The 115,024-nt window shown below is 72.7% G+C and carries 83 protein-coding genes and 1 pseudogene; 52 read left to right on the top strand and 32 right to left on the bottom strand.

Features of this window, described 5'->3' with window-relative positions; all coding sequences use genetic code 11:
* Positions 1 to 10: 10 nt before the first annotated feature.
* Both ABGB16_RS10680 and ABGB16_RS10675 read right to left on the bottom strand, forming a co-directional pair.
* Positions 11 to 739 (bottom strand): hypothetical protein, encoded by a 729-nt coding sequence (locus tag ABGB16_RS10680; RefSeq protein ID WP_347667834.1) that lies wholly within the window; start codon positions 737 to 739, stop codon positions 11 to 13.
* A gap of 85 nt (positions 740 to 824) precedes the next feature.
* Positions 825 to 1,388 carry a DUF4352 domain-containing protein gene (locus ABGB16_RS10675; RefSeq protein ID WP_347667833.1) on the bottom strand — a complete coding sequence of 188 codons (564 nt, stop codon included), beginning with the start codon at positions 1,386 to 1,388 and terminating at the stop codon, positions 825 to 827.
* 99 nt (positions 1,389 to 1,487) lie between these two features.
* On the opposite strand from ABGB16_RS10675, the gene ABGB16_RS10670 reads away from it, so the two are divergent.
* The 5 genes from ABGB16_RS10670 to ABGB16_RS10650 all read left to right on the top strand — a co-directional run bounded on the left by ABGB16_RS10670 (position 1,488) and on the right by ABGB16_RS10650 (position 12,884).
* Entirely contained in the window at positions 1,488 to 3,407 is a 1,920-nt protein-coding gene (locus ABGB16_RS10670; RefSeq protein ID WP_347667832.1) for an N-6 DNA methylase, read from the top strand.
* 145 nt (positions 3,408 to 3,552) lie between these two features.
* Positions 3,553 to 4,617, top strand: a complete 1,065-nt coding sequence (locus tag ABGB16_RS10665; protein ID WP_347667831.1) for a serine/threonine-protein kinase — start codon at positions 3,553 to 3,555, stop codon at positions 4,615 to 4,617.
* Positions 4,618 to 4,631: 14 nt separating this feature from the next.
* On the top strand, positions 4,632 to 7,433 hold the full coding sequence (locus ABGB16_RS10660) for a DEAD/DEAH box helicase (protein WP_347667830.1): 2,802 nt from the start codon (positions 4,632 to 4,634) through the stop codon (positions 7,431 to 7,433).
* On the top strand, positions 7,430 to 12,349 hold the full coding sequence (locus ABGB16_RS10655) for a class I SAM-dependent DNA methyltransferase (RefSeq protein WP_347667829.1): 4,920 nt from the start codon (positions 7,430 to 7,432) through the stop codon (positions 12,347 to 12,349). Before ABGB16_RS10660 ends, ABGB16_RS10655 begins: the two co-directional genes overlap by 4 nt.
* A 34-nt stretch (positions 12,350 to 12,383) precedes the next feature.
* Positions 12,384 to 12,884, top strand: coding sequence for a hypothetical protein (locus ABGB16_RS10650; protein WP_347667828.1), 501 nt, complete (start codon positions 12,384 to 12,386; stop codon positions 12,882 to 12,884).
* A gap of 4 nt (positions 12,885 to 12,888) precedes the next feature.
* On the opposite strand, the gene ABGB16_RS10645 is transcribed toward ABGB16_RS10650, so the two are convergent.
* Together ABGB16_RS10645 and ABGB16_RS10640 are read right to left on the bottom strand one after the other, a co-directional pair.
* On the bottom strand, positions 12,889 to 13,083 hold the full coding sequence (locus ABGB16_RS10645; protein WP_347667827.1) for a DUF397 domain-containing protein: 195 nt from the start codon (positions 13,081 to 13,083) through the stop codon (positions 12,889 to 12,891).
* Positions 13,076 to 13,957, bottom strand: coding sequence for a helix-turn-helix transcriptional regulator (locus ABGB16_RS10640; protein WP_347667826.1), 882 nt, complete (start codon positions 13,955 to 13,957; stop codon positions 13,076 to 13,078). Before ABGB16_RS10640 ends, ABGB16_RS10645 begins: the two co-directional genes overlap by 8 nt.
* Before the next feature lie 314 nt (positions 13,958 to 14,271).
* Between ABGB16_RS10640 and ABGB16_RS10635 the strand changes: the two genes are divergently transcribed.
* Entirely contained in the window at positions 14,272 to 14,604 is a 333-nt protein-coding gene (locus ABGB16_RS10635) for a hypothetical protein (RefSeq protein ID WP_347667825.1), read from the top strand.
* A gap of 258 nt (positions 14,605 to 14,862) precedes the next feature.
* Here the strand turns inward: ABGB16_RS10635 and ABGB16_RS10630 are convergent, their stop codons facing one another.
* The 4 genes from ABGB16_RS10630 to ABGB16_RS10615 form a co-directional block, all read right to left on the bottom strand.
* Positions 14,863 to 16,302, bottom strand: a complete 1,440-nt coding sequence (locus ABGB16_RS10630; RefSeq protein ID WP_347667824.1) for a hypothetical protein — start codon at positions 16,300 to 16,302, stop codon at positions 14,863 to 14,865.
* 69 nt (positions 16,303 to 16,371) lie between these two features.
* Entirely contained in the window at positions 16,372 to 18,765 is a 2,394-nt protein-coding gene (locus tag ABGB16_RS10625) for a tetratricopeptide repeat protein (protein WP_347667823.1), read from the bottom strand.
* A gap of 3 nt (positions 18,766 to 18,768) precedes the next feature.
* Complete coding sequence (locus tag ABGB16_RS10620) at positions 18,769 to 19,380, bottom strand: DUF6879 family protein (RefSeq protein ID WP_347667822.1); 612 nt, start codon at positions 19,378 to 19,380, stop codon at positions 18,769 to 18,771.
* Positions 19,373 to 19,645, bottom strand: coding sequence for a hypothetical protein (locus tag ABGB16_RS10615; RefSeq protein ID WP_347667821.1), 273 nt, complete (start codon positions 19,643 to 19,645; stop codon positions 19,373 to 19,375). The genes ABGB16_RS10620 and ABGB16_RS10615 overlap by 8 nt, the downstream gene beginning before the upstream one ends.
* A 119-nt stretch (positions 19,646 to 19,764) precedes the next feature.
* On the opposite strand from ABGB16_RS10615, the gene ABGB16_RS10610 reads away from it, so the two are divergent.
* A complete protein-coding gene (locus ABGB16_RS10610) occupies positions 19,765 to 20,163 on the top strand; it encodes a hypothetical protein (RefSeq protein ID WP_347667820.1) in 399 nt (132 codons plus the stop codon).
* A gap of 23 nt (positions 20,164 to 20,186) precedes the next feature.
* Here the strand turns inward: ABGB16_RS10610 and ABGB16_RS10605 are convergent, their stop codons facing one another.
* Together ABGB16_RS10605 and ABGB16_RS10600 are read right to left on the bottom strand one after the other, a co-directional pair.
* Positions 20,187 to 21,113: a hypothetical protein gene (locus ABGB16_RS10605; protein ID WP_347667819.1), complete on the bottom strand. Its 927-nt coding sequence runs from the start codon at positions 21,111 to 21,113 to the stop codon at positions 20,187 to 20,189.
* 40 nt (positions 21,114 to 21,153) lie between these two features.
* Positions 21,154 to 22,251, bottom strand: coding sequence for a hypothetical protein (locus ABGB16_RS10600; protein ID WP_347667818.1), 1,098 nt, complete (start codon positions 22,249 to 22,251; stop codon positions 21,154 to 21,156).
* A 180-nt stretch (positions 22,252 to 22,431) separates the two neighbouring features.
* Between ABGB16_RS10600 and ABGB16_RS10595 the strand changes: the two genes are divergently transcribed.
* On the top strand, positions 22,432 to 23,160 hold the full coding sequence (locus ABGB16_RS10595) for a hypothetical protein (protein ID WP_347667817.1): 729 nt from the start codon (positions 22,432 to 22,434) through the stop codon (positions 23,158 to 23,160).
* Between the two features lie 47 nt (positions 23,161 to 23,207).
* Here the strand turns inward: ABGB16_RS10595 and ABGB16_RS10590 are convergent, their stop codons facing one another.
* On the bottom strand, positions 23,208 to 23,762 hold the full coding sequence (locus tag ABGB16_RS10590) for a Uma2 family endonuclease (protein WP_347667816.1): 555 nt from the start codon (positions 23,760 to 23,762) through the stop codon (positions 23,208 to 23,210).
* A 165-nt stretch (positions 23,763 to 23,927) separates the two neighbouring features.
* Between ABGB16_RS10590 and ABGB16_RS10585 the strand changes: the two genes are divergently transcribed.
* From ABGB16_RS10585 to ABGB16_RS10575, 3 genes are read left to right on the top strand one after another with little or no spacing between them, the layout of a single operon-like run.
* Complete coding sequence (locus ABGB16_RS10585) at positions 23,928 to 30,350, top strand: DEAD/DEAH box helicase (protein ID WP_347667815.1); 6,423 nt, start codon at positions 23,928 to 23,930, stop codon at positions 30,348 to 30,350.
* Positions 30,350 to 32,533 (top strand): UvrD-helicase domain-containing protein, encoded by a 2,184-nt coding sequence (locus ABGB16_RS10580; protein WP_347667814.1) that lies wholly within the window; start codon positions 30,350 to 30,352, stop codon positions 32,531 to 32,533. The genes ABGB16_RS10585 and ABGB16_RS10580 overlap by 1 nt, the downstream gene beginning before the upstream one ends.
* Before the next feature lie 51 nt (positions 32,534 to 32,584).
* Complete coding sequence (locus ABGB16_RS10575) at positions 32,585 to 33,823, top strand: serine/threonine-protein kinase (protein WP_347667813.1); 1,239 nt, start codon at positions 32,585 to 32,587, stop codon at positions 33,821 to 33,823.
* Between the two features lie 91 nt (positions 33,824 to 33,914).
* Here the strand turns inward: ABGB16_RS10575 and ABGB16_RS10570 are convergent, their stop codons facing one another.
* Positions 33,915 to 34,115: an AlpA family phage regulatory protein gene (locus ABGB16_RS10570; protein WP_347667812.1), complete on the bottom strand. Its 201-nt coding sequence runs from the start codon at positions 34,113 to 34,115 to the stop codon at positions 33,915 to 33,917.
* 133 nt (positions 34,116 to 34,248) lie between these two features.
* Positions 34,249 to 34,485, bottom strand: coding sequence for a GntR family transcriptional regulator (locus tag ABGB16_RS10565; RefSeq protein ID WP_347667811.1), 237 nt, complete (start codon positions 34,483 to 34,485; stop codon positions 34,249 to 34,251).
* Positions 34,486 to 34,606: 121 nt separating this feature from the next.
* Here ABGB16_RS10565 and ABGB16_RS10560 point away from each other — a divergent pair, with 121 nt between their 5' ends.
* The 5 genes from ABGB16_RS10560 to ABGB16_RS10540 all read left to right on the top strand — a co-directional run bounded on the left by ABGB16_RS10560 (position 34,607) and on the right by ABGB16_RS10540 (position 37,158).
* Positions 34,607 to 34,903 carry a hypothetical protein gene (locus tag ABGB16_RS10560; protein WP_347667810.1) on the top strand — a complete coding sequence of 99 codons (297 nt, stop codon included), beginning with the start codon at positions 34,607 to 34,609 and terminating at the stop codon, positions 34,901 to 34,903.
* On the top strand, positions 34,896 to 35,777 hold the full coding sequence (locus tag ABGB16_RS10555; protein ID WP_347667809.1) for a helix-turn-helix transcriptional regulator: 882 nt from the start codon (positions 34,896 to 34,898) through the stop codon (positions 35,775 to 35,777). Before ABGB16_RS10560 ends, ABGB16_RS10555 begins: the two co-directional genes overlap by 8 nt.
* Entirely contained in the window at positions 35,770 to 35,964 is a 195-nt protein-coding gene (locus tag ABGB16_RS10550) for a DUF397 domain-containing protein (RefSeq protein ID WP_347667808.1), read from the top strand. The genes ABGB16_RS10555 and ABGB16_RS10550 overlap by 8 nt, the downstream gene beginning before the upstream one ends.
* A gap of 154 nt (positions 35,965 to 36,118) precedes the next feature.
* A complete protein-coding gene (locus ABGB16_RS10545; protein ID WP_347667807.1) occupies positions 36,119 to 36,997 on the top strand; it encodes a DUF262 domain-containing protein in 879 nt (292 codons plus the stop codon).
* The gene (locus ABGB16_RS10540; protein WP_347667806.1) at positions 36,961 to 37,158 is read left to right on the top strand and encodes a DUF1524 domain-containing protein; all 198 of its coding nucleotides are present in this window, start codon (positions 36,961 to 36,963) and stop codon (positions 37,156 to 37,158) included. The genes ABGB16_RS10545 and ABGB16_RS10540 overlap by 37 nt, the downstream gene beginning before the upstream one ends.
* 193 nt (positions 37,159 to 37,351) lie before the next feature.
* Here the strand turns inward: ABGB16_RS10540 and ABGB16_RS10535 are convergent, their stop codons facing one another.
* A complete protein-coding gene (locus ABGB16_RS10535) occupies positions 37,352 to 38,980 on the bottom strand; it encodes a Scr1 family TA system antitoxin-like transcriptional regulator (protein ID WP_347667835.1) in 1,629 nt (542 codons plus the stop codon).
* A gap of 267 nt (positions 38,981 to 39,247) precedes the next feature.
* Between ABGB16_RS10535 and ABGB16_RS10530 the strand changes: the two genes are divergently transcribed.
* The 12 genes from ABGB16_RS10530 (at position 39,248) to ABGB16_RS10475 (ending at position 53,056) form a co-directional block, all read left to right on the top strand.
* Positions 39,248 to 39,547, top strand: a complete 300-nt coding sequence (locus tag ABGB16_RS10530) for a DivIVA domain-containing protein (RefSeq protein ID WP_347667805.1) — start codon at positions 39,248 to 39,250, stop codon at positions 39,545 to 39,547.
* The gene (locus ABGB16_RS10525; protein ID WP_347667804.1) at positions 39,544 to 39,795 is read left to right on the top strand and encodes a hypothetical protein; all 252 of its coding nucleotides are present in this window, start codon (positions 39,544 to 39,546) and stop codon (positions 39,793 to 39,795) included. The genes ABGB16_RS10530 and ABGB16_RS10525 overlap by 4 nt, the downstream gene beginning before the upstream one ends.
* A gap of 246 nt (positions 39,796 to 40,041) precedes the next feature.
* Positions 40,042 to 40,662: a dihydrofolate reductase family protein gene (locus ABGB16_RS10520; protein ID WP_347667803.1), complete on the top strand. Its 621-nt coding sequence runs from the start codon at positions 40,042 to 40,044 to the stop codon at positions 40,660 to 40,662.
* 138 nt (positions 40,663 to 40,800) lie between these two features.
* Positions 40,801 to 41,916 carry an exo-alpha-sialidase gene (locus ABGB16_RS10515; protein ID WP_347667802.1) on the top strand — a complete coding sequence of 372 codons (1,116 nt, stop codon included), beginning with the start codon at positions 40,801 to 40,803 and terminating at the stop codon, positions 41,914 to 41,916.
* Positions 41,913 to 42,209 (top strand): MoaD/ThiS family protein, encoded by a 297-nt coding sequence (locus tag ABGB16_RS10510; RefSeq protein WP_347667801.1) that lies wholly within the window; start codon positions 41,913 to 41,915, stop codon positions 42,207 to 42,209. The genes ABGB16_RS10515 and ABGB16_RS10510 overlap by 4 nt, the downstream gene beginning before the upstream one ends.
* Before the next feature lie 307 nt (positions 42,210 to 42,516).
* Positions 42,517 to 43,893: a diaminobutyrate--2-oxoglutarate transaminase family protein gene (locus tag ABGB16_RS10505; RefSeq protein WP_347667800.1), complete on the top strand. Its 1,377-nt coding sequence runs from the start codon at positions 42,517 to 42,519 to the stop codon at positions 43,891 to 43,893.
* Positions 43,890 to 45,410 (top strand): pyridoxal-dependent decarboxylase, encoded by a 1,521-nt coding sequence (locus ABGB16_RS10500; protein WP_347667799.1) that lies wholly within the window; start codon positions 43,890 to 43,892, stop codon positions 45,408 to 45,410. The genes ABGB16_RS10505 and ABGB16_RS10500 overlap by 4 nt, the downstream gene beginning before the upstream one ends.
* The gene (locus ABGB16_RS10495; RefSeq protein WP_347667798.1) at positions 45,407 to 46,699 is read left to right on the top strand and encodes a lysine N(6)-hydroxylase/L-ornithine N(5)-oxygenase family protein; all 1,293 of its coding nucleotides are present in this window, start codon (positions 45,407 to 45,409) and stop codon (positions 46,697 to 46,699) included. The genes ABGB16_RS10500 and ABGB16_RS10495 overlap by 4 nt, the downstream gene beginning before the upstream one ends.
* A 49-nt stretch (positions 46,700 to 46,748) precedes the next feature.
* Complete coding sequence (locus ABGB16_RS10490) at positions 46,749 to 48,092, top strand: MFS transporter (protein ID WP_347667797.1); 1,344 nt, start codon at positions 46,749 to 46,751, stop codon at positions 48,090 to 48,092.
* Entirely contained in the window at positions 48,073 to 49,884 is a 1,812-nt protein-coding gene (locus ABGB16_RS10485; RefSeq protein ID WP_347667796.1) for an IucA/IucC family protein, read from the top strand. Before ABGB16_RS10490 ends, ABGB16_RS10485 begins: the two co-directional genes overlap by 20 nt.
* A gap of 11 nt (positions 49,885 to 49,895) precedes the next feature.
* On the top strand, positions 49,896 to 51,677 hold the full coding sequence (locus tag ABGB16_RS10480; RefSeq protein WP_347667795.1) for an IucA/IucC family protein: 1,782 nt from the start codon (positions 49,896 to 49,898) through the stop codon (positions 51,675 to 51,677).
* Entirely contained in the window at positions 51,674 to 53,056 is a 1,383-nt protein-coding gene (locus ABGB16_RS10475) for a glutamine synthetase family protein (RefSeq protein WP_347667794.1), read from the top strand. The genes ABGB16_RS10480 and ABGB16_RS10475 overlap by 4 nt, the downstream gene beginning before the upstream one ends.
* Here ABGB16_RS10475 and ABGB16_RS10470 read toward each other — a convergent pair.
* Complete coding sequence (locus tag ABGB16_RS10470) at positions 53,016 to 54,305, bottom strand: alanine racemase (protein WP_347667793.1); 1,290 nt, start codon at positions 54,303 to 54,305, stop codon at positions 53,016 to 53,018. The genes ABGB16_RS10475 and ABGB16_RS10470 overlap by 41 nt on opposite strands.
* 83 nt (positions 54,306 to 54,388) lie before the next feature.
* Here ABGB16_RS10470 and ABGB16_RS10465 point away from each other — a divergent pair, with 83 nt between their 5' ends.
* From ABGB16_RS10465 to ABGB16_RS10445, 5 genes are all read left to right on the top strand, one after another.
* Positions 54,389 to 55,408 (top strand): iron ABC transporter permease, encoded by a 1,020-nt coding sequence (locus ABGB16_RS10465; protein WP_347667792.1) that lies wholly within the window; start codon positions 54,389 to 54,391, stop codon positions 55,406 to 55,408.
* On the top strand, positions 55,405 to 56,469 hold the full coding sequence (locus ABGB16_RS10460) for an iron ABC transporter permease (protein WP_347667791.1): 1,065 nt from the start codon (positions 55,405 to 55,407) through the stop codon (positions 56,467 to 56,469). Before ABGB16_RS10465 ends, ABGB16_RS10460 begins: the two co-directional genes overlap by 4 nt.
* Complete coding sequence (locus ABGB16_RS10455; RefSeq protein WP_347667790.1) at positions 56,466 to 57,302, top strand: ABC transporter ATP-binding protein; 837 nt, start codon at positions 56,466 to 56,468, stop codon at positions 57,300 to 57,302. The genes ABGB16_RS10460 and ABGB16_RS10455 overlap by 4 nt, the downstream gene beginning before the upstream one ends.
* A 19-nt stretch (positions 57,303 to 57,321) precedes the next feature.
* Entirely contained in the window at positions 57,322 to 58,317 is a 996-nt protein-coding gene (locus ABGB16_RS10450; protein WP_347667789.1) for an iron-siderophore ABC transporter substrate-binding protein, read from the top strand.
* A gap of 144 nt (positions 58,318 to 58,461) precedes the next feature.
* On the top strand, positions 58,462 to 59,367 hold the full coding sequence (locus ABGB16_RS10445) for a siderophore-interacting protein (protein ID WP_347667788.1): 906 nt from the start codon (positions 58,462 to 58,464) through the stop codon (positions 59,365 to 59,367).
* Here ABGB16_RS10445 and ABGB16_RS10440 read toward each other — a convergent pair.
* The 3 genes from ABGB16_RS10440 to ABGB16_RS10430 all read right to left on the bottom strand — a co-directional run bounded on the left by ABGB16_RS10440 (position 59,327) and on the right by ABGB16_RS10430 (position 61,208).
* The gene (locus ABGB16_RS10440) at positions 59,327 to 60,331 is read right to left on the bottom strand and encodes a kinase (protein WP_347667787.1); all 1,005 of its coding nucleotides are present in this window, start codon (positions 60,329 to 60,331) and stop codon (positions 59,327 to 59,329) included. The genes ABGB16_RS10445 and ABGB16_RS10440 overlap by 41 nt on opposite strands.
* The gene (locus tag ABGB16_RS10435; protein WP_347667786.1) at positions 60,324 to 60,476 is read right to left on the bottom strand and encodes a hypothetical protein; all 153 of its coding nucleotides are present in this window, start codon (positions 60,474 to 60,476) and stop codon (positions 60,324 to 60,326) included. Before ABGB16_RS10435 ends, ABGB16_RS10440 begins: the two co-directional genes overlap by 8 nt.
* Before the next feature lie 99 nt (positions 60,477 to 60,575).
* Positions 60,576 to 61,208, bottom strand: coding sequence for a hypothetical protein (locus ABGB16_RS10430; RefSeq protein ID WP_347667785.1), 633 nt, complete (start codon positions 61,206 to 61,208; stop codon positions 60,576 to 60,578).
* Between the two features lie 242 nt (positions 61,209 to 61,450).
* Between ABGB16_RS10430 and ABGB16_RS10425 the strand changes: the two genes are divergently transcribed.
* From ABGB16_RS10425 to ABGB16_RS10400, 6 genes are all read left to right on the top strand, one after another.
* On the top strand, positions 61,451 to 62,983 hold the full coding sequence (locus tag ABGB16_RS10425) for a glycosyltransferase family 39 protein (protein ID WP_347667784.1): 1,533 nt from the start codon (positions 61,451 to 61,453) through the stop codon (positions 62,981 to 62,983).
* 142 nt (positions 62,984 to 63,125) lie between these two features.
* The gene (locus tag ABGB16_RS10420) at positions 63,126 to 65,039 is read left to right on the top strand and encodes a glycosyltransferase family 2 protein (RefSeq protein WP_347667783.1); all 1,914 of its coding nucleotides are present in this window, start codon (positions 63,126 to 63,128) and stop codon (positions 65,037 to 65,039) included.
* Positions 65,027 to 66,136 (top strand): glycosyl hydrolase, encoded by a 1,110-nt coding sequence (locus tag ABGB16_RS10415; RefSeq protein ID WP_347667782.1) that lies wholly within the window; start codon positions 65,027 to 65,029, stop codon positions 66,134 to 66,136. The genes ABGB16_RS10420 and ABGB16_RS10415 overlap by 13 nt, the downstream gene beginning before the upstream one ends.
* A 160-nt stretch (positions 66,137 to 66,296) precedes the next feature.
* A complete protein-coding gene (locus tag ABGB16_RS10410) occupies positions 66,297 to 66,953 on the top strand; it encodes a condensation domain-containing protein (protein ID WP_347667781.1) in 657 nt (218 codons plus the stop codon).
* Positions 66,954 to 67,358: 405 nt separating this feature from the next.
* The gene (locus tag ABGB16_RS10405; RefSeq protein ID WP_347667780.1) at positions 67,359 to 68,579 is read left to right on the top strand and encodes a transposase; all 1,221 of its coding nucleotides are present in this window, start codon (positions 67,359 to 67,361) and stop codon (positions 68,577 to 68,579) included.
* 24 nt (positions 68,580 to 68,603) lie between these two features.
* Positions 68,604 to 69,086, top strand: a complete 483-nt coding sequence (locus ABGB16_RS10400; protein ID WP_347667779.1) for a hypothetical protein — start codon at positions 68,604 to 68,606, stop codon at positions 69,084 to 69,086.
* Between the two features lie 99 nt (positions 69,087 to 69,185).
* Here the strand turns inward: ABGB16_RS10400 and ABGB16_RS10395 are convergent, their stop codons facing one another.
* Positions 69,186 to 70,142 carry an NADP-dependent oxidoreductase gene (locus tag ABGB16_RS10395; protein WP_347667778.1) on the bottom strand — a complete coding sequence of 319 codons (957 nt, stop codon included), beginning with the start codon at positions 70,140 to 70,142 and terminating at the stop codon, positions 69,186 to 69,188.
* A gap of 324 nt (positions 70,143 to 70,466) precedes the next feature.
* Between ABGB16_RS10395 and ABGB16_RS10390 the strand changes: the two genes are divergently transcribed.
* Positions 70,467 to 71,039, top strand: a complete 573-nt coding sequence (locus ABGB16_RS10390) for an NUDIX domain-containing protein (RefSeq protein WP_347667777.1) — start codon at positions 70,467 to 70,469, stop codon at positions 71,037 to 71,039.
* Between the two features lie 3 nt (positions 71,040 to 71,042).
* Here the strand turns inward: ABGB16_RS10390 and ABGB16_RS10385 are convergent, their stop codons facing one another.
* The 6 genes from ABGB16_RS10385 to ABGB16_RS10360 form a co-directional block, all read right to left on the bottom strand.
* On the bottom strand, positions 71,043 to 71,330 hold the full coding sequence (locus ABGB16_RS10385; protein WP_347667776.1) for a PRC-barrel domain-containing protein: 288 nt from the start codon (positions 71,328 to 71,330) through the stop codon (positions 71,043 to 71,045).
* Positions 71,320 to 71,691, bottom strand: coding sequence for a hypothetical protein (locus ABGB16_RS10380; RefSeq protein WP_347667775.1), 372 nt, complete (start codon positions 71,689 to 71,691; stop codon positions 71,320 to 71,322). The genes ABGB16_RS10385 and ABGB16_RS10380 overlap by 11 nt, the downstream gene beginning before the upstream one ends.
* A 1-nt stretch (position 71,692) precedes the next feature.
* Entirely contained in the window at positions 71,693 to 72,925 is a 1,233-nt protein-coding gene (locus tag ABGB16_RS10375) for a divalent metal cation transporter (protein WP_347667774.1), read from the bottom strand.
* A 22-nt stretch (positions 72,926 to 72,947) separates the two neighbouring features.
* Positions 72,948 to 73,397, bottom strand: coding sequence for a hypothetical protein (locus tag ABGB16_RS10370; protein WP_347667773.1), 450 nt, complete (start codon positions 73,395 to 73,397; stop codon positions 72,948 to 72,950).
* Between the two features lie 103 nt (positions 73,398 to 73,500).
* The gene (locus tag ABGB16_RS10365) at positions 73,501 to 74,607 is read right to left on the bottom strand and encodes a hypothetical protein (protein WP_347667772.1); all 1,107 of its coding nucleotides are present in this window, start codon (positions 74,605 to 74,607) and stop codon (positions 73,501 to 73,503) included.
* Between the two features lie 20 nt (positions 74,608 to 74,627).
* A complete protein-coding gene (locus ABGB16_RS10360; RefSeq protein ID WP_347667771.1) occupies positions 74,628 to 75,401 on the bottom strand; it encodes an FkbM family methyltransferase in 774 nt (257 codons plus the stop codon).
* Positions 75,402 to 75,652: 251 nt separating this feature from the next.
* Here ABGB16_RS10360 and ABGB16_RS10355 point away from each other — a divergent pair, with 251 nt between their 5' ends.
* The 3 genes from ABGB16_RS10355 (at position 75,653) to ABGB16_RS10345 (ending at position 79,443) form a co-directional block, all read left to right on the top strand.
* Complete coding sequence (locus tag ABGB16_RS10355) at positions 75,653 to 76,378, top strand: class I SAM-dependent methyltransferase (RefSeq protein WP_347667770.1); 726 nt, start codon at positions 75,653 to 75,655, stop codon at positions 76,376 to 76,378.
* A 146-nt stretch (positions 76,379 to 76,524) separates the two neighbouring features.
* Positions 76,525 to 78,087, top strand: a complete 1,563-nt coding sequence (locus ABGB16_RS10350; RefSeq protein ID WP_347667769.1) for an LLM class flavin-dependent oxidoreductase — start codon at positions 76,525 to 76,527, stop codon at positions 78,085 to 78,087.
* A 39-nt stretch (positions 78,088 to 78,126) separates the two neighbouring features.
* Positions 78,127 to 79,443 carry a family 43 glycosylhydrolase gene (locus ABGB16_RS10345; RefSeq protein ID WP_347667768.1) on the top strand — a complete coding sequence of 439 codons (1,317 nt, stop codon included), beginning with the start codon at positions 78,127 to 78,129 and terminating at the stop codon, positions 79,441 to 79,443.
* 54 nt (positions 79,444 to 79,497) lie between these two features.
* On the opposite strand, the gene ABGB16_RS10340 is transcribed toward ABGB16_RS10345, so the two are convergent.
* Both ABGB16_RS10340 and ABGB16_RS10335 read right to left on the bottom strand, forming a co-directional pair.
* Complete coding sequence (locus ABGB16_RS10340) at positions 79,498 to 81,012, bottom strand: M28 family peptidase (protein ID WP_347667767.1); 1,515 nt, start codon at positions 81,010 to 81,012, stop codon at positions 79,498 to 79,500.
* 99 nt (positions 81,013 to 81,111) lie between these two features.
* Entirely contained in the window at positions 81,112 to 82,311 is a 1,200-nt protein-coding gene (locus ABGB16_RS10335) for a cytochrome P450 (RefSeq protein ID WP_347667766.1), read from the bottom strand.
* A gap of 319 nt (positions 82,312 to 82,630) precedes the next feature.
* On the opposite strand from ABGB16_RS10335, the pseudogene ABGB16_RS10330 reads away from it, so the two are divergent.
* The 7 genes and pseudogenes from ABGB16_RS10330 to ABGB16_RS10300 form a co-directional block, all read left to right on the top strand.
* Positions 82,631 to 88,606, top strand: a pseudogene (locus ABGB16_RS10330) (type I polyketide synthase); the annotation flags it as partial.
* Positions 88,607 to 88,775: 169 nt separating this feature from the next.
* The gene (locus ABGB16_RS10325) at positions 88,776 to 95,372 is read left to right on the top strand and encodes a type I polyketide synthase (protein ID WP_347667765.1); all 6,597 of its coding nucleotides are present in this window, start codon (positions 88,776 to 88,778) and stop codon (positions 95,370 to 95,372) included.
* Positions 95,365 to 100,428: a beta-ketoacyl synthase N-terminal-like domain-containing protein gene (locus ABGB16_RS10320; RefSeq protein ID WP_347667764.1), complete on the top strand. Its 5,064-nt coding sequence runs from the start codon at positions 95,365 to 95,367 to the stop codon at positions 100,426 to 100,428. Before ABGB16_RS10325 ends, ABGB16_RS10320 begins: the two co-directional genes overlap by 8 nt.
* A 37-nt stretch (positions 100,429 to 100,465) precedes the next feature.
* Complete coding sequence (locus tag ABGB16_RS10315) at positions 100,466 to 101,593, top strand: 3-oxoacyl-[acyl-carrier-protein] synthase III C-terminal domain-containing protein (RefSeq protein WP_347667763.1); 1,128 nt, start codon at positions 100,466 to 100,468, stop codon at positions 101,591 to 101,593.
* A gap of 61 nt (positions 101,594 to 101,654) precedes the next feature.
* Positions 101,655 to 103,052, top strand: coding sequence for a cytochrome P450 (locus ABGB16_RS10310; RefSeq protein ID WP_347667762.1), 1,398 nt, complete (start codon positions 101,655 to 101,657; stop codon positions 103,050 to 103,052).
* Between the two features lie 22 nt (positions 103,053 to 103,074).
* Positions 103,075 to 103,860, top strand: a complete 786-nt coding sequence (locus tag ABGB16_RS10305) for a DUF4386 family protein (RefSeq protein ID WP_347667761.1) — start codon at positions 103,075 to 103,077, stop codon at positions 103,858 to 103,860.
* Positions 103,853 to 105,199, top strand: a complete 1,347-nt coding sequence (locus ABGB16_RS10300; protein ID WP_347667760.1) for a cytochrome P450 — start codon at positions 103,853 to 103,855, stop codon at positions 105,197 to 105,199. Before ABGB16_RS10305 ends, ABGB16_RS10300 begins: the two co-directional genes overlap by 8 nt.
* Positions 105,200 to 105,362: 163 nt before the next feature.
* Here the strand turns inward: ABGB16_RS10300 and ABGB16_RS10295 are convergent, their stop codons facing one another.
* A complete protein-coding gene (locus tag ABGB16_RS10295) occupies positions 105,363 to 106,076 on the bottom strand; it encodes a hypothetical protein (RefSeq protein ID WP_347667759.1) in 714 nt (237 codons plus the stop codon).
* A gap of 184 nt (positions 106,077 to 106,260) precedes the next feature.
* Entirely contained in the window at positions 106,261 to 107,376 is a 1,116-nt protein-coding gene (locus ABGB16_RS10290) for a hypothetical protein (RefSeq protein WP_347667758.1), read from the bottom strand.
* Between the two features lie 167 nt (positions 107,377 to 107,543).
* Between ABGB16_RS10290 and ABGB16_RS10285 the strand changes: the two genes are divergently transcribed.
* Positions 107,544 to 108,584: a nitronate monooxygenase gene (locus tag ABGB16_RS10285; RefSeq protein ID WP_347667757.1), complete on the top strand. Its 1,041-nt coding sequence runs from the start codon at positions 107,544 to 107,546 to the stop codon at positions 108,582 to 108,584.
* A gap of 10 nt (positions 108,585 to 108,594) precedes the next feature.
* Here the strand turns inward: ABGB16_RS10285 and ABGB16_RS10280 are convergent, their stop codons facing one another.
* The 3 genes from ABGB16_RS10280 to ABGB16_RS10270 all read right to left on the bottom strand — a co-directional run bounded on the left by ABGB16_RS10280 (position 108,595) and on the right by ABGB16_RS10270 (position 112,553).
* Positions 108,595 to 110,325 carry an ABC transporter ATP-binding protein gene (locus ABGB16_RS10280; protein WP_347667756.1) on the bottom strand — a complete coding sequence of 577 codons (1,731 nt, stop codon included), beginning with the start codon at positions 110,323 to 110,325 and terminating at the stop codon, positions 108,595 to 108,597.
* Entirely contained in the window at positions 110,322 to 112,091 is a 1,770-nt protein-coding gene (locus ABGB16_RS10275) for an ABC transporter ATP-binding protein (protein ID WP_347667755.1), read from the bottom strand. Before ABGB16_RS10275 ends, ABGB16_RS10280 begins: the two co-directional genes overlap by 4 nt.
* Positions 112,092 to 112,226: 135 nt before the next feature.
* The gene (locus ABGB16_RS10270) at positions 112,227 to 112,553 is read right to left on the bottom strand and encodes a hypothetical protein (RefSeq protein WP_347667754.1); all 327 of its coding nucleotides are present in this window, start codon (positions 112,551 to 112,553) and stop codon (positions 112,227 to 112,229) included.
* Between the two features lie 769 nt (positions 112,554 to 113,322).
* Between ABGB16_RS10270 and ABGB16_RS10265 the strand changes: the two genes are divergently transcribed.
* Positions 113,323 to 115,024 (top strand): hypothetical protein (locus ABGB16_RS10265; RefSeq protein ID WP_347667753.1); only part of this gene is annotated, 1,702 nt, incomplete at its 3' end.

Below are 115,024 nucleotides of genomic sequence, written 5' to 3'. Positions count from 1 at the left end.
GGGCGGGGAATCAAAGGACCGTGATCGAGTCGACCTGGAGAAGCGGCACGGTCGTCTGGCCGCCGATCTGGGTGTCGTAGCTGTACGAGCCGAGCACGGTGACCTTGGCGCGGAAGGTGTCGTCCTCGACCAGGTCCTCCAGGTCGGAGTCCGACCCGGTGAGCATGGTGTTCGTCTCGTAGTCCCACTCGTCGGCCATGCGCCGGTGCGCCACGTCGGCCCGGAAGCTGTCCGTGCCGGTTGCCGCGTCGAACTGGGTGACCCGGCCGTACACCACGTAGGTCTTGCCGAGGTACGCGTCGGGGTTCTTGGCGACGAGCTTCCACCGCCGCTCGCTCAACGTCTGGTAGGACGGCGGCTTCGGCTTCGCTGGGGGAGTGGTCTTCGTGAGCGACGGCGCGGCGCTGGTCGGCGCGGCTGTCGTGGGGGCGGCGGTCGTCGGCGCGGCCGAGGTGTGCGCGGCGCTGCTCGCGGTGGCAGAGGGCGAGCCGTCCACGGCGCTGACGGCCGGGTCGCCGTTGCCGGCCGTGACCGCGCCGATCACCACTCCGGTGCCGAGCGCGACGGCGAGGGCGAGGCCGCCGACGAGCCAGGTCCGGGTGGTGGAGCGTGGGGACAAGGTGGAGGACTCCAGGTTGGGGCCGGCCGGCGGTGCCTCCTGCGAGGTGTACGGCTCGTCCACCGGCTGCGGCTGGTCGGCCGGCTCGTCGGCCGGGTTGTGGGAGGTCGGATCGGTCATGACGGTCTCTCCGTGAACTGACGTGATGTGGCGGGTGGGGGAGGAGCGGGGCGGGGCATCGCGCCCGCCCCGGCCGAGTGGTGGATCAGGTGAGGGAGACCGTCACGCCGCCGGAGAACATCGAGTCGTGCAGCTCGAGCTTGGTGAGCTTCACGTTCTTCGGGATGTCGAAGACGAACACGCCGGTCACCTGGTTGCCGGGGTTGATCTCCTCGAAGAAGGTGCTCTGCTCCTCGTTGGCGTAGAGGCCGGCCTCGGTGTCCGACGAGTACTCGGTGCCGTCGGCCGCGTACGCCTTCTGGCTGCCACCGTCGAGGGTCTGCGGCTCCTTGCCGATGTTCTTGACCTTGATGGTGATCAGGCAGAACTGGCCCTGCGCCTTGTCGCCGAGCATCGACGTGCCGACCTTGCTGACGCCGCACTTCGACGACTTCACCGTGAACTCGAACTTTCCGTCCCGGGCCGGCTGGCCGATCTTGGCGGTCTTCGCCGCCTTCTCCGTCTTCTCCTCGCCCTTCGCGCCGCCCGCCTCGACCTTGCTGGTGCCGCCCTCGTTCTTGCTGGTGGCGCCTTCGTCGGTGCTGCCGGCGCCGCAGCCCAGCGCGACGAGGGCCGTGGCGATCAGGGCGAGGGTCGTGGTCTTGCGCATCGTTTTCCTCCTGCTGTGAACGTGGCGGCGTCAATGAGAGCATCGCCCGTGAACATTGTCAACAGACATGATGCTTGACGGGTGTGACACACTGCGGAGGTGCAGGAGACACCGACCATCACGGCGGCGGAGATCGCCCGGCTCGCCGGGGTCGGCCGCGCCGCGGTCAGCAACTGGCGCAAGCGCCACGCCGACTTCCCCGCCCCGGTGGGCGGCACCCCGGCCAGCCCCGAGTTCGACCTCGCCCAGGTCGAGCAGTGGCTGCGCGCCCAGGGCAAGCTCCCCGAGCTCGCCACCGCCGACCGCCTCTGGCGGCACCTCGCCGCGGCCAGCGACACCCCGGCCGCCGGTCTCGCCACCGTCGGCGCCCTGCTGCTGGCCCGGCAACGCGGCCAGCGCCCCCGCCGATCCGCCGACCCGCACCTGAAGCCGCTGCTGCCCGACGTCGACGCGCTCGCCGACGAACTCGGCCCGCAGGGCGCCTTCGACGAGCTGTGGCAGCGGTTCTCCGCCCCCGGCCCCGGCCGCCCGTTCGCCACCCCCGACGACCTCGCCGACCTCATGATCGAACTCGCCGGCGTCGGCGGCGGCTCCGTCCTCGACCCCGCCGCCGGCTCCGGCGCCACCCTCCGGGCCGCCGTCCGCGCCGGCTGCACCTCCGCGTACGGGCAGGAACTCGACCCGGACCTCGCCCGGCTCGCCGGCCTGTGGCTGGCCCTGCGCGACGTGCCCGGGGAGGTCAGCACCGGCGACTCGCTGCGCGCCGACGCGTACGCCGGCCGCACCTTCGACGCCGTCGCCTGCCACCCGCCGTTCGGCGTCAGCAACTGGGGCGACGAGGAACTCGGCCACGACCCGCGCTGGATCGTCGGCACCACCCCGCGTACCGAACCGGAGCTGGCCTGGGCCCAGCACGCCCTGGCCCACCTGCGGGCCGGCGGGCACGCCGTGCTGCTCATGCCGCCCACCGTGGCCGGCCGCCGCGCCGGCCGACGCATCCGCGCCGAACTGCTGCGCCGCGGCGTCCTGCGCGCCGTCATCGCACTTCCGCCCCGGGCGGCCGCGCCGCACGGCGTACCACTGCACCTGTGGGTGCTGCGGCGGCCCGCGCCCGACGCTCCCCCACCGGCGCGGACGCTGCTCGTCGACGCCGCCGGCGGCGACCTGACCGAGACCGGCCCACGGATCCTCGCCGCCTGGCGCGCCTTCACCGCCGCCCCCGACGCCGAGATCGAGGAGGCCGGGTTCGCCCGCGCGGTCCCGGTGATCGAACTGCTCGACGAGGAGGTCGACCTCACCCCCGCGCGCCGGCAACCCGCCGTCGCGGGGGCGGCCACCGGAGAGCATCTGGTACGCACCAGAGAGCGGCTGGCCGCCGTCGTCGGCGACCTGCCGGCGCTGATGCCGCAGGTCACGCCGGTGCCCGAGGGCCCGGAGGGGGAGTTCCTGACGGTGGGGGAGCTGGCCCGCGCCGGCGCGCTGCACCTGCTCGGCCCGATCCGCGCCGCGTCCGCCGAGAGCGGCGAGCCGTCAGCCGGCGGTCCACCGGTGCTGACTGTGCAGGACGTGCTGAACGGCGAGGGCCCCTCCGGCAGCGACGACGGCCGGCTCGGGCAGCAGATCCGGCTCGCGGCCGGGGACGTCGTGGTGCCGATGATCGCCCGGCAGCTCACCGCCCGGGTGGTCACCGTGGAGGGGGCGCTGCTGGGGCGCAACCTCTACCTGCTGCGGCCCAACCCGGCGGCGCTGGACCCGTGGTTCCTCGCCGGGCAGCTGCGGACGTCGGCGAACGAGAAGCAGGCGTCGAGCCTGTCGGGGACGCTGCGGTTCGACATCCGGCGGGCGCAGGTGCGGCGGCTGTCGCTGGACGAGCAGCGGGCGCACGGCGAGGCGTTCCGGCGCCTGGACGCCTTCGAGTCGGCAATCCGACAGGCGGCGTCGCTGGGTGCCGAACTGGTCCAGCTCACCGCCGACGGCCTGGCCAGCGGCGCAATTCGCCCCGAAGGCGGCTCATCGTGACACATGGCCGCCCGTTCGCGGGATGGGACACCCCGATCGGATGGTGTCTCGCTGTGTACTCAACGTTGTACGGTCGTGCGTCCGTCGGGCGCTCGTGGACGGCGACGGACGCGACGACGTGCGCGGGCATCATGAGGGAGAACGGGTGACGCTGGGCAACATCGGCGGCTACCAACTGGTCAGGCCCCTCGGTTCAGGCGGCATGGGCGAGGTCTTCTTCGCGGTCTCGCCGACCGCCGACCGGGTCGCCATCAAGGTGATCAGGCAGCACCTGCTGCAGGACGAGACCATGCGCGAACGGTTCGCCACCGAGGTGGAGAGCCTGAAGCTGGTCTACGGCTCCCGGGTCGCCCGCCTGGAGGACGCCGACCCGTACGCCGACCCGGCCTGGTTGGCCGTCGAGTACGTTCCCGGAGCCACCCTGCGTCAGTACGTGGACGCCCACGGCCCGCTGCCGTTGCCGCTGGCCGCCATGGCCGGCGCCATGCTCGCCGACGGCCTGGCCAAGGTGCACCAGGTGGGGCTCCTGCACCGGGACATGAAGCCGCAGAACATCATCCTCGGACCCGACGGGCCGAAGGTTATCGACTTCGGCCTGGCGGTCCTCGTGGAGCGGGACAACTACCTCACCGAGCCCGGCGCCCTGGTCGGCACGCCCGCCTACATGTCGCCGGAGCAGGTGCGCGGCGAGCGGGATCTCACGCCGGCCGTCGACGTCTACGGGCTGGCCGCGACGCTGGTGTTCGCGCTCACCGGGCGGGGCCTGTACCCACCGACGAACTCCTGGAATCTCCTGCTTCGGATCAGCAAGCCCGACGACCTGCCCGACCTGTCCAACGTGCCGGACGAGCTCGTCGGCCTGCTCGGGATGATGCTCGCCTTCGATTCGAGTGCTCGACCCGGTCTCGACGACGTGCGCGCCCGCCTGCTGGCGGTGGCCACCGCCGCCAGCGGCAAACCGGTCGTGGACCTGCGGCGGGAGGTCGCCGACCGCACCTACGACCGGGACGTCGAGCTGTTCGTCCCACCGGGCCTGGACGATCCGCAACTCGATCCGGAGGACCCGGCGGTCATCGACGAGGACCCCGAGCCCACGCCGGACATCAAACGGGACGACGTCGATACCGAGCGGCCCCCGGCCCCACGGGCCGACGTGACATGGCTGGTCGACAAGATCCGTCGCCAGTACGCCCGCCGTTCGACGCTGTAGGAGAGGTTCCACCGATGACCACCCCCCAGGACGCGACCTTCGCCCCGGGCTCCCGCATCGTCGTACGGGACGAGGAGTGGCTGGTGCGCGGCGTCAAGACGGGCACCGCCGACGGCACCATGATCAAGGCGGTCGGCGTCTCCGAGTTCGTGCAGGACGTCGAGGCGACGTTCTTCACGAAGCTGGAGCCGATCACGCCGCTGGTGCCCGAGGAGACGGAACTCGTCCAGGACACGTCGACCCGGTTCCGGCAGAGCCGGCTCTTCCTGGAAGCCGTCCTCCGGCGTACGCCGCTGCCGCGCACCGAGCGCGGCCTGGCCCTGGCCGACCGCTTCCTGCTCGACCCGCTGACCTACCAGCAGCGCCCGGTCGAGCTGGCCCTGTCCGGCCTGCGCCCGCGGATCCTGCTCGCCGACGTGGTCGGCCTCGGCAAGACCCTGGAGATCGGCCTGATCCTCGCCGAGCTGATCCGCCGGGGCCGGGGCGACCGCATCCTCGTCGTCTCGCCGCAGCAGGTGCTGGAGCAGTTCCAGCGGGAACTCTGGACGCGCTTCGCGATCCCGCTGGTGCGGCTCGACTCGACCGGCATCCAGCGCATCCAGCAGGAGATTCCCGCCGGGCGGAACCCGTTCACCTACTTCAAGCGGGCCATCATCTCGGTCGACACCCTCAAGGACGCCGGCCAGTTCGGCCACCACCTCGACGCGACGACCTGGGACGTGGTCGTCATCGACGAGTCGCACAACCTCATCAACAAGGGCACCCAGCGCAACGAGCTGGCCCGCCGGCTCGCCGCGAAGACCGACGCGCTGCTGCTGGCCAGCGCCACCCCGCACAACGGCGACCGGGAGTCCTTCGCCCAGTTGATCTCGCTGCTCGACCCGGCGGCCATCGCCAACGAGAAGGAGTACGAGGCCAAGGACATCGCCCACCTCTACCTCCGCCGCACCAAGATCAGCCCGGAGGTACGCGACCAGATCGGCGACCGCTGGGCCGACCGGGGCCCGTCCCAGGCGGTGCCCTGCGCGGCCAGCGACCGCGAGGAGCAGATCTTCGACGAGCTGACCGACGTGTGGCTCGCCGGCAAGTGGAGCGACGAGGCGATCACCGGGCAGCACCGGCTCTTCCCGTACACGCTGTTGAAGTCCTTCCTCTCCTCCCACCGCGCCCTGCACGAGACGGTGACCAACCGGCGCAAGAAGGCCACCGGCACCGAGCGGGCGGCCCTGGATCGGCTCGCGGAGCTGACCTCTGCGATGACCGACCGCGACTCCAGCAAGCTCCAGGCGCTGGTCGACGAGCTGACGGAGATCGGCGTCGGTAGGGGCAGCGACACCCGGGCGGTCGTGTTCTCCGAGCGGGTGCCCACCATCAAGTGGCTCGCCCAGGTCGTCCCCGGCATGCTGGGCCTCAAGCCCGGCGCAGTCCGGGTGCTGCACGGCGGCGTGCCCGACCTCGAAGAGCAGAAGATCCTGCAGGAGTTCGAGCTGGCCGGCAGCGAGGTGCGCCTGCTGTTCACCGGCGACGTCGCCTCCGAGGGCGTCAACCTGCACCAGCAGTGCCACCACCTGATCCACTACGACGTACCGTGGAGCCTGATCCGCATCGAGCAGCGCAACGGCCGCATCGACCGGTACGGGCAGAAGCACCAGCCGCAGTTCCGCGCACTCCTCCTGACCTCCCGCCGCGAGGACGCCAAGGACGACCGGACCGTCTCCCAGAAGCTCCTCCAGCGCGAGGAGGCCGCCCACCGCAGCCTCGGCAGCGTCGAGGCCGCGACCGGCCAGTTCGACGCCAAGGCCGAGGAGGACCGGCTGGTCCGCGACCTGCTGGCCGGCAAGACCGTCGACGAGTCGTACGAGGCCGCGTACGCCGAGGTCGACGTGATGGCCGACCTGTTCGGCGACGTCGGCACCGCGCCCGTGTCGGCGGACGTCCCCCGGGCCCGGGTGCCGAGGCTCTTCGACTCCACCCGTGATTTCGTCGACGCCGCCCTCCACGAGATCTACGACGACCGGCCCGAGGACCACATCGACCTGCGCCGCGAGGACGAACTGCTGACCTTCCTCGCCCCCGACGACCTCGTGCACCGGCTCACCGACCTGCCCCGCTCCTACCTGCGCGCCCACCGCGAGGGCGACGACCTGCGGCTCAAGGTCACCTTCGACCGCCGGCTCGCCCAGCGGAAGCTCGACCAGGCCCGGCAGAGCAAAACGCCGATGTGGCCCGAGATCGCCTTCCTCAGCGACGTCCACCCCATGGTCGACTGGCTGGTCGACAAGGTGCTGATCCGCCTCGGCCGCCAGCAGGCCCCGGTGCTCACCGCCGACGTGCCGGCCCCGGTCTTCCTGATCCAGGGCGTCTACGCCAACCGCCTCGGCCAGCCCACCGTGGTCCAGTGGATGGCCGTGTCCGGCCTGCCCACGTCGCCGGAGATCCGACCCATGGACGACGTCCTCCGCGAGGCCAACGTCGGCCCGACGATGGTCAACCGCGCGGAGGCCGTCCCGCTCGAACCGCTCACCCGGCTCCTGCCGCAGGCCGTCGGCGTTGCCCGGCAGCACCTGGAGGGCAAGCGCGACGAGTGGGCCGAGGCCAACGCCGAGCCGCTGGAGACGTACCGCCAGCGGCTGACCCACTTCCGGCAGGCCAGCATCCTCGACGAGCTGCCCGCACCGCACCGCGAGAAGCGCCGCCAGCGCGTCGACGCCACCGTCCAGGAGCAGCACGACCTGCTCGACCGTTTGGAAACCGCCGGCGACCCGCTGCTGCGGGTGCTCGCCGTCCTCGTACCGTCCCCGGAGAGCGCAGCATGAGTTTCGAGTCGCTGACCAACCGCGGCGAATACCTCTCCGCGCACTACCTCGCCGAGGTGCTGCCCACCACCCTCAAGGGCGGCCTGCTCAAGCAGTGGGCGGAGACGGAGAAGTCCGGCACGCAGACGCCGCGCACCCGCCTGCGCGGCATGCGCCGGCCCTACTTCGACGCCAAGACCGAGCTGACCGACGTCGAGTTCTTCGACCCGGAGCGGCTGCGCAAGCTGCACCAGGAGCTGTTGACGGCGCTCGGCTTCGAGCCGCGGCCGCAGACCATCACCGTCGAGCGGGCCGGCCACGAGCACGAGATCACCGTCGCCCACGCCGAGCTGACCACCGCGCACGGCATCGTCGCGCTGGACTGCGGCTGGGCCGTCGACACCGAGGCCGCCCAGGACCCGGACGGCGCCGGCCGGCTGCTCGACCCGGTCACCCTGCCCGGCAACGAGACCATCGACACCGGCGTCAAGCTCGCCTCCTGGCTGTTCGCCGCCGAGCAGCCGCCCCGCTACGTGCTCATCCTCAGCGGTGGTGTCGCCACCCTCGCCGACCGCAGCGCGTGGGGCGAGGGCCGCTACCTGGCCGTCAGCCTCGACACCCTGTACGGCCGCAACGACGACAAGGAGTACGACGTCGTCGCCGCCCTCTTCGGCGCCGACTCGCTGCGCCCGCCCGCCGAGGGCGGCACCGAACCCCTCGCCGACCTGGTCGCCGGCTCCCGCCAGCACGCCGTCGGCGTCTCCAGCGAACTGCGCGAGGGCCTGAAGGTCTCCGTCGAGCTCATCGCCAACGAGGTCCTCGACCGGATCCGGCAGGCCGGCTACCGGCCCGAGCAGGTGATGGACCTCGACGAGTTGGCCAAGGAACTCGGCCGCGAGGCCCTGCGCTACCTCTACCGCATCCTCTTCCTGCTCTACGCCGAGGCCCGCCCCGAACTGGGCGTGCTCCCGGTCAACGACCGCGAGTACGTCGAGGGCTACAGCCTCGCCCGCGTCGGCGACCTCGTTTCCCGCCGGCTCGCGCCGTCGGCCGAGGGCGGCTTCCACCTGTACGAGTCGCTGGACCTGCTCTTCCGCATGGTCAACGGCGGCCACCGGCCGCGCGGCGGCGCGGAGGTCGACGAGAAGGCCAGCGAGGGCGAGGGCCTGCGCTTCGAACCGATGAAGTCCGAACTGTTCCTGCCCGAGCGGACCAAGCTCATCGGCCGGCTCATCCCCGAGCCCGGCAGCGACCCCGACGACCCGGACGGCCCGAAGATCGACACCCGGCTGCGCAACAAGGTCCTCTACGAGGTGCTGCGCCGGCTGATGCTCACCAGGGGCGGCAGGAAGCGGCGCGGCGGTTTCATCTCGTACGCCCAGCTCGGCATCAACCAGCTCGGCGCGGTGTACGAGGGCCTGATGTCGTACACCGGATTCGTCGCCACCGAGCAGCTCTACGAGGTCGCCAAGGGCGGCGACCCCAAGGACGGCTCGTGGATGATCCCGGCCTCGAAGGTCGACGACTACGAGGACGGCGTCTTCGTCTACAAGGAGGACCCGTACACCGGCGTCCGCAGCCGGGTCAGCTACCAGCCGGGCCAGTTCGTCTATCGGCTCGCCGGCCGCGACCGGCAGACCAGCGCCTCCTATTACACCCCGCAGTCGCTGACCGAGGTCACCGTCCAGCTCGCCCTGAAGTACCGCCTCGACCAGGACGACACCGTCACGCCCGCCCGCGAGCTGCTGGACTGGACGATCTGCGAGCCGGCGCTCGGCTCCGGCGCGTTCCTCAACGAGGCGATCAACCAGGTCGCCGCCGAATACCTGCGCCGCCGCCAGAAGGAACTGGATACCACCCTCGACCCCGAGGACTACCACCTCGAACTCCAGCGGGTGAAGGCGTACATCGCCCTGCACAACTGCTACGGCGTCGACCTCAACCGCACCGCCGTCGAGCTGGCCGAGGTGTCGCTGTGGCTCAACGTCATGCACGCCGGCCTCCAGGCGCCCTGGTTCGGCCTGCACCTCCAGCGCGGCAACTCCCTCATCGGCTGCGGGCGCAAGCTCTACGCCCCGGAACAGCTCGCCGACAAGTCGTGGCTCACCACCGCCCCGGGCGAGAAGCCGTTCCGGGACGGGCCGATCGACGAGGGCACCATCCACCACTTCCTGCTCCCCGCCGACGGGTGGGGCGCGGTCGCGGGGGAGAAGGAGGCCCGCGAGCTGGCACCGGAGGAGACCGCCAAGCTCAAGGCATGGCGTACGGCGATGAAGCGCACGCCGTCCGCCAAGGGGAAGAACTCGCAGGTGAAACGGTTGCAGGCGCTGGCCCGGCGGGTCGAGTTCCTGTGGGGCCTGGTGCAGCAGCGGCTCGCCATCTCGGAGCAGGAGATCCGCCGCGACATCAAGGTCTGGGGCGCCGATGACCTGCCGCCGGTGAAGGGAGCGGTGGAGCGGGACAAGATCCTTGCCGACCTGACCGCGCCCGGCACGCCGTACTGGCGGCTCAAGACGCTGATGGACGTGTGGTGCGCGCTGTGGTTCTGGCCGCTCGACAAGGTCGGCCTGCTCGACGGCTCCGATCCGGCGTACCCGGCCGCGCCCGTCCAGGTGTCGCACGTCAGCGAGGTGCCGGCGTACGAGGAACCGGTGGTCTACGAGGCCCCGGACATCTTCGGCAACGTGCAGCCGCAGCAGATGAAGCTGCCGGCCAAGGCGACCGGCACGCGGCGGATGACCGTGGCGGAGCAGCTCCGCCAGCAGGTGCCCCTGACCAACCTGGACGACTGGCTCACCTTCGCCGAAGCTCTCGTCGGCCGGCGCGACGCGGACGAGGACACCGAGCGCTTCCTTGGCCGGAAGCTCACGAGCCTGGGCGAGATGAGCGAATTCGAGCAGAAGCTCGACGGCGTCATCGGCGTTGACGCACCCTGGACCCTCTCCGACCGTTTTCCCTGGCTTCTTGCCGCCGAACAGATCGCCGACCAGCAGGGCTTCTTCCACTGGGAGCTCACCTTTTCGCACGCCTTTGCCAAGGGCGGATTTGATCTCCAGATTGGCAATCCGCCGTGGGTCCGCCTGGACTGGGACGAACCAGCCGTCCTTGCCGAATGGCAGCCGTGGTTCAAGCTCGCTGATAAGCCATCCGAAGACTATTTGCAGATTAACAGATCTTCCTTGCTTGCTGTGCCTAACACGGCTTGCCGATTTCTTGCATCCATGGCGGAGAACGCGGCTGCGGTCGCCTATCTCGGGGGTGGGGCTACATATCCTCTGCTCTCTGGCACGCGACCAAATCTCTATCGAGCCTTCGCTGTCAGGTCTTGGAGTAACCTTTCAAGCGCGGGGATTTCTGGTATGGTGCATCCAGATTCTCATTTCACGGGCTCTAAGGAAGGTAAGCTTCGTGCCGCTTGCTATCGGCGCTTGAGATTCCATGCCCACTTCGTGAATCAGAGAAAGCAGCACCTGTTTGCGGATGTTGACAATCATGTAGAGTTTGGTGTCCATGTTTACGGACATGCTAGAACGATTAGCTTTAGGCAGTCTGCTTACCTGTATGACCCGACTACCCTCGTTGGCTCTCTCCGCCACGATGGCAAAGGGGACCCTCCTGGATTGAAGCATGAAGGCGATTGGGATCTGCGCCCTCACGCTGCCAGAGTCGTCAAGGTGGACGCCGAGGTGCTATCCGAATGGCGCTTGATGTCAGGTGATACTGAGACGCCTGTAGAGGAGACGAAGCTCCTCTATCCGGTTACCGTAGCGGAGCAAGGGGCTATTGATGCTCTTGCTCGCTTTGAGCATCGACTCGGCGGCCATGACTACCATGTAAGCGGTGGGATTAACGAGACGAACGGCAAGCGAGACGGTCTTATCCGTTGGGATACCTATCAGCCCGTGAGTTGGGCAGATGTAGTAATCCAAGGGCCGCACATTGGTGTTAGCGCTCCGCTTTCAAAGCAGCCGAACATTCCGTGTCGGAGCAACAAGGACTACGAAAGCTTGGATTTAACGACTGCATCTCCTGGTTGTGTGCCGAGGACCAATCTTCGCCGTAACTGTGAAGTCGATCGTTACCGCTCAGTGCAGGACCGGTGGGGCGACCGCCCTTGCACTGACTTTTACCGCCTTATGTGGCGGGAAATGATTTCATTAACTGGTGAACGAAGCCTCTACGGCGCCCTGCTGCCTCCCGGGCCAACGCATATCCATGCCGTCCGCAGTCTGGCGTTCGATGATCCTCGCATGACCGCACTGCAGGCTGGTTTCTGGGCAGCCCTTCCCCTTGACTATGTGTTGCGGGTGGCGGGGAGACAGCATCTTGATTCTGGTGAGGTCAGAGGCATTCCGATTGCCGCTATGGGCCATCCGCTGGCATCGGCACTTCTGCTACGTGTGCTACGACTGAACTGTTTGACGACCTCGTATGCTCCGCTTTGGGAAGAGTTGTTTGACCACGGCTGGCAGATTTCTGAAAATTGGGCCGCCGAGTGGCGGGACCTGAACCAGCTCAACGCTGGCTTGAGTCGAAAGTGGAGTCAAGGTAACGCGTTACGGGATGAGCGTTCCCGAAGGGCTGCCCTCGTCGAGATCGACGCTTTGGTTTCGGTGTGGCTAGGCATCGACGTCGATGGGCTTGTAGCAATTTACCGGGCACGTTATGCCGTTCTCAACAGCTATGAACAGCACATGTGGTTCGACGCGGCTGGCCGCAAAATTGCTCGGGACTTTCACGCCCAGGGTGTCAAGCAGTCCAAGGAGGTTTTTAGGCAGCTTATGGCGTATATGGATGACCCTGAGCAGAATCCGATGCCGGAGGGGTATGTGGCGCCATTCTACAAGGCGGATCGAGAGAACGAGTACCGGTTAGCGCACGCTGTGTTCAGCAAGCGGCTTCAGGATGCAATCGACGCGGGCTGGCAGCCGTCGTAGCCCGCTACCCCTTCTGCCATGCCAAGGAGAGCAAATGGCTCCGAGTAACCACCAGAAGCACCAGGCTGGGCGGCACCTCGCGGTGGCCGAGGCCCTGTTGCAGGGCTATTCGGCGAGCCTGGACGGGCCGCAGACGTTCGTGAAGATCAACGGCAGGACGGCGGCTGTTCAGGTCGCCGCGCAGGGCGGGTGGATGATCGCCGACATCGACAAGATGACGGCGATGTCGACGGACCTCTACGTCCTGGTGGATGTGACCGACGGACGGCGGGCCTTCTACGTCGTACCTGGAGACGACCTGCGTAGCGGGGGGGGCGCGAGCGGCACGACGAGTTCATGGCGAGCGTCGGCGGCGTTCGCCCGCGCAACCCGAACAGCCGGCACACGGCGATCTACCCGGAGCACGTTGAGGCATGGCGGAATCAGTGGTCACTGTTTGACCAGGCGGCCCAGCCGGCGAGTGGAGACGCGGCATTCTGAGCGGCTGCCCGACGGGAGCGCGTCCGGCAGGTCTGCCGGCTGCGCTCCCGTCTGAGGGCTCAGTGCGCAGTCTTGGTCGCCCGGACGAAGCTGGTCCAGGCGACGGGGGAGAAGGTGAGGGCAGGCCCGGCCGGGTCCTTGCTGTCGCGTACGGCGACAAGACCGGGCAGGTTGTCGGCGACCTCCACGCAGTCGCCCCCGTTGCTGCCACTGCGGGTGCTCTTGCGCCATTGGGCGCCTGCGAGCTCAGCCATGGTGAACCTCCCCGACGATCTTGTTGATGAGCTGCCTCGATTGTGCCTCATCGAGCGCCAGGTCATTAAGGCTTGCCCACACCTGCTGGTAGGCGGCGTACTCTTCCGGGCGATCGAGGTAGAGCGCCCCGGTCCACGACTCGCAGTAGATGACCGAGGGCTCCGGTGTAGTCCTCTTGCCCCACGGAAAGTCGAGGATTACGAAGGTCCCTGCTTCCGCGCCCCTGTGGAGCCCAGCGGTGAGGGGAAGGACTCTGATCGACGCGTTGGGCAACTGGCCGATGGTCAACAAGTGGCGGAGCTGACCTGCCATCGTCTGCGCATTCCCGACAGTGCGCAGTAGCGCAGCCTCCGCAAGGACCACGTCGAGCTTTGGCGCCAGCGGCAGCCGCCGACGCAGCAGAGTCTGTCGCTGCAGCCGCACTTCAACTAGGCGCTCTCGTTCCTCTTCGGTGACCTCGGCTCGGTGCTGGTACACCGCGTGGGCGTAAGCACGTGACTGAAGCATGCCCGGGATCAGGGATTCGTCAAATCGCCGAATGCGGGAGGCGGCGGATTCCAGGCCGACGTACAGCTCGAACCAGTCGGGGATGGCGTCGCCGTACGAGTGCCACCAGCCCTTGGCCTTGGTCTCGTTGGCCAGGGCGGTGAGCGCGGCGGTCAGCTCGGGCGTCGCGCCGTACAGCTCGCACATGGCCCTGACGTCGAGGGCGCGGACCGGGCCGAGGCCGGTCTCGATGCGCCACATCTTCTGCCGGCTGCACTGCAACGCCTCCGCCGCCCCGTCGAGCGTCATCCGCGCCTCGGTGCGCAGCTCACGCAGCGCCCGCCCGAGCTGCCGTCGCGGGACTGTCGACCCCATGTCATCGGCCATCCGCTCTCCGCCCCTCTCCGCGTTGCATTTTGTTACATCCGTTTTGGTGTCGGTGGAACATAGGAATGTTGCCCGAAACTTGCTGGGGGAGTGGGCAATCATTCGCTGCGACTGCGCCTATGACCATACAAGACAGTGCGGGGTCGAGCCATCATGGCGCGATTTGCGCGAATGTTGTTGGTCGACGAATGGAGTGGAGATTGCCGAGCCTGTCGGACAGGACCGCCGCAGCCGGCCGGGAGGTCGGTAGCAGCGCATTCGAAGTGGACGTACGGCCGAGATGGCTGGGATCGGGGACCGATAGTTTCCTCGGCATGGCATATCGGAACTACACGGCCGACGGCAGCTATTGGACGGTACGCAAGCAGGGGTCGGTGTACTGGGTCGTCCGCATGCGTCGGGTCAACGGCTCGTACGAGTATCTGGACACCTGGGGCGGCTACGAGCGCGCGGGTGCCGCCGCGGGAGCGGCAGCGCAACTGGCCTACCACCAGGCGCGTGAGGACGTGCTTAAGGAACTGGTCGGGAACCTGCACAACGCGTTGGACCGCGCCGGCCTCGGTGCTCCCCCCGCGCCGGCCCCGGTCCGGCCACCCGACAGGTCGAAGCTGCCGCTGACGGACGAGCCCGACGACTTCGAGGACTGACCGGCGCCGCGTGGAGTCGTGCCTCCCCAGCGCCGACGGGACCACCCCGTACGCGAGACACGTGTCCGGATGAGGAGCCCGCGCGGCCGGACGACTAACCGACTTTGGCGAACGGCGACCCCGTACAGCGGGCCGTGGTTGCTTGAGAGCCGCTTCCATCTGCTTCGCGGTCGCCATTGGCCAGCCGCCCCCTTGCACCTGCTTGGTCAGCTACTTGGCACCTCGCTGCGGATTCTTTGTCCGTGTGGCCGACAGCGGTCACCCACGGCGGTCATTGGTGATTCGTACGACGAGTGCGGTGCCATCGCGACCGAGGGAGAGCACGGCGTCGTCGAGCCGCGCTTGTGACCACTTCCGGTACGTGCGCGGCGCCGCCCGCAGGTACGGCCCGAGCTCGCCGTCGGCGAGGTGTCGGTAGAGCCGTCGTTCCACGCCGCGGAAGACTTCGAGCACCTTGCCGTCCGGTAGGGGCGTGCGGTAGCGGGTGCCTTCGAGGCGGAGCCCGTTCGGCAGCCGAAGTGAGGTGGTGGTGCTCAGCGCCCAGGGCGGGTCGAGGTCGAGCAGCGTCGGCTGCTCGGTGGAGAGGTCATCGCCTCGCTGCCGAGGGGTGGCGTAGTCGCGCGCGGCGGCGCTGTTGCCGGCGAAGAGCAGCGTGGCGGCGGCGACAGCGCGGGTCAGTACCTGGGTGAACCAGCCGCGACGCTCCTCGGGTATCTCGAAGATGTCGGGTGCGCCAGGTGGCAGGTCCTCGTCGGCGGGGCTGGCCGTACCGCTGGGAGCCGCCGCTGCGCCTCCGGCGGTCTCTGGTTCCTGGGCGTCCTCGGCTGCGGTTGCCGCCTGCTGTGGCTGCCAGTGCTGGTCCTCGGGGCTGCCGCGCAGCAGTTCATCCAGGTCGCGGTTCGGTCCCGACCACAGCCCACCGTCGCCGGGCGGATCGAGTACGTACGAGGTTATCCGCGACCGTGCGAGGCAGGAGGCCACCATCAGCGACGGCGGCGTGCGGCCCCCCACCCTCAGCGCCTCCACCTGTACGGACGCGCGCGCGAGTTGCTCGATGGCGAAGTTCTTCGCACCGTGGGTGCCTTTGCACTCCAGGATGACGACCTTGAAATCGGTGCGGCGGCCCGAGGTATGGTGCCCCACCAGGAAATAGTCGGGCCGCTTCTTGGTGTTGTTGGCGCTTTCCACGTCGCCGACGCCGGTGATGAAGCCGGCCTTCAGGGCTACCTCGGCATCGACGGCATGGAACTCCCAGTCCGGGTACAGCTCGCGCAGCGCCGCCTTTGCGACGACCAGCGCCAGCCCGATGCCCAACTGCTCGGACTGGGTCACCTTGTGGTGATACACCACGTCCTCGGCGTGCCGGGACAGCGCGAGGTGCCCGCGGGCGTTCGTCAGCGTCGCGCAGTACCGGACATGCGCCCAGTGCTTGGCCACCTGGGCCAACGGTGACGCGGTCAGGAACGTCGTCGCCACACCGAGTTCGTGCAGCACCTGGGCGGGGCTGGTCCGCAACGGCCTGGAGAGGCGAACAGGAGTGGGTGGCTTGCCGTAGGCGTACGCGTCGTTGCGCTCGGCCTGCTCCTTGGCAGACTTGGCCACGCTGCTCGCGAGCGCGTCGGACGACTGGACCACCAGCAGCGATTCCCGGCCGAGGGATCGTACGAGCGAATCGAAGTTCATCTGCACCCCCAGCACGCCTGCCCTGCCGAGTCCGACACTCAGCGTGAGTTATAGATTCCAGAGTGTCAATGCATCGGGGGTTGATCACGGGGCTGGCGACGCCTCGATGCGCTCCCGGAGCGCGGCAGCGCGGGCGTCGTCGAAACCGGCCAGCCGGGAGCGGGCCTCCCGCAGGTGGTGCGGGGCCTCGTCGGGGCGTCCGGCCGCCACCAGCGCGGCGGCCAGGTGGTCGAGCGTGAGCGCCGACTGCCAGTCGTCGCCGAGCTGCCGGTGGGTGGCCGCCGCACGCAGGTGGAAGGCGATCGCCTGGTCCGGTTGTCCCAGCTCCCGGTACGCCTCGCCGGCGCCGTCGAGGGCCATCGCCTCCCGGCTGCGGTCGCCGAGCCGGCGCTGGATCGTGGCCGCCCGGTGGGCCGCCTCCAGCGCCTCGCCGGGCCGGCCGAGGGCGCGCTGGACCCGCGCGTACTCGACGAGCCAGTGCGCCAGCCAGACCGGGCTGGCGCCCTCCTCGGCGATGGCGAGCGCCTGCTCGATCGCGGCCCTGGCCTCGTCGGTGCGCCCGAGTTCGCGCAGGGTCATGCTCAGGAAGAACAGCGAGTTTCCCTCCTGCCCCCGGTCGCCGATCTCCCGTTGCACCGGGAGCGCCCGGTCGAGCAGAGCGACGGCCTCGGTCAGGTCGCCGAGTTCGTAGCGGGTCTCGGCGAGGTTGCTCAGCAGCAGGGCCTGCCACCGCCGGTCGCCGAGCCGCTCGAAGATCGCCAGGCTGTCGGCGAAGTGGGCGAGCGAGTCGGTGAGCCGGCGGTGGCGCAGGCCCAGCAGCCCCAGCGCGTTGACCGACACCGCCGTGCCGTGCTCGTCGCCGGTCTCCCGCCGGATCGCCAGCGCCGCCCGGTGGTGCTCGGCGGCCTCGGTCAGCTGGCGGGCCTGGAAGTGCGCCTTGCCGAGGCTCTCCAGCGCCTCTGCCTCGCCGCGCCGGTCGCCGAGCGCGCGGGCCGCCGCCAGCCCGGTCCGCGCCGTGGCGAACCAGCCGTCGAAGGCGTTCCGGTGCATGAAGACGCTGCGCAGCAGCGCCGCGAGCCGCCAGGCGGTCCGCGGGGCGTCCGCCGCGGCGGCCCGGGTGCAGGCCACCAGGTTGTCGCGTTCGGCGTCGAACCAGGCGTCCGCCTCCGCGCCGTCCGCGAAGGCCAGCGGTGCGACGTCGGTCGGCGGATCCAGCGGTACGGTGCGGTTGAACGGCAGCGTCCGGGCCAGGGCGGCGTCGGTGGTGTGCAGGTACCAGTCGAGTACGCGGCGCAGCGCGGCCTGGCGCTCCCGCGCGCTCTCCAACTGTCGCACCTGGTCGACGGCGTAGGCGCGGAGCAGGTCGTGGAGCTGGTAGCGCCCCGGCGCGTTCTGCTCCAGCAGGTGGGCGGTGACCAGCGCGTCGAGCGCCTGCCGCACCTGGGACACCGGAACGCCGGCCAGCGCGGCGGCGGCCGGGACGCTGACGTCATGGCCGGGGTGCAGCCCGAGCAGCCGGAACAGCCGGGCCGCCGACGTGCCGAGCGCGCGGTACGACCAGGCGAAGACGGCACGGACCGCGTCCGCCTCCTCGTCGTCCTCGGCGGTGAGGGCGTCCCACAGGGCCGACTCGTCGCGCAGGTCCTGGATCAGCTCGCGCAGCGGCATGAGCGGCCGGCTCGCCGCACGCTCGGCGGCGATCCGGAGGGCGAGCGGGAGCCGTGCGCAGAGCCGCGCCAGTTCGGTCAGCTCGTCGGGGTCGTCGCCGCTGCGGTACTCGGCGGTGAGGCGGCGCAGCAACGTGACCGCGTCGTCCTCGGACAGCATGCGCAACGTCAGACGCCGTCCGCCGTCGCGGGTCACCAGCCCGGAGAGCATGCTCCGGCTGGTGACGACGACCAGGCAGGTGTCCGTGCCCGGCAGCAGCGGACGTACCTGCCGGACGGTGGCGGCGTTGTCGAGCACCACCAGGATCCGCCGGTCGGCCAGCCGGGAGCGGTAGAGCGCCTCCCGGTCCTCCGGGTCGGCGGGAATCGCGGTGGGCGGCACGCCGAGGGCCCGGAGGAACCGGTCGAGCACCTGCTCCGGCCGGGCCGGCTGGCCCGGGTCGTAGCCACGCAGGTTCGCGTAGAGCTGCCCGTCCGGAAACCGGTGCCGGACGCTGTGCGCCCAGCGCAGGGCGAGCGCCGTCTTACCGACCCCGGCGGTGCCGGTGATCACGGAGAGGGTGACGTCGGCGCTTCGACCGCCGTCGGACAGCAGCCGGTTGAGCGCCCGCAGCTCCTCGACCCGGTTGACGAAACCGCGTACGTCACCGAGGAGCTGCCGTGGGGGAGGGCCCTGGGAAGCCTCGCCGCCGTGGAAGTGCACGCCCCCGTACACGTCGCGGGCCTGGACCAGGTCGGCGGGGCCGGACAGCTCGGACCGGTTGACCTGCTCCGGCCCCCGCTCCGATCCGCTCGGCCCGACGCCGCCCACGTCTCACCCCACCCGGGGAGGCTCCAGCGGCGCGACCGCGCGGGCGAAGAACTCGTCCAGCGGCTCGCCGTCGTGGTAGAGGGACTCGATGTACGCCTGGCAGCGCCCCACCAGCTCGGGGTCACGCCAGCGGCGGGCGGCCGCCAGCACACCGTCGGCGTCGTAGACCGCCTCGTACATCACCTCGGTGCCGAGGGTGTAGATCTCCGGCACCGGGCCGCCCGACTCGGCCGCCGCCACCGCGTCGGGACCGACCACGCTGGTCAGCCCGCCGTGTTCGTGGCGGAGCAGCAGCACGTGCAGCTCCCACTGGAGATACGGCGTGAGGGGCTGCTCCACGACGCGCACGCGTCGGGTGGCGAAGCCGTTGTCGGCGATGCGCCGGTAGTAGTTTCGGAACTCGGGGCGGCGGGCGTCGAGGATCCGTAGCGACTCCTCCCACCGCCCGTCGGCGAACGCCCGCCAGCCCTCGTCGTAGGGTTCCTTGAAGGTCTGCTGCCGTTCCAGCTTCCAGAAACCCGGTGCGGCGCTCTTCCAGAACCGATCCTCGAAATCGGCCCAGTAGTCGTCCAGGCTGAGCCGCTCGCCGGGATCCCCGCCGGTGAGATCATGCATCAGGTATGTCCACCTTCGCGGCGATCATGGTCGACCGGGGAACGATGATAAGCCGCTCGCCCGGATCCACCGATACGCCGTCGGGCAGCCGGCCCCGGTACGTCTCGGTGAGATCCTGCCCGATCATCGCCACGTCGCCGTTGCTCAACTCCCAGACGTCGGGGCAACTGCCGTCGCCGGACGTGTTACCCAGCTCATGCGCGGACTTGCCCCAGCGCCGCGTGAGCTCGGCCGCCGGATCCGCCTCCCAGCGCTGCCCGCTCATGCTGGCCTCCTGTTCGGGCTATCACTCGTGAGCGCCCAGAGTAACATCGAGATTACTGAATGGTGGATGCCCAGGGGTCGCGCGTGCGGCCGCGGGTGCGATGGCCCGAAGGTGAGCGTATGGCAGACCCGATCATGGTCACCGCCGCGACGACACTCGTCGCGTGGGCGACCACCGAACTGGCCCAGGGCGGCAGGCAGGCGGTGTCCTCCCTGATCGAATTCCTGCGGAACCGGTTCCGGCACGAGCCGGCGGCGCGGGAGGCCGTCGAGGGGGCTCTCCGCCAGCCGTCACCGGATGCCACCCGTCGTCTCGTCGAGGTCCTGGAAGGCGAGGCGCTGCGCGACCCGGCGTTCGGTGCCGAGCTGCGTGCCCGCTGGACGCAGGCCGAAGCCACCGTCACGGCCGGAACGGGCGGCGTAGCGAACTCGGTCTCCGGCGACGTCCACGGCTCGGTGGTGCAGGCGCGGGACGTCCACGGGGGCATCTCGTTCGGCGGCGGATCCACCCGACGCTGAACCTACCGCCGCTGGCCGATGACTCACGCGCGAGTCGGCAGTTCCGTTTGCACGACCCTGGCGAAATCCCGCCGCAGTGCGGCGAGGTCGACCGGGTGGCCCGCCATCCTGGCGCACAGTTCCGCCAGCGGCCAGGCGGCGTAGTGGCCGAATCGGGCGGCGTAGATGGCGACGGTATCCAACGTGAACGTGTCGGAGTAGTCCAGCAGCACGTACCCCAGCAGTTGGTCCAGGTCTCCCCGGGCCAGCTGCGCGGCCCGGCTGCCGTCCGCCCGCGGCCTGCCTCCCTGCCCGGCCTTGAAGTCCACCAGCACCCCGCCGACGATGAGATCGGCGTCGGCGTTGAGGTCGGCGCTGCCGTCGAACGTCGACCCGGTCACCACCGGGCCGGGCGGCAACGCCGGCAGCAGCCGTTCGACCCCGAGGTCCCGCATGGCGATCAGATCGGCGACCTCGTCGGCGTTGGCCAGCGCGAGCAGATCCGCCGCCCGACTCTCCGAGCCGAGCCGCATCAGACGGGAGCCGTCAATCCTGGGCGCCCGGTACAACTCCACCAGGAGCGCCAGCGCGTACGACACTCGCGCCCACCATTCGCCCGGCCGATCGGCGAACCGGTCGGGTCGGATCCGCCCGACGAACCTGCCCTCGTCGTCGACGGCGCCCAGGTCGTGCAGGAGCTCGAGGCCCGCCCGCCGGCACGGCACCCGACGTGCGCGGAGCCCGGCCGCAGCGAGAGCGATCGAGGGCGCCGGGTCGACAAGGAACCGCAACCACCAGTCGATGGCCGCGCCCTGGGTGCCCAGCGCGACCGTCGCGGACGGCAGCACGACGGCCGCACCGGCCGCCTCCCGGTAGTCGGCCTGCACGTCGTGATGGTGCGGAAACGTCGACCGCAGCCACCGGGCCACCGGGCTCTGCGCGTCCTTCACCTCGGCTGTCAGCGCGGACATGGTTGCCCCGATCATGTGGAGGGGCGACGGCCGTCGCCGGTCACATGACTTCCTGGGCGATCGTCGGCAGCAGCTCGGTCAGGTCGATCAGCTCGACGTGCCCCGCCGGGCCGGCGGTGAAGTCGCGGATCGGCACGTCCAGTGAGCCGAAACGCTCCTCGAACCGCCGCCGCAGCACTGGTGAGGACCGGTTCAAAGCCCAGGCCGCCGTGCCCTTCGCGGTGCGCAGGAAGCGGATCGCTGGCGGCCCGGCGACGAAGAGCTGGGCCCGCCGGCCGGACTGGTCCAGTGCGAGATGCACCAGGTCGGCGAACGCGCCACGCTGGCGCATCGCGTCCGCGCCCTTCCAGACCGACATCTTGAACTCGGCGATCCTGCGGTCGGTCTCCAGGTCGTACGGGCGGCTCGGGTCGTTGCCGGCAGCCAGCGACGGCCGGCGCAGCACCCGCTCGCCCTCCTCGAGGATCAGCGGTACGACCTGCGTGATGACGGCGGCGTGGATGATGTCGCTGAGCCGGCCGGCGTGCTTGCGCACGAGTAGCGCGGCGAGCAGGAGGTCCAGGCTCATCCCGGAGTCCTCGGCCAGCTCGGCGGCCGCCGGGCGGTTGGCACCGTCCATCCGCGCTTCGAGGTCGGCGATCCGTCGGGTCAGATCGGCCGATCCGACGAAATTGAGCAGCGTCGCGAACGCCTCCGCCGGATCAGCCCCGGTGTCCCCCGCCGGGACGGAAGTGCTCGTCTCGGGCCGCATGCCTTCGGCCGGCAACCGGCTCGTTGAAAAGCCGACCGCTCGGAGGTGCCGCAGGGCGATGTGCGAGGTGAACCTGTCCCGGGGAACGCGCATCGCGGCCTCGAACGCCTGCTTCACCGGCCATCGCACACCGTCGACCTCGACCCAGTGATCGCGGATGTCCTCCCGGATCAGGTCCGTCAACCGGGCCCGGACCGTGTCGGCGTCGAGGTGGTACGTCTGACCGTTCAGCCTGAACGTGTGGATCATCGTCCGCTGCGCTTTCCCTCGGCTGCAGGTCGTCGTAGTACGGCCGCCGCCGTGCGAGGGGCGGACGTGGGCCGGCCATCGCGTGACCGTCCGTACATTGTGGACGCCACTCCGGGTCTGGCGATGGCCGTGTGCCACAGCGTAACCTGGTCGACTGCGACCCAGGTGGACGCTGTTCGAACCGCCCACGCCGCAGGCGTCTCAATCGACGAACTCGCCCGCCAGTACGCGTCCACCGTTCAACGATCTGGCGCAAGGTCCGCTCGGCTCGTCGAGTGGAGACTCAGCTGGGACGTGACGACCTAAGGAGTTTAAGGCATGGCAACAGGTGCCCTCGACGGGCCGGCCCCGGAAGCCGTACGTGGGCAGCGAGTCCTCGACCTCTTGGACAAGGCAATCGCCATCCAGAGCCCACTGGTGCGCAAGAACATCGCCCGGGCCCGCCAGCGGAACCCAGAGGCGACACCAGCAGAGGTAATCCGCAACCTGGAGCGGATGTACGTCAGCGCCTTGGCCGGGACGGGCGCCGCGGTTGGAGGAGCTGCAGCGGCGCCTGGCGTCGGCACGGGTGTCGCACTGGCACTGTCGGCCGGCGAGGCTCTCTCATCTCTTGAGCTGAGCGCCCTCTTCGCGCTCTCGATCGCCGAAGTCCACGGAGTCCGCATCGACGAGATCGAGCGCCGTCGAACGATCGTGATGGGAATCATGCTTGGCGGGTCCGGCTCCGCCACCATCGCCAAGGTCGCCGAGCGTACGGGGCAACACTGGGGACGTCAGGTTGTCGCCAAGGTGCCTGTCGAGACGTTGCGTCAGATCAACAGGATCTTGGGGAGACACTTCATCACGAAGTACGGGACCAAGCAGGGAATCATCGTTCTCGGTCGAGTGGCACCATTCGGCATCGGCGCGGTGATTGGTGGTGGCGCCAACGCTGCCCTCGCCACTCTGGCGGTGCGGGCCGGTCGTCGCGCATTTGGCCCACCCCCGACGTCGTGGCCATCGCAGACCCACAGCACCCCGCCAACGTCCGAGAACTCGCATGGCTGACCCTCGGGGCATTGAAGGGCGAGCGACCATGTGCTGTGCCGCCCGACTCAGGCGAGGTCGTGCTCCACTGGGCTCGTGTTGAGGATCCAGGCGAGCGGCATGGTCGCGCGGACGACGTACTGGTCGCCGTCCAGGTGGTGCATGGTGACGGTCTGGGCCTGGTCCTGGTCGACCACCCAGTACTGCGGGATGCCGGCGGCGGCGTACTCGTTGCGTTTGGTCACCGTGTCCACGCCCTCGGAGCCGGGCGAGATGATCTCGACGACGAGCAGCACGTCGGCGACCGGCAGCCAGACGCCGTCGGCCTGAGCCTTGCTCCAGACGACCAGGTCGGGGATGCGTCCGCCGATGCCGCCGTGGCGACCCGGGATGCGCAGCCCGACCGCCTGGGCCACCCGGTCCGCCGGGACGCCGCCCTGGGCGAGCCACACCATGAGCCGGGTCGCGATGATCGCGTGGGCGTATCCCGGCGGCGGCATGATCGAGAGGACTCCCTCGGGGCTGATCTCGTACCGGTGGTGTTCGTCCGCGGCCATCATCGCGGTGAGGTCATCGAGCGTCACGACCGGAGGCATGTGCCTGCCAACCGCCTCTGAGCTCATGCGGGCATCGTACCGGCCCTGCCGCCCGGCTCCGGCCATGGCGAGCGGCCCGTCGGGCGGGCGCCGCCGGCAAAGAGTGTCGTGAATCCGACTCACCCCTCTACCGGGCTGTCGGGCAGGTCACTGGCGGTAACGAGTGCAGTAACATGCCTCGGTGATCCGCGCATGAGGCCGACCATCGCCGCCGATACCCTGCGTCGCACCCTCACCCAGTACCTGACGACCACCTTCGGGCTGACCGAGGAGGGCGTACGCCAGGGCCTGGAGGGCTTCCTCTCCCACCCGGAGCAGGGCATCTTCCGCGGCCCGTACCTGCGGATCCGCACCCCCTTCCGCCCCGCCGCCGGCGACTGGCGGGCGTGCCTGGACTGGGCGCCGGCCGACTTCACCCCCTACCTGCACCAGGCGAACGCGTTCGCCCGGCTGTCGACCAAGGGCAAGGCGGCGGAGCCGACCCTGATCACGACCGGCACCGGCTCGGGTAAGACCGAGTCCTTCCTGATCCCGGTGCTCGACCACTGCCGCCGCCGGCGGCAGCAGGGTAGGGCCGGGATCAAGGCGATCCTGCTCTACCCGATGAACGCCCTGGCCACCGACCAGACGCAGCGGATCAACGAGCTGCTCTCCGACCCGGCGCTCACCGGGGTAACCGCCGGCCTCTACATCGGTGACGTCGCGGCCGTCGAGTATCCGCACGTGTTCACCAAGCGGTCCGAGATGCGCCGCACCCCGCCGGACATCCTGATCACCAACTACAAGATGCTGGACCTGCTGCTCCAGCGCGCCGACGACCTGCCGCTGTGGGAGGGTGCCGAGCCCGCGTACGTCGTACTGGACGAGTTCCACACCTACGACGGCGCGCAGGGCACCGACGTGGCGATGCTGCTGCGGCGGCTCGCCGCCGCGCTCGGCCTCGACGAGCCGGATCGGCCGCTCGGGCCGATCTGCCCGGTGGCCACCTCCGCCACGCTTGGCGAGGGCGGCGACCGGGACGGCCGTACCGCGATCCGGGAGGTCGCCGAGGAGGTTTTCGGCGTCGCCTTCGACGCCGCGTCGCTGGTGGGGGAGGACCGCTACGAGCCCGGCGAGTTCATGGCCCGCCAGGACTTCAGCCTGCCGCTGCCCAGCCCCGAGCAGCTCGCCGCCGTCGACGACCGCGACCCCGGGCGGATGATGGCCGAGATCGCCGAGCTGGTGCTCGGCCAGCGCTGCCTCGACGACCCGGCGCGCCTCGGCGACCTGCTGCGCCAGCACCCGCTGACCAAGGCGGTGCTCGACTCGCTCGGGCCGACGCCGCGCACCCTCGACGAGATCATCGACGTGCTGCCGCGCAAGAACGCCACCGGCTGGGGCAGCGCCATGAAGACCCGGCCCGAGATCACCGCGAAGGCGCTCGCCCGGTTCATCGGGCTGCTCTCCATGGCGCGTAACCCGGAGGACCCGCGCCGGCCGCTGCTCAACATCGAGACCCACCTGTGGGTGCGCGCCGTCTCGCGGCTGCTGCGCGGCGCCTCCCACCAGGCCGCCTTCGGCTGGTACGGCGAGGCCCCGCGCGAGCCGGACCTCTACGCCACCGACGCCGACGCGGTGGTGGCGGACAACCGCTACCCGCTGCTGCCGGCCGTCTATTGCCGGCACTGCGGCCGCTCGGGGTGGATGGCGCTGTCGCCGGAGAAGGATCCGCAGGAGTTGGAGACCGACCCGGACAAGATCTACCGGGCCAGCGTCGGCCGGGACAAGCGCCGGGTCCGCGCGCTGATCGCCGCGACCGAGGACGAGGTACGGGAGCGCCGCGCCGGCCTGCTGGCACTGGAGTACGGCCGGCGGGTGCGGCCCTTCGACGAGCAGCGGGACCGGGAGCAGAGCGACGACGCGATCGTCGTGCTCGGCGACATCCTCGGCATCGACGCGGCCGAGAAGGACCGCTGCCCGTCCTGCGAGATGGACCACGGCATCCGCTTCCTCGGCGCCGGCCTGGCCACCCTCGCCTCGGTGGCGATCACCCAGCTCTTCACCGGCGGCGAGCTGGACGAGGCCGAGAAGAAGACCCTGCTCTTCAACGACTCCGTCCAGGACGCCGCGCATCGCGCCGGGTTCGTCGCCAACCGGTCGTACGCCTTCTCGCTGCGCTCCCTGCTCGCCAGCCGCCTGCGATCCGGGCAGTCCGTCGGGCTGGACGACCTCTTCGCCGAGATGATCGAGGCGGCGGCGCAGCCGGAGATCCTCTCCACCGTCGTACCACCGGACCTGCACGACCAACCGGAAGTCGACAGCCTGCTCGCCGGCGAGCACACCGGCACGCGGGAGACCTGGGAGCTGATCAGCGAACGGCTCGTCTTCGCCACGGTGATGGAGACCGGGCTGCGCTCCCGCCAGGGCCGCACCCTGGAGCTGACCCGCAGCGTCGCCGTCGAGGTAGCCCTCGACGATCCCGCCCGCGCCGCCGCGATCTGCCGGGACGTATACCTGACCGGTCCCGTCCAGCCCGCCGGCCCGCCACCGGACGACGCCCGCTATCTCGCCTTCCTCCGCGGCCTGCTCGAGCGGCTGCGGACCCGGGGCGCGGTCTACCACGAGTGGCTCGCGCCGTACCTGAAGCGGGGCGGCACCCGCTGGCAGGTCTGGGGCGGCCGCCCGGCCGGCATGCCCGCCTTCCCCAAGGGCCTTTCCGCGCCCGCGTTCCTGCTCGCGACGCCGAAGTCCCGCTCGGAGTTCGACGCGATCACCGCGCGGGGCAACTGGTACCAGGACTGGACGCACCGCTGCCTCGGTATGAGCCTCGGTGACGCGGCAGGCTACCTGAGCCGGCTGCTGCCTGCCCTGGCCGCCGCGGGCGTCGTCGCCGCCGGCGACACCGACGACGGCAACAAGGTGTACGGGCTGATGCCCGGTCACCTGCGGGTCACCCGGCTCGACGACGAGGCCGCCGTTGTGGCGGGGGTCGGGTGCGACACCTGCCACTGGCAGCAGACGGAGCACCCCGATCGGGTCGCCGACTGGGTCGGCCAGCCGTGCCGGCAGTACCGTTGCCGCGGCCAGCTTCAGGCCGCCCGGGACGCCACCGCCCCGGACGACTACTACCGGCGGCTCTACCTGGAGAGCCCCGTTTTCCGTGTGGTCACCGGTGAGCACACCGGTATGCTCACCCGGGCCCAGCGGGAGACCGTGGAGAAGCAGTTCCGGGAAGGGCAGCGCTACACCGACCCGAACGTGCTCTCCTGCACGCCCACCCTGGAGATGGGTATCGACATCGGGGCTCTCTCAGCGGTGGTGCTCGCGTCGCTGCCGCACGGGCCGGCCAACTACGTCCAGCGGGCCGGCCGGGCCGGCCGTAAGAGCGGCAATGCCCTGGTGCTCACCCTGGTGGGTCGTACCGAACGGGACCGCTACTACCTCACCGACCCGAAGGACATGGTCGCCGGACAGATCGTGCCGCCCGGCTGCTTCCTCTCCGCCGTGGAGATCCTGCGCCGGCAGTACCTCGCCCACCTGATCGACCTGGCCGCCCGCGGCCGGCTGCCCGGGGTGCTGCCGCTGCCCCGCCGCGCGCACGTCCTGTTCGGTCCGAGCGGCTGGCTTACCAACCTCGCCGAGGCCGGTCGCCGCGACGCCGTCAGGCTGGTGGACGGATTCCTCGCGCTCTTCGGGAAGAAGGTCCTGCCGGTCGCCGCCCGCCAATTGCGGGAGTTCGCGGAGGAGGGCATCGTCCACCGGGTCAAGGAGGCCGACGAGGCCTGGGAGATCCGGCTCGCCGACCTGCGGCGCCGACTCCAGGAGATCGCCACCGCCCGCGGTTCGCTGGTGAAGAGCGACCCGGACCACGCCCGCGAGATCAAGATGCTGAGGGCGGAGGAGGCCGCCGTACGGCGCCGGCTGCGGGAGGTCAGCGGTGCCGCCGCGCACGGCACTATGGTCGAGTTCGGGTTGCTGCCGAACTACGCGCTCATCGACACCCGCACCGACCTGGAAGCCACTCTGACCTGGGAGGAGAAGGCCGACGGCGATCGGCGGTTCCACAGCGAACTGCGCGAGTACGCCCGCCCCGCCCGCCAGGCCCTGGTGGAGATTGCCCCAGGTAACAGCTACTACGTCCGGGGCTACAAGCACGAGATCGCCGGACTCGACGTCGGCCCGGCCGACCGGCCGGCGTACGAGCAGTGGCGGGTCTGCGCCCAGTGCGGCTACGTCCGTACCCACCTCGCCCAGGAGGACACCAGCCCCTGCCCGCGCTGCGAAGATCGCGGCATCGCCGACCACGGCCGGCTGTTCCAGGTGCTCCAGCCGATGCGCGTTTTCAGCCGGGACAAGCGCGACGACGCCCGCATCCGGGACGACAGCGACGACCGGGACCGCCGCTTCTACGCCACCACGGTCGCGGTCGACATCGACCCGGACAAGGTCGAGTCGTCCTGGCGGCACGCGCACGACACGTTCGGCGTCGACTACAGCCGGCACGCCATGATCCGCCACTTCAACCTCGGCGCCCAGCGCTACGACCGGGCAGCCGAACTGTTCGCCGGCGACGAGGCCCGGATCAACCGCTTCCACACCTGCACGTCGTGCGGCGGCACCACCGTCGACGGCGCTCCTGCGGCCAGCCAGCAGCTCGCCGCCCAGGCGTCCGGTGCGGCCGTCATGCCGGGTTCCGAGCACCACCTGCCCTGGTGCCCCTACCGTCGTTCGCCGGCCGCGCCCGGCAGTCACGTCGACCTGATCCTCGCCCACGAGCTGGAGACCGAGGCGCTGCGCATCCTGATCCCGGCCGCGACCGCCGTGGTGCAGGAGCGGCTGCTGTCCTTCGCCGCCGCGATCCGGCTCGGGATCGCGGCCCAGTACGGCGGCGACCCGGCCCACCTGCAGGCCGTCCCGGCCACCATGCCCGACGGGCAGAGCGACGGCACCCGCAACTTCGTCGTCGTCTTCGACACCCAGCCGCAGGGCACCGGATACCTGCACCGCCTCGCCGACTCCGAGGAGTTCCGCGGCATCCTGAGGCTGGCCCGCGAGCGGATCGCCGACTGCGACTGCCGCCACGAGGCCAGGGCCGTCTGCCACCGCTGTCTGCTGCGGTACGCCCGCAACGAGCATTTCGCCCTGATGAGCCGCGACGAGGCGCTCGGCATGCTCGACAAGCTCCTCGACAGCTGGGCCGTCGAAAAGGGCACCCGCACCGACGAGATCTCGCTGATCCACCAGGTGGAGAGCGAGCTGGAGATGCGGTTCCTCACCAAGCTGCTGGCCCTCGGTGAGACGCCGAACTCGGGGCTGCGCATCCACCGGCGGACGGATCACGACGGGGCCCGCATCGCCGACCTCAGGTTCGTCAGGGAGGGCGGCCAGAGCGTCACCCACTGGCAGATGAAGTTGCAGAACACGGTCCGGGGCACCCGGCCGGACGTGCACTTCACGCGACTCGACGGGCCGTCGCCCGAGGTGGCCGTCTATCTCGACGGGTTCAAGTACCACGCCTCGTCCCAGCACAACCGGCTCGCAGACGACGCGGAGAAGCGGGCGCGCCTGCGGGCCCACGGTTATCTGGTCTTCGCCGCCACCTGGGACGACGTGAAGACCTGGGGAAACGCGGACGGGCAGGGGCGGTGGACGCCGTACGGGGGAGTCTCTAAGCAGACCGCGCGGGAGAGGTATCGGACGTTCCTTCCCGGTGCGGACCCGGACGAGCTGGAAGAGACGGTCTGGGCCAACCCGATCGAGCAGCTCATGCGCTTCCTTGCTGACCCAGACCTGGCTCGCTGGCAGCGGCGGGCGGAAGCGACCCTGGCGGGCCTGCTCAAGCAGGCCCGGGACAATAGCCGCTGCGACTCCGGCGGAGTGACAGAGCGCGTCCTTGCCGCGCTGCACAACAAGCCCTTACCCGCTCCGGCCGCGCAGGGCCAAATCATGGTCGCCCGCGCCCGGGACAACGCCGACTGCCCGGTGACCGTCGTCCTCGACATCCGCAACAAGCTTCCGATCTGGTCTGCACTCACCGTCCTCGACGACCTGCCGGCCGCGGTCGCCGGGAACGGCCACAAGGAACGGTGGGCCGCCTGGCTGGCGTGGGGCAACGTCATCCAGTTCCTCGTCAACGGCGGCGGCGACGCCGGGCAGCTCGCGGTCTCCGCCATCGACGCCTTCGATCCGGCGTCGATGGCGGTCACCGAAGGCACGGGCCTGGTGCTGGCACAGCGGGCGCTGCCGCTGGACGAGGAGACGGCGACCTGGCTCGGCGTGGCGTCCCAGCCGGTGCCGGCCGAGCCGGATCCGGTGGACGACGAGTCGCCATGGCGTCAGGTCCTGGAGTACCTGGACCGCGGCGAGACCACCCTGGAGCTGCTCGTGCAGCAGCTCGCGCGGCAGGACCTCCCCGCGCCGGTCGTCGGATACGAGTTGGGCGACCAGGGCTGGCAGGCCGAGCTGGCCTGGCCCGATCGGCGCATCGCCATCGTGCTCACCGGTCCGCCGGACGACCCTGAGACGGAGGATCGCGACCGGGCGTACGCCGAGGCGGGCTGGCACGCGAGGACCGCGCGGCAATGGTCGGTGGAAGAGTTGGCGGCGCAGCTTGCGGCGAGTGGGGGAGAGAGCTGATGAACACCGGGGCCACCCTGCGGATGCTGGACCGCGCCGACAAGGAGGTCATGAAGCTCACCCGCGCCGACATCGGCGCGGTCTACGAGTTCATGCACAAGTTCCGGCACAACCCGGAGAACCCGGGGCTCAACCTGAAGTCGCTCAACGGCGACTCCCGGCTGATGTCCGCCCGCGTCAACCGGGACTACCGGGCGCTGCTGCTGCACATCGCCGAGCGCGACTATCTGCTCGTCGCGGTCAAGCACCGCGGCGAGGTGTACGACGACCTCACCCGGTACGCGTACCGGATCAACCGGGTCACCGGAGGCATCGAGGTCGTCGACCTGGCGCCCGTCGGAGACAGCATCGTCGGGCGCGTCGTGCCGCCGGACCCTGATCCGGCGCCCGCGCAGAAGCCGCTCTTCGACGCGTACACCGACGCGCAGCTTCTGGAGCTCGGCGTGTCGGAGCCGCTGCTGCCGCAGATCCGGGAACTCACCACCGAGGCCGAGCTGCTGGAGCTGCTCGACCGGGCACCGCAGCTCACCACCGACGTGCTTTTCGCGCTCTTCGACGGCACTCCCTACGACGAGGTGCTCAAGCAGGTCACCGACCCGGTACGCGCCGAGGACCCGGTCGACCCGGAGGACTTCGAGGCGGCGGTGGAACGGCCGGCCACCCAGGTGACCTCCGACGACGAGGCGCTGCAGGCGATGCTCGGCGAGGCGTTCGAGCGGTGGCAGATCTTCCTGCACCCCACGCAGCGGAAGCTGGTCGAGCACAGGTACAAGGGGCCGGCCCGGGTCGGTGGTGGCCCGGGCACCGGCAAGACGATCGTCGCCCTGCACCGGGTGGCGCACCTTGCCCGGCAGTTGCCGCCCGGGTCGGACAGGCCCATCCTGCTCACCACCTTCAACCGGAACCTCGCCGCCGATCTGCGTACCCGGCTGTTGGCCCTCGGCGGGCAGGAGTTGGTGGCGCGCGTCGACATCGTCAACATCGACCGGCTCGCCAGCCGGGTGGTGACGGAGGCGAAGGCGGGCGGCGGCCGGAAGGTGGTCGACGACAACCAGGTGCCCGAACTGTGGAGTGAGTTCCTTCTCGAGACGGGGGAATCTGGCTGGGGGGCGGAGTTCCTCGCCGCCGAGTGGAACCAGGTGATCCTCGGCCAGGTGCTCAACTCACGGGCCGAATACTTCAGGGCCCGCCGGCCCAACCGCGGTCGTACGCTGACCCGGATCGAGCGGGACCAGATCTGGCAGCTGACCGAGCGCTTCACCACCTGGCTGGAGGCCCGGGGCGTCTGGACGTGGCGGCAGATCGCCCAGCGGGCAGCGCGGCTCGAAATGGATCGCGCCGCCACCGGTGCCAGCGCCTCCGGGGAGTCGTCGTCCGGCGGCTTCTACCGCCCGCGCTACCGGCATGTGGTGGTCGACGAGGCGCAGGACCTCAGCGCGGCTCACTGGAAGATGCTGCGGGCCATGGTCGCTCCCGGCCCCGACGACATGTTCCTCACCGGTGACACGCACCAGCGGATCTACGACAACCACGTCACCCTGGGCAGCCTCGGCATCAACATTCGTGGCCGCTCGTCCCGGTTGACCCTGAGCTACCGCACGACGCGTCAGATCCTGGCCGACGCCCTGCAGATCATGACGGGGGAGGTGTACGACGATCTCGACGGCGGCGAGGAGGACCTGGCCGGCTACCGTTCGCTGCTGCGGGGCGGCCGACCGGTCTTCCGGGGCGCGGCGACCTGGGCCCAGGAACGCGATCTGATCGCTGCGCAGCTGCGGGACTGGGGCAACCCGATCGACGGTTCGGTGGCTATCTGCGTACCCACCAGGGAGCTCGCGGCTGAGGTGATCAGCCGCCTGGAGGCGGACGGACTGCCAGTCGTGGAGATCGGCCCGGACGGCCCCAGGCAGCCGGACGGCGTTCACGTCGGCACGATGCACCGCTTCAAGGGCCTCGAATACCAGCGCATGATCATCGCTGGGGTCAGCGACGGGCTCGTTCCCCGGCAGATGATCAGCCGGTACCGGGACTCCGATCCCAAGCGCTACCAGCGCGAGCGCCAGCGCGACCGGTCGCTGCTCTTCGTCGCGGCCACCCGCCCTCGGGACGAGTTGGCGGTGTTCTGGCACGGCACGCCCAGCCCGTTCCTCACCAGCCGGCTGGTGCAGCGGCAGCTAACGTGAGGGCGGCCCCTGCTCAGGCAGGGGTAAGCGTGCGACAAGGGGAGGCCAGAGGTGCAGGCGCGAGACCGCATCGCCGACCGGTACGAGCTGACGTATCCCATCGGACGCGGCGGGATGGGCCAGGTCTGGGCGGGCTACGACGAGCGACTCGACCGGCCCGTGGCGGTCAAGTTCCTCCGGCAGATGGAGGTGCCGGAGGACGAGCGGGACGTCGCGGTCAAGCGCTTCCGACGGGAGGCGCGGGTGACCGCCCGCCTCGACCACCCTGGCGTGCCGACCATTCACGACCTCGGCGAGCACGGCGACGACCTGTACATCGTCATGCAGTTGGTCCAGGGCACGCGGCTTGCCGACCTCATCGCCGAGCAGGAGCGGCTGCCCGTGGCGCAGGCCGCCCTGATCGCCGTGCAGGTCTGCTCGGTCCTGGACGCGGCGCACGCCGCATCCCTGGTACACCGCGATCTCAAGCCGCAAAACCTCATCGTCGCTACCGCGGGAGTGAAGGTACTCGACTTCGGTGTCGCCGCGCTGGTGGGGCCGGCGGAGGCGTCACGGCTCACGGCGACCGGTCGCACCCTTGGCACGCCGGCCTACATCGCCCCGGAGCAGGCTTCGGGTGAGCCCGTCGGGCCAGGCGCGGACCTCTACTCGCTCGGCTGCATCCTCTTCGAGATGCTCACGGGCAAGCCTCCCTACCAGGCCAGGAACGCACTCCAGATGCTCCAGTGCCACCTGTCGTCACCCGTACCTGTCGTCACGGATCACCGGCCCGACGTCCCCGATGACCTGGCGCACCTGCTCCTCTGCCTGCTCGCCAAGAAACCGGACGACCGGCCCGCGTCGGCCGCGGACGTGTTGCGCCTTCTCCGGCCTTTTGCCGCTGAGCCCGACGGGAGCCGGCCCACCCGCTCCGACGCCACGCCCGGGCCGGCTGCCACCAGCACCGCAGCCCAGTGGCCGCCCCGGAACCTTTCGGAGTTGCACGCCCGCGTCCGGGAGCTTGCCGAGCATGAACGGTTCGTGCAGTCCGCGGAGGTGCTCGAGCAGGCGTTGCGGCCCGCGCGCAACAGCGAACACTGGATCGGGGAGCAGGCCGTCGCGCTCCGGTTCGACCTGGCCAACGTCCGTATGTTGGCCGGTGACTACCGGATCGCCGAACGCGGCTTCGACAGTCTGGCGCGGGACCTGGCGCGGCTGGGGAACTGCCAAGGAGTCGCCGAGCAGTCCCGGCGGCAGGCAGATGTGTGCAGGGTCGCGTTGGGCGCCATGACCGACGCAGAGGTCCTTTGATGCGTCGGCCGGTCGGCGACCCGATGCAACGCTCCGTGCAGCCGGGGGCCTGCGCGGCGACCGCGACGCCCTTGGTCACGTAGGACCGGGGCTACTCTGCTGCGTCCTGGAGATCCGGTCGGTGGTCTCTGATCCACCGCTCTACGTCCTCGGCCCGCCAGATCCGCCCGACCGAGAGGACGGCCACTGGGTCGGGGAAGGTCTTCGAGTTGGTGATCTGGTAGGAGCGCGTACGGGAGACGCCGAGCATCTCCTGCACCTCCTGGCTCGCGATCAGCCGAAGCTTTTCCACCCCACCACGGTAGGAGGACGCGAACTGACAGCGGAAGCGCCTGGCTCGAACGGGGGCTATCGCCGCACTGCCGGCCCCGACCTGGTTGTGTCTGGCTGTTCGGCCCCGGTTCGGTGTATGCGTCGCCCGGGTTCTACGAATCCTGCTCCGACGTATCGGTGACGAAGACGCCAACCCCTTGCCTACCCTCCAGGACGCCGGCCTCGATCAGGAGGTCAATGGCCTTCCTGACGGTGACGCCCGAGGTGTCGTACTGCGCCGCAAGCTCCCGGGTCGTGGGTAGCTTGTCGCCAGGCTTCAAGATCCCGACAGTGATCTTGGCCTGAATCTCCCGCCGGATTCTTCGCCACAGCGGCTCATAGGGCGCCATCCGCGGAGTCCATCACAGGCGATGTTCGATCTTGCAACCTATGCCATCTTTACAATCTATGGCTTGGTTGACTTGTTTGGTTGTAAAGTGGCGGTGACCAGCGGACGAAGGTGGGAGGGGCATGGGTAGGCGGTGGAAGTGGTTCTTGCGGCCCGGGCGGGCCGGAGCCGACCTGACCGGGCAGGTCGTACCCGACGGGGACGTGCCGGGCCGCTACCGGCGGCCGAGCGCACCTGACGGCGTACCCGATGGGTTGGCGACCTCGCGGTGCGACGGCGCGGTCGTCTACGAGCGGCCCGCGCGGCGGCGGGCGGCTCCCGCGCGGAACGAGCGCGCGGACCGCTACGACCCGAAGCCGCCCGGCGCCCGGCAGCGCCGAGCGGACCGGACAGTCGAGGGGCGGGGATCGGATGGCTGAGGACCTGGGGTCGACGGTGCCGCGCCGGCAACTCGGGCGGACGCTGCGGGAGCTGCGGACCGAGGCGCGGATGACGTTGGACGGCGCGGCGGAGGCGTTGCAGTGCAGCCGGCAGAAGGTGTGGCGGATCGAGGCGGGCCTGTGTGGGGTGCGCGGGCTCGACGTGCGGGCGATGTGCGAGCTGTACGCGGCGACGCCCGAGCTGGCCGGCGCGCTGGTCGCCCTGGCCGGCGAGACGAGGGTGAAGGGCTGGTGGCACTCGTACGGCGACACGATCCCCGAGTGGTTCGAGCTGTACGTCGGCCTGGAGTCCGCCGCGTGCCGGCTGCGCGAGCACGACGACGCGCTGGTCCCCGGGCTGTTGCAGACCCGGGGATACGCGACGGCCGTCTGCCAGCGACGGCCGGGCCTGACCGAGGACGAGCGGGAGCGCCTGGTCGAGGTGCGGCTGCAACGGCAGGGCCTGCTGCTGCGGCGGTTGCCCCCGCCGCCCCGGTTCGACGCCATGCTCGGCGAGGCGGTGCTGCTGCGGAGCGTCGGCGGCCCGGCGACGATGGCGGAGCAGCTTCGGCACCTGGTGGAGGTGAGCCGCCTGCCCCACGTGTCGATCCGGGTCGTGCCGCTGGCCGCCGGGCTGCACCACGGCGCGGTCGCGGGCGCGTTCGTGGTGCTCGACTTCCCGCCCGGCAACCGCGTCGAGCCCGAACCGTCGGTGGTCTACAGCGAGTCGCTGACCGGCGCGCTGTACCTCGACCGGAAGGAGGAGATTTCCGCGTACGAGGAGACCTGGGCCAGCCTCGACTCGTTGGCCCTGGACGAGGAGCAGTCCCGACACCTGATCGGGAAGATCATGCAGGAGGTTCACCATGGTTGAGTTGACCGGCGCGAACTGGCGCACCAGCACCCGCAGCGGCGACAACGGCGGCAACTGCGTCGAGGTCGCCGACAACCTGCCGGGCGTCGTCGCCGTGCGCGACAGCAAGGACCGCACCGGCCCGGTGCTCGCCTTCACCCCCGACGCCTGGGCGGCCTTCGTCCGCGCGGCCTCGTCGTCGCGCTGAGGGCGCGAAACGGTCGCGGGCCCGGGGTGGCGGTCGCCCTGTCAGGAAGCCGACAGGGCGACCGGCCACTCTGGTGCCCTTTGCGTCTTTCGCGGGTTGCTCCGCCCGCCCGTGGTCTGGTTGTCTTGCCGACTCAGGCGCGGGTCCGAAATGGATGGGGTTTGGGCAGGAGCGGCTCACCACCCTGTCCATCCTGCTCTGCGCGATCCGCGATCACCGCGCCGAGCGGGAGGGCCCCAAGCACCGCGTCCGGCTCGACCATCAGTACCTGAGCAACCCCTTCGAGGAAGAGCGCTGGCTGAAGCTCGTTCCCACTCAGGCGGACCGCGACGCCTACGTGGCCTGCGTGAAGTCGACCCCGCAGGCCGACAGGAACCACGCGGTGAGCGTGGCATACCAATTCTTCGCCGACGCGCTGACCGTCAACGATCCGGACAACCCGCTCGACATCGAGCGTATCGAAAGCGCGATCATCACCGGTCTGAGACTGGTGGCGGTCACCGCCCAACCCGGCGACAACGTGTATCGGATCTTCGAGTCGCTGAACAACACCGGGCTGAGGCTCACCCAGGCCGACCTGCTGCGCAACTACCTTTTCATGCGCCTGCCCAGTCGGGGTGAGATCGTCTACGAAGCTCTCTGGCTGCCGATGCAGCGTCAGTTGCAGCCGGCGGAGCTGGAACTGCTCTTCTGGCTCGACCTGGTCCACCGCGACCCGCGCGTGAAGCAGACCGACATCTACTCGACCCAGCAGACGCGGCTCGAACGGATTCGCGTGGAGGCCGAGATCGAGGCGGAGGTGGAGCGGTTCGCCCGCCTCGGCGCGCTGCTCCGGGTCATCCTCCACCCCGCCGAGGAGAAGGACCCGGGCGTACGACAGCGGCTGGAGCGGCTGAGCGCCTGGGGCACGACGACCGTCTACCCGCTGGCTCTGCACCTGCTCGACCGCCGCCAGCGCGGCACGGCGACCTCGGGCCGGACGAGAACCTCGACGAGATGCACGAGGCGCTGCTCCACACCCTGGGGAACCTGACTCTCACCGGCTACAAGCCGGAGCTGGGCAACAAGCCCTTCGCGGCGAAGCGCGCCGAACTGGAGAAGAGCGGGATCCGGCTCAGTCAGAAGATTGTGCGGAGGACCGGTGGGGACGTCCGGAGATCTTCGCCCGCGCCGACGCCCTCGCCGAGCAGGTGATCGCCACCTGACCCGGCCCGACGGAGCAGGCCGGCAAGGTCCAGCACTCGGTGACGGAGGGTAGGCGGCGATAGGTGCTCAGGGTGGCCCGATCGCCGAAGACGACGCCGGCGCCGCGTGGAGAGGGGTGGGGCCGCAGGCGATGTAGGTCCCAGGAGCCGGGTGAAGGCGACGCCGGCATGGGTGACCCTCGTCACGCGAGGAGACGTGCCCCGAGTGGCGTCCGCACCAGAGCGACGCGAGGAGCGGAATCCCGCTGCGGAGGCCCGGATTCGCGCCTCCGACGCCTCCGGTCTCGTCGATGTGCGGCACCCGCGCTCCAACACGGAGTGTGATGGCCAGGATTCCGGCGGCTACGACCTGGGACTCGACCGGATCGTTGACAACGGTTGCGATTTGGAGCGCTCACTACCCTGTTGCATGATCCCCGTGCCTGGGGATACATCGACAGCGATAAGGGCTTCAGATGACCCATAGTCACCCTCCGTACGGAGGGCAGCCGGATCCGAACGTAACCCCGTGGAGCGGGCCGCCGGCCCCGCAGGGCGGGCACCCCGGATACGGCCAGCCAGGGCAGCCACCGCAGTTCGGGGCCCCCGTCCCGCCGCCGCGGAAGTCGAACAAGGGCCTGATCATCGGCCTGTCCGCCGCCGTGGTGGTCCTGCTCGTGCTCTGCGGCGCTGGCGTCGGGTTCGTCCTCGTCAACGACGACGACGATCCCACCCCGGTCGCGTCCGCCGCCCCGAGCGGATCCAGCACCGAGCCCGGCACCGACGCCACCCCCACCCCGGGGCAGTCCGAGTCGCAGGATCCAGGCAACAGCAACAACGCGGTGACCGCCCGCTACTCCAGCGACCTGGGTGACGTCTGCGAGGGCAGCCAGATCCTCAACGCGGCGCCCTACAACGGCGCGTCCGGCGCCAAGGCGTACGTCTTCTCGAACAACCCCGACCGACTGACGTCCTGGTCGTCGAAGTCGATCGACTCGAACAAGCCGTACTACGCCAAGACCGCCGACTTCGAGACGGTCTCCGTGGTCGGCTGCCTCAAGTTCGTCGAGGGCAGCGAGGGCACGCCCAGGAAGTGCCAGTACAAGGACAGCTCGGACAAGCAGGTCACCATCGACTACATCTCGTCGCGCTACACCCTGACCTTCTACGCGGCGAAGACCGGCGAGAAGATCGGCGACGGCGGCACCGTGAGCGCCCCGGCGAACCGGTGCCCGATCGTCATCTCGTACGACAAGACCACCATGAAGTCGTACGCGTCGCCGGACTCCGGCACCATCGAGGCGGCCCTGGACAAGTTCCTGTCCTGAGGCGGCTCGTTCAACACCGGGGAGGGGCGGTTCACCGTCCCTCCCCGACGTGTTTCCCGCGTCGCCCCGCACCCGTGGCGGAAGGAGCCGGTGACCGCGCCGGAGTGCGGCCCGGCGGCGAACGGGAGTACCCGTATCGAGGCTCTGCCGCTGCAATCGCACCTCGACTGCTCGCTCCCGCTCCTCCTCAGTGGCCGACGGGCGGTCGAGCCGAGCCAGCCCGAGCGCGTACTCGCGAGTCTGTAACAGGCCGGGGATCAGTGTCTCCTCGTACTGCCGCAGGTGGGCGGCGGCGGATTCCAGGCCGACGTACAGCTCGAACCAGCTCGGCACCGCGTCTCCGTACGCGTGCCACCAGCCCTTCGACTTCGTCTCCGCGGCCAGCCCCTTCATCGCCTCGGTCATCTCCGCCGAGACGCCGTACAGCTCGCACATCGCCTTGACGTCGAGCACGCGGATCGCGCCCAGGCCGCGGGGCACGGTCGATCCGATGCCTTCGACCATCCGAGCACTCCCTGATTCCGTCCTGCGACACCGCGTGACGTCGCCCTGAAACCCCTACAGGTTGCAGTAAAGAAAGTCAAGACATCTGGCGAAAAATCCGCTCTGGAGCGTTGTGTCGCGGCTCCCCTGTGTCACAAGCTGACCACCAAGAGCCGTGCTGCCGTACCGCTGATCGAAGCTGCGGTGGCAGGGCCGGGTGGGTCCGCCCGTGCGGGGAGGGCGGGCGGCCCACCCTTCCACCGACGACAAGCGAGGGAGCAAGAACGGATGAGCGTCCGCAACCAGCGACCGGCCCAGCGAAGCGCAGCGACCTACCGCTCCAGCGCGTACACCAGTCTGCTGCCGTGGCAGGTGCGCGAGCGCCGCTTCAAGCCGGTCGGGCTCGGACGCCGCGGCCTGGAGCCCGACGACGTCTACGCCTTCCTCGACCGGGTCGCCGGCGACCTGGCCGCCGTCCACGCCGCGCTGGCCGCCAGCCGCCGGGAGGCCGCCGTCATCAAGGAGGCGCTGCGCCGCTGGCAGTCCGAGCAGGCCCGCGCCCGCCAGGTCGGGGGACCCGAGCGGTGACCCAGCGGTACGTCATCCACGTGCCGATCCTCGCCGCCGACCTGCCCGCCGCGCAGCGCCTCGCTCGGGTGGTCGGCCGCTGGATGCGCGTGCTGCCGCAGACCGACCCCGGGGAGACCACGGTCTCCGCAGAGGACGACCAGAACGTACGCCATCGGGTCTTCTGCGACCTGCTGATGCCCGGCGGCCGGCGCTGCCTGCTCCGCGCCGACCACGACGGCCCCTGCGCCCGCCGGCTCCACCGCTGATTCCCTGCCTGCGGTTCGACGGGGATCCCTCGTTCCCACCGGAACCGGTCCGGCGGCGGCCATCCATCCTGCTTTGCTGCACGTCGACCGGCCCCGAGACGACTGTCGGCGGCGCGGAGCGGGGCGCCGCAGGGCCCGCTCGCCTAGGGTTTGCGGTGCCCGGTCCGGATCCGACCGATGAGTTGATCGCGCCCGCGCGGTCTCGGCGGATGACGGAACGTTCAGCGACCACGGGGGAGGCCCGGCATGAAAACGATCAAGGCAGGACTGTTCATCTCGCTCGACGGCGTCGTCGAGGCGCCCGACCAGTGGCACTTCCCGTACTTCAACGACGAGATGGGTGCCGCCGTGGACGCCACCCTCGGCGCGGCGGACGTCCTGCTGCTGGGCCGCAGGACGTACGACAGCTTCGCCGGGGCGTGGCCCGACCGGGAAGCGGCCGGCGGGGACGACGCCCCCTTCGCCCGGAAGCTCGGCGACACCCGCAAGATCGTGGTGTCGCGCCAGCGGCTCCAGTTCACCTGGCGGAACTCCGAGCAGTTGCGCGGCGACCTCGTCGAGGCCGTCACCGCGTTGAAGAAGGAGCCGGGTGACGGCACGATCGGCATGAGCGGCTCGGTCTCCGTCGTCCGGCAGCTACTGGACGCCGGGCTGCTGGACGAGCTGCACCTGCTGGTGCACCCGATCGCGGTACGCAGGGGCATGCGGCTGTTCGACGAGGGTCTCCCCCCGATTCCGCTCACCCTGATCTCGTCGCAGGTGTTCCAGACCGGCGTGCTGAACCTCGTCTACGGCCCGGCCGGGCCGGGCGGCAACGCCACCTACGAAGACGCGAAAGCCCACCTGCCGTCGACGCCCGAGCAGTAGGAACGGGGCGACCGTCGGTCGGCTCTCGGCTCGGCCAGGACGCCGAATCGTCGTACCCGGGGAGTACGACTGGCGAAGACCGATGAGTTTCGGCGCGGCGGTCGGTCCAGCCAGGGGAACGAGGAGAAGGATGAGGATATGAGCGGCGTGAGAGTGCTGGTGGGAACACGTAAGGGCGCGTTCGTGCTGACGTCCGACGGCAGGCGCGACGACTGGACGGTCGAGGGGCCGCACTTCGGCGGCTGGGAGATCTACCACCTCACCGGGTCGCCCGCCGACCCGGACCGGCTGTACGCGTCCCAGTCCGGCGGCTGGTTCGGCCAGTTGATCCAGCGGTCCGACGACGGCGGCAGGTCCTGGACCACGGTCGACAACGACTTCGCCTACGCCGGGGACGTCGGCGAACACCTGTGGTACGACGGGACCCCGCGCCCGTGGGAGTTCAAGCGCATCTGGCACCTGGAGCCGTCCCGCGACGACCCGGACACCGTCTACGCGGGCGCCGAGGACGCCGCCCTCTACGTCACCACCGACGGCGGCGGCAAGTGGACCGAGCTGACCGGCCTGCGTACGCACCGGACCGGGGCGAAGTGGCAGCCCGGTGCCGGCGGCATGTGCCTGCACACGATCATCCTGGACCCGGCGAACAAGGACCGGATCTACGTCGCCATCTCGGCGGCGGGCGCGTTCCGCAGCGACGACGGCGGCGCCAGTTGGCTGCCGATCAACAAGGGCCTGCGCTCGGGCGAGATCCCCGACCAGGACTCGGAGGTCGGCCACTGCGTGCACCGCCTCGCCCAGCACCCGTCCCGGCCGGACACCCTGTTCATGCAGAAGCACTGGGACGTCATGCGCAGCGACGACGCCGGCGCGAACTGGCGCGAGGTCAGCGGCGACCTGCCGTCGGACTTCGGGTTCCCGATCGCGGTGCACGCGCACGAGCCGGAGACCGTCTACGTGGTGCCGATCAAGAGCGACTCCGAGCACTACCCGCCGGAGGGCAGGCTGCGCGTCTACCGCAGCCGCACCGGCGGCGGCGAGTGGGAGCCGTTGACCAGGGGCCTGCCGCAGTCCCACTGCTACGTCAACGTCCTGCGCGACGCGATGGCGGTCGACACGCTCGACCCGTGCGGGATCTACTTCGGCACCACCGGTGGCCAGGTCTACCACTCGGCCGACGGGGGCGACAGCTGGGCGCCGATCGTCCGGGACCTGCCGGCGGTGCTCTCCGTGGAAGTCCAGGTGCTGCCATGATCCGGGTGGTCCTGCCGGCCCACCTGAAGAACCTGGCGCACGTCACGGGCGAGGTGCGCCTCGACATGGACGGGCCGGCCACCCAGCGGCTGGTGCTGGACAGCCTCGAGGCGCGGTACCCGATGCTGCTGGGCACCATCCGCGACCGGCACAGCGGCGAGCGCCGCCCGTTCGTCCGCTTCTACGCCTGCCAGGAGGATCTGTCCAACGAGTCGCCCGACGCGCCGCTGCCCGAGCAGGTCACCGCCGGCGAGGAGCCGTTCATCATCCTGGGAGCGATGGCCGGCGGGTGACCCGCGTCGGCCAAGGCCGGACCAGGGAGCACGTCGGCAGCGAGGTGCAGCCGGCAGCCCGCCCTTCAGGCGGGCCAGCCGGCCACCTTCGCTGATGCCGCGAAGGGGTGTCGTCCGGCATCTTCACCCGTTGGCGGCGGTGGCTGTCGCATCAGAGCCATCGAAAGATCGCGGCCTTCTGCCGTTTCGCAGCTCAGCGAGGCATGGACGGTCTGCAATACCACATGGCCGTCGCGGGGCGGACGGTAGGGGAGTGGTGACACCACGCGCCTCCTATGGTTAGGTTAGCCTAACCATAGGAGGTCTCATGGCTTTCGCCCCTGCACGGGCTGGCGACCCGTCCCCCGTTGCCGTCCTGGATCGGCAGCGCCGTCGCGAGTCCGCTGCGCGGACCTACGCGCGTTCCTTCCCGATCGTGCCGGTCCGAGCCCACGGCATGACGATAGAAGGCGCCGACGGGCGGCAGTACCTCGACTGCCTCTCCGGCGCCGGCACCCTCGCACTCGGACACAACCACCCCGTGGTGGTCGAGGCTATCCGCCGGGTGTTGGACTCCGGCGCGCCGCTGCACGTGCTCGACATGGGCACGTCCGAAAAGGACGACTTCACCAGCGCGCTGCTGGAGACCATGCCGGGCGGACCGGCCGGGTGGCGAGTGCACTTCTGTGGCCCCGCCGGCACCGACGCCGTCGAGGCGGCCCTCAAGCTGACCCGCACCGCCACCGGTCGGCGCAACGTCGTCACCTTCACCGGCGCCTACCACGGTATGACCGCCGGCGCCCTCGCCGTCAGCGCCAACGTCGAGGTGAAGACCCCCTTGGGCGCGGCCGGCCTCGACGTCACCAGGATGCCGTTCCCGTACGGCTACCGGTGCCCGTTCGGTATCGGTGGCGAGATGGGCGCCGACATCGCCGCCCGGTACCTGGAGACGACGCTGACCGACTCGCACTCCGGCATGCTGCCTCCCGCAGCCATGATCGTGGAACCGGTGCAGGGCGAAGGTGGGACCATCCCGGCCCCCGACACCTGGATGCGCCGGCTGCGCGAGCTGACCACCGAACACGGCATCCCACTCGTGGTCGACGAGGTGCAGACCGGGGTCGGCCGTACCGGCGCCTTCTGGGCCGTCGACCACAGTGGCGTGGTGCCGGACGTCATGGTGCTGTCCAAGGCCATCGGCGGCAGCCTGCCGCTGGCCGTGATCGTCTACCGCGAGGAACTGGACAGCTGGGCCCCCGGTGCCCACACCGGAACCTTCCGCGGCAACCAGCTCGCGATGGCCGCCGGTGCGGCGACGCTGCGGTACGTCACCGAAGCGGGCCTCGTCCAGCGGGCCGCCGACGTGGGTGACCGCATCATGCGGCAGCTGCGCGACGTACAGGCCCGCCAGGCGTGCATCGGCGAGGTACGGGGACGCGGCCTCATGATCGGTATGGAAATCGTGCGCCCGGACGCGGCGCCCGACGCGCGAGGAGCGCGGCCGACGGCCCCCGAGCTTGCCCGCGACATCCGCAGCCAGTGCCTGCAACGGGAACTCATGGTGGAACTGGGCGGCCGTGACGATGCCGTGGTGCGGCTCCTGCCGCCGCTGACCATCAGCGACGAACAAGCGACCGCCGTGGTGGAGCGGCTCGCCGACGCGGTCGCGGCGGCCGAGCGCCAGTACGCCGGAGTGTCGGCATGACCGCCGCACTCGATGACCCTCCCGCCGCCGGCGTGACCGTCGGTGCCGACAGCCTGGCCGGGGGATCGTCCGGTCCGGCGGCGCTCGAACCGATGATCGCCGCGGCGTTGCGGGCGATGGCAGCGGGAGCCCACCGTCGTGGCGGCCCGCTCCCGACCGGAGACCCGGCAACGGTCGCCGCCGGGGTCGCCGCCGCCCTCGACGGCTCCCCGCTGCCCGAGCACGGCGTCGGCGCCATCGAGGCCGTCACCGCGCTGACCGGCGAGTTGACGGCGGGCACCGCCGACCCGGCCGACCCGCGCTGCGCCGGGCACCTGCACTGCCCGCCGCTGGCCGTGGCCGTGGCCGCCGAGGTCGTCGCCGCCGCCCTCAACCCGTCGCTCGACTCCTGGGACCAGGGGCCCTCGGCCACCGCCCTGGAGCCGTGGGTGATCCGCGCGCTCGCCGGCCTGGTCGGCTACGGCCCGGAGGCCGCCGGCGTCCTCACCTCCGGCGGAACCGAGTCCAACCTCATGGGCCTGCTCCTGGCCCGCGACGCCGCCGTCGAGAAGACGAGCGGGCGCTCCGCCGCGGTGCACGGCCTCGGCCCGGCCGGCACCCGGCTGAGGATCTTCTGTAGCGAGGTGGCCCACTTCTCGGTGCGTCGCAACGCCGCCCTGCTCGGGCTGGGCGAGGAGTCGGTCGTCGCCGTCGCCGTCGACGGGGCGTACCGGATGGATCCCGCCGCTCTGGACGACCACCTCGCCGCCGCCGTCCGCGACGGCCTGATCCCGGCGGCGGTGGTCGCCACCGCCGGCACCACCGACTTCGGCAGCATCGATCCGCTGCCCGAGGTGACCGCGCTGGCGCGGCGCTACGGCGCCTGGTCCCACGTGGACGCCGCCTACGGCGGCGGCGCGCTGTTCTCCGATCGACTCGCCGGGCTGCTCGACGGCCTCGACCGTGCCGACTCGGTCGCCCTCGACCTGCACAAGCTCGGGTGGCAGCCGGTGGCGGCCGGGGTGTTCCTCGCCGGCGCCGCCGGGGCGCTGCGACCTCTGGCGCGTCGGGTGGCGTACCTCAACCCGGCCGACGACGAGGCCGCCGGCTACCCCAGCCTCCTCGGGCACTCGCTGCGCACCACCCGCAGAGTGGACGCGTTGAAGATCGCGGTGACGCTGCGGGCACTCGGCCGCCGCGGCGTCGGCCGGCTCGTCGACGCCTGCCACGACCTGGCCAGGCACGCCGCCGACCGGATCAGCGCCGACGGCCGGCTCGAACTCGCCGCGCCGCCCGTGCTCAGCACCGTCGTGTTCCGCTACCGCGCCGATCCGGCACACACCGACACGGTCAACGGCGACCTGCGCCGTCGGCTGCTGCGCGACGGCGCCGCCGTCATCGGCCGCACCGAGATCGACGGGGCGGTCTGGCTGAAACTGACCCTGCTCAACCCCCACGCCACCACCGCCGACGTGGACGCGCTGCTCGACGCCGTGCGCGCCGCCGGTGACGGCACCCGCGCGGAGGCGGTCGCATGATGGACGAGTACGACCTCGTCGGCGTCGGCATCGGGCCGTTCAACCTCGGCCTCGCCGCACTCGCCGACCCCCTGGACGACGTGCGCGCCGTGTTCGTCGACGCACGTCCGGCATTCAGCTGGCACCCGGGCATGCTGCTCGACGGCGCCCGCCTGCAGGTGCCGTTCCTCGCCGACCTGGTGTCCCTGGTCGACCCGACCAGCCGGTGGTCGTTCCTGGCCTACCTGCGCGAGCACGATCGGCTGTTCCCCTTCTACTTCGCCGAACGCTTCCACATCCCCCGCCGCGAGTACGACGACTACTGCCGGTGGGTGGCCGAGTCGCTGCCGTCGTGCCGGTTCGGCACCCGGGTGGAGGCGGTGCGCTGGGATGCGGACCGATTCCTGGTGGAGCTGCGCGACACCGCGACCGGCGCCGCCCGTACGGTGGCCGCCCGCCACGTGGTGCTGGGCGTGGGCACCGAGCCCGTCGTCCCGCCGCCGTTCGCCGCCGTGCTGGGCACGGAGGTGTTCCACTCCGGGCAGTACCTCCACCACGTCCCGGCACTGGCCGGGGCCCGCGACGTGACCGTGGTGGGCTCGGGGCAGTCGGGCGCCGAGGTGTTCCTCGACCTGCTGCGCCGCGCGGACGACACCGGCTGGCACGTGCGGTGGCTGACCCGCTCGCCGGCGTTCGCCCCGATGGAGTACTCCAAGCTCGGGCTGGAGCACTTCACCCCCGACTACACGCGCTACTTCCGCCACCTGCCCCAACCGGTCCGGGACCGGCTGCTGCCCGCGCAGTGGCAGCTGTACAAGGCGATCAGCGCGGACACCATCGCCGAGATCCACGACGTGCTGTACGAGCGCAGCATCGGCGGCCGGCGTCCCGAGGTCACCATGATGCCCAACGTCGCCGTCACGTACGCGGCCGCCGCGACCGACGGGTACGCGTTGACCTGCCGGCAGACCCAGCAGGACCGCGAGTTCCAGGTGCGCACCGACGGGGTCGTCCTCGCCACCGGGTACGCTGCCCGCCGGCCGGCGCTGCTCGAACCCCTGGCCGACCTCATCGACTTCGACGAGCAGGGCCGCTACCGGGTGGACGCCGACTACCGGCTCTCGGTGGACCCGCGCGTGACCGGCTCGGTGTTCGTGCAGAACGCCGAGGCCCACAGCCACGGCGTCGGAGCCCCCGACCTCGGCCTCGGCGCGTGGCGCAGCGCCACGATCCTCAACGCGCTGACCGGCGGCAAGGCGTACCGGCTGCCGGAGCGTACGGCGTTCACCAGCTTCGGGGTCGGAGGATGAGCGCGGTACGCACGCCCGCCCCGGCGGTCACGCCTGGAAGGCGGGCGGGGTGAACCGGCGGGCCGGCCGGATGGTCCTGCTCGGCGTCGTGGCCCTGCACCTCATCGCCGACAGCGCGCTGAGCCCGTTCTACCCGCAGCTGTTCCGCGAGCTGTTCGGGCTCACGGACCTGACGGCGACCGGCACGTACGTGTGGGCGTGCCGGGCCGCCGCCGTGATCGCCCTGCCGCTGTGGGGGCTGGCGGCCCGCCGCTGGCCCGCGCACCGGCTGGTGGTCGTCGGGCTCGTCGCCGCCGCGGTGCTCGACCTCGCGCTCGCCGTCACGCCCACGTACGCGGCGTTCACCGCCGTGTCGGTGGCGTTGGTCGCCGCGACGATGGCCATGGCGCTGGCGTACCCGGCGCTGGTCGCGCTCGGCGACGGCGACGACCGGTTGCCGCAGGTCCGCGCGTTCGCCGTCGTCACCCACGCGGCGACGGTGGCGGCGACGCTGGTCGGCGCGGGGATCATGGCGATGCCGCAGCCGCGCGTCGGCCTGGCCGCGTTCGCCGTCCTCGACGTCGGGTTGGCCTACGCCTGCCACCGGGTGCTGGGCCGCCGACCGGCCACCGCAGCGGCACCGCCCGCCGCGGAGGCGCCGGCAACCCTGGCGGCGTCCGCCGTGGAGGCGTCACCAACGCTCGTGGCGGCGTCCGCCGTGGAGGCGTCACCAACGCTCGTGGCGGCGTCCGCCGTGGAGGCGCCCCCGGCCGCCGAGGCGCAGTCAGCCGCCCCGGCGCTCGCCCGCCGGCCGGCCCGGGCGGCGGTGGTGTCCGCGGTGGCGCTGGTCGCCGGGATCGTGTTCGTCGTGGAGATCGGCCGCAACGTCGTGCGGCCCTTCTTCACCGCGTACGTGGAGGACGCCGGAGCCGGCCCGCTGCTGGCCGCCGGACTGTTCCTGCTGCCCAGCGTCGCCGCCCTGGCGGTGCTGCCGGCCGCCGAGGCCGCCCGGCGCCGCCTCGGCCGGGCGCTGCTGCCGGCCGCATTCGTCCTGGCCGCGGTGGGACTGCTGGTGCAGGCCCTCACCGAGCACCCGGCCCTCGTCGCGGTCGGCAGGCTGGTCTTCGGCGCGGGTCTCGGTCTCGGACAGGTCGCCCTGGATCTGCGGATCTTCGCCGCGACCGGCGTCCGCGGCCCGGCCTTCGCCGCGGTGGAGACCGTCAGCACCGTCGCGATGCTGGCCAGCCCGATCGTCGCCACCGCCGCCGTCGCGGTGGCACTGCCGGGGCCGCTGTTGACCGGCGCCGCCGTGTTCCTGGTCCTGGCGGTGCTGGTGTCCCTGGGCCGCCGTCGCGCCGCCCCCCGAACCGAGATCGTCGCCATGGAGGAGAACCGTGTTCCCGAACCCGTCTGAGTCGAGCGTCGAGCCCCCCGCCGACCTGGCCGCTGAACGGGCGCTGTGGCGTACGGCCGGGCGTGCCCTGCTGGCGCGCACGATCGCCGAGCTGGCCTACGAGGACCTGATCACCCCGGCCCCGGACGGACCACCGGGACGATGGCAGATGGTCCTGCCCGACGACGTCCGGTACTCGTTCACCGCACGCCGGGGCACGTTCGACGTGTGGCGGATCGCGCCGGACAGCCTCACCCGCCACGCCGCCGGAACGTCACAGGACGCCGTCGACCCGGTGCGGTTCATCCTCGACGCCCACCCGGTGCTCGGGCTGTCCGGTGCGGTGCTGGCGGACCTGGTGCGCGACCTGACCGCCACCCACGTCGCGGACGTGCGGCTGCTGGCCAACGCCCGCCCCGCGAAGGAGCTGGCCGACCTGTCGCACGAGGACCTCGAGGCCCACCAGACCGGGCACCCCTGCCTGGTGCTCAACAAGGGCCGGCTGGGCTTCTCCGCCTCCGACGCGGCCCGGTACACCCCCGAGGCCGCCGGCGAACTCCGGTTGATCTGGTTCGCGGTGGCGCCGGAGCTGGCCCGGTACACCGCGGTGCCGGGACTGACCCAGGCCGCGTTGCTCGCCGACGAACTGGACGACGCCACCCGCTCGGGCTTCGCCGCCCGGATCCGCGCCCGCGGCGGCGACCCCGACACCTACGTCTGGCTGCCGGTGCACCCGTTCCAGGCCGACGAGGTAGTGCTGCCCCTGTTCGCCCCGCAGCTGGCGGAGGGCAGCATGATCCAGCTCGGTCCGGCGCCGGACCGCTACCGCCCGCTGCAGTCGGTGCGGACCCTGACCAACCTGGACCACCCGGCGCGGCGCAACGTCAAGGTGCCACTCATGATCCGCAACACCCTGATCTGGCGTGGGCTGTGCGAGGCGCAGACCGGCTGCGCGCCGCCCATGACCACGTGGCTGCAGGGGCTGCGCGACGGCGACGCGTTTCTGCGCGACGAGTGCCGGGTCGTGATCCTCGGCGAGGTCGCGTCGGTCAGCGTCGCGCACCCCGCCTACGCGCAGCTCCCGGACGCGCCGTACCGCTTCCACGAACTGCTCGGCGCCATCTGGCGGCAGCCGGTGCACAGCTACCTGGAGGAGGGGGAGCGGGCCCGCACCATGGCCACCCTGCTGCTGGAAGGCTCGGACGGGCGGGCGGTGGTGGCGGAGCTGGTGGAGCGTTCCGGCCTGGACCCGGTCACCTGGCTGCGGGCGTACCTGCGGGCGCTGTTGCCGCCGCTGCTGCACTACCTCTACCGCTACGGCACCTCGTTCACCCCGCATGGCGAGAACGTCGTGCTCATCAGCGACGCCGAGGAGCGGCCGGTCCGCATCGCGCTCAAGGACTTCAGCTCCGACGTGGAGGTGCTCCCCGACGACCTGCCGGAGTACGCGCAACTGCCGCCGGAGGTATTCGCCAAGCTGCACCGCTGGCCCGCCACCGACCTGGCCCACTCCATCCTGTCGGCGATCTGCGCCGGGCACTTCCGCTTCTTCACCGACATCGTCGAACGGCACCTCGGCGTGCCCGAGGAGCGGTTCTGGTCCCTGGTGCGCGAACCGATCGACGCCTACCACGCCCGCTTCCCCGAGCTGGCGCCGCAGTTCGCCGCCTTCGACCTGCTCGGGCCGCGCTTCGCCAAGGTGGCGCTCAACCGTGAACAGCTGACCGGCGGGGGATTCCACGACCGCGCCGAACGCGACGGCGACTTCGACCTCATGCACGGCACCGCCGCCAACCCGCTGCACCGACCCTGACGGAGACCGCTGTGTTCGACCCTCCTGAGCTGACCGCCCCGATCTGGCACCGGGCCGCGGCGGCGTTGACCGCCAAGATGATCGCCGAGTTGTCCTTCGAGCAGGCGCTGACGCCGCATCCGCTGGGCGGCGGACGCCACCGAGTCCACGTCGCCGACGCGATCGCGTACGAGTTCACCGGCCGGCCGGTCGCCATGGACTCGTGGCGCATCCGGTCCGGTTCGGTGGTGCGTCACGCCCCCGACGGGGCGCCGGCCGACCCGTACCGGCTGCTGCTCGACCTGCACACCGCGTGGGGCCTGGACCCGGCGGTGACCGCGCTGACGGTGGCGGAGCTGACGGCCACCCTGTCGGCCGACGCGCACCTGCTCGCCACCGGCGCGCCGGTCGCGGCGCTCGCCGAGCTGTCGCACGCCGAGTTGGAGGGCCACCAGACCGGCCACCCATGGATCTTCGCGAACAAGGGCCGGGTCGGCTTCTCCGGCCCCGACCGGCACGCACACGCACCGGAGGCCCGCCACCTGATCCGGCTGCACTGGATGGCCGCGCACCACGACATCGCCGAACACCACGGCCTGCCCGGCCTGGGCGCGGCGGCGGTGCGGGACCGCGAACTCGACCCCGCGACGGTGGACGCGTTCACCGCCGTGCTCACCGGCCGTGGCCTGGACCCGGGGGACTACCTCTGGCTTCCGGTGCACGAGTGGCAGTGGACCGAGGTGGTGGTGCCGCTGTTCGCCGAGCAGCTGGCCACCGGCCGGATCGTCGCGCTGGGCCGGGCGCCGGACGCCTACCGCGCGCAGCAGTCCATCCGCACCTTCGTCAACGTGGACCGGCCCGACCGCTTCGACGTGAAGCTGCCGCTGTCGATCCTCAACACGATGGTGTACCGGGGCATCCCCACCGAGCTGGTGCGCGCAGCCCCGCACAGCACCGCCTGGGTGCACGCCCTGCGCGACGGCGACGAGTTCCTGCGCGACGAGTGCCGGGTGATCCTCCCCGGCGAGGTCGCCGCGGTGGCGGTGCACCATCCGGTGTTCGAGGGCCTGCCGCAGGCGCCGTACCGGTACCGGCAGCTGCTCGGGGTCATCTGGCGCGAACCGGTCGCCGGGCACCTCGATCCGGGGGAGCGGGCCCGCACCCTCGCCGCGCTGCTGCATGTGGACCCCGAGGGCCGCGCCTTCGTCGCCGAACTGGTGCGACGCTCTGGGCTGACGCCCGAGGACTGGCTGCGCCGCCTGTTCGCCGCCGTGCTGCCCCCGCTGCTGCACCTGTTGCACCGCTACGGCATCGCCTTCAACCCGCACGGCGAGAACGCGATCGTCGTCTACGACGCCGCCGACGTGCCGACCCGGCTGGCCGTCAAGGACTTCGTCGACGACATGAAGCTGCTGGACACCGACCTGCCCGAGTACGGCGACCTGCCGGCCGAGGCGGCCGGCGTGCTGATGCGGTGCGGCCCCGACGAACTGGCCGGCTCCATCGTCAAGTCACTGCTGACCTGCCACTTCCGGTTCCTGGCGCCGCTGTGCGAGGAGCAGCTGGGGGTCCCGGAGGCCGTCTTCTGGGCGCTGGTGCGCGCGGAGGTGCGCCGCTACCGGGAACGCTTCGCCGAGCTGGCCGACCGGTTCGCCCTGTTCGACCTGGGCAAGCCGGCGTTCCCCCGGACCTGCCTCAACCGGGAACGGCTGCTGCCCGGCGGATACCACGACCGGGCCGAGCGGGACGCCTCCTTCCGCCTCGACGCCGACCCCGTGCCCAATCCGCTGCACGACGAGAAGGAGGCCGTGTGATCACCGTCGACCAGCTGCGCGCCGACGTCGCGGCGGACGCCGTCGACAACGTCATCGTCGCCGTCCCAGACCTGCAGGGCCGCCTGCAGGGCAGCCGCCTCGACGCCCACCACTTCCTCGACGAGACGCTGCGCTCCGGCTTCCCCGCCTGCGTCTACCTGCTGGCCACCGACGTCGACATGAACACCGGCCCCGGGTACGCGCTCGACGCCGCCGCGGCCGGCTTCGGCGACATGCTGCTCGTCCCCGACCTCGCGACCCTGCGCCGGCTGCCCTGGGACGACGGCACCGCCCTGGTGATCGCCGACGCCCGCTGGCCCGGCGGCGGCCCCGTGCCGTTCGCCCCTCGGCAGGTGCTGCGCGCGCAGCTGGACCGCCTCGCCGACCGCGGTCTGGTCGCGCTGGCCGGCACCGAGCTGGAGTTCCTGCTCTTCACCGACACGTTCCAGCAGGCACACGCACGGGACTACCGTGACCTGGCCGCCGCCACCAGGCACAACGTGGACTACTCGCTCACCGGGGTGACCGAGATCGACCCGGTGGTGCGCCGGATCCGGCGGGAGATGCGCCGGGCCGGCCTGCGGATGGAGTCGGCGCGCGGCGAGTGCCACCCCGGGCAGTACGAGATGGTGTTCCGCTATGCCGACGCCCTGACCACCTGCGACAACCACGCCGTCTACAAGACTGGGGTACGGCAGATCGTCACCCAGGAGGGCCTGTCGGTGACGTTCATGGCGAAGTACGACGCCGGGGAGGGCAACTCCTGCCACGTGCACCTGTCGCTGCGCCACGTCGACGGTACCCCGGTCTTCACCGACGGCGCGGACGCCGGCACCGTGATCGGCGACGGGCGCGTGGACCTGGCCGGGATGTCGCCGTTGATGGCCCACTTCGTCGCCGGGCAGCTGGCCTGCCTGCGTGAGTTCACGCTGTTGCAGGCCCCGAACGTCAACTCCTACAAGCGGCTGGCGCCCGGCGCGTTCGCCCCGACCCAGGTGGCGTGGGGGCGGGACAACCGCACCTGCCCGATCCGGGTGGTGGGGGTGGGCGACTCGTTGCGCATCGAGCACCGGGTGGCCGGCGGCGACGCCAACCCCTACACCGCCGTCGCCGCCGTCCTCGCCGCCGGTCTGCACGGCATCGATCACGAGCTGCCTCTGGAACCGGCGGTGGCCGGTGACGCGTCGGCGGTCGAGCGCCCGCGGCTGCCCGCCTCGCTCGCCGAGGCGGTGCGCCTGTGGGAGGCGAGCGAGGCGGCGCAGAAGGCGTTCGGCTCCGACGTCGTCGCGCACTACGCCGCGGCGGCGCGGGCCGAGTTGGACGCGTTCGCCGCTACGGTCACCGACTGGGAGCGGCGGCGCGGCTTCGAACGGCTCTGACCGGGTCGACGGCGGGCGGCGTGTCGAGCGTCCAGCGTTCGGCGCGGGGATGACCGAGGAACTCCGGAAGCGCGAACTCCCAGCCGTACGAGCCGGCGTCGGGGAAGACCACCAGGTCGCCCGCGCGTACGGCGTCCACGGTCATGTCCCGTACCAGGGTGTCCTCCGTGGTGCACAGCTCGCCGACGACCGTCACCGGGGCGTCGCGGACCTCCGGCCGCGGCCACGGGTACGGCCACCGCTCGACCGGCAGCACCGCGAACGGGTGCAGGATGTCCCAGGACACCGGCAGCGCGAAGTGGTTGATGCCGCCGCGCAGCACCACGAACCACGTGCCGTATGCGTGTTTGACGTCGAGCACCTCGGCGGCGTACCAACCGCACCCGGTCACCAGGTAACGGCCCGGCTCCAGGACGACCCGGCAGTCGGTGGGCGGCCGCACATCCGCCAGCAGCTCACCGAAACGGTCCGCGTCGAACCGCGGGCCCCGGCCGAACGACACGCCGATGCCCCCGCCGACGTCGACGACGCGCAGGTCCACGCCGTGCCGGGCCGCCGTCTGCTCGGCGAACCGCAGACACCAGCGCAGGTACGCCACGTGCGTGGCCGCGTCGAGGTTGTTGCCGACCGCGTGGACGTGGAAGCCGACGACGCTCGTGCGGGGCAGCGCGCGCGCCTGTTCCAACACCTGCGGCACGTCGGCCTCGGGGATGCCGAACTGGGTCGCCGCGCCGCCCATGGCGAGGGCGCCGGCCACCGAGACCCGTTGCGGGTTCACCCGCAGTGTCACCGCGACGCGCCGGTCGAGCTGCGCCGCGATTCGGTCGACGCGACGCAGCTCGTGCACGCTCTCCACGTTGATCACGTCCACGTCGTGCTCGACGAGGTGGCGCAGCAGGATGTCGCTCTTGGCCGGTCCGGCGGCGACCATCAGCCCGTCGGGGCGAACACTTCGGGCCAGGCTCGCCTCGGCGGCGGAGGCCACCTCGAAGCCGTCGACGTGCCCGGCGAGAGCCGCGACCACGGGCCGGTGTGAGTTGGCCTTGATCGCGTAGCAGACGGCGGCCCAGTCGGGCAGCGCCGCGCGCAGCGTGTCGGCCCGCGCGGTCGCCACCGCCGGATCGTAGACGTACCCGCTGACCGGTTCCTGCCGCCGCGCGGCCTGGTCTGACAGATAGGACCGCACGGCCTCGGGCAGCGACGAGGCGGGCAGCGTGGGTGCGCCGGCGGCGGTCGGTGGCAGGTCCACGGACATCCTCCTTTGACTGAGGTTAGGCTCACCTTATACGCTGCTGCCTGTTCGCGTCGTCCCCGCCACCCGGAGCACTCTTCATGATCAGCACCTCCGCGCGCGCCACGCCGGGTATCCGCGTGCCGTGGCTGCTCGTCATCGGGGGAGTGCTGCTGGTCGCGGTCGCCCTGAGCCTGTTCATCGGCGCCCGGACGGTCAGTCCGATGGTGACGCTCGACGCTCTCCTCGGCGCCGGCGGCGGGCGTGACCACATCATCGTGCGGGAGATCCGGCTGCCACGCACGCTGCTCGCCCTCGCCGTCGGGTCGGCGTTCGCCGTGGCCGGCTGCCTCATGCAGGGCCTCACCCGCAACCCGCTCGCCTCGCCGGACCTGCTCGGCATCGGGCACGGCGCCTCCCTCGCCGTCGTGCTGGCCATCTACCTCGTCGGCATCGACGGCCCCCGGGGGTACGTCTGGTTCGCGCTCGCCGGCGCCGCCGTCTCCACCGTGGTGGTCTATCTGCTGGCGGGAGCCGGAACCCGGGCCGCCACGCCCATCCGGCTCGCCGTCTCCGGCGCGGTGCTGGCCACGGCCGCGTTGTCGTGGACGCAGACGGTGATGGCAATGGACCGGCGCACCCTCGACGAGGCCCGGTTCTGGATCGCCGGGTCCATCGCGGGCCGGCCGCTGAGCGTCCTGACCGCGGTGCTGCCGTTCCTGGCTCTCGGCGCGGTCCTCGCCGTCGCCCTGATCCGGGCCCTCGACGCGCTCGCGCTCGGCGACGACGCCGCGACGGCCCTCGGAATCGACCCGCTACGGCAGCGCCTGCTGGGCGCCCTGGCCGTCACGCTGCTCGCCGGCGGCGCCGTCGCCGCCGCCGGGCCGCTGGCGTTCATCGGCCTGGCCGCCCCGCACCTGGCCCGCCAGCTCTGCGGCCCGGACCACCGCGTCCTGCTCCCCGCCTGCGCCATGCTCGGGCCGGCGCTGCTGCTGCTGGCCGACGTGATCGGCCGGGTCGTGCTGTTCCCGCTGGAGCTGGAGGCGGGCATCGTCACCGCGCTGCTCGGCGCGCCCGTGCTCATCGCGCTCGTCCGCCGCGTCCGGCTGGTGAAGTCATGACCCTCGACACGCGCGCCGCCGCCCCGGCGGCCACCACGCCGGCAGGTGCCCGCACCCGTCGCGCGCCGCGATCGGCGGTGTGGGTGGCGCTGTGCATCGCGGCGACCCTGGCCGGCACCATCGCCTTCGGCCTGTGGTCGTTGACGCTCGGCGACTACCCGATCAGCGTCCCGGACGTGGCCCGCGCCGTCGTCGGCGCCGGCCATCGCGCCGACGTCCTGGTCATCCAGCAGTGGCGACTACCCCGCGTGCTCGCCGCGCTGCTCGCCGGCGCCGCCTTCGCCGGCAGCGGCGCGCTGCTGCAGTCGCTGCTGCGCAACCCGCTCGCGTCCCCCGACGTCATCGGCGTCAACATGGGCGCGACGGTCGTCGCCGTCGCCGCCATCATCGTCGGCCTGCCCGGGGTCCTGGTGCCCGGCGGGGCGCTGCTCGGCGCCGTCGCGGCGGCCGCCCTGCTCGTCGCGCTGGCCTGGCGCAACGGCATCGGCGCCGACCGGCTGGTGCTCGTCGGCATCGGCCTGCACACGGCGCTGTACGCGGCCAAGACGTTCCTCATCCTCAGGTTCCCCGACGACGTGGTGCAGGGCGCCGTGTTGTGGACGGTCGGCACCCTCTACAACCGCACCTGGGCGGAGGTCGCTGTGGCGGCGTGCGCGCTCGCCCTGCTGGTACCGGCCGCGCTCCTGCTGCTGCGCCTGCTCGCCGTGCTGGACCTCGGCGACGACCTCGCCGCCGGGCTCGGCCTGCGGGTCCGGGTCGTCCGCATCGGCATCCTCGCCGCAGCCGTCGCCCTGGCCGCGGTGGGCGTCGGGCTCGGCGGGCCGCTGCCGTTCGTCGCCCTCGCGGTGCCCTTCCTCGCCCGGCTCGTCGCGGGCCCGCTCAGCCCGCGCACCCTCGTGCTGGCGGTGGTCCTCGGCGCCGCGGTCCTGCTCGTCGCGGACGTCGCCGCCCAACACGCGCTGCCCACCGCGCTGCCGGCGGGTGTGGTCACCGCATCCGTCGGGGCGCCGCTGTTCTTCTGGCTGCTCTGGCGGCACCACCGCGGAAAGGCACGGACATGACCAGTCTCGCCGCGCAGGATCTCACCCTCGCCTACGACGGGCGGGTGATCGTCGACGGCCTCGACGTGCGCATCCCGGCCGGCGGTCACACCGTCATCGTCGGGCCCAACGCCTGCGGTAAGTCCACCCTCCTGCGGGGGCTGGCCCGGCTGCTGCCCCCACAGGAGGGCACCGTACTGCTCGACGGCCACGACATCGCCCGCACGCCGACGAAGCAGGTCGCCCGCCGGCTGGGCCTGCTGCCCCAGTCGCCCGCCACCCCCGCGGGGATCACCGTGGAGGCGCTCGTCCGCCGGGGCCGGTTCCCGCACCACGGCCTGCTGAGGGGCTGGAGCAGCCGCGACGCAGAGGTCGTCGAGGCGGCGATGCGCCGCACCGAGCTGCTGCATCTGCGCGACCGGCTGGTCGACGAGTTGTCGGGCGGCCAGCGGCAGCGGGCCTGGATCGCGCTCGTCCTGGCCCAGGACACGCCGCTGCTGCTGCTCGACGAGCCCACCACCTACCTCGACCTGCGGCACCAGCTGGACGTGCTCGACCTGCTCGCCGGCCTCGTCGACGACGGCCGCACCGTGGTCACCGTCCTGCACGACCTGAACCAGGCCTGCCGCTACGCCGACCACCTGCTCGTCATGAAGGACGGCCGCCTGGTCGCCGCCGGAGCGCCGGCCGACGTCCTCACCAGCGAGCTCGTCGACGCCGTCTTCGACCTTCCGTGTCTGGTCATCGACGACCCGGTCACCAAGACCCCCCTCGTGGTGCCGCACGACCGCCGCCCGCAGTCGTCGTCGCCCCCACCCACCGTCAGCAATCTGGCCGACCCGGTCAATCCCTGACCTCCGAGAGGACAACCACATGAGAAGCACGTCCACGCTACGGCGGCTCGTCGCCGTCACCGGCCTCGTGGCCGTCACCGCGCTCACGGCCGCCTGCGGCGGCGGCGCGGACGACGCCCCGTCCACTTCGGGCGGCGCCAGCGCCGGTGCCGGTGCCTTCCCCCGCACCGTCACCCACGCCATGGGCAGCACCACCATCGAACGGCAGCCGCAGCGTGTCGTCGTGCTCGACACCCCGGAGGCGGGCGCCGCGCTGCTGGTCGGTGTCAAGCCGATCGCCGCCGTGTCCGTCGACCCGGTCGCCAAGACCTACCCCGCCCACCTTCAGGACCAGCTCAACGGGGTGCCGGACGTCGGGCCGCTCGATGAACCGAACATCGACAAGATCCTGTCGCTCAAGCCGGACCTCATCCTGTCGTCGAAGATCCGGCACGAGAAGATCTACGACCGACTGAGCCAGATCGCTCCCACCGTGTTCGCCGAGGCGCCGGGCGACGGCTGGAAGCAGAACGTGTCGCTGTTCGCCCAGGCCCTCGGCAAGGAGAAGGAAGCGGAGACGGCGCTCGCCGCGTACCAGGACCGCGCCCGCAAGATCGGTGAGGCGATCACCGCCAAGAACGGCGGCAAGGCCCCCACCATCTCGATCGTCCGCTTCGTCGACGGCCCCACCCGGCTGTACCAGCCCACCAGCTTCAGCGGCGTGGTGGTCGCCGACACCGGCCTGCCTCGGCCTGCCTCCCAGCAGGACCCGAAGGAGGTCATCACCGAGATCGGGCCGGAACTGATCGACCGCGCCGAGGGCGACTACGTCTTCGTCTGCACCTACGGCGACCCCGCCATCACCCAGCAGAAGGCGTTCCTCTCCAGCCCGCTGTGGGCGAACCTGGCCGCGGTGAAGAACAACCGCGTGACCAACGTCAGCGACGACACCTGGATGACCGGCATCGGCATCCAGGGCGCCCACCTGATCCTCGACGACATCGCCAAGGCCGCAGGCGTCGACCCGCTGCGCTGACGACACCGCCCGGCCGGCGGGGGCGAAACCCTCACCGGCCGGGCAACCCGACCCGCCGGCCGCCGCCACGCCCACCCGAACGTCGTGCGGCGGCCCTGCCGGCGCCCCGCATCAAGTGGCCACCTGCCGTCGCAAGGGAGCACGATGATGGAAACCCTCGCCGCCGCCCCGTGGCGACTGTTCGACGTCGAGGTGCGGGCGCTGCGCAGGCTCAGCCCCACGTTCCTGCGGGTCACGTTCGCCGGGCCGGACCTGGACCGGCTCGCCGACAACGGCTACGACCAACGCATCAAGCTCGTGTTCCCACGACCGGGGAGCGGTCTCGAGGGCCTGCCCACCAGTGTGGACTTCTACCGGCAGTGGCGGGCGCTGCCCGAGGCGACGCGCAACCCGATACGGACCTACACGGTGCGCGCGGCCCGCCCGCACCGCAACGAGGTCGACATCGACTTCGTTCTGCACGGCGACCACGGTCCGGCATCCCGATGGGCACTGCGGGCACGACCCGGCGCCACGCTGGCGATATTCGGACCGAACGCCGCCTACGACGGCGACCACGGCGGCGTGGAGTTCCAGCCGCCCGCGGGCGCCAGGTCGTTGCTGCTGGCCGGTGACGAGACCGCCACGCCGGCGATCGGCGCCATCCTCGAACGGCTGCCCGCGACCGCCTCCGGTTCGGCGTTCCTCGAGGTTCCCGGTACGGCAGACGTCCTGCCGCTGGCGGCCCCGCCGGGAGTGACCGTCTCCTGGCTGGTGCGGGGTCGGCAGGCACGGGGGAGCGAACTCGTGCCTGCCGTGACCGCGGCGGCCCAGCGGCTGCGGATGTCCACGTCGGCGGCACCGCAGGATCTTCAGGACATCGACGTCGACGCCGAGGACCTCTGGGAGGTCCCGAACGTCCGGGGTGCCGCGCCGCTGTACGCCTGGCTCGCCGGCGAGGCGGGCGTGATCCGCACCCTGCGGCGGCGGCTGGTGGGGGAGCAGGGCATCGACCGGCGCTGCGTGGCGTTCATGGGCTACTGGAGACTTGGTCGTCCTGACCGGGAGTGAAGCCCGTCGGCGTCTGGTGTGTCGACAGGTCGAAGGTGAGGCTCCCGTACATCGTCGCGTTGCCGGCCAGGGTGCGACAGGCGGTGGTGATCCGGCCCAGCTTGTCGGCATACCCCGGCTCGGCGGTGTCGAGGAGGATTCCCAGGCTCGTGCCGCTGTGCGCGCAGATCACGCCGAGACCGCCGAGACCCCGGCAGATCTCCTGTAACCCGGTCAGGAGTCGCTTCGGCCGTAGCCGCTGGTTCTTCACGGCGCTGCGGGTCGAGACCCTGCCGACCTCCGCGAGGTCCCCGGCCCGCACGGCGGCCGTGAGGCGGTCGAGCAGTTCGGCGTACTCGTGCCGGTCGGCGGCGGTGAAGGGCTTGGGGAGCCGGTTGAACTCGACCGTGTCCACCTCGCCCCCCTCGTCGACGCCGACGACCGACACCTGCGGCAGCGACCCGAGCGTCGACCGGATCCGCACCGCGCGGTGGTGGAACGCCACGACACCGGGGTGGAGGACGCCGTCGGTCGGCTCGATGCGGCGCAGGTAGTCCTCCAGTCGGTCGGCCGGCAGTTCGATGCCGAGCGCCCCGGACACGGCGCGCGCGGTCGCCACGAGGTCCGCGGACGAGCTGGCGAGGCCCTTGCCCTCGGGGAGTTCGCTGCGCAGCACGAGCGTCCCGCCGGTCGTCCCCGCTCCCCGGTCGGCGATGATCATGCCGGCGAGCGTGCGGGCCTTCGTCTTGTGCGGCGGCCACACCGTCACCTGCCGCTGCCCGGGCTCGCCGTGGAACACGGCCGTGGACCACCGCGCGATCGGCATGGTGACCAGGAAGTCCCCGTCGGACTCCGGCAGCGCCCCCTGCAACAGCTCGCCGAACGTCCCGTACGCCCTGCCGACGCCGGCGTCGCCCGGGCGCCGACCAGCGGCCGACGACGTGGTCGCGGCGGCCGGGCCCGCTGCCGGCGCGGGGTCACGCATCCCGCTGCGGCAACCAGTCCGGGGCTCGGCGCGGCGGCGCCGCCCGCGTGGTGTGGCGCACGGTCTCCTCGATCCTGATGGGGTTACGGCTGGCCAGGTACGCGTCGACCATCTCGGGTGCGGTTCCTCGGGATAGGGCGGTCACAGGGCTCGCCTGCCGTACCACCGTACGGGTGGATCACCGGCGGCGAGGTCGGCCGGGTCCACCGGGCGCCGGCCCCGAGCCGCCGGGACGCGGTGCCGCTCAGCGCGGCGAGGCGTACGCCAGCGGCAGCGGCGTCGGCTGGCCCGGCCAGGTGCCGATCAGTCGGGCGCCGGCCGGGGCGCCCGCGTCGTCGCCGAGGCGGCGCGGGACGGTCAGCTCCACGGCGTCGGTCACGACGAGCGCGGGATCGCCGTCCACGACCCGGCGCAGCGCGCCGACGGCGGGGACGGGGCTGCCCTCGCCGCCGCTGCCGGTCACGGTCATGGTGGGCTGGCGGAGCTGGCGCCGGCCGTCGACCTCGAAGTACTCCTGCGCCTGGCCGGCGCCACCGAGGATCGCGCCGGCCAGGGCCGCGGCGTAGACGGGGTCGCCGCACGCGTCGTACACCCAGCGCCGGCCGAGCACCGAGTGCTCGGCGGTGCCGAGCAGCCAGTCGTCGCCGCCGTCCAGCGGCGCGCCCCGGTACGTCAGCGGCACCTGGTGGACCGGTCCGTCGCCGACCCGCAGGAGGGTGGTCTCGATCCCGACCTCCCCGGCCGGGTCGTCGAAACGGTAGGACGCCAGCCGCACGACGTCACCCGCCTGCCCCCGGTACCACGGGCGGCCGGGCAGCCAGCCGGCCAGGAGTTCGAGCTTCGTGGGGTGCAGTTCGGCCCGGTACAGCAGTGCCATGGGCGGAATCGTAGAGGCAGCCTCGCCTCCCGCGTCGGGCCACCCGGGGCTACTTCTCCGGCAACTGGGCGTTTCGTCCAAGTTAGTCTCACTATGCTCCAGATGCGCCCCGTAATCGAGCCAGGCCCAGGCTCCGGCATCGGCGCGCGCTGACAGATCCGTACGCCGTGACGCCGGCCCGCCGGCGCCCGGGGCGGCTCTGCCGTGGCCTCGATCGCCGGATCCACAGGAATGCGTGAGACATGTTGAAGGACGCGGACACGATAGTCCTGCCCCGGCTGCGGCAGGCGGCGGTCGGCGCCGAGGACCCCTGGGGTGAGGGCCACGGGGACGCCGGGAGCACGGGCCGCCGCTGCGCCCCGGGGTCCACCGCGGTCGGGGGCCACCGGTCGCCCGTCGCCGCGTGGCTGGTTCCCGCACTGCTGATGGCCGCGCTGAGCGTCGCCGGCGCGGGCGTGCCCGGCCTGGGCGGGGACGAGCTCGCCACCTGGCGGACGACCGCCGCGTCGTGGCGCGAGACCTGGTCCACGCTGCGCGCCGGCGACCTGCCCGCCGCGCCGTACCACCTGCTGGCGCGCGCGTGGGCGGAGGGCCTCGGCACGTCCGACCTGGCGCTGCGGGCGCCGTCGATGCTGGCCATGACCGCCGCGGCGGCCCTCGTCGGGGTGCTGGGTGCGAGGCTGTTCACGCCGCGCGTCGGCCTGCTGGCCGGCGTGCTCCTCGCGCTGCTGCCGGCGTCGAGCCGGTACGCGCAGGAGGCGCAGCCGTACGCGCTGGCCGTGCTGGCCGCCGTGCTCGCCACCCTGTCCCTCGCCCGGGCCGTCGACCGGCCGACGCTGTGGCGCTTCGCCGCCTACGGCGCCTCGGTGCTGGCGCTGGGCCTGTGCCACGTCCACGGACTGCTGCTGCTCGCCGGGCACGGCTGGGCCGTGCTGGCCTTCCGGCGCGCCGTGGCCGGCCGCTGGCTGGCCGCGGCGTGCCTCGGCGTGCTTCCCGTGGTCGCCCTGGCCCGGCTCGGCGGGCTGCCCGGCGCGCCGGCCGCCCGGGTTCCCGACCCGGCGGCGCTGGCCGCGGCCCCCCGCGAGCTGTTCGGCGTCGCCGCCCTGGGAGCCGTGCTGTTCGGCCTGTCGCTGTTCAGTCTTCCGCTGCGGTCCGCCGCCGCCGTCCTCACCGCGTGGGCGGTGGTGCCGCCGCTCGCGCTGCTGCTCCTTGCGCAGGTGGCACCCGTCTGGCTGCCGCAGGGCCTGCTGTTCACACTCCCGGCCTGGGCGACGCTCGGCGGGGTCGCCCTCGCCCGGGCGCGCCCCGGCTGGAGCGTCGCGGTGCTGGCGGCGATCGCGCTGGTTGGCGCGCCCGCGCAGGTGGCGCTGCGGGAACCCGACGGGCACCAGCAGGCCACCCGGCAGCTCGCCGCGATCATCGAGCGCGGGATGCGGCCCGGCGACGGCGTCGTCTACGGCCCGGCCGACACCGCCGACGGCCGGGCCGGCCGGGACCTGCTGGCGCGCTATCTTCCGGCCGCGCGTCGGCCGGCGGACGTGCTCGCCCGGGACGCCGGCGGCCCCCGTCCGGCCGCCGAACGCGCCGACGTCGCGGACTGCCTGCGGGACACGCGGCGGCTGTGGGTGGTCCGGCTGGGTGAGCGGGCGGACCCGCTGCACGGCATGGCCGGCGACAAGGAACGGGTGCTGCGGACGGCGTACCGGGTGGCGCAGGTCTGGCGGCCGACGGGGCTCACCCTGGCCCTCCTGGTGGACCGGGGCGCGGACGGGTGACCGCGGCCGGCGCGGGTGTGAGCACCCTTCGCCCGATCTGTACTTTTTGACCGTATTGCCGGCATAGGATCGGTCGAGGCCGAGTTCGTGGCGAGCAGAAGCCAGTCATGGGGGGAACGTGGGCGTCGCCAGCGATACACGCTTGTCTCAAGCCGCGGGGGAGCGGACCGTCGGTGGCCGTCCGCCGGTCGACGCCCCGACCGGGGCCACGCCCGGGCGGCGCCCCGACCGCCGCCAGCGCAACATCAGCGCGCGCCTCGCGTACGCGGCGTGCGGGGCCACCGCCGGACCGCTGGTCGCGCCGGCGCGCGCGGAGGCGGCGGTCCGGTTCCGGCACGTCCTCTCGCCCGCGTCCCGGCTGGTCCTGACGCTGCTCGTCGGCGTCAACGGCGCCGCCGGCGTGCTGTTCGTCGGCTGGCTGCTGCTGCCCGCGCACGTACCCGGGCCGGGCGTGACCGGGTTCGGCGACTGGCAGACCATCGCGGCCCGGCTCGGCTTCTGCGTGGTCGTCGGCGTGGAGCTGATCCGCCTCGCGCAGAACGTGGTGGTGTGGGTGTTCGCGTTCCACGCCAAGGATCCGGTCCCGGTCGATCCGCCGGTCGGCCTGCGGGTCGCCCTGCTCACCACGATCGTGCCCAGCAAGGAGCCCATCGACGTCGCCGAGCGGACGCTGCGCCGGATGCGGCAGATCGTGTACTGCGGCCAGGTCGACGTCTGGATCCTCGACGAGGGCGACGACCCGGCGGTGAAGGAGATGGCCGCGCGCCTCGGGGTGCACCACTTCAGCCGCAAGGGCCAGCCGCGGTACAACCAGCCGAGCGGCGAGTTCCGCGCCAGGACGAAGTCGGGCAACCACAACGCCTGGCGGGCCGAGCACGAGCACCGGTACGACGTGGTCGCCAACGTCGACCCGGACCACGTGCCGCTGCCGGGCTTCCTCGAACGCACGCTCGGCTACTTCCGCGACCCGGACGTCGCGTTCGTGGTCACCCCGCAGGTCTACGGCAACATGCACCAGAACTGGGTCGCCCACGGCGCCTCCGTCCAGCAGTACCTCTACAACGGCCTCATCGCGCGCGGCGGCAACGGGCTGGACGCCCCGCTGCTCACCGGCACCGGCCACCTCTACCGACCGGCGGCCTGGCGCAGCGTCGGCGGCTACCAGGACTCGATCATCGAGGACCACCTGACGAGCATCCGGGTCCACGCCGCCGTCAACCCCGACACGGGCAACCCGTGGAAGGGCGTCTACACCCCGGACGTGGTGGCCATCGGGGAGGGCCCGACGTCGTGGGCGGACTACTTCAACCAGCAGAAGCGGTGGGCCGCCGGCATCTGCGAGATCCTGGTACGCCCCGACCTGCGCGCGCCGCGTCAACTGCCGTCCCGGCGCCGCTGGCAGTACCGCCTGCTCCAGTTCTACTACCCCAGCGTCGCGGTCAGCCTCCTGCTGGGCAACCTCGCCACGGCCCTGTACCTGCTCACCGGCGTGGGCGCCGCCCAACTCGACGTCACCGTCTGGTCGGCGCTGTGGGGCTCGACCATCGGCGCCTGGTTCGTGTTGTGGCTCTGGCTGCGCCGCTTCAACATCGCCCCCCACGAACGGGAGGAGATCGGCCTGGTCGGCATGGCGCTGGCGCTGTTCACCGGCCCCGTGTACGTGGCCGCCGCCGTCGGCGCGCTGCTACGCCGCAAGCTCGCGTTCGTGGTCACCGCCAAGGGAAAGCTGCGCACCACCGAGTCGCTCGGCACGTTCCGGCTGCACTACGCGTGGGCGGCCTTCGCCGCCGCCCTGCTCGGGGCGAGCTTCGTGCTGGACCACGACGTGGCCCTGCTGCGGGTGTGGCCGGTGCTGACCCTGCTGACCGGCCTGCTCCCGCCGCTGATCGCGATCGGGTCGGGCCTCGCGGCCCGCCGCGCACCGGACCCGGGCGGCGCGCACCGGCGCGGCCGGCATCGCCGCGACACGGCCGCGCGCGCCGGACGCGTCGCGAGCCGGCGCCGCCCGCCGAGGGCGCGGGTGACCGCCGGAAGGGGCGCACCGTGGCACGGCTGAGCGTCCCGCGGGTCATGATGGCGCTGGCCGGCGCGCTGCTGCTGACGTACGCCTTCGCCGTCGCCCCGCGGGCCGCGCCCGCGGGACGGGAACCGGCCGGATCGACCGCGCCGCCCCGACCGGCCCCGGCGGTCTTCCCGCCGGAGGGCAAGACGTTCATCGGCATCATGACCCGCGAGGGGCCGTACGACTTCACGCCGGTGGAGGCGTTCACCGCGGCGGCGCAGCGCCAGCCGCAGGTGATGCTGTTCAGCGCGGGGTGGGCCGCCACCCCGTTCGACCGTGCGCTGTTCGACCGGATCAGCGGCCGCGGCATGCTGCCGATGCTGGGCTGGGAGCCGTGGGACCAACGCGTGGACGAGGAGCACCGCAGGAAGGGCCTGAAGAACCGCGACATCGACAAGATCCGGGCGAACCAGCCCGGGTACCGGCTGTCCCGGATCGCCGACGGGAGCCTCGACGGCCACCTGCGGTCCTGGGCCGAGGGGATCCGCTCGCTCGGCTACCCGGTGGCCATCCGGTTCGCCCACGAGATGAACGGCGACTGGTACCCGTGGTGCGAGTCGGTCAACGGCAACCGCCCCGGCGACTACGTCCGGGCCTGGCGCCACGTCCACGACCTGTTCGAGGAGGTCGGGGCGACCAACGTCATCTGGGTGTGGAGCCCGAACGTCAGATGGGACGATTCGGACCCGAAGCTGTCCGCGTTCTACCCGGGGGACGCCTACGTCGACTGGGTCGGCCTCTCCGGCTACTACGGCACGGGGGCCTTCGCGGCCTACCTGTCCTTCGACGCGATCTTCAAGCGCAGCATCGACGAGATCCGCACCTTCAGCCGCCGACCGCTGGTCGTCACCGAGACCGGCGCCTCCGACGCCGGTGGGCGCAAGGCCGAGTGGATCACCGAGACGTTCCGCGTGCTGCCGAGCCACCCGGACGTCATCGGCGTCATCTGGTTCGAGGTGAACAAGGAGCGGGACTGGCGCATCGTCAGCTCACCCGCCGTGGCCAGGGCCTTCGCCAAGGCGGTCGCCGTCGCCCAGTACGACTTCGGCTGGTCGCCGGACACGGTCCCGCGTACCGACCTGCAGAGGTAGTCGAACGCCATCCCGATCATGGACCACTGTGGAGCGACAAGGGGCCGTACGGCCAGTAGTGAATGAGGTTTAACGGAGGGGGGCCGTTGGTTGAACTCACTACCATCGTCAGGTATCGATGCCAACGGCACCGGCGATGGCACGTGCGGGGGGAAATGCGGTGCAGGGATCCGGCGAGTACACCTTCCCCGCATCCTCGGCCCAGGAGTGGATCTGGCTGGCCAGCCAGGTCGGCACCGACGCCGCCGCATACAACCTCCGCGGCTACGCCGAACTCCCGGCGGGGCTCGACACCGGGCAGGCGCGTGCCGCGCTGGCCGAGCTCGTCCGCCGGCACGAGCCGCTGCGCACCGCGCTGCGGCTGCGCGACGGCGCGCTGGCCCAGGTCGTGCACGCCGAGCTGCCGGTCGAGCTGGCCGAGCTGGACCTGACCGACCTGCCCGACGCCGAGCGGCTGCGCCGGCTGGAGGAGAGCGAGGCGGCGAGCCTGGCCCAGCCGTTCGCCCTCGACCGGGCCCCGCTGTGGCGGGCCCGGCTGATCCGGCTGCCGCAGGGCGCCCGCCTGGAGTTCATCGCCCACCACGCGATCTTCGACGGCAACTCGGTGCCCGTGTTCGCCGCCGAGATGCGCGAGCTGGGCCAGGCGGCCGTCGAGGGCCGGGCGGCCCGACTGCCCGAGCTGGAGCACGGTCGACCGGACCGCGCCGCTGCGCGAGGCGGGCTGCTCGACGGGGTGACTCCGGTAGGTTTCCTGCACGTCTCGGCGGGCAAGATATGGGCCCCGCCGGGCTTGACAGGCACGACGCTCCCTGCATAGGCGGAAATCGAGCTAATCGCGGGGTCCGAACGCGACGGGATCCGCCCAGTCGGGCCCGGTGCCCGTCCGAGCGGGGTGGAGCAGCAGCGCGACCTGAGCGCGAAGACGTACCAGAGCGCCAGCCAGCTCGCCAGCCGACTGCGGGGCTACGTGGACAAGGCCGCCGGCTTCGCCAAGAACAACCCGGTCACCTGGGACGGCGTTATCATCAGGCCCGGCCAGGTCGCCGCCCGGGAACTGGAGGTCGTCGTCCCGCGCGGTGCCACCGCCGCCAGCAGAACGTCCTCAATCAGATCGTCCAGTACGTGCCGGCAAGGGGGTCACCGAATCACCGCCAGGATGCCCCGTCCTTCAGTGCGGGGAGGAATGGCGGACGCGCTGTCAGCCACGATTGTCCTGTCTGGTATGACTGGTCCTGTGCGGACGGCGTACAAGTGTCGGGCGTACCCGACCCCGGAGCAGGCTGCGGTACTCTCCCGCACGTTCGGGTGTGTACGCGTCGTCTGGAATCGCACCCTCGCCGCTCGGCATGCCCGCTGGCATGCCGAGCGGGAATCCACCTCCTACGCGGAGACGGACCGGGCGTTGACTGAGGCGAAGAAGCTGCCCGAGCTGGCATTCCTCAACGAGGTCAGCTCGGTGCCGTTGCAGCAGACCCTGCGGCACCAGCACACCGCCATGACCGCGTTCTTCGCCAAACGGGCTCGGTATCCGCGCTACAAGTCTCGCCACGGCCGACAGTCCGCCAGTTTCACCCGGTCGGCCTTCCGCCTGCGCGGCGGGAACCTGTCGTTGGGTAAGACACCGGGCGAATTGCGGTTCGTGTGGTCGTGGCCCAACGTGGACGTGACCGCGCTGAACCCGACGATGGTAACGGTGTCCCGCGACCCGGACGGCCGCTGGTTCGTCACCTTCGCCGTCGACATCGCCGCACCCGCCGCCCCCGACCCCACCGGCCAGGTCGTCGGTGTCGACCTGGGCCTGACCGACTTCGCGGTGCTGTCCACCGGCGAACGCATCCCCCACCCGAGGCACACGGAACGGCGCGAACGCCGGCTCAAGCGGTATCAGCGGATGATGGCCCGCAAGCAGAAGGGCTCCGCCAACCGCGCCAAAGCCCGGCGGAAGGTCGCCCGGGCGCATTCGCGGGTACGCGACGCGCGCCGGGACTTCCTCCACCAGCAGTCCACCTCTTTGGTACGGCGGTTCGACGCCATCGCGGTGGAGGATCTGGCGGTGGCGAACATGGTCCGCAACCGGTCCCTGGCCAGATCGATCTCCCGCACCGGCTGGGGCGAGTTCCGCACTTTGCTGACCTACAAGGCGCACCGCGACGGCCGTACCCTCGCGGTGGTGGACCGCTGGTACCCGTCCAGCAAAACGTGTTCGGCGTGCGGGCATCTGCTCGCCACGCTTTCTCTCGGCATACGGCAGTGGTCGTGTCCGGGGTGCGGCACCCGGCATGACCGGGACGTCAACGCCGCCCAGAACATCGCCGTCGCGGCCGGGCTGGTCGAGACACAAAACGCTTGCGGAGCGGACGTCAGACACGAAGGGCTTCCTTTCGTGCGGTCTGCGGTGAACCAGGAACTCTTGGGCGCGAGCCCGGGAATCTCCCGCGTTTAGGCGGGAGAGGATGTCAACAAGCGCGTGCAGTACATGTTCCACGCCCCGGCGGTGCACCCCGGCAACCCCGACCAGCTCACCGACGGCGGTGGGCCGTCGTTCCTGCCGGCGGAGAACCGCGGCCCCGGGTACGCCGAGCGGACCGCCCAAGGGATCGGCCTGCCCCGGGGCGAGCGCCGGATGGGCCACCTGTCCACCCTCCAGCGCAGCTCCCGCGCCCCGGACGGCACCCCGATGCACGTGCGCGTCGACGGCCCCGGCTTCGACGCCCTCGACGTACCCGACGGCAGCAGCCAGCCGAAGCTGCACTTCAGCGTCTTCGTGCCGACCGCCGACTTCTTCGGCCGGATGCGACGCAGCCAGGCCGCCGTCGACCTGGCCCGCCGGCACCGGGTGGCCGAGCAGGACAACGGCCTGGAGCGCTTCCTCACCTGCACCCGACGGCAGAACTTTCTGATCCCACCCCGCCGCCACCGCGCCTTCCCCCTGCTGGAACTCGCCGACTGACCGGCTGGTCGCCGCCCCGGGCGGGGGTCACCCGAGCTCGGCGGCGCCGAGACCGGCAGCCTCCACAGTGGCACGTCGGCGACCGGCGGCCGCTCACCCTCATTCGGCGGGGAGGATCACCGTCCTGCCCTCGCCGTCGCTGGTGAGGGGCCGGCTCAGCAGGCTCGGCGCGTCGTCCAGCCGTACCGTCCGGATCGGCGGGGCCGCGACCTGGCCCGCCACGACGGCGTCCGCGAGCCGCGCGAGCAGGTCCGGTGTCATGTTGACCGCGAAGTTGATCGCGCTGATTCCGTAGTCGGCCAGGTCGTCGACGTCGGCGGCGAAGCGGGTCGACAGGGCCGTACCGCCGACGCGGACGAGCGGCGCCAGCGCGGCGAACGCCTCGGCGTCGCTCGCCAGGTCGACGAGGACGGCGATGCCGTCCGGGCACGCCGCGCCCACGGCGTCCGGGATCGAGACCGCGGCGCGGTCGAAGTTCTCCGCCGCGCCGTACGCGCGCAACCGGTCCGCCGCGCCCGCCCGAGCGACGGTGAGCACCCTGGCGCCGGAGGCGGCGAGGAACTGCGTCAGGAAGGACCCGACCCCGCCGGCCGCGCCGACGATCAGCACGGTCTCGCCGGTCAGCGGCCCGAGGCCGTCGGCGATGTTCAGGGCGGCGCCGCCGGCCGTGGGCAGCGTCGCCGCGGTCTCCAGATCCAGCCCGGGTGGCACCCGCGCCAGGTTCGCCTCCTCCGGCGCCGCGACCTGCTCGGCGTACGTCCCGGTCGAGCCGAGGGGCGGCAGGAACAGTTGGCCGAACACGGCGTCGCCCGGCGCGAACCGGGTCACGTGCTCGCCGACGGCCTCGACGACCCCCGCCATGTCGATGCCCATGATCAGGGGAAATCTCGCGTCCGCGCCCCGGGCCGCCCATTCTCCGTTGGCGATCGCCAGGTCGATCGGGTTGACGCCCGCCGCACGGATCGCGACCAGCACCTCCCCGTGCCCGGCCCGGGGATCGGGAAGTTCCATGATCGTCGGACGCGCGCTGTAGTTCGCGACCGCCACCGCTCGCACCCGAGATCACCTCATCCGGACTGGGTATTTGGCCCGATAAGGGTATCCCAGCAGGAATCCCCGCAAAGGCGAAAGAACGTGCAGAGCGGCCGATGGCTGAGACGAGCTGGAGCAGATCCTCGCCGACGCCCGCCTACCCGACCCAGGCGTTCAACTCGGCGGAGATGAACGCCGCGATCGCCGCCGCGACCCGGGGCGGCATGACGCTGGGCGGTGCACGTGAGGGCCCCCGCGCGGCACCGTCGGCTTGCCCGCGGCGGGCGGGCGACCGGCAGGGCGCGTCACGCGACGGGGCTCCCACCCGTGGCGACTAAGCTCGCCGGCATGCCCGCCGTCGCCCGACCGATCGTCGACCTCCTGTCCAGCTTCCGTCCGCAGGACCCGACGGAGGCCGCCGACGTGGCCCGCGTACGCGGGCTGCTGGCGACCGCCGAGGACCCGTGGCTGCGGTCGACGCCCCTGCACCTCACCGCGTCCGCGCTGGTCGTGCATCCCGACAGCGGGAGGATCCTGCTGCGCTGGCACCAGCGGCAGCAGGCGTGGCTGCAGGTCGGCGGCCACGGCGACCCGGGGGAGACCGACCCGGTCGACATCGCGCTGCGCGAGGGCCGCGAGGAGACCGGCCTGACCGACCTGGTCCCGTGGCCGGACGCGGCGCTGCTGCACCTGGTGATCGTGTCGGTGAACGCCAGGGGCGACGAACCCGCCCACGAGCACGCCGACCTGCGGTTCGTCCTGGCCACGGCCGAGCCGCGGGCGGCCCGCCCCGAGACGCCCGACGCGCCGCTGCGCTGGTTCACGCCGGCCGAGGCCCGCGCGGCGACCAGCGAGGACAACCTGCGGGAGAGCCTGACCCGCGTGCGGCGGCTGCTCGACGGCACCCGGCCCGTCGGGTAGGACTCAGAGCCGGGCGTCCCGCCACGGCACGCGGGTGAGGTGGCGGCGCAGGACGAGGTGGGCGAGGCGTTCGAGCAGCCACGGGCCCGCCGTCTCGTGGCGCTCGTAGCCGAGGAGCCGACCCCACCGTCCGGCGGTGACGATCAGGGCGGTGACGCGTTCACGGCCGTCGCCGTCGCGGGTGGTCTCGATGTCGGCGACCCGGCCCAGGACGCGGCCGTCGGCGTCCCGGACGGGACGCCGCAGCAGGGCGCCGGCCCGCAGCGTGTCCCCGGACCGGTCAGCCCGCATCGGTCGCTCCGGGGATGCGGGCGACCAGGGCGTCGCGCAGCCAGGTCTCCAGGGGCGGATCGGGCAGGATCTCGCGACGCACGGAGAGGGTGACCGCGCTGGTGACCTCGGCCACCAGGTCGTACGGGATGCGGATGGGGCCACGGTCGTGGTCGGGCGCCAGCCGTCGGGCCGTACCGGCCAGCCAGCGGCCGAGGACGCCGCCGATGCGTTCGCCGAGCGCCTGCTGGCCGACGAGCAGCGCCGCCACGTACGGCGTGCCGTCGTCGGCCAGCGCCAACTCCACGTCGTCGACCTTCCCGACCGGTTCGCCGTCGGAGTCGAGGATCTGCCGGTCGAGCAGGTCGAAGCCGATGAGCATGTCAGCCACCTCCCATCCGGGTGACGAGCATCAGGGGGATCGCGGCGGTCGCGGCGGCGAGGACCACGACCAGGTAGAACAGGCCGACGCCGTTGGCGAGTCGGCCGTTGACGCGCCCACCGAGGTAGCCGCGGTCGTTGGCGACGACGAGGATCGGCAGGTACGTCAGCGGCAGCGCCACCGCGCTGAACACCAGGGTGTACTCCGTCAGCTGGATCGGGTCGATGGTGGTCATGAGCACCGCCACGCCGACGAGGATCGCGATCATGAGTACGGTGTGGAAGCGGGCCGCCTCCCGGGGGCGGCGCAGCTTGCCCCAGGCCCAGCCGAAGTACTGGGCGACCGTGTACGCGCTGGACAACCCCGTCTCCATGGCCGCGCCGAAGGTGGCGGCGAAGAAGCCGAGGATCGCCGCGGCCAGGCCCAGCTTCCCGAGCGCGACCGCGGCGGGCAGGGCGACCTGGGACAGCGCGTCGACGGACGCCCCGAGGGGCTGGAACACGGTGGCGGAGGCGACCATCAGCGCGAACGCGAGCAGGCCACCGAGCGGGAACCCGACGAACACGTTGACCCGCGAGGTGAGCAGGTCCCTCGTGCGCCAGCGTTCCTCCACCCCGCCGGAGGAGAAGAAGAACACCTCGTACGGGGTCATGGCCGAGGCGAACAGCGCGACGGCGAAGAACCAGTAGGTGCCCCAGTCCTCGCCGGCGGGCGGCCCGGGGTGGCTGGCCTGCTGCCACAGCTGCCCGGCGTCCGGGTGCAGGCGGAACAGCGCGATGACGAACACGACCAGGGCCAGGCCGGTGAGCCCGAAGACGTTCTCCAGCAGCGAGAACTTCGCCCGCCACAGCGCGACCCAGAGCACGACCGCGACGACCGGCACCCACAGCAGGTAGTGGACGCTGGTGGCCAGTTGCAGCGCCAGCCCGACGCCGCCGATCTCCGCGCCGAGGGTCAGCACCGTGACGAACAGGGAACCGGCGAGGTTGGCCAGCGCCACCCGCGGCCCGAGGCGCTCGCGGACGAGGTCGAAGACCGGACGGCCGCTGACCGCGGTCACCCGGCCGCTCATTTCGGCGTACGCGCAGATGCCGACCACGCCGAGCAGCAGGACCCAGGCGTGGGCGACGCCGAACCGGGCACCGGCCTCGGCGTTGGCGACGATGTCGCCGATGTCGACGAATCCGCCGATGGCGGTCAGGATGCCCAGCGCGACGGCGAGGACCCGTTTCACGACGATGCCCCGCGAACCCGGCTCACCGGTTGTCCTCGATGAGGTCGTCCAGCCGGCGGGCGGTGTCGTCGAGGGCGGCGACGGCGTCGCGGAGGGTCCGCTCGTCGGCGGCGGTCGCGGCCCGGGACAACTCGCGGGCGGTGGCGTGCACCAGCGGGGCGAGCCGGTCGCGCAGCGCGGCCGAGGCGCCGTCGGGGGCGAGCGCGCTCCCGAGTTTCTTCTGCGCGCCGGCCACGGCCCGTACGGCGTCGTCGTAGGCGGTGGCCGCGACGGGGTCGAAGAGGCGGCCACGCAGCTGCTGGCGGCCGACCAGCGCGCCGGTGGCCGCGGCGTCGTGCGCCGAGGCGGCCACCTGCAGCGCGGTGCGCAGGTAGCCGGACGCGTCCTCCGGTCGCGTCGCCTGGTACGCCAGCCCCGCCCAGAGCCCCAGCACGGCCAGGGCCGCGACCGTCAAGCGGTACGTCCTCGTCACGCTGGTCGTACCTACCCACGCGGTGCGGCCCGCCAACCCCGCCTGCGAGGTGTTTTCCGTGCCACGCGACCCCGTCCGGCCGGCGGTGTGACCGGCCGTCGGGTCAGGGCCGGTCGCCGCGCGGGTGCCCCGGCCGGCGGTCCGTCGGCCGGCGGGGCGCGACCGGCCCGCCGGGGAAGTCCCGGCCGCCGCTCCACAGCGCCGGCACCGCGTCCAGGCTGCGGGCCAACTCGTACGCGATGCTCTCGTAGTTGACCCGCCAGCCGCGGAAGTCCGGCCAGGACTCCTCGGCCGAGCGTTCCAGCACGAAGCCGGCCCGCTGCACGTGCGCCACCGCCTCCGCGTACTCCTCGAACGTGAGCTGGAGCGGGCCGTCCGGGCGGGGGTCGGGGTCGAACGGGACGCGGATGAGCCGGGCGATGTCGCGCAGCGCGGTGAAGCCCGAGCGCAGCATCAGCCGCGCGGCGGGGACCGGCGCCGCCGACGGGGCCAGGGAGATGTGCATGGCGGCGGCGTCCATCACCGCGGTCAGGGCGATCACCCAGCTGCGGTAGGGGCGCGGCGAGCGGAAGGACAGCAGTACGGGGTAGTTGGTGTGGGTCTCGCCGATGTCGGCGGCCAGCCGTTCCCAGTCCTCGTACAGCCCGCGCAGCTCGTCCACCGTGCCGACGAGGGCCTGGCGGGCCAGCAGCTCCGGCCCCCACGCGGGCAGGGAGACGCGGGACTGCAACAGCGTGACCTCCAGCTCCCGCCGGTTGTACGCGCCGTACAACGTCGGCAGGTAGGCGATCTGCAGCGCGATGACCAGCGGCCCGCTCGCGGCGGCCGCGAAGTCCAGCGGGGTGAGCCGGCTGCGGGTGCCGGAGGCGAACCCGAGGGTGAACAGGCTGGACCCGGCCTCCCGGAACGAGTCGGGCCACGACAGCCCGGAGGCGGAGTGCATGAGCAGCGCGTACGCGATCAGCAGCCCGGCCAGCCAGGACCACAGCATCGCGAGCAGCACGATCGGCGGCAGCCAGACGAGGAGCCGGTCCCGTGCGTCGTAGCTGCGGAAGGGCGCCGCCGCGCCGCGCAGCAGCCGGCGCGCCGACCGCCACAGCACCCGTACCAGCAACGAACCCAGGCCGCGCGGGACCACCAGGTTGCGCAGGACGCTGCCCACCGTGACGACCAGGACGGCCAGTCCGAGCACTCCGGAGACCCACCGCATCCAGGCGACTTCCCGGCCGGTCAGGACACGCAGTACACGTCGCCGGAGTTGGCGGCGTGCGGCAGCGCGTCCAGGTGCGCCGCGATCGCCTCCGCCGACAGCCACCCGGGAAAGGTCAGGGCCATGTCGTCACCCAGCGCCATGTTGAAGCCGTGGAAGCCCAGCGCCGCGAGCCGGTCGAGGCAGCGTCGCGCGAGCGGGCGCTCGATCGTGGTGAACTCGAAGGACAGCGCGGGCAGGGCGCGGCTCAGCCCCGCCAGCACCGCGTCCTCGAAACCCTCGACGTCGATCTTGACGAAGGCCGGCTCGCCGTGCTCGGCGATGAGCCTGTCGAGGGTGACGGACCGTACGGTGAGCGTCGAGTCCCACACCTCGCCCTCCCACCCGTCCGCACCGTCCGCCGCCTGGACGAACTGGGAGGAGGCGCTGGACACCGTGGGGTTGGCGGAGTTGACGTACAGCTCGACGCCGCCGCAGCGGGCACCGCACGCCGCCTCCACGACCGTGACCCGGTCGTCGTCGCCGCCGTACAGGGCGCGGAGGGCGCGTACGCACAGCGGCTGAGGCTCCACGGCCACGACGCGGGCACCGAGGCGGCGGAAGCTGCCGACCCGGTCGCCCACGTGTGCCCCGACGTCGAGGACGAGGTCACCGGCGTGGACGAACTGCGCGTACAGCGCGTCCATGGCGGTGTCGCGCTCGGGGTGCCCGTAGTAGGAGTCGAGTGAACGGCGGAGCGCGGACAGCTCCGGATCGGTCCTGAGCGCCTGGATCGCTTTCGTCTGGGCGTCCACTCGGAGACGGTAGCCCCGGCCGTGCCGGGTTCTGCCCGGTTTCGCCGAAAACAGCCCCCGCCGAGAGCATGGGAGTGCCCGTGATCAATAGTTTTCCTCACCTTGCCCGAGCCACCGCCGGACCGCTGAGAAGTCCGTGTCGGTCAGGCCGACGTACGGGTCGACCTGATGCGCCAGCCGCGGAAATCAGCGACTGTGAATCTCGCCATGCTCTCCTTGCCCTCGGCCACCCGGGGCTGTTGGCTCGTCGCATGGCGCGCATCGCGTACGACCACGCAGACGCGGCGGCGTTCGAGGCGACCCGCCACCTCGCCGAGGACGGGCTCGCCTCGTGGCGGGCCGCCGCGACCCGGCACCTCGCCCCGCTGCCGGGCATGCGACTGCTCGATCTGGGCGCCGGCACGGGAAGCTGGGCGCGGAACTTCACCACCTGGTTTCCCGGCGTCGTCGCCGTCGAGCCGTCGGCGGCGATGTGCGCCCGCTCCGTGTTCGAGCCCATCCTCGCCGGCGACGCCGCGCGCATCCCGTTGAACGAGGACAGCGTCGACGGCGCGTGGCTCTCCACCGTCATCCACCATGTTCCCGACCTGACCGCCGCGGCGCACGAACTGCGCCGGGTCCTGCGCCCCGGCGCCCCCGTGCTCATCCGGTCGGCGTTCGCCGGCCGGCACCAGGCGATCACCCTGTTCCGCTACTTTCCGGAAGCCGTTCGGGTGCTCGACACCTACCCCGGCATCGCCGACGTCGAATCCGCCTTCGCCGACGCCGGATTCGCCACGGCGGCGATCGAGGAGGTCCCGCAGATCACCGCCGCTTCGCTACGGGAGGCGGCCACCGCTCTGCGGCGGGAGGCGCACACTCCGCTTCAGTTGATCACCGACGACGAGTACGCCGCCGGAGTCGAGCGACTGCACGAGGCCGCTCGTGTCGACACCGGGCCCGTGATCGATGTGCTGGACCTTCTGGTCCTGCGCTGATCGTCAGACCCGTCCGGTGAGCACCTCGTCGCGGGGCGGGCTACGGTGATCCGGTCGTACCGGCTGGTCGCGGGCCTGGCCGGGCCGGCGGCGCGGCCCAAACCGGCGGCGCGACGCGGGACGAGGGGCGAGGTGGCGCAGCGGCGATGACCGACTACGGGCACGAGCTGATCTTCGGCGGCTTCCTCACCCCCGACGCCCAGCATCCGGAGCAGGTGGTCGCCCGGGCGAAGCTCTGCGAACAGGTCGGCCTCGACCTCGCCACCTTCCAGGACCACCCCTACCAGCCGAAGTTCCTCGACACGTGGACGCTGATGTCGTACCTGGCGGCGGCGACCAGCCGGATCCGGCTGGCCGGCAACGTGCTGAACCTGCCGCTGCGCCAGCCGGTGGTGCTCGCCCGCAGCGTCGCCAGCCTGGACCTGCTCACCGGCGGCCGAGTGGAGCTGGGGCTCGGCGCGGGCGCCTTCTGGGAGGGGATCGAGGCCGTCGGGGGCCGCCGGCTCACCCCGGGGCAGTCGGTCGAGGCCCTGGACGAGGCGATCCGGGTCGTCCGCGAGGTGTGGGCGGCCGACCGGCGTGGCGGGGTCCGGGTCGACGGGGCGCACTACCGGGTGGTCGGCGCCAAGCGCGGACCCGCGCCGGCCCACGACGTGGGGATCTGGGTGGGGGCGTACAAGCCGCGGATGCTGCGGCTGGTCGGCCGGGCGGCGGACGGCTGGCTGCCGTCGCTGTCGTACCTGCCGAACGGGCCGACGGACCTGCCGCGGCTCAACGCGGTCGTCGACGAGGGCGCCGAGGCGGCCGGGCGGGACCCCCGGGCGGTGCGGCGGCTGCTGAACGTCTTCGGGCAGTTCAGCCCGTCCGGCTCGGGCCTGCTGACCGGCCCGCCGCAGCAGTGGGTGGAGGAGTTGGCCGGGCTCGCCCTCGACCACGGCATCTCCGGGTTCGTCCTCGGTGCCGACGATCCGACCTCGATCCAGCTGTTCGCCCAGGAGGTGGCGCCCGCCGTACGGGAGCTGGTCGCCGCCGAACGCCGCGAGCCAGGCACGCGGGCGGCGGCCGTCGAGGAGCAGCGCGAGGCGGTGGCGGCCGGCGGGTCCACCGCGCTCGCCGTCCGGCCCACCCCCGATCCGGGCGTACGGCTCAGCGACCGGCGGCTCTGGGACGAGTCCACCCGCCCGGTCGCCCCGCCCCCGGGGCACGTCTACACCCCGCACGCGCAGGCCGTCGGCGCGCACCTCGTCGACGTGCACGACCACCTGCGCCAGGAACTGGGCCAGGTGCGGGACCTGCTCGACCAGGTCCGGCGGGGCGTCGTCTCGGCCGGGGACGCCCGGGCGGCGCTCAACCGGATGACGATGCGGCAGAACAACTGGACGCTGGGGGCGTACTGCGCCGCGTACTGCACCGTGGTGACCCAGCACCACGGGCTGGAGGACAACTCGATCTTCCCCCACCTGCGGCGCGCCGACCCGGGACTGGGCCCCGTGCTCGACCGGCTCGAAGAGGAGCACGTGGTCATCCACGACGTGGTGGAGGGCGTGGACCGGGCGTTGGTCGACCTGCTCCGTACCCCGGGCGACTTCACCACGCTCCAGGAGGCGGTCGACCTGCTCACCGACACCCTGCTGTCCCACCTGTCGTACGAGGAGCAGCAGATCGTCGAGCCGCTGGCCCGGTACGGCTTCTACGCCGGACAGGTCTGATCCCGCGCAATGCATCGATGGCCGTGGTTATGCTCGGTCATGCGCAGAGTCCTCGCCTGCCTGGTCGCCGCGCTCGCGGCCAGCCCCTTCGTCATCGCCGCCCAGCCGGCCTCCGCCGCGACCACGCCCGCCGCGCTCGTCATCGGCAGCGACTTCCCCGACCCGGACGTGATCAAGGTCGGCGGCACCTACTACGCCTACTCGACCAACAACGGCAACGGCAACGTGCCGGTCGCCACGGCCACCTCGCTGACCGGCCCGTGGACCCGGCGGCCCGACGCCCTGCCGACCCTCGGCGCCTGGGCGAGCGGCGGCCGCACCTGGGCCCCCGACGTGTCCCAGCGCGCCGACGGCAGGTTCCTGCTCTACTACACCGCCCGCAGCCGCACCGTCGGCCGGCAGTGCATCGGCGCGGCCCTGGCCAGCTCGCCGCTCGGCCCGTTCGCCCCCGTCGGCACCGGCCCGCTGGTCTGCAACGGCGGCGAGGGCGGCGACATCGACGCCTCCAGCTTCGTCGACGGCACCGGGCTGCGGTACCTGCTCTACAAGGACGACGGCAACGCCATCGGCCAGCCGACGAGCCTCTGGCTCCAGCAGGTCGCCGCCGACGGCGTGACGCTGCAGGGCGCCCGCGTCGAGCTGCTGCGCAACGACCGCCCCGAGGAGGCCGGCGTCATCGAGGCGCCCGTGCTGACCAAGGTCGGGACCCGCTACGTGCTCTTCTACTCGCTCGGCGGCTACGGCGGCGACGGGTACCAGACCAGCTACGCGACGTCGACCTCGCTCACGGGGCCGTACGCGAAGGCGTACCGGTCGCTGTTGACCACCGCGAGCGTGGACGGCGCCGTGCGGGGCCCGGGCGGCGCGGACGTCGTGCGGGAGGCCGGCGGCGACCACCTCGTCTTCCACGGCTGGATCAACAACTACAGCGCCCGGGGGATGTACGTGGCGGCGCTCGGCTGGGCCGGCGAGTACCCTGTCGTGCGGGGCAGCCGGGTGCGCTACGAGACCGAGCGCGGAGTGCTCAACCACTGCGCCGTGCGCAACACCGCGACCGCCTCGCAGGGCCAGGTCGTGGCGTACATCGACTACGCCGACAGCTGGGTCGACGTCACCGTGTACGCCCCGCGCGCCGGCGGCTACACCGCCCACATCGCCTACGCCGCCGGCTACGGCGACGCCACCCACACGCTGACCGTCAACGGCGGCGCCGCCCAGGTCGTCGGCTACCCCAACACGGGGTGGGAGACCTGGCGGCAGGTGCGCGCCGACGTCACCCTGAACGCCGGGTGGAACACCCTGCGGCTCACCCACCGCGACCGCTGGGCCGAGCTCGACTTCATCGAGATCGCCTAGGGCCGGCCCGGGGCCGCCGCCGCTACGGCGGTGGCCCCGGGACCGGAACGGCCGCTACGCCGGGCCGTCGCCCGGCCGGGTCGGCGCCGGCGCCGACCCGGCCGCCCGGACGTCCGTCACGTCCTCGGCCAACCGCCCGAGCACCCAGGCCACGGCGGGGACGTTGGTGTCGAGGGCCTGCCGGTTGAGGCTGTCGAGCCGGTCGCAGGGCTGGTGGTAGCAGTGGTCGAACATCTGCCCCGCCTGGCCGCCGAACAGGGCCTGCTGGGCCGGCGTCTTGACCCCCAGGTTGCCGCCGTCGATCCCGCCGGTGGGGATGCCCACGGCCTCGAACGCCAGGTGGTCGGACCCGACGGAATCGGGGCTGGTCCGCTCGTACGGCAGCCCCCGACGGTCGAAGTACCCGGCGAAGAGGCCGGCGATCACATGCCCGCCGCCGGTGCCCCGGTCCCAGACGAAGCGCCCGTAGTTGGGGGAGGCGATCAGCTCCCCGTTGAGCACGGCCGCGACGCGCCGCCGCTCGTCGGCGGACAGGGTGGACACGTAGTGCCCGGAGCCGACGTTGACCATCTCCTCCGCGCCCCACCACACGAACCGCACCTTGTTGGCCACCGCGTGCTGGCGTCCGGCCAGCGCCAGGGCCACCTGGAGCACGGTGGCGGCCATCGCGCCGTTGTCGTTGATGCCGGGCGCCTCCGTGACGCTGTCCAGGTGCGCGCCGAGCAGCACCACGTTGTCCGGGTCGCCGCCGGCGGTCTCGGCGATCAGGTTCACCGTGGTCCGCTCGACGTTGCTGGCCCGCAGCGTCAGGTGCGCGCGTACGCCGCCGGCGCGCGACGCCCGCGCCAACTCCTCGCCGTCGCGCTGCGACACCGAGGCGACCGGGATCGTGAACGCCTCCGGGACGAAGGCGTGGAACCGGTAGCTGTTCTCCGGCGACGGGGTGACGTAGTACAGCAGCACGGCGCGCGCCCCGACGCCGGCGGCCACCTGCTGCTGCCGCGTGTAGCCGCAGGCCGCCCGCGCGACCACCACGACCGCCCCGGCGGCGCCGACGCCGTCGTAGTCGGCCGGGTCGCACCCGGTACGTCCGGCGATCGGCGCCACCACGGGCGCCTCGATGCCGTCGGCCGGGGTCGACGGGGTGAACCGGGTCATCAGCACCGGCACGTCCGTGACGGCGGCCCCGTCGACCCGCAGCCGCTCGGTGGTGACGTCGAAGTCGGTGTAGGGGACGGGCTGCTCCACGACCCGGTACCCGGCCGCCCGCAGCAGCGTGCTGACGTACTCCGCCGAGCGGGTGAACCCGACGCGGTTGTAGGCCCGGTTGCCGCCGCTGGCGTCGGCGATGAGCTGCAGGGCCGCCGCGTGGGCGTAGACGTCGGCGCCCGTGACGGCCGCCGCCAGCCGGTCGGCCAGGGGCGCGGCGACGCCGGGCCGCGCAGCCTCGGACCCGGCGGTGCCGGGCGCGGCCCGGGCGGCGCCGCCGGGCGGCAGGGCGGCCCCGGCCAGCAGCAGCACGCCGACCAGCCCGGCCAGTCTCTTGTGGAACGCGGTCAAGCTACGCACGACACCTCCGGTCGTCGGTGGGATTCGGGGTACGCGTCGACGGGGCGGCTGCCGTCGAGGCCGCCTGGTCCGGTCAGCCCGGCTGGTCAGCCCGGCTGGTCAGCCCGGCTGGTCAGCCCGGCGCACCGAGACGGGAAGCTCGGCCAGGCCCCGCAGGGTGGCCGTGGGCTCGTACGCGGCCGGGCCGGCCGGCGTGAATCGCAGGCCGCCGGCGCGCAGCGCCGCCAGCACCTCGCGCAGCTGGAGTGACGCCAGTCCGGCGCCGAGGCAGGCGTGCGCGCCCCGCCCGAAGGCCAGGTGCAGGCCCCGGCGCCGGTCGAGGCGCACGACGTCGGGATCGGGGAAGACCGCCGGGTCCCGGTTGGCCGCGGCGAGAAAGAGCACCAGCACGTCGCCCCGCCGGATCGGCTGGCCGCCGACCGTGCTGTCGTCGACGCACACCCGTGCGTCGGCCTGCACCGGGCCGTCGAGCCGGAGCAGCTCGTCGAGCAGGGCCTCGGTGGCGTGCGGGGTCGCGGAAGCGGCCAGCAGCCCCGGGTGCCGGACGAGCCGGGCGAGGACGCCGCTCAGCAGCCGGCTGACCGACTCGTAGCCGGCGTGCAGCACCGCCCGCAGCGAGTTGGCCAGCACCGCCACCGGTACGTCCTCCGTGCGCGCGGCCCGCCGGGCCGCCCCGAGGAAGCCCCGTTCGTCGGCGTCGGCCAGCCACCCGGCGACGAGCCGGCTCAGCTCCGCCCGCGCGTGGTTGCCGGGCTCGGCCCGGGCGGGATCGAGGCCGGCGTCCATGCTCCGCACGATCGCGTTGGACCACTGCTCGAACTGTTCGCCGTCGGGCGGCGGCACGCCCAGGAAGGCGGTGATCGTGCGCAGCGCCACCGGGCGCGCGAAGCGGCGCACCAGGTCGACCGGCCCCACCTGCCCCGCCAGCTCGGCGAGTTGGTCCGCGGCGCTCGCCGCGGCCCGCTGTCGTACGGCCTCCAGCGGCTGCTCGTGCAACGCCGAAACGAGCAGGTGCCGAATGGCGCCGTGCTCGGGCGGATCGAGTGACTGCACGCTCAGCTGGGTGTCCGGGATATCGACACCGACGCGGCGGAAGTCGGAGCCGAAGTCGGTGGTGTCACCGAGCACCTGCCGGCACTCCGCATACCCCGTGACCACCCAGGAATCCAGCACCTCGTGCCAGTGGACCTTATTCGTCTCCCGGAGTTTCCGATAGTGCGGGTACGGGTCGGCGATCACGGGCGGGGCCAGCGGATCGTAGCTCGCGTCGCGTACCGCCGCGGTGGTCTCGTCCGCCACAGGGCGCGTCCCTTCCGAGGTGGTGGGCTTGTTTGCAGGCAGGTGACACCGCGGCCGTCCGGACCCGCCCAGACGGCCGCGGCGACGCGACGTGTCAGTGGATGTAACGCATGAGCGTCTCCCTTCCACTCGGTGCCAGGATCATCGGTAAATGCTGACGACGACCGGCGGAAATCCCTGATGCGGGTCGGAAGAGGCCCGGAGTGCCGCGCTCCGGAAACGACGCAAGCCGTTGAAAAAACCTTCCGAGCGGCTTTTCCCCGCGCCATTCGTCAACCTGCCACAGCGGCTACCGGGTGTCAACGTTTGGCGTCTGGCAATGCGCTGGCCTTCATATGGTGAACCATGTCGGGACGGTAGATGCATAGTCGATCGTCATTTGCCTGGCAGGCGGCGAGCCGCCGGTGGGGCTGGCGCCGGTCGCTGCCGGGGGCGGCGCCGCGGCGGAGCGCGCCCGGTCGCCGCGTCGCCGTCGGGGCACCCGCACGTCGGTGCGCCGTCGTGCCCGACGCGGCGCACCGTCGATCGCGGCGACCGTTCCCGGCTGTGTGGCGCCCGTCTCGGCTGTCCGGCGGTGCCCGGTTGCACCGCGGCGCCCGTTGTGTGGGGTCCGTTTCGGCGGTGCGGCGGTGCGCGGTCCGGCTGTACCGCGGCGCCCGTTGTGTGGGGTCCGTTTCGGCGGTGCGGCGGTGCGCGGTCCGGCTGTACCGCGGCGCCCGTTGTGTGTGGCGTCCGTTTCGGCGGTGCCCGTTCCGATGTATCTCGGCGGCCCGTTCCCGGGTGTGCGGCGGCGGCCCCATGGTGTCCGTGCGCGAGTGCCGCACGTCGGCTGCCCGGTGATCAACTCCATGGCGGCGACATGGGCGCATCCACGCTTTGGCTTCCCGCAATCTTGGTGCGAAATGGCCCCTGGAGGGGCCGATTTTCACCAAGATCTCGGGTCGACTCCACAATGTCGGCGACATGGAGTGGATCACCCGAGCCGGGTGGGGGAGAGATTCGCAGCTCCTGTCTGGTCTGGCAGGCGTCGGCGTGTGTGATATCCGGCTGGGCTGTCGTCGGGCGTGGCCGGCGGCTTCCGGGGGGTCGGCGGGGTCGCGTCGCGCCGGATCCTGAGGTGGCGGGGCGGATGTATTCGCGGGCTGGTCATTTTGTAAGTGGTGTGGATGGGTTTGATGCGGGGTTCTTTGGTGTGTCGCCGCGTGAGGCGGTGAGTTTGGATCCGCAGCAGCGGTTGTTGTTGGAGGTGGCCTGGGAGGCGTTGGAGGATGCGGGGCAGGTGCCGGCGCGGTTGGCCGGCAGCCGCACCGGCGTCTTCGTCGGCATCGGCACCGACGACTACTCACTGATGCTGCGCTCCGCCGACCCGGCGAGCATGGACGCGTACACCGGCACGGGCAACGCCTTCAGCGTGGCCGCCGGGCGGCTGTCGTACCTGCTCGGGCTCCAGGGGCCGAGCATGGCCGTGGACACGGCCTGCTCGTCGTCGCTGGTCGCCGTACACCTGGCCTGCCGCAGCCTGCGTTCCGGAGAATCGGACCTCGCGCTGGCCGGCGGCGTCCACCTGATGCTGACCCCCCAGGGAAGCATCTACCTGTCCCGCACCCGGGCGTTGTCGCCGGACGGTCGGTGCAAGACGTTCGACGCGTCGGCGGATGGTTACGGCCGTGGTGAGGGCTGCGGTGTGGTGGTGTTGAAGCGGCTGTCGGACGCGCGGCGTGACGGTGACCGGGTGTTGGCGGTGGTGCGGGGCTCGGCGGTGAACCACGACGGGCCGAGTAGTGGCCTGACGGTGCCGAATGGTTTGGCGCAGCAGGAGTTGATCCGGTCGGCGTTGGTGGATGCGGGTGTCGAGCCGGGTGAGGTGGACTACGTCGAGGCGCACGGCACGGGCACGCCCCTCGGCGACCCGATCGAGGTCGACGCCCTGGCCGCCGCGCTGGGACGGGGGCGCGCTGCGGACCGCCCCCTGCTGCTGGGTTCGGTCAAGACGAACATCGGGCACCTGGAGGCCGCGGCCGGGGTGGCCGGTCTGATCAAGACGGTGCTGGCGTTGCGGCACGGGCAGGTGCCGGCGCACCTGCACCTGCGGACGCCGAACCCGCACATCAAGTGGGACGACCTGCCCGTCCAGGTCGCCGCCGGGACCACGCCGTGGCCGCGTGGCGAGCGCCCCCGGATCGCGGGCGTGAGCTCGTTCGGGATGAGCGGCACGAACGCTCACCTCGTCCTGGCGGAGGCCCCCGACGCAGCCGTCGCGAACGGCGTCGAGGAGTCGGGCCGTCCCGCTCACGTGTTGGTGTTGTCGGCGCGTGACGTGGGTGCGTTGCGGGTGTTGGCGGGCCGGTATGTGGAGTTGCTGGAGTCGGCGGAGGCTCCCGGGTTCACGGTGGTGTGCGCCGCGGCGGCGGCGACGCGGTCGCACTTTGCGTGTCGGCTGGCGGTGGTGGCGTCGGATGCGTCCGAGGCGGTTGCGCGGTTGCGGGGCTGGCTGGCCGGTGAGCAGCACCGTCTGGTGGTTGAGGGCGTGGTGGCCGTTGGTCGGCGTCCGCGTGTCGGGTGGTTGTTCACGGGTCAGGGTTCGCAGTGGGTGGGGATGGCCCGGTCGCTGTACGAGTCCGAGCCGGTGTTCCGGTCCGAGTTGGACCGGTGTGCGGAGTTGTTGGCGGGTGAGTTGGAGCGGCCGCTGTTGGAGGTGTTGTTCCCGTCGTCGGATGCGGATGCGGACGTGGCGGGGAAGGTGCTGGAGCAGACCGGGTTTACGCAGCCGGTGTTGTTCGCGGTGGAGTGGACTCTCGCATGTCTGTGGCGGCACTGGGGTGTGCGTCCGGACGTCGTGTTGGGCCACAGCGTGGGTGAGTTGGTGGCGGCGTGTGTGGCGGGGGTGGTGTCGCTGGAGGACGGGTTGCGTGTGGTGGCGGCTCGTGGCCGGTTGATGCAGGCGTTGCCGGCGGGTGGGGCGATGGCGGCGGTGTCCGCGCCGGTCGAGCGGGTGCGTCCGTTGCTGGAGGGCACGCCGGTCGTGGTGGCGGCGGTGAATTCGCCGGTGGAGACGGTGGTCGCCGGTCCGGGTGAGGCGGTCGAGCAGCTCTGCGAGCGGCTGTCCGGGGCGGGGGTGGAGTGCAAGGCGTTGCGGGTGTCGCACGCGTTCCATTCGCCGTTGATGGAGCCGATGCTGCCGGCGTTCCGCGAAGTGGCGCAGGCCGTCGACGTCCGTCCGGCGCAGTGTGCGGTGGTGTCGAACGTGACGGGTGGCCTGGCGGGTGAAAGCTTCGGGTCGGCCGAGTACTGGGCAGAGCACGTGACGTCCCCGGTCCGGTTCGCCGAAGGCATTGCCGCCTTTCTGGAGACCGGGTGTTCGGTGGTGCAGGAGGTCGGTCCGCATCCGGTGTTGTTGGCGGCGGGTCGGCAGTGTGTGGACGACGATGGTGAGCGGGTGTGGTTGCCGTCGTTGCGGCGGGGCCGGGACGACTGGCAGCAGATCCTCGCCGCGGTCGCGGGCCTGTTCGTGCGGGGTGTGGAGCTGGACTGGGCGGCGATCGTCGGGCCGATGGCGGCCGGGGCGGTCGGCCTGCCGACGTACCCGTTCCAACGCCAGCGCTACTGGTCGCCGGCAGCCTCGCGGCAGACCCTGGCCCTCCCGGCGCACGAGGACGGGCACCCGCTGCTCGGTCGGACCCTCTCCTCACCCGCGCTCACCGGCACCGTGTTCGAGACGGTGCTGCACCCCGAGACTCACCCGCTCCTGACCGAGCACCGCATCTACGACCAGATCGTGGTGCCCGGCGCGCACCACCTGGCGATGCTGGCCGCGGCAGCCGAGACGCGGGCCGCGTCGCCGGCGCTCACGGACGTCGTCTTCCCGCAACCGATGCTGCTCGGCGAGCGGCAGGCCCGGGTAGTGCAGGTGGTCCTCGGGGAGTCCGACGGCCAGGAGCCGCCCGTCCACCTGGTGAGCCGCGACGCCGACGAGCAGGCATGGACGACACACGCGACCGGTGCCCTGTGCGTCGACGCCGGCGACCCGGATCGGCACGAGACGCCCGCGGCGATCCAGGAGCGCTGCGTACCCGACCCCGACCACGTCGACTGGTTCTACGAGACGGGCTGGCGGCACGGCCTCGAACTGGAGTCCGGATTCCGCTGGCAGAGCCGGATCTGGCGGTGCGACGGCGAGGCGCTCTGCCAGATGCGGGCGGCGGAGGACACCGACCGGCAGGAGCGGTACGCGCTCCACCCCGGCCTGATCGACGCCAGCTTCCAGATTGTCGGCGCGGCGCTGCCGGCCACCGATCGCCAGTTCACCGTGTACGTGCCGCTCGGCCTGGACCGGTTCCGCCTGTACGGGGCCACCGGCGGACGAATCTGGGGCCACGCCCGGCTGCGGCCCGGCACCCACGCCGCCGACGAGACGTTGACGGCCGACGTGTGGCTGATCGACGACGACGGCCGCGTCGTGGCCGAGTGCCAGGGCCTGCGCCTCAAGCGCGCCGAACGGTCCGCGCTGCTCCGCGCCGGCCAGTCCCGCACCCCGGGCCTGCTCCACGAGGTGGTCTGGCAGCCCCAGCCGCTGCCGGCGCCCGTGGCCGAGGCTCCCGGACGGTGGCTCGTCTGCGCCGACCGGGCGGGCCTCGGGGCGATGCTGGCCGACCAGTTGCGCACCCGTGGACACGAGGTGGTCGTCGCCCACCCCGGCCCGTCCCTGGCGCCCCTGGACGACCGGACCTGGCAGCTCGACCCGGCGGAGCCGGCGCAGGTCGCCGAGCTGCTCAGCGCCGTCGCCGCCGGTTCGGACGTCCCGCTCCGCGGCGCCGTCCTGCTGTGGGGCCTGACCGCGGCCGGGTCCGAGCCGGACCTGTCCGACCTCGACGCCGCGCAGGCGCAGCTGCTCCGCGGAGCGCTGCACCTCGTCCGGGGCCTGGCGGGCCTGGAAGGGGTCGCCACGCCGAGGCTGCACCTGGTCACCCGGGGGGCGTGTGCGCCCGGCCCGCAGGCGCCGGTCGCCGTCGCCCAGACGCCGCTGTGGGGCCTGGGCAACGTGATCGAACTGGAGCACCCGGAGCTGTGGGGTGGACAGGTCGACCTCGACCCGGAGGCCGGTGACCCGGACGCCGCTTCCGCGCTCGCGGACGAACTCCTCGCGCCCCCGGCCGGGGAGCGGGTCGCGGTGCGCGGTGGACGGCGTACCGTCGCCCGGCTCGTCCCCCGGCAGGCCCCGCTGCCCACCGGCGCGGGGGTGACCGTCGACGGCGACGGGACGTACCTGATCACCGGCGGCCTGGGGGCGCTCGGCCTGACGGTCGCGCGCTGGCTGATCGGGCGCGGCGCCCGGCACCTGGTCCTCCTCGGGCGGCGCGCGCCGACGGGCGAGGCCGCCGCCGCGCTCGACGACCTGCGCCGCTCCGGGGCCGAGGTCACCGCCGCCCGGGCGGACGTCGCGCGGGCCGACGACCTCGAACGCCTGATCGCTGAGATCCCCGACTCGCGACCGCTGCGCGGCGTGGTCCACGCCGCCGGCGTGCTGCACGACGGCGTGCTGCTCCAGCAGCCCTGGCCGGACTTCGCCCGGGTGCTGGCCCCCAAGGTGGCCGGCGGGTGGAACCTGCACCGGCTGACCCGCGACCTGCCGCTGGACTTCTTCGTCCTCTTCTCGTCGGCGGCGTCGCTGTTCGGCTCCACCGGCCAGGCCAACTACGCCGCCGCCAACGCCTTCCTGGACGGGCTCGCCCACCACCGCAGGTCCCAGGGCCTGCCGGCGGTCAGCGTCAACTGGGGTCCGTGGACCGAGGCCGGCATGGCCGCCCGGGCGGGGCAGAGCGAGGGACGGTGGGCGGCCCAGGGCATCGGGGGGATCACCCCGGAGCAGGGCGTCGACGCGCTGGACCAGATCCTGCGCATCGACCCGGCCCAGATCGGCGTCCTGCCGGTCACCTGGTCCGCGTACCTGCGTCGCTACGCCCCCGGCGGGGAGCCGGCGCTGCTGCGGGAACTGGCCCGGAACCTGCGTACCGGGGAGCAGCAGGCCGCCCCGTCGACCGAGGGCCCCGGGCTGGCCGAACGGCTCCGCGCGGCCCCGCCGCAGGCCCGCCGCGAGTTGCTGCTCGACCACGTACGCGGGCAGGTGCTCGCGGTGCTGGGCCTGCCGGCGACGCACCACCTGGAGCCCCTGCAGAAGCTCTTCGAGATCGGCCTGGACTCGTTGATGGCGATCGAACTGAAGAACGTCCTGCAGAGCCAGCTCGGGCACCCCCTCCCGTCGACCGTGGTCTTCGAGTACCCGACGGTCGAGTCGCTCACGGACTACCTGGCGCAGGACGTCCTCGCCCTGGACACGAGCGTGGCGGAGGAACCGGAAGCCCCGCCCACCAGAACGGACACCGCCGAACGCCTCAGGACCTCTCCGAGGACGACCTGGAGGACCTGTTGGCGCAGAAGCTCGCATCCCTCGCTCAGCGGAGAAGGAAATGACCGAAGACTCGACGCGCGGAGACCAGCAGCCGGCGCTCCTGCGCGCACTCGTCGCCATCGAGGAGCTGGAAGCCGAGCTGGACGAGGCACGGCGCGCCCAGCACGAGCCGATCGCGATCATCGGGGCGAGCTGCCGCTTCCCGGGCGGCGGCGACGACCTGGCCTCCTTCTGGCGGGTGCTGCACGACGGCGTGGACGCGTCGGGCGAGGTGCCGCGCGAGCGCTGGGACCTGGCGGACTTCCACGACCCGGACCCGGACCGGCCCGGGAAGATGTACACCCGCCGGGGGCACTTCGTCGACGGCATCGACCAGTTCGACCCGGCCTTCTTCGGCATCGCCCCCCGGGAGGCCGCCAGCCTCGACCCGCAGCAGCGGATGCTGCTGGAGGTCTCCTGGGAGGCGCTGGAGCACGCCGGGCAGGTGCCCGAGCGGCTGCACCGCACCCCGACCGGCGTCTTCGTCGGCATCATGACCAACGACTACCTCCAGTTGCAGACGGCCGCGGGAGACCCCGGCCAGCTCGACCTCTACGCCGGCACCGGCAACGACCTGAGCTTCCCGGCCGGGCGGCTGTCGTACCTGCTGGGCCTTCAGGGCCCGAGCATGGCGGTCACCACCGCCTGCTCCTCGTCCCTGGTCGCGCTGCACCTCGCCAGCCGGAGCCTGCGCGCGGGCGAGTGCAACCTCGCCCTGGTCGGCGGCGTCAACGCCATGCTGGCGCCCGACGCGTTCATCACGCTGTCGAAGATGCGGGCCCTGGCCGTGGACGGCCGGTGCAAGACGTTCGACGCGTCCGCCGACGGTTACGGCCGCGGCGAGGGCTGCGGCGTGGTCGTGTTGAAGCGGCTGTCGGACGCCCAGCGCGACGGTGACCGGGTGCTCGCGGTGGTGCGGGGCTCGGCGGTCAACCACGACGGGCCGAGCGGCGGGCTGACCGTGCCGAACGGGCTGGCGCAGCAGGAGTTGATCCGGTCGGCGCTGGCGGACGCGGGTGTCGAGCCGGGCGAGGTGGACTACGTCGAGGCGCACGGCACCGGCACCGCCCTCGGTGACCCGATCGAGGTGCGTGCGCTCTCCTCGGTACTCGGCGCGGGGCGGCCCTCCGAACGGCCCGTGCTGGTCGGCTCGGTCAAGACGAACATCGGGCACCTGGAGGCCGCCGCCGGTATGGCGGGCCTGATCAAGCTGGTGCTGGCGTTGCGGCACGAGCAGGTGCCGGCGCACCTGCACCTGCGTACGCCGAACCCGCACATCCCCTGGGACGACCTGCCGATCCAGGTCCCCACGGCGCCCACGCCCTGGCCCCGCGGCGGCAAGCCCCGCGTAGCCGGTCTCAGCTCGTTCGGGATGAGCGGGACGAACGCGCACGTGATCGTGGGTGAGGCGCCGGAGCCGGTGCCGGCGGTGGTGGGGTCGGAGCGTCCGGTGCAGGTGTTGGTGTTGTCGGCGCGTGACGTGGGTGCGTTGCGGGTGTTGGCGGGCCGGTATGTGGAGTTGCTGGAGTCGGCGGAGGCTCCCGGGTTCGGGGTGGTGTGTGCGGCGGCGGCGGCGACGCGGTCGCAGTTTGCGTGCCGGCTTGCGGTGGTGGCGTCGGATGCGTCCGAGGCGGTCGCGAGGCTGCGGGGTTGGTTGGCTGGTGAGGAGCACCGCCTCGTGGTGCATGGTGTCGTGGCTGCTGCTGGGCGTCCGCGGGTGGGGTGGTTGTTCACGGGTCAGGGTTCGCAGTGGGTGGGAATGGCTCGTGCGTTGTACGAGTCCGAGCCGGTGTTCCGGTCCGAGTTGGACCGGTGCGCGGAGCTGTTGGCGGGTGAGTTGGAGCGTCCGCTGCTGGACGTGCTGTTCCCGTCGTCGGACGCGGACGACGCCGGGAAGGTGCTGGAGCAGACCGGTTTCACGCAGCCGGTGTTGTTCGCGGTGGAGTGGGCTCTGGCGTGTCTGTGGCGGCGGTGGGGTGTGCGTCCGGATGTGGTGTTGGGCCACAGCGTGGGTGAGTTGGTGGCGGCGTGTGTGGCGGGGGTGTTGTCGCTGGAGGACGGGTTGCGTCTGGTGGCGGCTCGTGGCCGGTTGATGCAGGCGTTGCCGGCGGGTGGGGCGATGGCGGCGGTGTCCGCGCCGGTCGAGCGGGTGCGTCCGTTGCTGGAGGGCACGCCGGTCGTGATCGCGGCGGTGAACAGCCCGGTGGAGACGGTGGTGGCCGGTCCGGGTGAGGCGGTGGAGGAGATCCGCCAGCGACTCACTGATGCGGGCGTGGAGTGCAAGTCGTTGCGGGTGTCGCACGCGTTCCATTCGCCGTTGATGGAGCCGATGCTGCCGGCGTTCCGTCGGGTGGCGCAGACGGTTGAGGTGCGGCCGGCGCAGTGCACTGTGGTGTCGAACGTGTCCGGTGGCCTGGCGGGGGAGGGCTTTGGTTCGGCCGGCTACTGGGTGGAGCACGTGACGTCCCCGGTCCGGTTCACCGAGGGCATGGCGGCCCTGGTCGAGTCGGGCTGCCAGGTGGTGCAGGAGATCGGCCCGCATCCGGTGTTGTTGGCGGCGGGTCGGCAGTGTGTGGACGACGACGGTGAGCGGGTGTGGTTGCCGTCGTTGCGGCGGGGCCGGGACGACTGGCAGCAGATGCTTGCCGCGGTCGCGGGCCTGTTCGTGCGGGGTGTGGAGCTGGACTGGGCGGCGATCGTCGGGCCGGTAGCAGCGGGGGCGGTCGCACTGCCGACGTACCCGTTCCAACGCCAGCGCTACTGGTCGGCGCCCGCACCCGGCGCGCACAGCCGCCGCCGGCCGGGCGACCACCCGCTGCTCGGGCAGCGGCTGCGTACGCCGTCGCTGCGGGACACGGTCTTCGAGGCCGCGCTGAGCGTGGCGGCCTACCCCCTCCTGGCCGAGCACCGGCTCGGGGGCCAGGTCGTGGTGCCCGGCGCCCACCACCTCGCGATGCTCCTCGCGGCCGCCACCGAGGCCGGTCCGCAGAGCCCCGGCCTGCGGGACGTGCTCTTCGCCCAGCCGCTGACCCTGCCCGAGTCGGGCGAGCGCCCGGTGCAGACGGTCCTGGCATCGGACGGTGCGTCCGTGCGGCTCGTCACCTACGACGACCCCGCCTGGACCGAGTACGCCACGGCACGGCCGGACCCGGAGGGCGCCCCGGAGGAGGCCGCGTGGGAGCTGGCGGAGCTGGGATCGCGCTGCGACCGGTCACTCGACGACCTGGACGCCTTCTACCGGGCCGTCACCGACGCCGGCCTCGACCTCGGGCCGGGCTTCCGCTGGCTGGACGAGGTCCGCACCGGCGACGGGGTGGCGGTCAGCGCCGTCCGCGTGCCCGGGCAGCTCGACCCGAGCGTGCCGTACCCGGTGCACCCCGGCCTGCTGGACGCCTGCTTCCAACTGCTGGGGCTGACCCGGCCGCAGCCGGACGGCGGGCTGGCGATCCACGTCCCGTTCCGCGTCGACCGCCTGCGCGCCGTCCCGTCCGCCGAGCCGGAGCTGCGGGCGTACGCCCGGACCCGGCCCGACGGCGACTCCACGACCGACGTCGTGGGGGACGTCCTGGTCGTGGAGCCCTCCGGCCGGGTGGTCGTGGACCTGCGCGGCGCGCGGCTGCGGCACCTCGACCCGGCGGCGCTGCGCCGCCCGGCCACCGCCGCCGCCGACGACCTGCGCTACGAGATCACCTGGCCCGTCGCCGGGCCCGCCGCGGAGGCCGCGACGCCCGGCGCGCCGGGCGCGTGGCTCGTCTTCGCGGACGCCGAAGGGCTCGGCCGGCAGGTCGCCTCGCTGCTGGCGGCCGACGGACACTCCTGCACGTTCGTCCGGCCCGGTACGTCGTTCGAGCGCACCGACCCGGACGGGTACCGCGTCGACCCGCAGCGCCCGGAGGACCTGGCCCGGCTGCTCGACGCCGCCCCGGCCGGCGGCTGGCGGGGCGTGCTGCACCTGTGGGCGCTGGACACGCCGGCCGACCCCGACGCGGACCTGCCGAGCCTGCGGGACGCCCAGCGGACCGTCCTGCAGAGCACCCTGCACATGGTGCGGGCGCTGGCGACGCGGAGCCTGTCCCCCCGGACGTACCTGGTGACCCGGGGCGCCCAGCCGGTCGGCGAGCCCGTCGGGCCGCTGGCGCTGGGGCAGGCCCCGCTGTGGGGCATGGCCGGCGCGATCGCGCTGGAGCACCCCGACCTGCGCTGCACCCGGATCGACCTGGACCCGGCCGACACCGGCGGCGACGCGGCGCTCCTCGCCGCCGAGCTGCGCGCCGACGGCCGCGACGACCAGGTCGCCCTGCGCGGCGCGGCGCGCCACGTCGCCCGCCTGGCCCGCTGCGCGGGCGACGACGGCGGACGGCTGGTGCCGCCCAGCGTCGAGTCGTTCCGGCTGGAGGTGGCGACCCCCGGCGTGCTGGACCGGCTGGTGCTCCGCCCGGTGCCGCGCCGGTCGCCGGCCCCGCACGAGGTGGAACTGCGGGTCGGGGCGACGGGGCTCAACTTTCGCGACGTGCTCAACGTCCTCGGCATGTACCCGGGCGAGGCGGGACCGCTCGGCCTGGAGTGCGTCGGCGAGATCGTCGCACTCGGCGCCGGCGTGCGCGACCTGGCGGTGGGCGACCGGGTGGTCGCCCTGGCCCCCGGCGGCTTCGGCAGCTTCGTGACCGTCGGCGCCGACCTGGTCGCCCCGGTGCCGGCCGCCGTCACCGACGCCGACGCCGCGACGATCCCGGTGGCCTTCCTGACCGCGCTGTACGCGCTGGAGCACATCGCCCGGCTCGCCCCCGGCGACCGGGTGCTGATCCACGCGGCGGCCGGCGGCGTCGGCATGGCCGCCGTGCAGATCGCGCAGGCGGTCGGGGCGGAGGTGTACGCGACGGCGAGCCCGGCGAAGTGGCCGGTGCTGGAGCGGATGGGCGTCCGGCACGTCTTCCACTCGCGTACCCTCGCGTTCGCCGACGAGATCCGCGAGCGCACCGGCGGCGCGGGCGTGGACGTCGTCCTCAACTCGCTGACCGGGGACTTCCTCGTCGAGAGCATGCGGCTGCTGCGCCCCGGCGGGCGGTTCGTGGAGATCGGCAAGCGTGAGATCTGGTCCACGGACAAGGCGGCCCAGGTCAACCCCGACGTCACCTACACCGCCTTCGACCTGGTGGAGCTGTCCCGCGACGAGCCGGCGACCGTGCGGTCCCTGCTGCGCGAGCTGATGGCGAGGTTCGCGGCCGGCACGCTCCGGCCGCTGCCGCGGCGCGTGTTCGGGCTGCCGCGGGCCGTCGACGCGTTCCGGCACATGGCGCAGGCCCGGCACGTCGGCAAGATCGTCGTCAGCCGGCACGACGACGCCGACGGCGGGGCGGACGACGTGGTCCGCGCCGACGGGACGTACCTGATCACCGGCGGCCTCGGCGGCCTCGGCCTGCACGTGGCGCGGTGGCTGGTGGAGCGCGGCGCGCGGTCGCTGGCGCTGGTGGGACGCGGCGGCGTCACCGACGCGAACCGGGCGGACGTGGCGGCGTTGCGCGACGCCGGGGCGCGGGTCGAGGTGCTGCGCGCCGACGTCGCCCGACCCGAGGACGTGGACCGGCTCGTCGGGGAGGTCACCGCGACCCTGCCGCCGCTGCGCGGCGTCGTCCACGCGGCGGGCGTGCTCGACGACGGTGTCCTGCTCCAGCAGGAGTGGCCGCGCTTCGAGCGGGTGCTCGGGCCGAAGCTGGCCGGGGCGTGGAACCTGCACCGCGCCACCCGCCAGCTCGACCTGGACTTCTTCGTGCTGTTCTCCTCCGTGGCCTCGATGCTCGGCTCCGCCGGGCAGGCCAACTACGCGGCCGGCAACGCCTTCCTCGACGCGCTCGCCGAGGAGCGCCGCCGGCAGGGGCTGCCGGGGCTGAGCGTCAACTGGGGCCCGTGGCGCGGCGCGGGCATGGCCGCCTCCGTGGACGACCGGGGCGACCGCCAGTGGGCGCTGCGTGGCATGGGTCTCATCGACCCGGAGCGGGGCGTCGCCGAGCTGGCCTGGGCGCTCGGGCAGTCCCGGGCGCGGGTCGGCGTCGTCGCGGCCGAGTGGGGGCCCTACCTGCGGCAGTACCCGCCGGGGCGCCGGCCGCCGCTGCTGGACGACCTGGCCGGGCCGGTGGACGGCGACGCCGGGTCCGCGGCGGTCCGCGGCGAGCACCGGGCGCTGCTGACGCTGCTGGAGGCCGCGCCCCCCGACGACCGGCTGGAGCTCGTCGTCGCGCACGTGCGGGACCTGGCGGCCCGGGTCCTCGGCCTGCGGGCCGCGCACACCCTGGACACCCAGCGGCCGCTCAACGAGCTCGGCCTGGACTCCCTGATGGCGGTGGAGCTGCGCAACGCGCTCAGCCTCAGCGTCGACCGGTCGCTGCCGGCGACCGTGCTGTTCGACTACCCGACCGTCGAGGCGCTGGCCGGGTTCGTCGTCGCGGAACTCCAGCTCGCCGAGCCGGCGCCGGAGCCGGAACCGCCCGCCGCGGCGACGACCGCCGAGGCGGCCCGCGACGCCTGGCTCGCGGAGATCGAGCAGCTCTCCGACGCCGAGGTCGAGGCGCTGCTCGACCAGGAACTCTCCCAGACCCGGAAAAAGGACTCCCATGAGTGACGACGCAGCCCGAACCGACCGGCTGTCGCCGCTGCAACGGGCGCTGCTCGGCATCCGCGAGCTGCGTTCCCAGCTCGACGACATCGAGCGCGCCAGGACCGAGCCGATCGCCGTGATCGGCATCGGCTGCCGCCTGCCCGGCGGCGCGAACGACCCCGAGTCGTTCTGGGACCTGCTGCGCGACGGCGCGAACGTGATCCGCGAGATGCCCGCCGACCGGTGGGACGTCGACGCGTACTTCGACCCCGACCCGGAGGCGCCGGGGAAGATGAGCAGCCGCTGGGGCGGCTTCGTCGACGACATCGACGGCTTCGACCCGGCGTACTTCGGGATCTCGCCGTGGGAGGCGGCGAACATGGACCCGCAGCAGCGCCTGATGCTCGAGTGCGTGCAGGAGGCGCTCGACGACGCCGGGCAGGTGCGCTCCGAGCTGCGCGGCAGCCGGACCGGCGTGTACATCGGCCTGGCGCACAGCGAGTACGGCTGGCTCAACTTCAACAATCCACACCTGGCCAACGTCTACACCGCGACCGGGTCGTTCGGCTCGATCGTCGCCAACCGCGTCTCGTACGTCTACGACCTGCGCGGCCCCAGCTTCACGATGGACGCCGTTTGCTCGTCGTCGCTGCTGGCCGTCCACCAGGCGTGCGAGAGCCTGCGCAGCGGCGACTGCACCATGGCGGTGGCCGGCGGCGCGGGCCTGTTCCTCAAGCCCGAGGGGTTCGTCTGGTTCACCAAGCTCGGCGTGCTGTCGCCGCAGGGGCAGTGCCGGGCGTTCGACGCCTCGGGCGACGGCATCGTGCTCGGCGAGGGCGTGGCGGCCGTCGTGCTCAAGACGCTGTCCCGCGCCGTCGAGGACGGCGACCCGATCTACGCGGTGCTGCGCGGCAGCGCGGTCGTCCAGGACGGCCGCAGCAACGGGCTGACCGCGCCGAGCCGGCTCTCCCAGGAGGCGATGCTGCGCGAGGCGTACGAGCGGGCGGGCGTCGACCCGGCGGCCGTGCAGTACGTCGAGGCGCACGGCACCGGCACCATCCTCGGCGACCCCATCGAGGCCCAGGCGCTCGGCGCGATCCTCGGCGCGCGCCGCGACCCCGACCGGCCGCTCATGATCGGCTCGGTCAAGACCAACATCGGCCACCTCCAGATGGTCGGCGGCCTCGCCGGCCTGATCAAGGTGGTGCTGGCGATGAAGCACCGCCAGCTCCCGGCGAGCCTGCACTTCGACGAGCCCAACCCGCACATCCCCTTCGACGACTACCGGCTGCGGGTGCAGGACCGGCTGGGCCCGTGGCCGTACGAGGGGCCGATGCTGGCGGGGGTCACCTCGTTGAGCTTCGGCGGCACCAACGTCCACGTCGTCGTGGAGGAACCCCCGGCCCGGCCCGGTGCCCCGGTGGCACCCGCCGACCGGGACGCCGAGCGGGCCCGGCTGATGCCGCTGTCCGCGCACAGCCCGGCCGCGCTGCGCGACCTCGCCGGCGCGTACCAGGAGTTCGTCGGCGACCCCGCGACCGACCTCGACGACCTCTGCCGCACCGCGAGTCTGCGCCGCAGCCACTACGACGAGCGGCTGGCGATCAGCTTCGCCTCCCGAGCGGAGCTGGTCGACCGGCTCGCCGCCTTCCGCGACGGCGCGGCCCGGCCCGGCACGTCCCGGGGCGACCGCTCCCAGCACCTCCGCCGCCGGCTGGTCTTCGTCTTCCCCGGCCAGGGCGGCCAGTGGGTCGGCATGGGCCGCCGGCTGCTGGACCGGGAGCCGGTGTTCCGGCAGGCGATCGAGGAGTGCGCCGCCGCGATGCGCCCGTACGTCTCCTGGTCGCTGCTCGACGAGCTGCGCGCCACCGAGGCGCAGTCGCGGCTCGACGAGATCGACGTGGTGCAGCCGACGACCTGGGCGGTCCAGGTGGCGCTGGCGGCGCTGTGGCGCTCCTGGGGGATCGTCCCGGACGCGGTGGTCGGCCACTCGATGGGGGAGGTCGCCGCCGCGCACGTCGCGGGCACGCTCAGCCTCGACGACGCCGCCCGGGTGATCTGCCGCCGCAGCGCGCTGGTCCGGCGGATCCGGGGCCGGGGCACGATGGCCGTGGTGGAGCTGCCGCTCGACGAGGCGCGCGCCGCCATCGCCGGCCTGGAGGACCAGCTCGCCATCGCGGTGAGCAACAGCCCCACCACCACGGTCCTGTCCGGCGACACCACCGCCATCGAGACCGTGCTGAAGACCCTCGCCGACCGCGACGTGTTCTGCCGGCAGGTCAAGGTGGACTTCGCCTCGCACAGCCCGCAGGTGGACGAGCTGCGCGCCGACCTCCTCGCCGAGCTGCGCGACGTACGACCCCGCGAGTCCACGGTGCCGATCCACTCCACCGTGACCGGCCGGCCCACCGACGGCCGGGAGTTCACCGCCGACTACTGGGCCGACAACCTGCGCGAGCCGGTGCTGTTCTCCACGGCGGTCGGGCAGCTCGTCGAGGCCGCGCCCACGCTCGTCATCGAGATCAGCCCGCACCCGATCCTGCTCTCCTCGGTCGAGCAGTGCGCCCGGCACGCCGGGACGACCGTCGTCGCGCTGCCCTCGCTGCGCCGCGACGAGGAGGAACGCGGCGTGCTGCTGGGCACCCTCGGCGCCCTCTGGACGCTCGGCCACCGGGTCGACTGGCGACGCCAGCACCCGACGGACCGGCCCGTGCTGCGCCTGCCCCGCCACCCCTGGCAGCGGCAGCGCTGCTGGCTGGACTTCGACCCGGCCGGCGCCGCCCACCCGGCCCCGCCCGGCGGGACCGTCGTCCGGGGCGGCGAGCCGGCGTCGGCCGGGACCGAGCGCTACTTCCGGGCCGCCGCGCCCGGCGCCGAGCACTTCTGGGAGCTCACCGTCGACCGGGCCTCCTGGCCGGAACTCGACGGCCACCCGAGCCTGCCCGAGGCGGCGTACGTGGACCTGGCGCTCACCGCCGCCGCCCCGTTCGCCGGGGCGGCGGAGTGCGTGCTCACCGACGTGACGTTCGCCGGGCCGCTGCCGGTGTCGGGGGAGGGCAACGTCGCCCAGGTGGCGGTCGACCGGCCCGGCGACGACGGCACCGGCTGGCAGGTGTTCAGCCGCCCGGCCGGCGACCCGGCCGGGCCGTGGGTGCGCCACGCCCGGGGCGTCGTCCGGCCCGCCGCGAGCGGGCGGCCGTACCTGTCGCCGCGCGAGACGCCGGACGCGATCCGGGAACGCTGCACCGCCGAGGTGACCGGGGCGGCGTACTACGACAGCCGGGCGGCGGCGGGGCTGACCGACGGCGCCGGCACCCGTACGGTGCGACGGCTGTGGCGGGGCGACGGCGAACTGCTGGCGCTGCTCGCCGCCCCGACGCCGGGGACCGGGTCGCCGGGGGACTGGCGGCTGCTGCACGGCGCGTTCGACCTGCTCCCGGTCGTCGCGGCCGACCCGGCGAGCATGGGTCCCACAACCCCGAGCGAAGGATCGGCTCCGCTGGCTGCCACCGCCGGTTACCGTCCCGCCGCGGTGGAGCGCCTGCGCGTGCACCGACCGGTGACCGGCGAGCTGTGGGCGCACGTGCGGCTCCGGGAGGTCGGCGACGACGCGCTGACCGGCGACATCCGCCTCCTCGACGCCGAGCTGCGGACCGTCGCCGAGGTGACCGGGCTGCGCTCGACGGTCGGCGGGCCGAGCGCCCCGGCCGGCCCGGCCGCGGCCACCTCCTCTGCCGCCACCGTCGGCGTCCCGCGCGGCCTGCGCGCCACGCCGGCGCTCGCGGACGCGTCCGGGCCGGCCACCGCCATCGTCGGCGACGCGTCCGGCCCGGCCAGCGGGACCGCCGGCGACGAAGCCGGCCCGGCCGACGCCGGGACGGAGGCGACGGAGACCGAGCCGAGCAGCCGGAAGGCGCTGCTGACCGTCGCGCCCGCCCGGCGGCGGGCCGTCCTCACCGGATACCTGCGGGAGCAGATCGCGGCGGTGCTGGGCCTGCAGCCGCAGCAGCTCGAGACGGACCAGCCGCTGCTGGGCCTCGGGCTGAACTCGCTGATGGTGTTCGAGCTGCGCAACCGGCTGCGGGTCATGTACGGGGCGCAGATCGACCCCCAGGAGTTCCTCTCCGGCATCACGGTGGCCCGGATCGTCGAGCACGCCCTGGCGGCGGTCGACGCCGGCTCACCGGAACCCGCGCCGCAGCCGGCCGGCGCCCCGCAGCCGGCGGCCACGCCGGTGCCGGCCGTGCGCCGTCCCGCGCCCGCCCGCCCGGCCACCGTCGAGGTCAGCGCCGACGCCGCCGACTGGCTGCTGCGGCGGACCCCGGACCCGGCCGCCCGGCTGCGGCTGTTCTGCCTGCCGTACGCGGGCGGCAGCGCGTCGCTCTTCCGGGACTGGGCCGACGAGCTGCCCGCCGGGGTGGACGTCTGCCCGATCGAGCTTCCCGGCCGCCAGCAGCGGCACCGGGAACCCGCGTTCACCCAGATGTCCGCGCTGGCGCGGACGCTGGCCGGGGTGCTGCGGCCGCACCTCGACCTGCCGTACGCGTTCTTCGGGCACAGCATGGGCGGCCTGATCGCCTTCGAGCTGACCCGGCAGCTGCGCCGGGAGGGCCTGCCCGGCCCCGCGCACCTGTACGTCTCGGCGGCCCGCGCCCCGCACCTGCCCGACCTGGAGCCGCCGCTGCACCGGCTGCCGGAGGCCCGGCTGATCGAGAAGCTGCGCGCCATGAACGGCACCCCGGAGGAGATGCTGCGCGACCCCGACGCGATCGCGCTGTACCTGCCGGTGCTGCGCGCGGACTTCGCGATGGTCGAGACCCGCATCCACCACACCGAGGCGCCGCTGGACGTGCCGCTGACCGTCTTCGGCGGCGAACGGGACGACAAGGTCACCCGCGACGCGCTCGCCGCCTGGCGCGACCAGGCCGGCGGCGACTTCGCCGTCGAGATGCTTCCCGGCGACCACTTCTTCGTCCAACGGGACCGCGCGGCGCTGCTGGCCGCGCTGTCCCGGCGGCTCACGCACGACCTGGCGCGGCTCGACGCCCCGGCCGCGCCCGACGACCCCGCACTTTCCTGACCGAGAAAACCCCGACAGTCCTGAGGAGGACGGGCAGATGCCCTACATCGTCGCAACCGAGACCAGCCTGCCTGGTTACTACTACGACCAACAGACCCTCGCCACGACCCTGCGCAAGTACTGCCAGGCGATCGGGCTGGACATCGACCTGGACATCATCGACAGCCTCTTCAAGAACTGCCAGATCGACGGCCGCTACTTCGCGATGCCGCTGGACACGTTCTTCGAGCCGCCGCCGTTCAGCACCGTCGCCGCCCGCTGCGTCGAGGAGGCCGCGGACCTGTGCGAGAAGACGGTCCTCAAGCTGCTCGCCAGCGCGGGCCTCGCCTCCACCGAGGTCTCCCAGTTCACCTCCATGCTCAGCACGGTGGTCTCGGTGCCCACCGTCGACGCGATCCTGATCAACCGGATCGACTTCGCGCCGACCATGAAGCGGGTGCCGATCAACGGCCTGGGCTGCATGGCGGGCGTGGCCGGGCTGAGCCGGGTGGCCGACTACCTCAAGGGCCACCCGACCGACGCGGTGATCCTGCTCTGCTGCGAGCTGGGCGGCACCGCCTTCTGGCAGGGCGGCGTCCAGGGCTACCTCCAGGAGGCGCTGAACCGCGACCTCACCGAGAGCGCCTTCTACACCGACCTGGTCTCGCAGATCGTCACCGTCGCGCTCTTCGGCGACGGGGTGGCCGCCACCCTGATGGTCGGCGACGAGCACCCGCTGGCCCGCCCGGGGCTGCCCCGGGTGGTCGACACCCGGTCCGGCTTCCTGCCCGACACGCTGCACGTCGCCGGCGTGGACGTGCTGGACAACGGCTTCCGCAACCGGCTGAGCGTGGACGTGCCCGGCCTGGCGAAGGTCGGCCTGCGTCCGGTGATGGACCCGCTGCTGGCCGACCACGGCCTCGCCGTGTCGGACATCGGCCACTGGATGATCCACCCCGGTGGCCCGAAGGTGCTGACGGCGACGGCGGAGGAGTTCGGGCTCACCGACGAGAACCTGAAGCTGAGCCAGCACGTGCTGCGCACCGTCGGCAACGTGTCGGGGCCGACCGTGCTCTACATGCTCGACCAGACCTTCGCGGAGTACGACCTGGAGCCCGGCACGTACGGCATGGTCGTCGGCATGGGGCCCGGCTTCTCGCAAGAGGCGGTCCTGCTCCAGTGGTGACCCGGCCCGGCGGCGCCACCCGGCGCCGCCTCCACGACCATCCACGGTGGGGGGACCAGGCATGGCCAGCGTGACACCCACGGCTCCGGCCGGGGCCGGGCCGCGCCTGGCCCCCGGCCCCCGCGGCAGGTTCCTCGTCGGCAGCCTGTTCGACCTGCGGCGCGACCTTATCGGCTTCCTGAGCGGGGTCAGCCGCGAGTACGGCGACATCGTGCGGTTCACCGTCGCCGGGTTCACCGTGCACCTGATCAACCACCCGGACCACCTGCGGCACGTCCTGCAGGTGAACAGCCGCAACTACGACAAGCAGTCGTTCGAGTACAAGCCGCTCAAGCTCGCGTTCGGCGAGGGGCTGTTCACCAGCGACGGCGACTTCTGGCGGCGGCAGCGGCGGCTGATGCAGCCCGCGTTCCACCGGCAGCGGATCCAGCAGCTCGGCGAGGGCATCGTCCAGGACGTGGTGGACCGCGTCGACACCTGGCAGCCGCACGCCGAGCGCGGCGAGCCGCTCGACGTCGCCGCGGAGATGGTCAACCTGTCGATGAACGTGGCGACGAAGTCGCTGTTCAGCACGGGGCTGCGCGGCGACGACGAGGTGGCGGCGATCAGCCGGTACCTCGACACGATCGTCAACTACTGCCTCTACCGGGCGACGGTGCCGTTGGCGCCGCCGCCGCGGGTGCCCACCCGGCGCAACCGGGCGTTCAACGAGGCGATGAGCGGCCTGAACGGGATCATCTACCGCATCCTGCACGAGCGCCGCCGCGACGGCGGGGACAGCCACGACCTGCTGTCGATGCTGCTGGCGGCGCGCGACGAGGAGACCGGCGAGGGCATGCCGGACAAGCAGCTGCGCGACGAGATCGCCACGCTGCTGCTCGGCGGGTACGAGACCACGTCGAACCAGCTCAGCTGGGCCTGGTACGAGCTGTCGCGGAACCCGGAGATCGAGGCGCGGCTGCACGACGAACTCGACCGGGTGCTCGGCGGCCGACTGCCCACCGTGGCGGACGTGCCGCAGTTGGAGTACACGCGGATGGTGCTGGAGGAGACGCTGCGGCTCTACCCGGTGCCCTGGTTGGAACGCCGGGCGGCCGGGCCCGATCGCATCGGCGGCTACGACGTCAAGGCCGGGTCGCTGATCTACATCAGCCCGTACCTGACGCACCGGCACCCGGACCTGTGGGAGGAGCCCGAGCGGTTCGACCCCGAGCGGTTCACGCCGGAGCGGTCCGCCGGCCGGCCCCGGTTCGCCTACTTCCCGTTCGGCGGCGGGCCCCGGCTCTGCATCGGCAACCGGCTCGCCGAGTTGGAGGCGCAGTTGACGCTGGCCACCATCGCCCAGCGGTACCGGCTGCGCATGGTGCCGGACCACCCGGTGGAGCCCAAGATGATGATCACCACCAGCCCCCGGTACGGGCTGAAGATGACCGTCGAGCCACGCCGCTCGACGGCCTGACCCGGTACAGGAGATGTCCCGTATGGACGACAACCGGATGAACAGACTGGGCGGCACCTGCGCGATCCTGGTGGGTGTCTCGTACGTCGTGGTCACGACCTTCTTCGTGCTCGACCCGACCCAGTTCATCCCGCACGAGAACAAGGACGAACTCTGGCGGGCGCTGGCCGCCGACGGCACCCCGCGCGTCCTGTACTACTGGGGCTACGCCCTCGGCGCGGTCTTCGCGTTCGGGGCGATCCCCGCCATCGCCGACCTCGTCCGCGAGCGGCACGAGGGCTGGGTGCGGTGGACCACCGGCCTGGCGTACCTCTCCTTCGGCGTGACGGCGGTCGAGACGTTCCGCCTGGTGACGGCCACGCCGCTGTGGGCGGGCGACTACGCCGGCGGCGATCCGACCGTACAGACCGCGATCGTCACCACCGACCTGCTCCTGCGGCTCGACCCGGCGACCTGGCTGCGGTTCGGCGCCCTCGGGCCGTGGTTCCTGGTCGTCAACATCCTCGCGCTGCGGCACGGGCTGCTGCGGCGTCCGCTGGCGTACCTCGGCATCGCCCTCGGCGTGCTCACCAGCACCACCGCCGTCGGCGTGGCCTTCGGGATCGGCCCGATGGTGCTGGTCTCGGCGATACTGGGCGGCGCCCTGGCCGCCCCGATCTGGTTCATCTGGGTCGGCCTGGTGCTGCGGCGCGGCGTACCGCGGACCCCGGGCGCGGGGCGGGGCCCGGCGACCGCCGCCGGCCCGGCGGCCGCGGGCGCGGTGACCGCGGCGCAGCCGGCGCGAGCGGAGGAGGCGGCCGGTGCCTGACCGTCACCCGCCGGGGCCGAAGGGCGTGCCCCTGCTCGGCAACCTGCCCGGGCTCGGCCGGGGCATGGTGGAGTTCATGATGGAGACGGCGACGCACGGCGACGTCGCGTCGTTCACCATCGGGCCCACCCGCAACTACCTGCTGAGCCACCCCGACCACATCCACGACGTGCTGGTCCTGCGCCGGGACAAGTTCACCAAGGACCCGCACGACCTGCGGACCCTGGGACGCTGGATGGGCAAGGGCCTGCTGACCAGCGACGGCGAGCACCACCGCCGGCAGCGTCGGCTGGTGCAGCCGGCGTTCCGCCACCGGCGGATGGCCGGGTACGGCGAGATCGCCGTGGACGCCACGCAGCGCCTGATCGAGGGCTGGCGGCCCGGCGACGTCCGCGACATGCACCACGAGATGATGAAGCTGACGCTCAACGTGGTGTCGCGGTCCATGTTCGGCAGCGGCGTGCCCGACGAGGAGGCGTACAAGGTCCAGCGGGCGGTCGCCGGCCTGCAGGACATCGCCATCCAGATCAGCAAGTTCGGGATGCTCGTGTCGCCGTGGCTGCTCCTGCCGCTGCACCAGCTCCTCAAGCGCGGCACGCGGGTGCTCGACGAGGCGGTCATGCGGATCATCGCCGAGCGGCGGGCCAGCGGGGAGGACCACGGCGACCTGCTGTCGATGTTCCTGCTGGCCCAGGACGAGGTCGACGGCGGCGGCATGACCGACCAGCAGGTACGCGACGAGGCCGTCACCATCTTCGTCGCCGGCCAGGAGACGACGGCCAACGGGCTGACCTGGGCCTGGTACCTCCTGTCGCAGCACCCCGAGGTGGCCGAGAAGCTGGGCGCCGAGCTGGACGAGGTGCTGGGCGGCCGACCCCCGACCGCCGAGGACCTGCCGCGGCTGCGCTACACCGGGATGGTCTTCAAGGAGGCGCTGCGGTTCTGCCCGCCGGCCTGGACGCTCAACAAGCGGACCCCGGTGGAGGACGTCGAGCTGGGCGGCTACCGGCTCCGCCGGGGCAGCGGGATCTTCATCATGCCGTACGTGATGCACCACCACGAGCGGTACTTCCCCGACCCCTTCCGGTTCGACCCGGAACGCTTCGCGCCGGAGCGCGAGGCGGACATCCCCCGGTACGCCTTCATGCCGTTCGGCGGCGGGGAGCGGATCTGCGTCGGGGCCGGTTTCGCCGAGATGGAGGCGAAGCTGATCCTGGCGACGCTGGCCCAGCGCTTCCGGTTCACCCTCGCCCCCGGCCAGCGGGTCGCGCTGAAGCCGCTGGTCACCCTCGCGCCGAAGTACGGGCTCCGGCTGCGCGTCGCCGACCGGTCGAGCTGACCGTCGAGGCAGGGCGGGGCCGGCCCACCGCTCGGTGGGCCGGCCCCGCGCCGCCGAACAGCCCGGGGCGGAGATCAGGACCTGCGTGTCCGGTACGGGGAGCCGAGCACGCCCGCGGCGATCGCGTCTGCATCGCCACGGCCGCCCGCCCGTACCCCCACCGTCAGGCCGTGGGGCCGTCGGGGGCCTGCCGCCCCGACGGCCACCCGGTCGCCCCGTCGTCCCGCCGCGGACGCCGTCGCCGAACACACCGCTTGACCATCAGGGTCGCGTCGCGGGCAGTCGCCCGAGGCGCCGAGGGCCGCCACAGGGCGTGGACGGTCACCCCGTCCGGACGGTGGAACCGTTCCCGGTCGGCGTAGCCGTGCCGACGGTAGAGGTCGCCGTGCAGCCCGCCGCAGCTCTCCGCGTAGGTAGGCAGGCTCAGGTTGTCCATCCACCGCTGGCTTGTGGCCAGTATCGCCTCCGCCCGTACGGCGTCGCCCGGCCCGGGCGGAACCGCGAGGAACGCCAGGTGGTTGTGGGCCTCGACGGGGCGGTGCGCGGCGAGAGTCCGGTCGAGCAGGACGAACCGCCCCATGTGCTCCCCGCACGTCTCGGCGAGGCGCCTGCCGTACCCCCGCGGGCCGGGGATGGGACGGTAGCGGTGGAGCCAGAGGGCGCAGGCGGTGCCGTCGCGCAGCAGGAACGCGTCGCCGAACAGCAGCGCGTGCTCCGTCCAGATGCGGGCCACGCCGGCGAGTACGGCGGGCCGCCGCCGCTCGTCGGGGACGAGCCAGGCGCCGAGCGGGGAGGCGGAGACCGTGGCGGTCACGAGGCTGACGATCAGGTCGATGTCACGCCAGCGGGCGCGATCGACGGGCAGGGTGAGGCTCATGGTGAGACTCCTGGTCAGGGAAGGGCCCAACGGGGACTGGAGCGACGGCCGACCCGGCGACACCTGGGCGGGTGGGCCACTGTGGTCGGTGCCGGTCGGCGGCGCGGGCGGCCGGTCAGCGCCGGCCAGCCGAGGAGTCGGTGCTGCCCCGGCTGCGGGCGTGCTGGTCCGGCTGCCCGGGGGGTCAGGCCGGTCTGCTCCCCGGACGGGGCACCCGGGACGGCGGGTGGCCGGACCGGTCCGCGCGGCTCACCTGCCCGACCAGCAGGGGCGGCGTCCAGGCCGAGGGCGACGTGGCGGCCGCCCCCCAGTGGGCGGTGCCGGGGGAGTACACGCCGGTGCCGTCGGCTGCCGGCGGGATCGGAGCAAGGCGGGGGTCGACGTCGGGCCGGGTGAGGGTCGGCCCGCGGTCGGCGGCGCTGGCCCGGTCGGTCGCGGCGCCGCGTCCCGCGGTCGCCGCCGCGGGGATTTGGACGGCGGCGTCAGCGGTGGCGGCGGCAGCGAGGGCGGACCGCCCGGGCGTCGCCGGGGCGGGCGCGGTCGGCGACGCGGGCGAGGCGGGGAGCGACGGCGAGGTCGGGGAGCCCGGTGGCGCCGGGTCGGTCGGTTCCGGGCCTGGCGGCGCATCGGGCCCGGCCGGCGTGGGGGCCGGCGGGGTCAGGACCGGATCGAGCACGTCGAGCGCGGGGTCGAGCGGTCGTAGCACCGGCTCGAGGTCCTGCAGGACCGGATCGAGGCCGGACAGGACGGGGTCGAGGACGGGCGACACCGGATCGAGGACCTGGCCGACGGTGCCGAGGAGCGGGTCGGTCACGGGCCTGATGGCGGTGGCCACCGGGGCGACGACCCCGTCGCGGAGCGGGTCGGTCACCGGGGCGACCACCCCCGCCAGGGCCGGCAGGATCGGCGTTCCGGCTCGGGTGGGCGTACGGGTCGACTGCTGCGGGCGCGGCGGCGTCGCCTCGGCCCCGTCCCTGCACTCCGCCGTCCGTGACCTGCGTGGCGGGTCGTGGGCGGCCGTCCGGCTCCATGCCGCTTCGCCGTCGCCGCCCGCCGGGCCGGGCCCGGCGGCCTGTGGTGCCGGCGACCCTGGGGCGGCGGGGACGGGGGGCGGGTAGGCCGGTGGCAGCGCGCCGTCCGGCTCGGCGGCCGCGTCGACAGTGGTCGCCGGTGGGGTCTCGGCCGCGCGCGCGGTGTCGGCGACGGCAGCCTCGTGGACGCCCCACGCGCAGAGGACGCCCCCGAGGACGAGCCCGAGGCGCAGGGCTGCCCGCGCCAGCCGCCCCCGCCGTCGACTCATTCCCCGCCCCGCCTCTCCCCACCGCAGTCACGTCGAGTATCGAAGCCAATCTACCGTGTTCGGGTTGTCGCGGAAGCCCGCCGCGCCCGTGTCGGTGCCCGGTGAGGAGGGCACCCTTCTCTACCGGAGGCGTTAACAAGGGGCCCCCTTTCGGCAGGATGGACGACGTGTCCGTGCTCTCCGCGTTGCGTTGCCCGATCGTCGCCGCCCCGATGGCCGGCGGTCCGTCCACCCCGGCTCTCGCCGCGGCCGTCTCCACCGCCGGCGGGCTGGGCTTCCTCGCCGCGGGGATGCTCGCCACCGAGCGGCTGCTCGCCGACATCGCCGAGGTCCGGGCGCGCACCGACCGGCCGTTCGGGGTCAACCTCTTCCTGCCCCCGTCCGGCACCGTCGACGAGGCCGCCATCCGGGCGTACGCCGACCGGCTCGGTCCGGAGGCCCGGCGGCGCGGGGTGACGCTCGGCGAGCCGACCGGCGGCGACGACGCGTACCCGGAGAAGCTGGCCGCCCTGCTCGCGGACCCGGTGCCGGTGGTGTCCTTCGCGTTCGGGCTGCCGGACGCCGCCGCGGTGGCCGCCCTGCGCGAACGGGGCACCGAGGTCTGGGCGACGGTCAACCGGCCGGACGCCGCCGTGGCGGTGGCCCGGCTGGGCGTGGACGCCGTGGTCGTGCAGGGCACGGAGGCCGGCGCGCACCGCGGCGGCATGCCGGACGACGACGACTACGCCCTCCTGCCGCTGCTGCGGCTGGTCGCCGCCGACTGCGACCGGCCGCTGGTGGCCGCCGGGGGCGTCGCGGACGGGGCCGGGCTCGCCGCCGTGCTGGCCGCCGGCGCCGCCGCCGCGCAACTCGGCACGGCGTTCCTGCGCTGCCCCGAGGCGGGCACCTCGCCGATGCACCGCGCGGCCGTCGCCAGCGCCGCGCCGACCGCCCTGACCAGGGCTTTCACCGGGAAGCGGGCGCGCGGCGTCGGCAACGACTTCCTCCGGCGGCACGACCGGTCGGCGCCGGCCGGCTACCCGCAGGTGCTGCACCTGACCCGGCCGCTGCTGGCCGCCGCCCGCGGCGACGCCGACGCCGCGACGGCGAACCTGTGGGCCGGTCAGGCGCACCCGCTCGCCCGGGAGATGCCGGCCGCCGAGCTGGTCGCGGAGCTGACGGCGGGCGCCCGGGCCGCGCTGGCGGCGGCGGCCGACCGCTGGGGCTGACGCCCTCCGGTCAGCCGTGCCAGGAACGCCAGAGGGCGGCGTACGCGCCCCCGGCGCGGACCAGCTCGTCGTGGCTGCCCAGCTCGGCGATCCGGCCGTCCTCCAGCACGGCGACCCGGTCGGCGTCGTGCGCCGTGTTGAGCCGGTGCGCGATGGCGATGACGGTACGCCCGGCGAGCACGGCGGCCAGCGCCCGCTCGGCCCGCCGGGCGGTCGTCGGGTCCAGGGCGGCGGTCGCCTCGTCGAGGATCAGCGTGTGCGGGTCGGCGAGCACCAGCCGCGCCAGCGCGAGCTGCTGCGCCTCGGCGGCACCGAGCTCGCGGGCGCCGTCGCCGAGCTGCGTGTCGAGGCCGTCGGGCAGGTCGGCGTACCAGTCGGCGCCCACGGCGGCCAGCGCGGAGCGCATCCGCTCGTCGGACGCCCCGGGCGCGGCGAAGGCCAGGTTGTCGCGCAGCGAGCCGATGAAGACGTGGTGCTCCTGGGTGACCAGGGCGATCCCGCGACGGCGTTCGGCCGGGTCGAGGTCGGTCACCGGGCAGCCGCCGAGGCTCACCACCCCCTCCCGCGGCGCGTCGATCCCGGCCAGCAGCCGGGCCAGGGTGGACTTCCCGGCTCCCGACGGCCCGACGACGGCGAGCCGCTCGCCGGGGCGTACCTCCAGGTCGATGCCGTGCAGCACGTCGGGGCCGTCCGCGTACGCGAACCGCGCGCCGCGCACCACGAGCCCGTGCCCGGCGAGCGCGGACGCCGCGCCGCGCGGCTCCGGCGGCACCTGGCCCACCCCGAGTACCCGTGCGAACGACGCGAAGCCCCGCTGGGCCTGCTCCATCCACTGCAACAGCCGGTCCAGGGGTTCGATCGCCTGCTGGAGGTAGAGCGCGGCGGCGACCACCTCGCCGAGTGTCACCGCGCCCCGGGACAGGAAGAACCCGCCGGCGAGCAGCACCGCGGCGACCGGCAGCGGGTAGCTCGCCTCCACCACCGGGAAGTACACCGACCGCAACGCCAGCGTCGCCCGCCGCGTCTCCCACACCCGGCCGATGCGCCCCGTGCCGTGCCGCACGCGTTCGTCGGCCAGGCGCAGCGCCTCGACCGTGCGCGCGCCCTCCGCCGTCGTGGTCAGCGCGTCGGTCAGCTCGGCCGTCGCGGCGCCCTCGGCCAGGTACGCGGCCCCGGCGCGGCGCAGGTACCAGCGGGTCACCGCCCAGATCGACGGCAGCCCGGCCAGCGCGACCAGGCCGAGCAGCGGGTGCAGCAGGAACACCGCGCCGAACAGCAGCGACAGCTGCGCCGAGGCGATCACGATGACCGGCAGCACGTCGCGGACGGTCGTCCCGACGGTGGTCACGTCGACCGAGCTGCGCACGGCCAGGTCCCCGGTGCCGGCCCGCTCGACGACGGAGACGGGCAGGGCGAGGGTCCGCGCGACGAAGTCCTCCCGCAGCCGCGCCACCGCGCGCTCGCCGAACCGGTGGCCGGCGTACTGGGCGTACCGGGCGAGCAGCCCGTGCGCCAGCACGCACCCGCCGATCGCGAGCGCCAGGCGGTCCACGGTGGCCACGCCCGCGCCGGCGCCCGCCGAGTCCACGATGCGACCGAGCAGCCAGGGCGCGGCGAGCCCGGCGACCGCGGCGGCGACGTGCAGCGCCAGCAGGCCGGCCACCGCCCGCCGGTCCCGGGCGATCAGGTCCACCGTGGCCCGGCGGACGGCCGCCCGGTCCGCTACCGGAAGCCCGCTCATCGCCGCGCACCTCCCACCCCGGCCGAGGAGTCGCTGTCGGCCGGGTCGCTGTCCCGGGACACCAGCGCCCGGTAGCCCGGCTCCCGCCGCAGCAGCTCCGCGTGGGTGCCGGTGGCGGCGACCCGGCCCCCGCTCAGGTACGCGACCGCGTCGACGCGGCCGAGCAGCAGCGGCGACGTGGCCAGCACGACGGTGGTCCGTCCGGCCCGCGCCGTACGCAGCCGCCGGGCGATGCGCTCCTCGGTGTGCGCGTCCACGGCCGACGTCGGGTCGATCAGGATCAGCACCTCCGGCTCGGCGAGCAGGGCCCGCGCCAGTCGTACGCGCTGCCGCTGCCCGCCGGAGAGCGTGCGGGCGCGGGTGTCGATCGGCGTGCCGAGCCCGTCAGGCAACGCGTCGGCGACGTCCTCGGCGGAGGCGGCGCGCAGGGCGGCCCGGATCTCCGGGTCGCCGACGCCCGGCCGGACGCGCAGGATCTCCCGCAGCGTCCCGCCGAAGAGGTAGGAGTCGTGATCGGCGACCAGGATCCGGGCGCGCACCTCGTCGAGCGCGACCCGGGTCAGCGGCACGCCGCCCCAGGTGACGTCACCGACGGCGTACCGCCCGAGCCGGTCGGCCAGCGCGACGGCCTCGGCGGGGTCGTCGCTGGCGACGCCGAGCAGCGCGCCGGCGGGCACCGTCAGCCCGCTGGCCGGGTCGTGCAGGTCGGCGGGACCGTCCGGGGCGGGCCGGGAGCCGGGGCCGCCGGTGTCGTCCGGGGCGATGGTGTCGTCCGGGGCGATGGTGAGCAGGGCGACGATCCGGCGGGCGGCCACCCGGCCGCGGATCAGCTGGTATCCGCCCTCCAGCAGGAACCAGACCGGCACGATGAGGGTCGCCACGTACCCGTAGACGGCCACCAGTTGCCCGACGGTGATGTCGCCGGCGACCACCATCCGCGCCGAGAGCCACACCACGGCCGCGAGGAACAGCCCCGGGATGACGCTCGTCAGGGCCTCGATCCAGCTGTTGACCGCGCCGACCCGGTAGCCCTCGCGCCGCAGGTCCTGGGAACGGGCGGCGTACCGGCGGGCGAACAGGGCGCGCCCGCCGACCCCGGCGAGCACGCGCAGCCCGGCCACGATGTCCCCGGCCCGGGTCGTCAGGTCACCCTGCCGCTGCCGGTAGACCGACTCGGCCCGCTCCAGCCGGCGCAGCAGCGGCCCGATCAGCACCGCGATCGCGGGCACGCCCAGCAGCACGGCCACCGCGAGCAACGGCGAGATCGACCACAGCACGACGGCGACGACCGCGTACGCGACGACCGCGCCGACCCCGGGCCCCGTCACCGTCAGCACGGCCGAGGTGTGGCCGATGTCGGCGCCGCCGACCGTGGCGACCTCCCCGGCGGCGAGCTTGCGCGGCAGCACCGCGCCGACCCGGGACAGGTGTCGCACGAGGACGCCGGCGGAGCGGGCCGTGGCGTCCTCCCGGACGAACGTCATCGTGCGGTGCCGCATGATGCCCAGCCAGGCCAGCCCGATGCCGGCGGCGACGATCGCGGCGACCCAGCGCAGCAGGGCCGCGGTGTCGTGCGCCCGCAGCCCGTCGTCGACGGCGCGGGCGACCAGGTACGGCCGGACCGACAGCCCGATCATCCAGGCCGTGCCGAACAGGCTGCCGCGCAGCACCCGCCACGGCTGGCAGCGGACCAGCCACCAGATGTACCACAGTGGACCGCGCGTGTCGGGGACGCCGGGATCCGGGTGGGGAAGCTGCGGGGGCATCCGCTCAGGCTAGGCGATGATCTTCCGCCGTACGGACCGGCGGTGGCGGGATCAGCCGGCCCGGATCAGCCGACCCGGATCAGCCGACCCGGATCAGCCGAGCCGGATCAGCCGAGCCGGATCAGCCGAGCCGGATCAGCCGGCCTGGATCGAGACGGCCATCCCGGTGAACGAGGAGGGACCCGCTCCGCCTGCCGCGTACGCGGCGAAGCCGGAGTCCTTGGTGAGTCCCACGACGAACCGGGGCGCGGTCTCCGCCGTCGCCGCGGTGGTCGAGGCGGACAGCCCGGCGGCGGCCAGGTCGAGCGCCGCGTCGCGCAGCGCGTACGAGCCGAACGCGTCGGCGCTCGGCGGCCTGGCCGGCCGGCTCTGCGGCACCACCGGCGAGTTGCCGGCGCCCTTGCCGACCTGCCACCCGGTGGGGTCGTAGGAGTCGCCATCGGTGAGGTAGCTCCAGCGCACCCCTCCGCGGCCCCGTACGCCTTGAGGACCTTGCCGACCGCGTTCGCGCTCGAGTGGGGCACGGCGGACGAGGCGCTCAGCACGCCGATGCGCGCCTGGACGCCGCCGGCCTGCCGGACGAACTCGCCGTACACGGCGGCGTTGCCGTCGTCGAGCGCCCCACCGACGAGCATCAGCACGCCCGGCCCGCCGCTCGTCGCGCCGGTGTGTAACGCGCATCGTGTCGGTGGCGCTGCGGACTTTCGTTGTCTTGGATAAAAGTCCGGCCGGACATGACGAAAGGTCTGGACACGTCGAGACCGACTTAGTAGTGTCTGGACTCATCAATATGTTTCACCGAGGTTAACCGGCGGCGCGGTCGATCTCGGCCGTGGCTCTCCAGGCGGCGCAACACGCCCGGTGGCCACGGCTCTGAGCAGGGCTGGCACCCCGGGCCAGCGGCGCAACCAGCGGCCGGCGCAGAGGACGCGCCGTGGTTGGCCGATGTCCGTCCCGCCTCTCGGTGATTCCTCGTCAGCTCCGACGCGGAACCACACCCCGTCAGCTCCGACGCGCGACCCTGCCCGGGTGACGCGGCGATCCGGCTCGCCCGCCGCCTGGCAGACCCACCTACACGGAAACGACCGTGGCCGCGGGCCACGGCCGGGGCTCCCGTGCGGCCAGGGAGGGGCCACACGGCTCGTCGATCCGGCGACCCAACGCGACACGACATCGGCGGGGGTGACGCCACCCGCCGGTGCCGCCCTCGGCATCTGTGAGAGAGGCTTGGATGAACGGGTATCCACTGCCGGACCGACCCCCCGCGGGCCGGCTCCGGAGATCGATCGCGGCCGCGGTCACGGCGGCCCTGCTGATGGTGACCGCCGCGGTGGTGGCGGTGCCGGCCAGCGCCCGGCCGGTCGACCCGGAAGGGGCGAGGACGGCCGTCGCGGCGGCACCACGGCAGTTGCAGGCCCAGGTGCTCACCTGGACCGCCGGCGACAACTTCCTCGCGTACCGGTCGGCTCCCACCACCGCCGTCGCCGGGCCCGCGACGCTCGTCTTCGAGAACAGCGCCGCGACCGGCAACACCACCGGGATGCAGCACACCCTGACGTTCGACACGGGGGACCCGCGGTACAACAGCGACGTCGACGTGAACATCCTGGCCGACCCGAGCGACGCCAACGGGGGACGGTGGACGGTCGACGTGGTGCTCTCGCCGGGCACCTACCGCTACTTCTGCGCGATCCCCGGCCACGGCGGGATGACCGGCCTCCTGGTCGTCAGCGGCGGCGGCTCGGACACCACCCCGCCGACCGCGTCCGCCACGGTCACCGGCCAGCGCGACGACACCGGCGCGTACGTCGGGTCGGCGACGGTCACGCTGTCGGCCACGGACAGCGGGTCCGGGGTGGCGCGCGTCGAGTACGCCCTCGACGGCGGCGCGTACGGCACCTACTCGGCGCCGGTGACGGTGAGCCAGCCGGGGCAGCACACGGTGGCGTACCGGGCTACTGACAAGGCGGGTAACACGTCGGCGGCGCAGTCGGTGTCGTTCACGGTGGTGCAGGCGCCGCCGGCGGACACCACCCCGCCCACCGCGACGGCCGCGGTGACCGGGCAGCGCGACGACAACGGCGCGTACGTGGGCGCGGCCACCGTGACGCTCTCCGCCTCGGACACGGAGTCGGGCGTCGAGCGGATCGAGTTCTCCCTGGACGGCGGGGCGTACGTCGCCTACTCGGCGCCGGTGACGGTGAACCAGGCGGGGCAGCACACGGTGGCGTACCGGGCTACTGACAAGGCGGGTAACACGTCGGCGGCGCAGTCGGTGTCGTTCACGGTGGTGCAGGCGCCGCCGGCGGACACCACCCCGCCCACCGCCTCGGCCAGCGTGACCGGGCAGCGGGACGACGCCGGGGCGTACGTCGGGTCGGCGACGGTGACGCTGTCGGCGACCGACGCGGGCTCGGGCGTCGAGCGGATCGAGTTCTCCCTGGACGGGCAGCCGTACGCCGCCTACTCGGCGCCGGTCACCGTCAACCAGCCGGGGCAGCACACGGTCAGCTACCGGGCTACGGACAAGGCGGGCAACACCTCGACGCCGCAGTCCGTCTCGTTCACGGTGGTGCAGACCCCGCCGGCGGACACCACCCCGCCGACGGCCGCGGCCAGTGTGACCGGGCAGCGGGACGACGCCGGGGCGTACGTGGGCGCGGCCACCGTGACGCTCTCCGCCACTGACGCGCAGTCGGGCGTCGAGCGGATCGAGTTCTCCCTGGACGGTGGGGCGTACGTCGCCTACTCGGCGCCGGTGACGGTGAATCAGCCGGGGCAGCACGCGGTGGCGTACCGGGCCACGGACAAGGCGGGTAACACGTCGGCGGCGCAGTCGGTGTCGTTCACGGTGGTGCAGGCGCCGCCGGCGGACACCACCCCGCCCACCGCCTCGGCCAGCGTGACCGGGCAGCGGGACGACGCCGGGGCGT

Origin of the sequence: Micromonospora sp. B11E3, assembly GCF_039871625.1 — a bacterium.
Classification (GTDB): Bacteria; Actinomycetota; Actinomycetes; order Mycobacteriales; family Micromonosporaceae; genus Micromonospora.
This window is presented reverse-complemented; position numbering and strand designations above follow the sequence as displayed.

What these genes read in the sequence shown, in the direction of transcription:
- ABGB16_RS10680 (WP_347667834.1), bottom strand. Translation starts at nt 739, where the DNA reads ATGACCGATCCGACCTCCCACAACCCGGCCGACGAGCCGGCCGACCAG.
- ABGB16_RS10675 (WP_347667833.1), bottom strand. Translation starts at nt 1,388, where the DNA reads ATGCGCAAGACCACGACCCTCGCCCTGATCGCCACGGCCCTCGTCGCG.
- ABGB16_RS10660 (WP_347667830.1), top strand. Translation starts at nt 4,632, where the DNA reads ATGACCACCCCCCAGGACGCGACCTTCGCCCCGGGCTCCCGCATCGTC.
- ABGB16_RS10655 (WP_347667829.1), top strand. Translation starts at nt 7,430, where the DNA reads ATGAGTTTCGAGTCGCTGACCAACCGCGGCGAATACCTCTCCGCGCAC.
- ABGB16_RS10650 (WP_347667828.1), top strand. Translation starts at nt 12,384, where the DNA reads ATGGCTCCGAGTAACCACCAGAAGCACCAGGCTGGGCGGCACCTCGCG.
- ABGB16_RS10645 (WP_347667827.1), bottom strand. Translation starts at nt 13,083, where the DNA reads ATGGCTGAGCTCGCAGGCGCCCAATGGCGCAAGAGCACCCGCAGTGGC.
- ABGB16_RS10640 (WP_347667826.1), bottom strand. Translation starts at nt 13,957, where the DNA reads ATGGCCGATGACATGGGGTCGACAGTCCCGCGACGGCAGCTCGGGCGG.
- ABGB16_RS10635 (WP_347667825.1), top strand. Translation starts at nt 14,272, where the DNA reads ATGGCATATCGGAACTACACGGCCGACGGCAGCTATTGGACGGTACGC.
- ABGB16_RS10620 (WP_347667822.1), bottom strand. Translation starts at nt 19,380, where the DNA reads ATGCATGATCTCACCGGCGGGGATCCCGGCGAGCGGCTCAGCCTGGAC.
- ABGB16_RS10615 (WP_347667821.1), bottom strand. Translation starts at nt 19,645, where the DNA reads ATGAGCGGGCAGCGCTGGGAGGCGGATCCGGCGGCCGAGCTCACGCGG.
- ABGB16_RS10610 (WP_347667820.1), top strand. Translation starts at nt 19,765, where the DNA reads ATGGCAGACCCGATCATGGTCACCGCCGCGACGACACTCGTCGCGTGG.
- ABGB16_RS10605 (WP_347667819.1), bottom strand. Translation starts at nt 21,113, where the DNA reads ATGTCCGCGCTGACAGCCGAGGTGAAGGACGCGCAGAGCCCGGTGGCC.
- ABGB16_RS10595 (WP_347667817.1), top strand. Translation starts at nt 22,432, where the DNA reads ATGGCAACAGGTGCCCTCGACGGGCCGGCCCCGGAAGCCGTACGTGGG.
- ABGB16_RS10590 (WP_347667816.1), bottom strand. Translation starts at nt 23,762, where the DNA reads ATGAGCTCAGAGGCGGTTGGCAGGCACATGCCTCCGGTCGTGACGCTC.
- ABGB16_RS10585 (WP_347667815.1), top strand. Translation starts at nt 23,928, where the DNA reads ATGAGGCCGACCATCGCCGCCGATACCCTGCGTCGCACCCTCACCCAG.
- ABGB16_RS10580 (WP_347667814.1), top strand. Translation starts at nt 30,350, where the DNA reads ATGAACACCGGGGCCACCCTGCGGATGCTGGACCGCGCCGACAAGGAG.
- ABGB16_RS10565 (WP_347667811.1), bottom strand. Translation starts at nt 34,485, where the DNA reads ATGGCGCCCTATGAGCCGCTGTGGCGAAGAATCCGGCGGGAGATTCAG.
- ABGB16_RS10560 (WP_347667810.1), top strand. Translation starts at nt 34,607, where the DNA reads ATGGGTAGGCGGTGGAAGTGGTTCTTGCGGCCCGGGCGGGCCGGAGCC.
- ABGB16_RS10555 (WP_347667809.1), top strand. Translation starts at nt 34,896, where the DNA reads ATGGCTGAGGACCTGGGGTCGACGGTGCCGCGCCGGCAACTCGGGCGG.
- ABGB16_RS10550 (WP_347667808.1), top strand. Translation starts at nt 35,770, where the DNA reads ATGGTTGAGTTGACCGGCGCGAACTGGCGCACCAGCACCCGCAGCGGC.
- ABGB16_RS10545 (WP_347667807.1), top strand. Translation starts at nt 36,119, where the DNA reads ATGGGGTTTGGGCAGGAGCGGCTCACCACCCTGTCCATCCTGCTCTGC.
- ABGB16_RS10540 (WP_347667806.1), top strand. Translation starts at nt 36,961, where the DNA reads ATGCACGAGGCGCTGCTCCACACCCTGGGGAACCTGACTCTCACCGGC.
- ABGB16_RS10535 (WP_347667835.1), bottom strand. Translation starts at nt 38,980, where the DNA reads ATGGTCGAAGGCATCGGATCGACCGTGCCCCGCGGCCTGGGCGCGATC.
- ABGB16_RS10530 (WP_347667805.1), top strand. Translation starts at nt 39,248, where the DNA reads ATGAGCGTCCGCAACCAGCGACCGGCCCAGCGAAGCGCAGCGACCTAC.
- ABGB16_RS10520 (WP_347667803.1), top strand. Translation starts at nt 40,042, where the DNA reads ATGAAAACGATCAAGGCAGGACTGTTCATCTCGCTCGACGGCGTCGTC.
- ABGB16_RS10515 (WP_347667802.1), top strand. Translation starts at nt 40,801, where the DNA reads ATGAGCGGCGTGAGAGTGCTGGTGGGAACACGTAAGGGCGCGTTCGTG.
- ABGB16_RS10510 (WP_347667801.1), top strand. Translation starts at nt 41,913, where the DNA reads ATGATCCGGGTGGTCCTGCCGGCCCACCTGAAGAACCTGGCGCACGTC.
- ABGB16_RS10505 (WP_347667800.1), top strand. Translation starts at nt 42,517, where the DNA reads ATGGCTTTCGCCCCTGCACGGGCTGGCGACCCGTCCCCCGTTGCCGTC.
- ABGB16_RS10500 (WP_347667799.1), top strand. Translation starts at nt 43,890, where the DNA reads ATGACCGCCGCACTCGATGACCCTCCCGCCGCCGGCGTGACCGTCGGT.
- ABGB16_RS10495 (WP_347667798.1), top strand. Translation starts at nt 45,407, where the DNA reads ATGATGGACGAGTACGACCTCGTCGGCGTCGGCATCGGGCCGTTCAAC.
- ABGB16_RS10465 (WP_347667792.1), top strand. Translation starts at nt 54,389, where the DNA reads ATGATCAGCACCTCCGCGCGCGCCACGCCGGGTATCCGCGTGCCGTGG.
- ABGB16_RS10460 (WP_347667791.1), top strand. Translation starts at nt 55,405, where the DNA reads ATGACCCTCGACACGCGCGCCGCCGCCCCGGCGGCCACCACGCCGGCA.
- ABGB16_RS10455 (WP_347667790.1), top strand. Translation starts at nt 56,466, where the DNA reads ATGACCAGTCTCGCCGCGCAGGATCTCACCCTCGCCTACGACGGGCGG.
- ABGB16_RS10450 (WP_347667789.1), top strand. Translation starts at nt 57,322, where the DNA reads ATGAGAAGCACGTCCACGCTACGGCGGCTCGTCGCCGTCACCGGCCTC.
- ABGB16_RS10445 (WP_347667788.1), top strand. Translation starts at nt 58,462, where the DNA reads ATGATGGAAACCCTCGCCGCCGCCCCGTGGCGACTGTTCGACGTCGAG.
- ABGB16_RS10440 (WP_347667787.1), bottom strand. Translation starts at nt 60,331, where the DNA reads ATGCGTGACCCCGCGCCGGCAGCGGGCCCGGCCGCCGCGACCACGTCG.
- ABGB16_RS10430 (WP_347667785.1), bottom strand. Translation starts at nt 61,208, where the DNA reads ATGGCACTGCTGTACCGGGCCGAACTGCACCCCACGAAGCTCGAACTC.
- ABGB16_RS10425 (WP_347667784.1), top strand. Translation starts at nt 61,451, where the DNA reads ATGTTGAAGGACGCGGACACGATAGTCCTGCCCCGGCTGCGGCAGGCG.
- ABGB16_RS10405 (WP_347667780.1), top strand. Translation starts at nt 67,359, where the DNA reads ATGACTGGTCCTGTGCGGACGGCGTACAAGTGTCGGGCGTACCCGACC.
- ABGB16_RS10390 (WP_347667777.1), top strand. Translation starts at nt 70,467, where the DNA reads ATGCCCGCCGTCGCCCGACCGATCGTCGACCTCCTGTCCAGCTTCCGT.
- ABGB16_RS10385 (WP_347667776.1), bottom strand. Translation starts at nt 71,330, where the DNA reads ATGCGGGCTGACCGGTCCGGGGACACGCTGCGGGCCGGCGCCCTGCTG.
- ABGB16_RS10380 (WP_347667775.1), bottom strand. Translation starts at nt 71,691, where the DNA reads ATGCTCATCGGCTTCGACCTGCTCGACCGGCAGATCCTCGACTCCGAC.
- ABGB16_RS10365 (WP_347667772.1), bottom strand. Translation starts at nt 74,607, where the DNA reads ATGCGGTGGGTCTCCGGAGTGCTCGGACTGGCCGTCCTGGTCGTCACG.
- ABGB16_RS10355 (WP_347667770.1), top strand. Translation starts at nt 75,653, where the DNA reads ATGGCGCGCATCGCGTACGACCACGCAGACGCGGCGGCGTTCGAGGCG.
- ABGB16_RS10350 (WP_347667769.1), top strand. Translation starts at nt 76,525, where the DNA reads ATGACCGACTACGGGCACGAGCTGATCTTCGGCGGCTTCCTCACCCCC.
- ABGB16_RS10345 (WP_347667768.1), top strand. Translation starts at nt 78,127, where the DNA reads ATGCGCAGAGTCCTCGCCTGCCTGGTCGCCGCGCTCGCGGCCAGCCCC.
- ABGB16_RS10325 (WP_347667765.1), top strand. Translation starts at nt 88,776, where the DNA reads ATGACCGAAGACTCGACGCGCGGAGACCAGCAGCCGGCGCTCCTGCGC.
- ABGB16_RS10320 (WP_347667764.1), top strand. Translation starts at nt 95,365, where the DNA reads ATGAGTGACGACGCAGCCCGAACCGACCGGCTGTCGCCGCTGCAACGG.
- ABGB16_RS10315 (WP_347667763.1), top strand. Translation starts at nt 100,466, where the DNA reads ATGCCCTACATCGTCGCAACCGAGACCAGCCTGCCTGGTTACTACTAC.
- ABGB16_RS10310 (WP_347667762.1), top strand. Translation starts at nt 101,655, where the DNA reads ATGGCCAGCGTGACACCCACGGCTCCGGCCGGGGCCGGGCCGCGCCTG.
- ABGB16_RS10305 (WP_347667761.1), top strand. Translation starts at nt 103,075, where the DNA reads ATGGACGACAACCGGATGAACAGACTGGGCGGCACCTGCGCGATCCTG.
- ABGB16_RS10295 (WP_347667759.1), bottom strand. Translation starts at nt 106,076, where the DNA reads ATGAGCCTCACCCTGCCCGTCGATCGCGCCCGCTGGCGTGACATCGAC.
- ABGB16_RS10290 (WP_347667758.1), bottom strand. Translation starts at nt 107,376, where the DNA reads ATGAGTCGACGGCGGGGGCGGCTGGCGCGGGCAGCCCTGCGCCTCGGG.
- ABGB16_RS10280 (WP_347667756.1), bottom strand. Translation starts at nt 110,325, where the DNA reads ATGAGCGGGCTTCCGGTAGCGGACCGGGCGGCCGTCCGCCGGGCCACG.
- ABGB16_RS10275 (WP_347667755.1), bottom strand. Translation starts at nt 112,091, where the DNA reads ATGCCCCCGCAGCTTCCCCACCCGGATCCCGGCGTCCCCGACACGCGC.